Annotated in this window: 104 protein-coding genes, 2 tRNA genes and 4 pseudogenes (2 of these 110 cut by a window edge); 68 read left to right on the top strand and 42 right to left on the bottom strand. The window is 43.7% G+C overall.

All coding sequences use genetic code 11. The features are described 5' to 3' along the window. Window positions 1-1,388, top strand: the 3' portion of a protein-coding gene (pheT, locus tag C1S73_RS03330) for a phenylalanine--tRNA ligase subunit beta (RefSeq protein ID WP_038868636.1). The gene continues 1,018 nt to the left of window position 1, outside the view; the window shows 1,388 of its 2,406 coding nt (coding positions 1,019-2,406); the start codon falls outside the window, past its left edge; it ends in the stop codon at window positions 1,386-1,388. Between the two features lie 109 nt (window positions 1,389-1,497). Here the strand turns inward: pheT and C1S73_RS03325 are convergent, their stop codons facing one another. Continuing rightward, window positions 1,498-2,223 (bottom strand): metallophosphoesterase family protein, encoded by a 726-nt coding sequence (locus C1S73_RS03325; protein WP_038868747.1) that lies wholly within the window; start codon window positions 2,221-2,223, stop codon window positions 1,498-1,500. A gap of 87 nt (window positions 2,224-2,310) precedes the next feature. Continuing rightward, window positions 2,311-3,189: an AEC family transporter gene (locus tag C1S73_RS03320; protein WP_038868634.1), complete on the bottom strand. Its 879-nt coding sequence runs from the start codon at window positions 3,187-3,189 to the stop codon at window positions 2,311-2,313. Between the two features lie 528 nt (window positions 3,190-3,717). Here C1S73_RS03320 and ihfA point away from each other — a divergent pair. Continuing rightward, window positions 3,718-4,014 (top strand): integration host factor subunit alpha, encoded by a 297-nt coding sequence (gene ihfA, locus C1S73_RS03315; RefSeq protein WP_005427969.1) that lies wholly within the window; start codon window positions 3,718-3,720, stop codon window positions 4,012-4,014. 135 nt (window positions 4,015-4,149) lie between these two features. Here ihfA and C1S73_RS03310 read toward each other — a convergent pair whose 3' ends face one another. Then, on the bottom strand, window positions 4,150-4,923 hold the full coding sequence (locus C1S73_RS03310) for a RelA/SpoT domain-containing protein (protein WP_038868633.1): 774 nt from the start codon (window positions 4,921-4,923) through the stop codon (window positions 4,150-4,152). A 334-nt stretch (window positions 4,924-5,257) separates the two neighbouring features. Here C1S73_RS03310 and C1S73_RS03305 point away from each other — a divergent pair, with 334 nt between their 5' ends. After that, window positions 5,258-5,908, top strand: a complete 651-nt coding sequence (locus C1S73_RS03305) for a thiopurine S-methyltransferase (protein WP_038868632.1) — start codon at window positions 5,258-5,260, stop codon at window positions 5,906-5,908. Between the two features lie 79 nt (window positions 5,909-5,987). Here C1S73_RS03305 and purT read toward each other — a convergent pair whose 3' ends face one another. The 8 genes from purT to C1S73_RS03265 form a co-directional block, all read right to left on the bottom strand. Continuing rightward, the gene (gene purT / locus C1S73_RS03300) at window positions 5,988-7,163 is read right to left on the bottom strand and encodes a formate-dependent phosphoribosylglycinamide formyltransferase (RefSeq protein WP_038868631.1); all 1,176 of its coding nucleotides are present in this window, start codon (window positions 7,161-7,163) and stop codon (window positions 5,988-5,990) included. A 147-nt stretch (window positions 7,164-7,310) separates the two neighbouring features. Continuing rightward, on the bottom strand, window positions 7,311-8,198 hold the full coding sequence (cdd, locus tag C1S73_RS03295) for a cytidine deaminase (protein ID WP_038868630.1): 888 nt from the start codon (window positions 8,196-8,198) through the stop codon (window positions 7,311-7,313). Window positions 8,199-8,466: 268 nt separating this feature from the next. Further along, entirely contained in the window at window positions 8,467-9,144 is a 678-nt protein-coding gene (locus C1S73_RS03290) for an LrgB family protein (protein WP_038868629.1), read from the bottom strand. Window position 9,145: 1 nt separating this feature from the next. Continuing rightward, window positions 9,146-9,520 (bottom strand): CidA/LrgA family protein, encoded by a 375-nt coding sequence (locus tag C1S73_RS03285; RefSeq protein WP_038868628.1) that lies wholly within the window; start codon window positions 9,518-9,520, stop codon window positions 9,146-9,148. A 58-nt stretch (window positions 9,521-9,578) separates the two neighbouring features. After that, window positions 9,579-11,000, bottom strand: a complete 1,422-nt coding sequence (sbcB, locus tag C1S73_RS03280) for an exodeoxyribonuclease I (protein ID WP_038868626.1) — start codon at window positions 10,998-11,000, stop codon at window positions 9,579-9,581. 212 nt (window positions 11,001-11,212) lie between these two features. Then, window positions 11,213-11,893, bottom strand: a complete 681-nt coding sequence (locus C1S73_RS03275; RefSeq protein WP_038868625.1) for a DUF1826 domain-containing protein — start codon at window positions 11,891-11,893, stop codon at window positions 11,213-11,215. Window positions 11,894-12,122: 229 nt separating this feature from the next. After that, entirely contained in the window at window positions 12,123-13,496 is a 1,374-nt protein-coding gene (locus C1S73_RS03270) for an L-cystine transporter (protein ID WP_038868624.1), read from the bottom strand. Between the two features lie 189 nt (window positions 13,497-13,685). Then, window positions 13,686-14,381: an NAD(P)H-binding protein gene (locus C1S73_RS03265; protein WP_038868623.1), complete on the bottom strand. Its 696-nt coding sequence runs from the start codon at window positions 14,379-14,381 to the stop codon at window positions 13,686-13,688. Between the two features lie 673 nt (window positions 14,382-15,054). Here C1S73_RS03265 and C1S73_RS03260 point away from each other — a divergent pair. The 9 genes from C1S73_RS03260 to btuD all read left to right on the top strand — a co-directional run bounded on the left by C1S73_RS03260 (window position 15,055) and on the right by btuD (window position 23,692). Next, window positions 15,055-15,666, top strand: coding sequence for a flavin reductase family protein (locus C1S73_RS03260; RefSeq protein ID WP_038868622.1), 612 nt, complete (start codon window positions 15,055-15,057; stop codon window positions 15,664-15,666). A 19-nt stretch (window positions 15,667-15,685) separates the two neighbouring features. Next, window positions 15,686-16,729: a nicotinate-nucleotide--dimethylbenzimidazole phosphoribosyltransferase gene (cobT, locus tag C1S73_RS03255; protein ID WP_081634767.1), complete on the top strand. Its 1,044-nt coding sequence runs from the start codon at window positions 15,686-15,688 to the stop codon at window positions 16,727-16,729. Next, window positions 16,729-17,535: an adenosylcobinamide-GDP ribazoletransferase gene (locus tag C1S73_RS03250; protein WP_050566690.1), complete on the top strand. Its 807-nt coding sequence runs from the start codon at window positions 16,729-16,731 to the stop codon at window positions 17,533-17,535. The genes cobT and C1S73_RS03250 overlap by 1 nt, the downstream gene beginning before the upstream one ends. After that, entirely contained in the window at window positions 17,532-18,080 is a 549-nt protein-coding gene (gene cobU, locus C1S73_RS03245; RefSeq protein WP_038868619.1) for a bifunctional adenosylcobinamide kinase/adenosylcobinamide-phosphate guanylyltransferase, read from the top strand. The genes C1S73_RS03250 and cobU overlap by 4 nt, the downstream gene beginning before the upstream one ends. Then, window positions 18,077-18,691 (top strand): alpha-ribazole phosphatase, encoded by a 615-nt coding sequence (gene cobC, locus C1S73_RS03240; RefSeq protein ID WP_038868618.1) that lies wholly within the window; start codon window positions 18,077-18,079, stop codon window positions 18,689-18,691. The genes cobU and cobC overlap by 4 nt, the downstream gene beginning before the upstream one ends. 82 nt (window positions 18,692-18,773) lie before the next feature. Then, on the top strand, window positions 18,774-20,573 hold the full coding sequence (locus C1S73_RS03235; RefSeq protein WP_038868617.1) for a M3 family oligoendopeptidase: 1,800 nt from the start codon (window positions 18,774-18,776) through the stop codon (window positions 20,571-20,573). A 238-nt stretch (window positions 20,574-20,811) separates the two neighbouring features. Continuing rightward, entirely contained in the window at window positions 20,812-21,840 is a 1,029-nt protein-coding gene (locus C1S73_RS03230; RefSeq protein ID WP_005439838.1) for a succinylglutamate desuccinylase, read from the top strand. A 102-nt stretch (window positions 21,841-21,942) separates the two neighbouring features. Then, window positions 21,943-22,938 (top strand): vitamin B12 ABC transporter permease BtuC, encoded by a 996-nt coding sequence (gene btuC / locus C1S73_RS03225; protein WP_020197786.1) that lies wholly within the window; start codon window positions 21,943-21,945, stop codon window positions 22,936-22,938. Further along, window positions 22,925-23,692, top strand: a complete 768-nt coding sequence (gene btuD, locus C1S73_RS03220; RefSeq protein ID WP_081634766.1) for a vitamin B12 ABC transporter ATP-binding protein BtuD — start codon at window positions 22,925-22,927, stop codon at window positions 23,690-23,692. Before btuC ends, btuD begins: the two co-directional genes overlap by 14 nt. A gap of 53 nt (window positions 23,693-23,745) precedes the next feature. On the opposite strand, the gene C1S73_RS03215 is transcribed toward btuD, so the two are convergent. The 4 genes and pseudogenes from C1S73_RS03215 to C1S73_RS03200 all read right to left on the bottom strand — a co-directional run bounded on the left by C1S73_RS03215 (window position 23,746) and on the right by C1S73_RS03200 (window position 26,865). Then, entirely contained in the window at window positions 23,746-24,069 is a 324-nt protein-coding gene (locus tag C1S73_RS03215) for a hypothetical protein (protein ID WP_038868616.1), read from the bottom strand. Between the two features lie 235 nt (window positions 24,070-24,304). Next, the gene (locus C1S73_RS03210; protein ID WP_038868615.1) at window positions 24,305-24,880 is read right to left on the bottom strand and encodes a nucleoside triphosphate pyrophosphohydrolase family protein; all 576 of its coding nucleotides are present in this window, start codon (window positions 24,878-24,880) and stop codon (window positions 24,305-24,307) included. A 108-nt stretch (window positions 24,881-24,988) separates the two neighbouring features. Continuing rightward, window positions 24,989-25,570: a DUF1415 domain-containing protein gene (locus C1S73_RS03205; RefSeq protein ID WP_005427978.1), complete on the bottom strand. Its 582-nt coding sequence runs from the start codon at window positions 25,568-25,570 to the stop codon at window positions 24,989-24,991. Window positions 25,571-25,652: 82 nt separating this feature from the next. Further along, window positions 25,653-26,865, bottom strand: a pseudogene (locus tag C1S73_RS03200) (MFS transporter). Between the two features lie 112 nt (window positions 26,866-26,977). On the opposite strand from C1S73_RS03200, the gene C1S73_RS03195 reads away from it, so the two are divergent. Next, window positions 26,978-27,847: a LysR family transcriptional regulator gene (locus C1S73_RS03195; RefSeq protein WP_038868612.1), complete on the top strand. Its 870-nt coding sequence runs from the start codon at window positions 26,978-26,980 to the stop codon at window positions 27,845-27,847. 79 nt (window positions 27,848-27,926) lie between these two features. On the opposite strand, the gene C1S73_RS03190 is transcribed toward C1S73_RS03195, so the two are convergent. The 6 genes from C1S73_RS03190 to C1S73_RS03165 form a co-directional block, all read right to left on the bottom strand. Further along, window positions 27,927-28,769 (bottom strand): IS3 family transposase, encoded by an 843-nt coding sequence (locus C1S73_RS03190; RefSeq protein ID WP_244179735.1) that lies wholly within the window; start codon window positions 28,767-28,769, stop codon window positions 27,927-27,929. Continuing rightward, entirely contained in the window at window positions 28,766-29,275 is a 510-nt protein-coding gene (locus C1S73_RS03185; RefSeq protein ID WP_038873058.1) for a helix-turn-helix domain-containing protein, read from the bottom strand. The genes C1S73_RS03190 and C1S73_RS03185 overlap by 4 nt, the downstream gene beginning before the upstream one ends. A 67-nt stretch (window positions 29,276-29,342) precedes the next feature. Further along, a complete protein-coding gene (locus C1S73_RS03180) occupies window positions 29,343-30,362 on the bottom strand; it encodes an FUSC family protein (protein WP_038873279.1) in 1,020 nt (339 codons plus the stop codon). Between the two features lie 133 nt (window positions 30,363-30,495). Continuing rightward, window positions 30,496-31,497, bottom strand: coding sequence for a DUF2955 domain-containing protein (locus tag C1S73_RS03175; RefSeq protein ID WP_038873276.1), 1,002 nt, complete (start codon window positions 31,495-31,497; stop codon window positions 30,496-30,498). Next, the gene (locus C1S73_RS03170) at window positions 31,487-32,593 is read right to left on the bottom strand and encodes an HlyD family secretion protein (protein WP_038873274.1); all 1,107 of its coding nucleotides are present in this window, start codon (window positions 32,591-32,593) and stop codon (window positions 31,487-31,489) included. The genes C1S73_RS03175 and C1S73_RS03170 overlap by 11 nt, the downstream gene beginning before the upstream one ends. Window positions 32,594-32,874: 281 nt before the next feature. Next, complete coding sequence (locus C1S73_RS03165; RefSeq protein WP_038873272.1) at window positions 32,875-33,102, bottom strand: glutaredoxin family protein; 228 nt, start codon at window positions 33,100-33,102, stop codon at window positions 32,875-32,877. Window positions 33,103-33,598: 496 nt separating this feature from the next. On the opposite strand from C1S73_RS03165, the gene C1S73_RS03160 reads away from it, so the two are divergent. The 8 genes from C1S73_RS03160 to C1S73_RS03125 all read left to right on the top strand — a co-directional run bounded on the left by C1S73_RS03160 (window position 33,599) and on the right by C1S73_RS03125 (window position 42,530). Next, entirely contained in the window at window positions 33,599-33,940 is a 342-nt protein-coding gene (locus tag C1S73_RS03160) for a hypothetical protein (protein WP_038873270.1), read from the top strand. A gap of 480 nt (window positions 33,941-34,420) precedes the next feature. Beyond that, window positions 34,421-34,933, top strand: coding sequence for a hypothetical protein (locus tag C1S73_RS03155; protein WP_038873267.1), 513 nt, complete (start codon window positions 34,421-34,423; stop codon window positions 34,931-34,933). Window positions 34,934-35,008: 75 nt separating this feature from the next. Continuing rightward, complete coding sequence (locus C1S73_RS03150) at window positions 35,009-35,533, top strand: hypothetical protein (RefSeq protein ID WP_038873264.1); 525 nt, start codon at window positions 35,009-35,011, stop codon at window positions 35,531-35,533. Further along, on the top strand, window positions 35,530-38,301 hold the full coding sequence (locus tag C1S73_RS03145; protein WP_050566742.1) for a TcfC E-set like domain-containing protein: 2,772 nt from the start codon (window positions 35,530-35,532) through the stop codon (window positions 38,299-38,301). The genes C1S73_RS03150 and C1S73_RS03145 overlap by 4 nt, the downstream gene beginning before the upstream one ends. An 8-nt stretch (window positions 38,302-38,309) precedes the next feature. Beyond that, on the top strand, window positions 38,310-39,032 hold the full coding sequence (locus tag C1S73_RS03140; RefSeq protein ID WP_038873260.1) for a fimbrial biogenesis chaperone: 723 nt from the start codon (window positions 38,310-38,312) through the stop codon (window positions 39,030-39,032). Between the two features lie 2 nt (window positions 39,033-39,034). Next, a complete protein-coding gene (locus C1S73_RS03135) occupies window positions 39,035-40,084 on the top strand; it encodes a hypothetical protein (protein WP_038873258.1) in 1,050 nt (349 codons plus the stop codon). Window position 40,085: 1 nt separating this feature from the next. After that, complete coding sequence (locus tag C1S73_RS03130) at window positions 40,086-40,838, top strand: outer membrane beta-barrel protein (RefSeq protein WP_038873256.1); 753 nt, start codon at window positions 40,086-40,088, stop codon at window positions 40,836-40,838. Between the two features lie 213 nt (window positions 40,839-41,051). After that, complete coding sequence (locus C1S73_RS03125) at window positions 41,052-42,530, top strand: hypothetical protein (protein WP_038873254.1); 1,479 nt, start codon at window positions 41,052-41,054, stop codon at window positions 42,528-42,530. 163 nt (window positions 42,531-42,693) lie between these two features. Here C1S73_RS03125 and C1S73_RS03120 read toward each other — a convergent pair whose 3' ends face one another. Both C1S73_RS03120 and C1S73_RS03115 read right to left on the bottom strand, forming a co-directional pair. Beyond that, on the bottom strand, window positions 42,694-43,041 hold the full coding sequence (locus C1S73_RS03120) for a helix-turn-helix domain-containing protein (RefSeq protein ID WP_050566741.1): 348 nt from the start codon (window positions 43,039-43,041) through the stop codon (window positions 42,694-42,696). A 165-nt stretch (window positions 43,042-43,206) separates the two neighbouring features. Continuing rightward, window positions 43,207-43,452, bottom strand: a complete 246-nt coding sequence (locus C1S73_RS03115; protein WP_038873253.1) for a hypothetical protein — start codon at window positions 43,450-43,452, stop codon at window positions 43,207-43,209. Between the two features lie 340 nt (window positions 43,453-43,792). Here C1S73_RS03115 and C1S73_RS03110 point away from each other — a divergent pair, with 340 nt between their 5' ends. The 5 genes from C1S73_RS03110 to C1S73_RS03090 all read left to right on the top strand — a co-directional run bounded on the left by C1S73_RS03110 (window position 43,793) and on the right by C1S73_RS03090 (window position 50,695). After that, window positions 43,793-44,107 carry an Hpt domain-containing protein gene (locus tag C1S73_RS03110; RefSeq protein WP_050566740.1) on the top strand — a complete coding sequence of 105 codons (315 nt, stop codon included), beginning with the start codon at window positions 43,793-43,795 and terminating at the stop codon, window positions 44,105-44,107. An 11-nt stretch (window positions 44,108-44,118) separates the two neighbouring features. After that, window positions 44,119-46,449 carry an ATP-binding protein gene (locus C1S73_RS03105; RefSeq protein WP_038873251.1) on the top strand — a complete coding sequence of 777 codons (2,331 nt, stop codon included), beginning with the start codon at window positions 44,119-44,121 and terminating at the stop codon, window positions 46,447-46,449. Window positions 46,450-46,621: 172 nt separating this feature from the next. Further along, window positions 46,622-47,482 (top strand): helix-turn-helix domain-containing protein, encoded by an 861-nt coding sequence (locus tag C1S73_RS03100; protein ID WP_038873249.1) that lies wholly within the window; start codon window positions 46,622-46,624, stop codon window positions 47,480-47,482. Continuing rightward, entirely contained in the window at window positions 47,472-48,656 is a 1,185-nt protein-coding gene (locus C1S73_RS03095) for an EAL domain-containing response regulator (protein WP_227740573.1), read from the top strand. The genes C1S73_RS03100 and C1S73_RS03095 overlap by 11 nt, the downstream gene beginning before the upstream one ends. A gap of 326 nt (window positions 48,657-48,982) precedes the next feature. Continuing rightward, the gene (locus C1S73_RS03090; RefSeq protein WP_038873244.1) at window positions 48,983-50,695 is read left to right on the top strand and encodes a GMC oxidoreductase; all 1,713 of its coding nucleotides are present in this window, start codon (window positions 48,983-48,985) and stop codon (window positions 50,693-50,695) included. Window positions 50,696-51,529: 834 nt separating this feature from the next. Here C1S73_RS03090 and C1S73_RS28090 read toward each other — a convergent pair. Further along, window positions 51,530-51,760 (bottom strand): hypothetical protein, encoded by a 231-nt coding sequence (locus C1S73_RS28090; RefSeq protein ID WP_227740571.1) that lies wholly within the window; start codon window positions 51,758-51,760, stop codon window positions 51,530-51,532. A 395-nt stretch (window positions 51,761-52,155) separates the two neighbouring features. Between C1S73_RS28090 and C1S73_RS03080 the strand changes: the two genes are divergently transcribed. The 3 genes from C1S73_RS03080 (at window position 52,156) to rlmF (ending at window position 56,325) form a co-directional block, all read left to right on the top strand. After that, the gene (locus C1S73_RS03080; protein ID WP_038873242.1) at window positions 52,156-54,084 is read left to right on the top strand and encodes an Ig-like domain-containing protein; all 1,929 of its coding nucleotides are present in this window, start codon (window positions 52,156-52,158) and stop codon (window positions 54,082-54,084) included. Window positions 54,085-54,647: 563 nt separating this feature from the next. Then, on the top strand, window positions 54,648-55,163 hold the full coding sequence (locus C1S73_RS03075) for a M48 metallopeptidase family protein (RefSeq protein WP_005427832.1): 516 nt from the start codon (window positions 54,648-54,650) through the stop codon (window positions 55,161-55,163). After that, on the top strand, window positions 55,150-56,325 hold the full coding sequence (gene rlmF / locus C1S73_RS03070) for a 23S rRNA (adenine(1618)-N(6))-methyltransferase RlmF (protein WP_038873240.1): 1,176 nt from the start codon (window positions 55,150-55,152) through the stop codon (window positions 56,323-56,325). The genes C1S73_RS03075 and rlmF overlap by 14 nt, the downstream gene beginning before the upstream one ends. 156 nt (window positions 56,326-56,481) lie before the next feature. Here rlmF and C1S73_RS03065 read toward each other — a convergent pair whose 3' ends face one another. Then, a complete protein-coding gene (locus tag C1S73_RS03065) occupies window positions 56,482-56,928 on the bottom strand; it encodes a DUF1090 family protein (RefSeq protein ID WP_038873238.1) in 447 nt (148 codons plus the stop codon). Window positions 56,929-57,177: 249 nt separating this feature from the next. Between C1S73_RS03065 and C1S73_RS27745 the strand changes: the two are divergent. The 4 genes and pseudogenes from C1S73_RS27745 to tsgA all read left to right on the top strand — a co-directional run. Continuing rightward, window positions 57,178-57,383, top strand: a pseudogene (locus C1S73_RS27745) (RlmF-related methyltransferase); the annotation flags it as partial. A gap of 117 nt (window positions 57,384-57,500) precedes the next feature. Continuing rightward, window positions 57,501-58,631 carry a GGDEF domain-containing protein gene (locus C1S73_RS03060; RefSeq protein ID WP_038873236.1) on the top strand — a complete coding sequence of 377 codons (1,131 nt, stop codon included), beginning with the start codon at window positions 57,501-57,503 and terminating at the stop codon, window positions 58,629-58,631. 407 nt (window positions 58,632-59,038) lie between these two features. Next, complete coding sequence (gene deoD, locus C1S73_RS03055; RefSeq protein ID WP_005439921.1) at window positions 59,039-59,746, top strand: purine-nucleoside phosphorylase; 708 nt, start codon at window positions 59,039-59,041, stop codon at window positions 59,744-59,746. An 87-nt stretch (window positions 59,747-59,833) separates the two neighbouring features. Then, complete coding sequence (gene tsgA / locus C1S73_RS03050) at window positions 59,834-61,000, top strand: MFS transporter TsgA (protein WP_038873232.1); 1,167 nt, start codon at window positions 59,834-59,836, stop codon at window positions 60,998-61,000. 72 nt (window positions 61,001-61,072) lie between these two features. On the opposite strand, the gene C1S73_RS03045 is transcribed toward tsgA, so the two are convergent. The 5 genes from C1S73_RS03045 to C1S73_RS03020 all read right to left on the bottom strand — a co-directional run bounded on the left by C1S73_RS03045 (window position 61,073) and on the right by C1S73_RS03020 (window position 68,648). Continuing rightward, window positions 61,073-61,747 (bottom strand): Crp/Fnr family transcriptional regulator, encoded by a 675-nt coding sequence (locus tag C1S73_RS03045; protein WP_038873229.1) that lies wholly within the window; start codon window positions 61,745-61,747, stop codon window positions 61,073-61,075. 9 nt (window positions 61,748-61,756) lie between these two features. After that, window positions 61,757-62,185 (bottom strand): hypothetical protein, encoded by a 429-nt coding sequence (locus tag C1S73_RS03040; protein ID WP_038873227.1) that lies wholly within the window; start codon window positions 62,183-62,185, stop codon window positions 61,757-61,759. 157 nt (window positions 62,186-62,342) lie between these two features. Then, complete coding sequence (locus tag C1S73_RS03035; protein WP_158654989.1) at window positions 62,343-66,053, bottom strand: M66 family metalloprotease; 3,711 nt, start codon at window positions 66,051-66,053, stop codon at window positions 62,343-62,345. Between the two features lie 424 nt (window positions 66,054-66,477). Then, window positions 66,478-67,584: a M20/M25/M40 family metallo-hydrolase gene (locus C1S73_RS03025; RefSeq protein WP_038873360.1), complete on the bottom strand. Its 1,107-nt coding sequence runs from the start codon at window positions 67,582-67,584 to the stop codon at window positions 66,478-66,480. 602 nt (window positions 67,585-68,186) lie between these two features. Next, window positions 68,187-68,648, bottom strand: a complete 462-nt coding sequence (locus C1S73_RS03020; RefSeq protein WP_038873357.1) for a TetR/AcrR family transcriptional regulator — start codon at window positions 68,646-68,648, stop codon at window positions 68,187-68,189. A gap of 400 nt (window positions 68,649-69,048) precedes the next feature. Between C1S73_RS03020 and hppD the strand changes: the two genes are divergently transcribed. The 11 genes from hppD to C1S73_RS02960 all read left to right on the top strand — a co-directional run bounded on the left by hppD (window position 69,049) and on the right by C1S73_RS02960 (window position 76,094). Beyond that, complete coding sequence (gene hppD, locus C1S73_RS03015) at window positions 69,049-70,122, top strand: 4-hydroxyphenylpyruvate dioxygenase (protein ID WP_038873355.1); 1,074 nt, start codon at window positions 69,049-69,051, stop codon at window positions 70,120-70,122. Then, window positions 70,115-71,245, top strand: coding sequence for a homogentisate 1,2-dioxygenase (locus C1S73_RS03010; protein ID WP_038873353.1), 1,131 nt, complete (start codon window positions 70,115-70,117; stop codon window positions 71,243-71,245). The genes hppD and C1S73_RS03010 overlap by 8 nt, the downstream gene beginning before the upstream one ends. Window positions 71,246-71,254: 9 nt before the next feature. After that, window positions 71,255-72,292, top strand: a complete 1,038-nt coding sequence (locus C1S73_RS03005) for a fumarylacetoacetate hydrolase family protein (RefSeq protein WP_038873351.1) — start codon at window positions 71,255-71,257, stop codon at window positions 72,290-72,292. Window positions 72,293-72,312: 20 nt separating this feature from the next. After that, a complete protein-coding gene (gene maiA, locus C1S73_RS03000) occupies window positions 72,313-72,981 on the top strand; it encodes a maleylacetoacetate isomerase (protein WP_038873348.1) in 669 nt (222 codons plus the stop codon). A 196-nt stretch (window positions 72,982-73,177) separates the two neighbouring features. Then, window positions 73,178-73,840: a DUF2726 domain-containing protein gene (locus C1S73_RS02990; RefSeq protein ID WP_038873342.1), complete on the top strand. Its 663-nt coding sequence runs from the start codon at window positions 73,178-73,180 to the stop codon at window positions 73,838-73,840. Window positions 73,841-73,992: 152 nt separating this feature from the next. Next, the gene (locus C1S73_RS02985; RefSeq protein WP_038873340.1) at window positions 73,993-74,331 is read left to right on the top strand and encodes a hypothetical protein; all 339 of its coding nucleotides are present in this window, start codon (window positions 73,993-73,995) and stop codon (window positions 74,329-74,331) included. Window positions 74,332-74,510: 179 nt separating this feature from the next. Further along, window positions 74,511-74,587 (top strand) — tRNA-Val (locus C1S73_RS02980). Between the two features lie 46 nt (window positions 74,588-74,633). Next, window positions 74,634-74,710 (top strand) — tRNA-Val (locus C1S73_RS02975). A 320-nt stretch (window positions 74,711-75,030) separates the two neighbouring features. Beyond that, window positions 75,031-75,240 (top strand): hypothetical protein, encoded by a 210-nt coding sequence (locus tag C1S73_RS02970; RefSeq protein ID WP_141242833.1) that lies wholly within the window; start codon window positions 75,031-75,033, stop codon window positions 75,238-75,240. Window positions 75,241-75,359: 119 nt separating this feature from the next. Further along, entirely contained in the window at window positions 75,360-75,638 is a 279-nt protein-coding gene (locus tag C1S73_RS02965) for a hypothetical protein (RefSeq protein WP_125459503.1), read from the top strand. Window positions 75,639-75,824: 186 nt separating this feature from the next. After that, window positions 75,825-76,094, top strand: a complete 270-nt coding sequence (locus tag C1S73_RS02960; RefSeq protein WP_005445453.1) for a hypothetical protein — start codon at window positions 75,825-75,827, stop codon at window positions 76,092-76,094. Between the two features lie 81 nt (window positions 76,095-76,175). Here the strand turns inward: C1S73_RS02960 and C1S73_RS02955 are convergent, their stop codons facing one another. From C1S73_RS02955 to citS, 6 genes and pseudogenes are all read right to left on the bottom strand, one after another. Further along, window positions 76,176-76,856 (bottom strand): response regulator, encoded by a 681-nt coding sequence (locus tag C1S73_RS02955; RefSeq protein WP_038873338.1) that lies wholly within the window; start codon window positions 76,854-76,856, stop codon window positions 76,176-76,178. After that, complete coding sequence (locus C1S73_RS02950; protein WP_038873336.1) at window positions 76,843-78,498, bottom strand: ATP-binding protein; 1,656 nt, start codon at window positions 78,496-78,498, stop codon at window positions 76,843-76,845. The genes C1S73_RS02955 and C1S73_RS02950 overlap by 14 nt, the downstream gene beginning before the upstream one ends. A gap of 112 nt (window positions 78,499-78,610) precedes the next feature. Beyond that, window positions 78,611-79,912, bottom strand: coding sequence for a sodium ion-translocating decarboxylase subunit beta (locus C1S73_RS02945; protein ID WP_038873334.1), 1,302 nt, complete (start codon window positions 79,910-79,912; stop codon window positions 78,611-78,613). A gap of 15 nt (window positions 79,913-79,927) precedes the next feature. Beyond that, window positions 79,928-81,740: pseudogene (gene oadA / locus C1S73_RS02940) on the bottom strand (sodium-extruding oxaloacetate decarboxylase subunit alpha). 11 nt (window positions 81,741-81,751) lie between these two features. Beyond that, window positions 81,752-82,003 (bottom strand): OadG family protein, encoded by a 252-nt coding sequence (locus C1S73_RS02935; protein ID WP_005445447.1) that lies wholly within the window; start codon window positions 82,001-82,003, stop codon window positions 81,752-81,754. Window positions 82,004-82,071: 68 nt separating this feature from the next. After that, complete coding sequence (gene citS, locus C1S73_RS02930) at window positions 82,072-83,415, bottom strand: citrate/sodium symporter CitS (RefSeq protein ID WP_038873369.1); 1,344 nt, start codon at window positions 83,413-83,415, stop codon at window positions 82,072-82,074. 270 nt (window positions 83,416-83,685) lie between these two features. Between citS and citC the strand changes: the two genes are divergently transcribed. From citC to C1S73_RS02895, 7 genes are read left to right on the top strand one after another with little or no spacing between them, the layout of a single operon-like run. Then, a complete protein-coding gene (gene citC, locus C1S73_RS02925; RefSeq protein ID WP_038873365.1) occupies window positions 83,686-84,738 on the top strand; it encodes a [citrate (pro-3S)-lyase] ligase in 1,053 nt (350 codons plus the stop codon). A 41-nt stretch (window positions 84,739-84,779) separates the two neighbouring features. Further along, window positions 84,780-85,076 carry a citrate lyase acyl carrier protein gene (gene citD, locus C1S73_RS02920; protein WP_038873328.1) on the top strand — a complete coding sequence of 99 codons (297 nt, stop codon included), beginning with the start codon at window positions 84,780-84,782 and terminating at the stop codon, window positions 85,074-85,076. Continuing rightward, the gene (citE, locus tag C1S73_RS02915; protein ID WP_005445440.1) at window positions 85,073-85,948 is read left to right on the top strand and encodes a citrate (pro-3S)-lyase subunit beta; all 876 of its coding nucleotides are present in this window, start codon (window positions 85,073-85,075) and stop codon (window positions 85,946-85,948) included. The genes citD and citE overlap by 4 nt, the downstream gene beginning before the upstream one ends. Before the next feature lie 18 nt (window positions 85,949-85,966). Next, window positions 85,967-87,475 carry a citrate lyase subunit alpha gene (gene citF, locus C1S73_RS02910; RefSeq protein ID WP_373408863.1) on the top strand — a complete coding sequence of 503 codons (1,509 nt, stop codon included), beginning with the start codon at window positions 85,967-85,969 and terminating at the stop codon, window positions 87,473-87,475. Then, entirely contained in the window at window positions 87,472-88,008 is a 537-nt protein-coding gene (citX, locus tag C1S73_RS02905; protein WP_038873326.1) for a citrate lyase holo-[acyl-carrier protein] synthase, read from the top strand. Before citF ends, citX begins: the two co-directional genes overlap by 4 nt. After that, entirely contained in the window at window positions 87,989-88,948 is a 960-nt protein-coding gene (gene citG / locus C1S73_RS02900) for a triphosphoribosyl-dephospho-CoA synthase CitG (protein WP_038873325.1), read from the top strand. The genes citX and citG overlap by 20 nt, the downstream gene beginning before the upstream one ends. 18 nt (window positions 88,949-88,966) lie before the next feature. Continuing rightward, a complete protein-coding gene (locus tag C1S73_RS02895) occupies window positions 88,967-89,794 on the top strand; it encodes a DUF5718 family protein (protein ID WP_038873322.1) in 828 nt (275 codons plus the stop codon). A 50-nt stretch (window positions 89,795-89,844) separates the two neighbouring features. Here the strand turns inward: C1S73_RS02895 and C1S73_RS02890 are convergent, their stop codons facing one another. Beyond that, window positions 89,845-91,182 (bottom strand): IS4 family transposase, encoded by a 1,338-nt coding sequence (locus C1S73_RS02890; protein WP_038873382.1) that lies wholly within the window; start codon window positions 91,180-91,182, stop codon window positions 89,845-89,847. A 606-nt stretch (window positions 91,183-91,788) separates the two neighbouring features. Here C1S73_RS02890 and C1S73_RS02880 point away from each other — a divergent pair. From C1S73_RS02880 to C1S73_RS02810, 15 genes and pseudogenes are all read left to right on the top strand, one after another. Then, window positions 91,789-92,379 (top strand): response regulator transcription factor, encoded by a 591-nt coding sequence (locus C1S73_RS02880; RefSeq protein WP_038871105.1) that lies wholly within the window; start codon window positions 91,789-91,791, stop codon window positions 92,377-92,379. A gap of 210 nt (window positions 92,380-92,589) precedes the next feature. Next, a pseudogene (locus tag C1S73_RS02875) lies at window positions 92,590-93,484 on the top strand (LysR family transcriptional regulator). Window positions 93,485-93,722: 238 nt separating this feature from the next. Continuing rightward, window positions 93,723-93,932, top strand: coding sequence for a hypothetical protein (locus C1S73_RS02870; protein WP_125459500.1), 210 nt, complete (start codon window positions 93,723-93,725; stop codon window positions 93,930-93,932). A 447-nt stretch (window positions 93,933-94,379) separates the two neighbouring features. Then, complete coding sequence (locus C1S73_RS02865) at window positions 94,380-95,090, top strand: DeoR/GlpR family DNA-binding transcription regulator (RefSeq protein WP_038871110.1); 711 nt, start codon at window positions 94,380-94,382, stop codon at window positions 95,088-95,090. Between the two features lie 78 nt (window positions 95,091-95,168). After that, window positions 95,169-96,479, top strand: a complete 1,311-nt coding sequence (gene fucP, locus C1S73_RS02860; RefSeq protein WP_038871112.1) for an L-fucose:H+ symporter permease — start codon at window positions 95,169-95,171, stop codon at window positions 96,477-96,479. A gap of 32 nt (window positions 96,480-96,511) precedes the next feature. Beyond that, window positions 96,512-98,260 (top strand): L-fucose isomerase, encoded by a 1,749-nt coding sequence (gene fucI, locus C1S73_RS02855; RefSeq protein WP_038871114.1) that lies wholly within the window; start codon window positions 96,512-96,514, stop codon window positions 98,258-98,260. 41 nt (window positions 98,261-98,301) lie between these two features. Then, window positions 98,302-99,753, top strand: coding sequence for an L-fuculokinase (fucK, locus tag C1S73_RS02850; RefSeq protein ID WP_038871116.1), 1,452 nt, complete (start codon window positions 98,302-98,304; stop codon window positions 99,751-99,753). Then, complete coding sequence (fucU, locus tag C1S73_RS02845; RefSeq protein WP_038871118.1) at window positions 99,746-100,177, top strand: L-fucose mutarotase; 432 nt, start codon at window positions 99,746-99,748, stop codon at window positions 100,175-100,177. The genes fucK and fucU overlap by 8 nt, the downstream gene beginning before the upstream one ends. 25 nt (window positions 100,178-100,202) lie before the next feature. Next, window positions 100,203-100,850 (top strand): L-fuculose-phosphate aldolase, encoded by a 648-nt coding sequence (gene fucA / locus C1S73_RS02840; protein WP_038871119.1) that lies wholly within the window; start codon window positions 100,203-100,205, stop codon window positions 100,848-100,850. Window positions 100,851-100,863: 13 nt separating this feature from the next. Next, entirely contained in the window at window positions 100,864-102,012 is a 1,149-nt protein-coding gene (gene fucO / locus C1S73_RS02835) for a lactaldehyde reductase (RefSeq protein ID WP_038871121.1), read from the top strand. A gap of 239 nt (window positions 102,013-102,251) precedes the next feature. Further along, complete coding sequence (locus tag C1S73_RS02830) at window positions 102,252-102,548, top strand: DUF1330 domain-containing protein (protein ID WP_038871124.1); 297 nt, start codon at window positions 102,252-102,254, stop codon at window positions 102,546-102,548. 482 nt (window positions 102,549-103,030) lie between these two features. Next, on the top strand, window positions 103,031-104,518 hold the full coding sequence (locus C1S73_RS02825; protein ID WP_050566723.1) for a lytic polysaccharide monooxygenase: 1,488 nt from the start codon (window positions 103,031-103,033) through the stop codon (window positions 104,516-104,518). 466 nt (window positions 104,519-104,984) lie between these two features. After that, window positions 104,985-106,208 (top strand): glycosyltransferase family 4 protein, encoded by a 1,224-nt coding sequence (locus C1S73_RS02820; RefSeq protein WP_038871128.1) that lies wholly within the window; start codon window positions 104,985-104,987, stop codon window positions 106,206-106,208. 16 nt (window positions 106,209-106,224) lie between these two features. Further along, the gene (locus C1S73_RS02815; RefSeq protein WP_038871129.1) at window positions 106,225-107,112 is read left to right on the top strand and encodes a phytanoyl-CoA dioxygenase family protein; all 888 of its coding nucleotides are present in this window, start codon (window positions 106,225-106,227) and stop codon (window positions 107,110-107,112) included. 106 nt (window positions 107,113-107,218) lie between these two features. Then, window positions 107,219-107,650, top strand: a complete 432-nt coding sequence (locus C1S73_RS02810; RefSeq protein WP_038871130.1) for a GNAT family N-acetyltransferase — start codon at window positions 107,219-107,221, stop codon at window positions 107,648-107,650. Window positions 107,651-107,787: 137 nt separating this feature from the next. On the opposite strand, the gene C1S73_RS02805 is transcribed toward C1S73_RS02810, so the two are convergent. Then, entirely contained in the window at window positions 107,788-108,411 is a 624-nt protein-coding gene (locus tag C1S73_RS02805; protein WP_038871131.1) for an HD-GYP domain-containing protein, read from the bottom strand. Between the two features lie 760 nt (window positions 108,412-109,171). Here C1S73_RS02805 and C1S73_RS02800 point away from each other — a divergent pair. Together C1S73_RS02800 and C1S73_RS02795 are read left to right on the top strand one after the other, a co-directional pair. Continuing rightward, complete coding sequence (locus tag C1S73_RS02800) at window positions 109,172-111,511, top strand: hypothetical protein (RefSeq protein ID WP_038871134.1); 2,340 nt, start codon at window positions 109,172-109,174, stop codon at window positions 111,509-111,511. Window positions 111,512-111,520: 9 nt separating this feature from the next. Continuing rightward, on the top strand, window positions 111,521-113,854 hold the full coding sequence (locus tag C1S73_RS02795) for a hypothetical protein (RefSeq protein WP_038871137.1): 2,334 nt from the start codon (window positions 111,521-111,523) through the stop codon (window positions 113,852-113,854). Window positions 113,855-113,883: 29 nt separating this feature from the next. Here C1S73_RS02795 and C1S73_RS02790 read toward each other — a convergent pair whose 3' ends face one another. From C1S73_RS02790 to C1S73_RS02775, 4 genes are all read right to left on the bottom strand, one after another. After that, window positions 113,884-114,357 (bottom strand): hypothetical protein, encoded by a 474-nt coding sequence (locus C1S73_RS02790; protein ID WP_227740560.1) that lies wholly within the window; start codon window positions 114,355-114,357, stop codon window positions 113,884-113,886. Continuing rightward, window positions 114,323-114,748, bottom strand: coding sequence for a hypothetical protein (locus tag C1S73_RS02785; protein ID WP_038871140.1), 426 nt, complete (start codon window positions 114,746-114,748; stop codon window positions 114,323-114,325). The genes C1S73_RS02790 and C1S73_RS02785 overlap by 35 nt, the downstream gene beginning before the upstream one ends. Window positions 114,749-114,750: 2 nt before the next feature. After that, window positions 114,751-115,191: a winged helix-turn-helix domain-containing protein gene (locus tag C1S73_RS02780; RefSeq protein WP_158654979.1), complete on the bottom strand. Its 441-nt coding sequence runs from the start codon at window positions 115,189-115,191 to the stop codon at window positions 114,751-114,753. Window positions 115,192-115,263: 72 nt separating this feature from the next. Beyond that, window positions 115,264-115,343 carry the end of a LysM peptidoglycan-binding domain-containing protein gene (locus tag C1S73_RS02775; protein ID WP_081634787.1) on the bottom strand. It continues 721 nt past the right edge of the window, so only the last 80 of its 801 coding nucleotides appear in the window; its start codon lies off the right edge, out of view — the gene reads right to left on this strand; the stop codon is at window positions 115,264-115,266.

Below are 115,343 nucleotides of genomic sequence, written 5' to 3'. Positions count from 1 at the left end.
CTGACCACATCCGTGGTCGCGCACGCAGCTACGGTCTGCATACAGATTCTTCTATGCGTTTTGAGCGTGGTGTGGATTACGCACTGCAAGTAAACGCAATGGAGCGTGCAACAGAGCTTCTTGTTGAAATCTGTGGCGGTGAAGTTGCACCTGTTGTTGCTGTAGAGTCTGAAACAGACTTACCTAAGCCAAACAAAGTTGCTCTACGCCGTACTAAACTAGACAACCTACTAGGTCACCACATTGTTGATGCTGACGTAGTAGAAATCCTAGAGCGTCTAGGTTTGACTGTTGAAGCTTCAGAAGAAGGTTGGATGGCAGTAGCGCCAACATGGCGTTTCGATATCGCTATCGAGCAAGACCTGATTGAAGAAGTTGGCCGTATTTACGGTTACGACAACATCCCTAACCAACACCCAGTAGCAGCGCTTAAGATGCACAACCACGTTGAAGCGGATCTTCCACTGAAACGCGTTCGTGATCTTCTTGTTGACCGCGGTTACCACGAAGCAATTACATACAGCTTCGTTGAGCCAGAGCAACAAAAGCTAGTTGTTCCAGGTGTTGAGCCGCTAATCCTGCCATTCCCAATTTCAGCGGATATGTCAGCGATGCGTCTTGGTCTTATCCAAGGTCTGCTGAACACGGTTGTTCACAACCAGAAACGTCAACAGCCACGCGTTCGTCTATTCGAATACGGCCTACGTTTCATCCCATGTGAATCTGCAGAAAACGGTATGCGCCAAGAGCCAATGCTTGCAGGTGTTATCGCTGGTACTCGTGGTGAAGAGCACTGGGATATCGAAACTAACACTGTTGATTTCTTCGATCTTAAGGGCGATCTAGAAGCGATTCTAGAGCTATCTGCGAACGAAAAAGCATACTCTTTCGCTGCACTGTCACCTGAAAGCAAAAAAGCTAACCCAGCACTTCATCCAGGTCAATCTGCGACAATCATCGTAGATGGCAAAGAAGTGGGCGTGATCGGTACAGTTCACCCTGAGCTTGAGCGTAAGTTCGGTCTAAACGGTCGTACTATCGTATTCGAAATCGAATGGTCTGCAATCAACAGCAAAGTGATCCCAGAAGCGGTAGCACTTTCTAAATTCCCTTCAAACCGTCGTGATATCGCGGTAGTCGTGGACGAAGCTGTTGCATCTGGTGACATCGTTAACGCTTGTCTAGAGCAAGGTGGCGAGTTCCTTAAAGATGCGAAACTGTTCGACGTTTACGTAGGTAAAGGTGTTGAAGAAGGTAAGAAGAGCCTAGCCATTGCTCTGACTCTACAGTCACTTGAGCGTACGCTTGAAGATGCAGATATCGCTGGTGCGGTTGACGCTATCGTTGCTCACGTTTCTGAGAAGTTTGGTGCGTCTCTACGTGACTAATCTTGCGTAACGCATCTTCTTAAGAAATGAAAACCCTGCCAGTTTGGCAGGGTTTTTTGTATTTTTGTATTTTTGGAATAGGGAATAGGGAATAGGGAATAGGGAATAGCTAGAGCCAAATTGTCTCCACTTTGATCCTCTCATCTTCAAAGAAAATCTTATTCACACCAATCTTTTCACTTCGGTTGTATTCGTCAATACTGTGGTCAAAGCCGTAAGCGGTGGCGGGGGCCATATGTTGAGTCACACCTTGCTTCGTCACCGTTAGTGCATCATGACCATGCCCGCAAATTACATCTTGAACTCGATGCTTAGCCAAAAGCGCAAGTAAGCTTGCATCGTTCTCCAAACAAATCGCTTTCATCCAGTCTGAGCCGACAGGAATAATGGGATGGTGGACAACGACAATCGGGTTGGTTGCATGGCGAAGCTGCCGTTTAAAGCGGGCAACTCCACGGTTATCAACTCGGCCAGAGCCAAGAGGATGGTGTTCATCTAATGGTTTAGCGCTCGAATCTAAAAACAATACTTGTCGCCCATGAATTTCCGCTTTTTCAACAACATGAATGCTGCTATCACGAAATTCTTCTTTCATTAGGATGAAGTCATCATGGTTACCTGCAATGGCATAAACGTGTTTGTTTTGGATATGTTTATTTAAGAACGCAAGCAAAGCTTGATAGTCGCTAGCCCTAGGGTTGCAGCATAGGTCTCCTGTCAGTAGGAGAGTGTCGCAGGTGTTTTCATTTTGAGCCGTATTAAGGGCTTTGCGAAGGCGGTTAAAGCTGGATTCATCGCTTAAGTGGCAATCACTAATTTGGATAACGGTACGCACGATTATGAAATAGCCTGACATTCTATTGAGTTATTTAGTGCAGTGTAACATTGTTAATCGCTGTGTGGTCCGCGAGCTTTGATGCCTTTATGTCAATGAAAGCGTAAACATTAACAGTAATGGTAGCGTGAGAATGCTAAAGAAGTTACCAAATAGCACCATAGAGGCGACGGTCATCGGCTCTATGTTCAATCGTTCAGCAAAAAGATAATTCATCACTGCTGGTGGCAACATTGTAAATAGCACCATCATTTGCAATTGCATGGTTGGAAGTGGGATAAGCCAATAAATTACCGCAAACGCGACCGCACCAGTTAACAACGACTGCACTGTACAAAGCAACCCTACTCTCAAACCACCAAGTCTTAAGTTACACATCTGAGCACCCAGAGAAAGCAGCATGACAGGGACAGCGGCTTGTCCAAGTAAAGCGGTCGCTTCGTAAAATGGTGGCCAAACGTTGAATCCAGAAAGGTTGATAATGAGTGCTAAAGAAGCAGAGATAAAAATAGGCATTTTAAACATTTGCTTCAATGGGTTGCCACTACTTAGAAGCATCACGCCCAAACTGATATGTAAACAGGCAGAAACCACAAACAACAATACTGCAGAAGGGAGAGCTAGCTCTCCAAAAGTATAGGTGAACAACGGAATTGCAAGGTTTCCGCTATTTCTAAACATATGTGGTGGTGCCCACGCTTTGAAAGAGAGTCCTGTTAACTTGGCTATGGGTAGCATGAGTAATCCAGGGACGATAACAGCAATAATTGCGGCCAGTAGGAGGGGGGCTTGCCCAATATCAAGAGGCATGCTGACCAAAGACGAAAAGACCAATGCAGGAGTAAACACATCCATGTTGATGCGATTGATCGGCCGAAAATCTGGTTTGATATAACGTCCGACTAAATAACCCGCACAAGCTAAAGCAAAAACAGGGAACAGAATACTGATGACTTGGTGAAACATTGGGCGCTCTGAACGGGAGTTATTTATTTGCAAACAGTACCAACGTTTCTCTATGTCGTCATTGTTATCTCATCAGAATATTGGCACCGTTCAAGCTTTCTTTTTATGGAAAAATCAGCAGTATCTGCATTAAAAGTAACTTGAATGGTACTGGTCAGATCTATATTGCTCATCACTCAAACCACTGAAAAATTGGAAAGTTTTTTGTCAATTGTTTGTAAATTGACCAGTATCTGACATTTTTGTTAAATAGTGATTAATGTTGTTTTTTGTTTTCAAACTAGTAATTTGAACTGGATATTTTTCCTTGAAAAGAGAGAATTAAAGTAAAATCTCGAAATATTGGTGGGTAAAGTAGCTTCCTCTTCCAGTGAACGATATATTAGCAAAGAAAAAAGTTGGCGAAAATCATAAGCTTGGCATACACTTCCTGATGTAACCCCGATATGTTGTTGAATTGGTAGGGTAAAACTGCTCTGGCGCTACACATAAGGTAGCATTGTTTAACATAGCTTTGAGGAAAGTTTTATGGCGCTCACAAAAGCCGAACTTGCAGAAAACCTGTTTGATAAATTGGGATTTAGTAAACGGGACGCCAAGGAAACGGTGGAAGTGTTCTTTGAAGAGATTCGTAAGGCACTGGAAAGTGGCGAACAGGTAAAACTGTCAGGTTTTGGTAACTTCGATCTTCGTGATAAGAACGAACGACCTGGTCGTAACCCGAAAACTGGTGAAGATATTCCAATTACTGCTCGACGTGTCGTTACGTTCCGCCCGGGTCAGAAGTTGAAAGCTCGCGTAGAGAACTTAAAGGCAGACCAGTAAGCCATGTAACATGGATTGAGACCACGCTTTGTCGTGGTCTTTTTGTCTGTAGGTTTCGGTATTTACTAAAGAACAAATAAAAAACCACCGCAATTTCGGTGGTTTTTTAGTATTAAGTACATCAGTTTATGTCAATTATGCCGCTTCTAAGTGTGTCGTTAGGTATGGATGCCATGCCTCTTGATACAAGTTTTTAGATTGCGTACGCATGTTTCTAATTGATGCCATTTCTAAGTCATTCAAATGGCGATCCTCCACTAGAGCTTGACGCTCTAATTTCTGAATTTGTTCATATAAGTCGTGTTCTGGACCGTTTTTTACATCCGCAATAGCTTTTAAATGCAGCTGTACTTCGGCAACGAGGTTGGTCTTAGGCAAACGAACTAAGAGGTTTAGGTCTCGATAACCGGAAGCTGTTGGTTTTTTAAAGCGGTTTTTCACTTTAACTATCGTTGTTTCACGCTCTAACGCTTCGTATACCGAAACCAAGCTTGCTACATCGTCAGCAACAATGGTTGCACGTGCTAAGTCAGTGATTCGGTTTACTTGACCGTCCAATTCGTGAACAATTTTCTCTTCGGCACGGTGCTGAGATTTAACGCCAGCAAAGTAAGGCTGAGCATCAGTAAGAAGGGCAGTACTTTTACAGATAGTCTCTAGCTCGAACTGCGCTTGGTGAGCTTTGCTGTAAAGTACGTCGAAATCTGAATAAGGCTGAGTTGGTTTGGAGTCGATTGACTGAATACCATACAAACCACTAAGGCTATGTTTGAACAATTTTGAACAAACTTCGTTTTGACTAGCTGAACGATCTTGTTCGTTATTTGTGACATTTGGAAGTGCGGCGAACGCCGGCGCACGGCTTAGTACTAGAAGCATCAATGCTGTAGTACGTAGAAATAAGCTCATTCACTCTCCTTAACTTGCTTGCACTTAGAAAATGGGTAACGAAAAGGTCACTAAGATTCGCAAATCAGGTACTACCTATTTAATGGGGGCTCTGTGAAAGATTCCAAGGCTGAGTTTTAACCTAATAGTAGAATCGTGTTCCAGATCACCATTTCGCTTGCCTTTATTCTGACAACCAGAAAAAGGAAGGGTTCATTCTTGAACGATAGCTATTCTACCAATGCTGTATTAACCAAAGATGAACAACATAGACAAATTTGAAAAAATCATTAGTCTTAGCCCACAAAGTAGCGTTAATGCTCATTGTATTTATCAGCCGACAAGTAGAAGTAAAATGAGAGATCAAGAATTTTGGCACAACAAATGGGCGAGTAACCAAATCGGTTTTCACCTAGATGATGTAAACCCACTATTGCCAGTATTTTGGCAACGCACCAACCCAAAACGTGAAGACATAGTGTTGGCTCCTCTGTGTGGTAAGTCTGAAGACCTAATTTGGCTTGCGACGAAACATGACGAGGTTCAAGGTGTTGAGCTAAGCCAAATTGCGGTAAGAGCATTTTTTGCTGAGCATTTCTATACCCCGACCGTTACGTCGATTAACGGCATGCATGAGCTGTATCAGTTCGACGAGCTGTCCATTTATACAGGTGACTTTTTTACTGCGCCAGTTTCTAAAGCCGATATCATTTATGATCGTGCAGCCTTGGTTGCATTGCCTCAAGAGATGCGAGAAGAATACGTAGTTCGTCTTAAGCAACTGTTGAACCCTGGCGGACGTATTTTACTTGTGACTCTTAACTACCCACAGGATGAGATGTCAGGACCTCCATTTAGCGTGCCAGTCGAAGAGATTGAACAGTTGTTTACGGGTTATAAGGTAACTTGTTTAAATGTCGACCAAGCCGACGAAAACCATCCGAAAATTGCGAAGAAAGGTCTAAGTCGCTTCTCTGAAGAAGTGTACTTAATAGAGAGCGAATAAAGGGCTTTCGAACCCACAGAAAGAAAAAGCGCAGCCAAATTGAGCTGCGCTTTTGTACATATTGAGCTGATTAACGAAATCAGTAAACGATCTGTACTTTAGATGCGCTGTTCACTGCATCTTCAATCGAATCTTCAATCGTTTTACGGCGAGTTAAAACGACACCTAAGCGACGGCGACCGTCGATTTCTGGCTTACCAAACAAGCGAACTTGTGTTTGTGGTTGAGCCAGCGCTTTTGCAATATTATCAAAGCGGATATCGGTGGAGGTGCCTTGCCCAAGAATGACTGCTGATGCTGAAGGACCATACTGAACGATGCTGTTAATCGGCATACCAGTAAACGCGCGAACATGAAGTGCAAATTCAGACATTTCTTGAGAAATCATGGTTACCATGCCAGTGTCGTGTGGGCGAGGGGAAACTTCATTAAAAATAACCTTATCGCCTTTAACAAATAGCTCTACACCAAAGATGCCGTAGCCACCTAGTGCATTAACGACTTTCTCTGCTGTGTATTCAGCCGCTTTGATGGCGTTGTCTGACATTGCTTGTGGCTGCCATGATTCACGGTAATCACCATCTTCTTGGCGATGCCCGATCGGAGCACAGAAATGCACTCCGTCAGCTGCGCGCACGGTTAACAGTGTGATTTCATAATCGAAGTCAATAAAACCTTCAACAATCACACGTCCAGCACCTGTACGCCCACCTTCTTGTGCATAATCCCACGCGGTTTGAACATCTTCTTCTGATTTGATAACGCTTTGACCTTTACCTGAAGAGCTCATCACTGGCTTCACAACACATGGGATACCAACATGTTCTACTGCCGCTTTAAAGTCCTCAAAGCTATCAGCAAACTGATAAGGGGAAGTGTTTAGCGCCAACTCTTCAGCAGCAAGACGGCGAATGCCTTCACGGTTCATTGTTAACTTAGTTGCTTTCGCTGTAGGAACAACATTCAAGCCTTTTTCTTCTAATTCGACTAATTTGTCGGTCGCGATAGCTTCAATTTCAGGAACCACGTAAGCAGGTTGCTCTTTGTTGATGATCTCTTCCAGTGCCTGACCATCAAGCATGTCGATGACGTAGCTACGATGCGCCACTTGCATCGCTGGAGCATCGGCATAACGGTCGCATGCGATTACTTCCAAACCAAGACGTTGACATTCAATTGCCACTTCTTTACCAAGCTCGCCAGAGCCCAAAAGTAATACACGGGTAGCATGAGTGCTAGTAGCAGTACCGAACATAGTGTTCCCTTACAAAATAAAGTGATGAAACAGAAATTGCAGAGGATCATACTGATTTTTACGGATGAAGCAAACGTTTGCGCATGGTTTTTGATAATAAAAAAGGCCCTACTTCAAGTAGAGCCTATCTCTTAAGCATCGTATGAATTAAACGTTCACAAAACTCACTGGAATATCAGGATTTAGTGCTTCTAGCGTTGATTGAGTATCAGCTAGGTGACTGATCTTGCCTTGTGAGTTTTCAACTAAGGCTGCTGCTTTGATGTCTTCAAACTGCTCACCCGACATCAAGATCTGAATCAGAGCAACTTGAAGTGGAGGAAGGCTAGGGTTGAACGCTGCATTCTCTGCATACGCGCCTTGGAATACGCGACCGCTGTTCATCTCAAGCGCAATACCGCTTAAGTTGTTAGTGTATGGCGCGTGGCTGATGTTCATCGCATTGACGGCTTTTTGGATTAAAGCATCGTCTTCATCACAAACAAACTCGTGCTTCACCTCAGCCATAAGACCTGACTCAATGCCTAGATCCGCTGGACCAAACGCTTCAGGAAGGTAGTGATGAAGTGACTTTTCTTCACGTTCTGGTAATTGGATCTTCAGTTCTTTCGCGGTGCTTAGTTCATTCATGAACTGACGGCAGTGACCACAAGGGCTGTAGTTGATGGTAATGTCTTTTACGCCATGTTCGCCTTTCATCCAAGCGTGGCTAATCGCGCACTGCTCAGCATGAACGGTTTGACCCAGTTGAACGCCGAAAAACTCCATGTTCGCGCCAAAATAAAGACGACCTGTTAGGCCGCGAACAATCGCACCTACATAAAACTCAGAAATCGGAGCGTAAGAAAACGCTGCGGCAAAAGGAAGTAGAGCAACACGAAGCTCTTTGTCTGAAAGGTTGGTAGCGTTCAGCAGCTCATCAAACTGTTGCTCAGAAATAGTGGCATCAAAATCGTCAGCGAGAACGATAGGAGCAAGATGTGTTGAAAGTGCTTCAGGAGCGCTTGCTAGCGCCTGTTCAATGCGACTTTTCATGTCGAATCCTTGTTATTGCATGGACAGTTATTCTATGCGAAAGATGGAAATGTTCTGTGCTTTAGATCACGTTAATGTCTGTAATGATAATTTACGTTACATAGTTAGAGTGAGCTCACACATGTATTCGATTGCACAGAGGCTTAACGTTATCTCTATCCCATAAATAACTATATCAACTCAGATTCATACTGCGAATTTTTTGGAAAGGAGTTAAAGCCTGCTCAGTCTATTTACGTCAAGAAAGAGCAGGCTTTGGCATTTATCTTTATTGGTATAACCAAACGGCTAAAGCAAAGAAGCTTGGCGCAAGTATCGATGTGATAATACCGCACAACACGAGTGCGAGTGATGAAAAGGCAGCATCACCGGGTTGTTTCTCTGCGCAAGTTGCCGTACCAAGCGCGTGGGAAACAGTACCCATTGTTAATCCGCGCGCAATAGGGTGTTTGATGCCGATAAGATTGAAGATTGGATACGCCAAAATCGCACCGAATAAGCCAACAATAAGCACAAGAATGGCGGCAACAGCGGCTTCACCACCTAAGTGGCTAGAGATCTCCATTGCGATAGGCGTTGTTACCGATTTACCCACTAAACTCGCAATGAGGCTAATATCTGCTTTGAATGCAACGGCAATCAGTGTCGTTGTTAGCATAGACATCACGCTGCCTAAAGAACAAGCCAGCGCGATAATGCGCCAATTGGCTTTGATTTGAGGCAGTTGCTCATAGAGCGGATACGCTAGCGCAACAACAGCGGGTTGGAGTAAGAAACTGATGTACTCGTTATCGGCATAGTAAGTCTCGAACGGTACCTTCAAAAAGGTAAGCAATGGAATTAACACAGCAATACTGATCAGTAGCGGATTCGCGATAGGATTATTGACCTTAATGGCGATTTGACGTGCTGCGAGGAAAACAACAATAGTGACAATTAACCACATATTAATGCTTCTCCTTTAGCAAGTAATCTAAGAACCATGCCAAACTGACCAGTACAATCAGTGAGCCGCCAACTGCACTCGCAATAATAGGGAGCGCGTTTGCCAACAACATATCAAAGTGTTGCATCAAACCAACACTGATTGGGACGAACAATAAGATCATGTAACGAATAAAAAGCGTTGCTCCTGGCTTTACCCATTCAACTTTAACTAAGCCAAGGGTCATAGAGAAAAACAGCACAAGCATGCCAAGAACACTTCCGGGAACGGAGATGCCAGCGAATTTTTGAATTGTGTTGCCGATACCAAGTGCTCCCATAATAAGTGCGAGGGAAATAAGCAAATGGATCAGCTGTAGTAATCGGTCTTTAATCATTTTGACAGCATATAAAACAACAAACACACCCGAAGGTGCGTTTGAACAAGGTAAGAAATTAGGAGGCTAGGCTCTCTACGTAACGATAGACAGATTTTAATAGTGCTATCTTCTTTTCGTCACTTTCATGTTCGTGAACTAAGTTTTCTAAATTCAGCATGTACTCTTCAATTTGGCTTTCGAAAACTTCACGACAGTGTTGTGCCCAACGTCTTTGTTCTTGTTCATCCAGTGTGCCAGCGTAGTGACGGGCACGGTAACGGAACAACAGTGGTTTAATTCGTTTATCGTCGAATTCGATATCAAGAGCTGCGAGGTTGTTTGGATCCGTTTCTCGGATGATATCCATTGCTGCTCGATCGGCTGGGGAGAAAAATCCATCGTACAGCTGCGTATCAACGTCATCGCTCTTTTCGAATTCACGCTCAATAGAGAATAGACTAATAAGTTTGTCTCGGATCTCTGGATGCTGACGAAGTAAAGCAAGATTGCTTAAGCATTTTTGGCGATCAATACCAATCAACTCTGCGTTTTCGGCTGTCAAAGTCTTTGCGGGAGCAAGAATAGGGCACTTATTCAAATGCACCAGTTTGACAGGAACAGGAAGCAAGTCTCCTAATTCATCGCGTTTGGTGTACAAGCGTTCTTTTAGCTCTTCTGCCGAAAGGTCGAGGATCGGCTGAGGATCTTTTGCCAAGTCAATCGTGATAACGGCGTTGTTGTTTGTTGGATGCCAAGCGACAGGTACGATCCAGCTTGTATACTGGCATTCACGCCCTAACATGCCAGAAACGTGCATTAACGGTGTCATGTTGACGATATCAACAAGGTCGTTCAGTTTGCGTTTGTTACGCATAGAGAAAAAGTAATCAAACAGCTTCGGTTGTGCCGCTTTGACTTTCTTCGCCATTTCGATGGTCGCAATGACGTCGGCCATCGCATCATGGGCGTTACTGTGCTCGATACCGTTGGCTACCGACAAGTGTTCCAATTTAAAGCTGGTAAAGCCTTCATCATTTTCTGGCCATTCCACGCCTTCTGGCCGAAGCGCATGACATGCGCGCATTACGTCCAACAAATCCCAACGTGAGTTGCCGTTTTGCCAGCTCCATGCGTAAGGGTCGATAAAGTTACGGTAACAGGTGTAACGTGTCACTTCATCATCGAAACGAATACTGTTATATCCAAGGCTAGTTGTCTTTGGCTTCGAAAGCTCTGCATGGATCTTAGCGATAAACTCAGGCTCAGGTAAGCCTTCTTGCATTGCTTTTTGCGGCGTGATACCGGTAATCAAAGCTGCTTCGGGAGAAGGGAGGTAATCAGCAGGTGGTCGGCAATACATGACTAATGGTTCGCCGATGATATTGAAGTTTTCATCTGTACGAACACCAGCGAATTGGCTCGGACGATCTTTGGCTGGACTTGTACCCCAAGTCTCGTAGTCAAAGAAGAAAAAAGTGGGCTGATTATCTTGGTGCATTCTGCTTACCGTTTACGGAACCGATGGGAGTATTAGACCATTCAACGCCTTGACTCGCAACGAAAGATGCAAGGTGAAGTTGTGAAAATGAAAAAGAGGTCGTATAAGCATCAGCTCGATAATTTATGTCTGGTTAGCGTGTAAGCAGTAAGGCATTTCTTTATTGAAATAACTGGCGCTATTTGAGCGCATATCGAGTGCTGTGTATTTTCCTAACCAAAATCCAGTGTCATTAATAATCGGGTTTCGTTAGACATAATGTTCGGTGAGCGGTGTACCAAGCCCGTATGCTCATTACCTATCCAGCGCCCACCCTTAAGAAGGGCAACATCACCACAAGCAAGTTGCTGTATATCAGACTCTACGTCATATAAGCCCGACTCTGAATCTGGCAATCCGTTACTCCCGCGCCCCAACTTAGAGCGATCGACAGTACTATTTTGAAGCCATTGCGTGCCGCTACCAAAATAGCTCGTAACCAATCGGCAAGGTACTTGGTCAACGTGAAAGCGGGGACACATTGCGCTATTGAGCGTTGCGAGGCGTAATCCTGCATCTTTTAGTTCAAACAGATAACAGAACATATCAACCAACTCAGCAATATTTCTTAGTAGCACTTCTGGCGCGTTTCCATCAGTTGCGAATTGCAACGCTTCTAAGGCGTTTTCTGGAGATACGCTTAAGGATTTACCAAAGTTGGGGTTTGATGTAACAAACGCTTTGCTTGCATCAATAAGTTGTTGATCAAATTGACGCTGCCAAATCGCGATATTTATGTCTTCTTGATAAATGTCTGCCAACACCGTCGGTTCTTTCCGTGCACTGAAACATGCAGTTTTGTGTGTGTTTCCCAAGGCTTCAGTTGTAATGGACTCGGTTAAAGTTGAAGTCATGATATAACCTCCGATGTTATTCGTATGCGGCTTTAGTTTGTTGAAATGTTATATCATAACAAATGTTGCTAACAAACCTATTTGCCGTAAATCTTATTTAGACTCTAGTAAGTCTTTGAAAGAGGTTGGGGAGATTCGCCATGGTTTTATTTTAGCGAGCCTGAAAACCAAAAAAGCCGACGGGAAAACCATCGGCTTGATTATTTGAGTGGTTGAAACGGTGAGTGATCTACGCTTTTTGTTCTTCCAATCGTGTCTCTTTTTCAGAAGACTTCAATAGTCGACTAGTAATCGTACCTGCTGTCATCGCACCAGAAACATTAAGTGCAGTACGCGCCATATCAATTAGTGGTTCGATAGAGATAAGTAACGCGGCAATCGTTACTGGCAATCCCATTGCAGGGAGTACGATAAGTGCAGCAAACGTTGCGCCGCCGCCGACACCGGCAATGCCAAATGAGCTGATGGTGATAATCGCAATCAATGACAGAATGAAGTTAATTTCCAAAGGGTCAATGCCTACTGTCGGGGCAACCATCACGGCTAACATCGCAGGGTAGATACCAGCACAACCATTCTGACCTATTGTTGCGCCAAACGATGCCGAGAGGTTAGCAATTGCAGGTGGCACATTAAGCTTAGTGATTTGCGCTTCCACGTTCAGTGGAATCGTTGCCGCTGAACTGCGTGATGTAAATGCGAAAGTTAGTACTGGCCAAATCTTCTTAAAGTACTCTGTTGGGCTCACACCAACGAAAGACACTAGCAGTCCGTGTACAAGGAACATAAGCAAAATAGCAACGTACGATGCTACGATGAAACCCAACAAGTTAAAGATGTCACCAGCACTTGAGGTTGCGACCACTTTTGCCATTAATGCCGCGATACCGTAAGGCGTTAATGCCATGATCATCTTAACTAAACGCATCACGATAGACTGAGCGGCTTCAACGAAAGTACGAATAGGAGATTCCAATTCTTCTTTTTCTGCCATGACTTTTCGTGCGGCGATACCTACCAAAACACCAAAAATAACCACAGCAATGATAGAGGTCGAGCGTGACCCCGTTAGGTCAGCGAATGGGTTGGTTGGAATAAAGCTAATTAGCATTTGGGGAATAGTCAGGTCACTCACACTGCCTGCTCGGCTCTCTAATACAGCAATACGAGCGGTTTCGCGCGCACCCTCGGTCAAGCCCTCTACTGACAAGCCAAACGTTGAGGTGACAACAATACCGATAAGTGCAGCAATCGCGGTAGTTACTAATAAAACAGAAATCGTTAGGCCAGATATTTTGCCCAGTGAGCCGCCTTTCTCCAATTTGACTACCGCAGCAATCATAGAGACAAGTACTAATGGCATTATCACCATCTTCAACAGGCCAACATAACCACTGCCAACGATGCCAACCCACTCAAGCGTTTGAGCAATCACAGCGCTGCCCTCACCATGAATCAGTTGTAGAGCAAGACCGAAAAGTGAACCGGTAACCAGGCCTACCAGAACAAGACGAGATAGGGTGTTCTGTTTTTGTTGCTGGCTAAAAAGTAAGAATAGTATGGCGACAAACACCGCCAGAGAGGCAACCACTGAGAAATTCATAATTTGACCTTATCAATCAGCGCTAAATGCTGACTTTTTTTATATAGAGCTATAAACTGATGGCGTAAGATAACGCTCGGGATATAACTTTAAAAATGAAAAACAGGTATTAGATAGATCTAAAATGAATATAAATACGCGACGCACTTCTCGTTAATCATTGATTTAGAGCGAATTCCAACCAGGTTTCTAATCGTAGTGCTTTATGAGGTCGAGCATTTCTCTCCGGTGCAAATTAACGATAGGGTCTTGTTGATAGCTGAAAACTTGGTAAATCATCGCTTTGGCGACGTCTTGAGCTTGAATAGGCACAAAATTAGCCAGTTTTCCCAGCATAAGCGGACGAATTACTTTAGAAAGAGTCTGAACAACCTTCTCATCTGTACGAGGATTTTCTCGTTGCCCGACCAGAGGCCCTGGTCTTGCGAACACCACTTCTTCAAAGCCCATCTTTTCAATATTTTTTTCCATGTGGCCTTTGCAAGCAAGATAGTGGGATGATGAAGAGGCTTTTGCACCCAAACTCGATACGACTGCAAGTCGTTTTACGCCAATCAGCTTCATTTGCTGAGCCACTTTACACACCAACTCAACATCGATTTTCCTTAAACCGTCTTTACTGCCGGCTTGCTTCAATGTTGTACCAAGACAAATGAAACCAACACGAGGGGTCGGTTGTTGTTCGTACCAGTCATGAATGGTGAGTTCGGCATCGAGAAGTGGGATGATTTTATTATCAGGGTCGGCAATGTCAGTGAGGGCTCGTCGAGAAAGGGAATACAGAGTTTCGATGCTAGGCTGCGAGATCAGTTGATGGATGACTTCTCTACCAACCAACCCTGTTGCGCCAGCGATAATGACACATGTATTTGAATCGTTACTCATTGTATTCTTCCTCATAGAGAACAGTTGCTTAGGCTATTGTAGCTTAACTGTTCAGCCAAGCATTAGGCATGCTCTCAATGTTTGACGCACGACCCGTTTGCTCCCTCTTCGAACGAGGCAAATAAAAAGACCCGCGGGACAAACGGGTCTTTTTTATTAGGAGAATGATAAGGGTATGGATCGCCGAGGTTGGCGGGTTGGGTTAGGCTTGCCTCTCTTAGCGGGGCGACGACATTGATTGGCAAACATAATTTCTCGCTTTTTTGTTAGGGACGATTTCTTTAAAGCATCACACGTGCCAACTTTCAAAATACAGACGATGAGGCAATCAGCTCTCGCTTCATTTACGCCTATTTTTTGTTGGGTGATCTATTGGATAATTTTTATTTATCAATACCTTAAGTTGTTTGGTTAGACTGATTTTGACCATCGGACGTTATCAATTAGAGCGCTGAAAAATAAATGACTGAGACTGAGTTGGTTTAAGTTGAATGCTTTCCTTAGTGGAACAAGCTTGTTGAAATAACATTTTTATCAATATGACAGTCAAAATGACAACAATGCCAGTCAAAAAGAGAAAATTAGGTGAAATTGCACACAAGAGGCGTACACTTGTTGTCTTTAAAAAACGAGCCATTGGCTCATTCGAGACTTTTCAGACCAAGGACGTCGTATGAACATAGATCTCAGTACGCTTGCGCCAACGCAGGTGTACCATTTGATGACTCAAACTGTCATTCCTCGCCCAATCGCTTGGGTGCTCACAGACTCAGGTGAGAAAAACTTCAATCTCGCTCCATTCTCCTACTTTACTGCAGTCTCCAGCCCCCCACCTTTATTGATGATTTCTGTGGGGAAAAAGCCCAATGGTGACATCAAAGACACCACGCGAAATGCATTAGAGACAGGTAAGTTGGTTATCCATATTGCACCCAGCGATCTCGCGGATAAAGTCACTTTATCTTCTGCCACATTAGAACATGGGGAATCTGAACTGGAGACGACTCAACTTGAGACGGTTGATTTCCAAGGTTTCGAATTACCACGCTTAGAGGGCGCGCCAATTGCATTCGGCTGTAAGTTGCATGAAGTGATAGAGATGGGGGAGACACCACAAAGTTTGATCTTTGCAGAAATTGAACTCATTTATGTCGATGAACGGGTCATATCCATGGAAGGTGATCGTTTAAAAGTCGACGCTCTTGCGGTTGACCCATTAGCAAGGCTTGGTGGAAATGAGTACGCCACGTTAGAAAAAACTTTTTCTGTCGCTCGTCCAAAATAAAGCATAAGGAATCATCATCATGGATCGCTCTTTTGCCTCAGAAATTCAAGCTCGCATTGATAACAAAACCAAACCAGTAGGCGCTCTTGGTTTGCTCGAAAAAGTGGCGCTAGAACTGGCGTTAATTCAAAGCCAAGATAAGCCTCAAGCGGTTGAAATAATAGAAATTCGCAAACCAACCATGTTGGTATTCGCTGGTGATCACGGTATCGCCGAAGAAGGGGTGAGCATTGCGCCAAGCGCTGTGACTCAACAAATGGTGGCGAATTTTCTCGCTGGTGGCGCCGCCATTAACTGTTTCTGCGATCTCAACCAAATTGACTTTAAGGTCATTGATTGTGGCATGTTGTCACCGATCGATACCTTAGTTCCTGACTTTAAAAATCATCCCAACTTGATTGAGAAACGTCTGGGAAATGGCACGGCAAATTTTGCTAAGCAAACGGCGATGTCACTAGAACAAGTCGCGCTAGGTTTGGAATATGGTGCAAAGGTCGCGCAGCAGGCGATCCTTAATGGCTCGAACTTATTGATGTTTGGTGAGATGGGGATTGGCAATACCAGTTCGGCATCGGCACTGTTAACTGCGCTGAGTCCATTGGAAGTCGACCATTGTGTTGGCTATGGTACGGGTATTACTCAAGAGCAACTCAACCGCAAGATCAAGCTAGTTGCACAAGGTGTGAATCGCTGTCGTGACCTTGATACTAAAGGAGCGTTGGCTCAAGTTGGTGGGTTCGAAATCGTACAAATGGTTGGCGCATTCTTAGAAGTTAAACACCATAAAACGCCAGTCTTGGTCGATGGATTTATCGTCTCTGTAGCCGCTTATGTCGCGACTCTATTAGATGAAGAGACGCGAGATTACATGCTGTTTGCACATAATTCAGAAGAGAATGGGCACAAGTTTGTGCTGGAATGCCTACAAGCGGAGCCTCTCTTGGATCTTGGGTTGCGCTTGGGTGAAGGGACCGGAGCCGCACTTGCTTTGCCACTGGTAAAAGCGGCGGCTCAGTTTTACAACAACATGGCGAGCTTTGAGAGTGCGGGAGTGACAGTTTAGTGTCTGCTTCTGATAACACACTCCATTCAGAGACTCGTTCTTTGCGCTATCAGAGTGAGCTTTTCTTGCTCGCAATTAGCTTTTTTAGCCGTATACCTGTGCCCGCAGATTTACCTTACAGTGAAAAGCGCATGAACCAAGCAGGCCGATATTTTGCTTTGGTCGGTGTGTTGCTTGGGCTACTGTGCGCAGCTGTGTTTTCACTGGCAAGTTTATTGTTCCCAAACTCAGTTGCCATCGTGTTAACTATGGCTTTTAGCCTGTTGCTTACCGGCGCGTTCCATGAAGACGGTTTAACGGATATGGCGGATGGCATTGGCGGTGGTATGACGTTAGAGCGCCGCTTAACCATCATGAAAGACAGCCGCATCGGGACGTACGGAGCGGCAACGCTAGTGATGGCGCTGCTAGCGAAGTTTGTATTTTGGAGCGAGTTAGCCAATGAACCTCAATTTGGGCTGATGATTGTTGTGGCGTACACCGTGAGCCGAGCACTGGCTGCCACTCTCATATACGACATGCCTTACGTTAGTGACGCGGATACCTCGAAAAGCAAACCGTTAGCGAATAAACAATCGAGCTTAGAGGTCGCGATACTGCTCTTAACTGGTGGGGTTGTCGTGTTGTTATTTGGCGTGACTCAGGCTGCTGTGGTTGTATTGGTATTGGCACTGTTTCGTGTGGGCTTTAAACGCTGGCTGACCAAACGTATCGGCGGATTTACTGGCGATTGCCTTGGTGCCGCGCAGCAGCTTACAGAGTTGCTTGTTTATCTCACTCTTATCGCATTTAGTCATTCATTATGAAGCAACTTATTCTAGGTGGTGCGCGCTCAGGAAAATCGAGCTTAGCAGAGAGCAAGGCGCAACAGTGGGCAAAAAATAAAAACGGAACGCTTCACTATGTGGCGACGGCATTGCCTTTTGATGAGGAAATGAGGCAACGCATTGCTCATCATAAACTGCAGCGAGGGGCTGGGTGGATTGAACATGAATGTCCGCTTAACTTGCCTGAGCTCATTTGTGAGTTTTCGTCTCAAGATGTCGTGTTGGTTGACTGCCTTACGCTTTGGCTCAACAACAGGATCTTTGAACTCGGTGATGACTGCTGTAATGAGAGGTTAGAGGAACAAATTGAACGGTTGGTGAATGCGATAGCACAATCTGAAGCGACGCTGATTTTTGTCTCTAACGAAGTCGGGATGGGCATTGTGCCGCTCGGCGCTGTCAGTCGTTACTTTGTTGATAATGCGGGACGGATGAATCAAAAACTGGCGGCCGTATGTGAGCAAGTCACGTTTGTCGCTGCGGGCTTGCCACTTGAGCTCAAACCACAGGAAGGGAAGAGATGAAAACGCTGAATATCTATTTATTGCGACACGGGAAAGTGAACGCAGCCCCAGGTTTACACGGACAAGCCGATTTAAAAGTCGATGAAGAAGATCAACGCAAAATTGCTCAAGCCTGGCAACAAATGGGGCGAGAAGTCGAAGGGGTCATCAGCTCTCCTTTGTCACGTTGTCACGACCTTGCTGAGATACTTGCTGAGCAGCAACTTTTGCCTTTGATTGTGGAGCCACAACTTCAAGAGTTGGATTTTGGTGATTTCGACGGCATCCCATTTGACATGCTTTCTGAGCACTGGAATAAGCTTGACGCGTTTTGGAAAGCACCGGCACAACACACCTTACCGAATGCCGAGAGCTTGGATGATTTCTCTCATCGTGTAACTTGTGCTTGGTCTCAAATCATCAACGATATCAATGACAACTTGCTAATTGTCACGCATGGTGGCGTAATTAGAATGATTCTTGCCCATGTATTGGGTGTAGATTGGCGCAATCCGCGATGGTATTCGACATTAGCGATAGGAAATGCGTCAGTAACACATATAACAATTACCATCGATGATCAGATTTACGCCTCAGTTCGTTCGACAGGCGTACCACTATTTGAAAATTAGTCACGGAAGTAGCCAACGCTTGGATCTCGACCGAGCTTGAGAGAGAAAAGGGCTGGCTCGATTACATCAAAAGGAACCATAAATGACCGCTCCTAGCTGGGATTTATCCATCGTTTATAACGATCTCGCTGACCCACGAATTCAAGATGACATTGCCCTTGTAGAGCAATGCATTGACCTACTCAATAAACAGTCTGCTGATTGTAACTCTGTTGAAGTGATGCAAAACGCAATCTTAACCAGCGAGGCGGCAAGCCGTTTGGCTGGCACGATTGCGAACTTCGCTAACTGTTACGCGTCAGTGGATGCGACAAATGCAGAGGCGAAAGCACTGCTAGGTCGTATGACGCGTATCTTCTCCGAGCTTTCTCAAGCTTACAGTGCCTTTGAGCTTAAATTGACTCACGCTGATGAAGAGTTCATTACTCGCGTTTTGGATCATGAAAATCCAGACATTAATGGTCAGGCGTTTTCAATCCTGAACTCTCGCAAACTGGCTGACACACGCCTAAGCACCGAAGAAGAAAAGTTGTTAGCCGCAATGAGCGTGGATGGGAAATCGGCGTGGGGCAAGCTTTACAATAACCTTACAGGTTCATTAAAAGTTCAATTAGAACATGCGGATAGCGAGAGCGAAGAACTCGGCTTCTCCCAAGCGGCAAGTATTCTTTATGGCTCTGAATTTGATCGCCAAGAAGCTGCGTGGCGTGGTGTTCAAAAGGCGATGTCGACACACCAAGAGTCTTTTGCCTCTATCCTTAACGCGCTTTCAGGTTGGCGTTTAACAGAGAACAAAAAGCGTTCTACCAAACGTGATGTTCATTTCCTTGGTCCAAGCTTGCATGGCAGCCGAATCAAAGCGGAAACGTTGGATGCCATGATGAAAGTGGCTAAAGACAGCCGTGAAATTGGTCAAAAAGCCGGTTTGTTGATGGCGAAGGTACACGGCCTGGATGAGATGAAACCTTGGAATCATCTTGCTGCGATGCCTGCTTTGAGTGGCGAAGCGAAAGTTTATCCATTTGATGAAGCAATCGACGTCATTTGTGAAGCGTTCGAAACCGTGAATCCAGACATGTCCGAGTTTGTCCGCATGATGGTACAAAACGGCTGGATTGATGCCGCGCCTAATGCCAACAAACGCCTTGGTGCATACTGTACTAAGCTGCCGGCGACGCGTACGCCGCTTGTGTTTATGACTTGGAGTGGTAGCCGCTCAGACCTGATGACGCTTGCTCACGAGCTTGGTCATGCCTTCCACAACTGGGTGATTCGTGATTTGCCGCTTTGCCAAACTTACTACCCGATGACGTTGGCAGAAACAGCTTCAATTTTCGCTGAAAACATCGTTCGCGATCATCTGATTTCAAAAGCAGAAAGTGTGGATGATAAGCTCGAAATGCTGTGGGAAGAGCTCTCTTCGGCGTTAGCGCTGATGATCAATATTCCAGTTCGTTACGAATTCGAAAAAGCCTTCTACGAGCGTCGCCAAGAGGGCGAACTGACAGCAGATGACTTCTGTGAGTTGATGTCAGAAACGTGGAAAGATTGGTATGGCGATGTGATGAGCGAAGCCGATCCTTATTTCTGGGCGAGCAAGCTGCACTTCTCAATCTCTGGGGTGAGCTTCTACAACTACCCATATTTGTTCGGCTTCTTGTTCAGTAAAGGTATCTACGCTCAACGTGATGCTAAAGGGGAGCGTTTCTACGACGATTACGTAGATCTATTGCGCGACACTGGCAATATGATGGCTGAAGAGGTTGTCGAGAAGCATCTTTCAATGGATCTGACGCAACCCGAATTTTGGCAGCAGAGTGTGGAGCTAGTTCGTGACAAAGTAGACGAATTTGAACGTTTACTCGCACAACGTGGTGAATAAACGCTAAAAGTTGATCAAATCATAATGATCTTCTTTAGGGCTGTGGTAAAGTTCACAGCCCTAACACTTTGTAATTGTTTAAAAAATAAACGCCTCAATGCTTGATTTGAGTGCATGGCGCGAAAAGGTATGGGATTTTAAATAAATTTGGCGGCTTCTACTCATAAGTGGGATCGCAACAACAAAAATCCTTTGTACAATTTATTAACATACCCGCCGTGCTATTAAGGAGTAACGCATGACGAAGTCTCTCTTTCGCCAATCGTTTTTAACTGACACGTTAGATGTTCATATTGATGTCGCGCCAGCGGAGCAGGTGCTGTCTAATGGTGTAAAACTTAAACTCTATCAGCGTGGTGTGCTAGAAGTGATTCCTGACGAATACACTCAGGAAACCAAGAACGTCATCATCTCTTGTGGTGTCCACGGGGATGAAACCGCACCGATGGAGCTGGTGGATTCAATTATCAAAGACATCGAATCTGGCTTCCAGAAAGTCGAGGCTCGATGCTTATTCATTATCGCTCACCCAGAATCGACTCTGGCGCACACGCGATTTTTAGAAGAAAACCTTAACCGACTGTTTGATGAGAAAGAGCACGAGCCGACCAAAGAGCTCGCGATTGCTGATACTCTTAAATTGTTAGTCAGAGATTTCTATCAAGATACGGCAGCGGAAACACGCTGGCACTTAGATTTGCACTGTGCGATCCGTGATTCAAAGCACTACACCTTTGCGGTGAGTCCGAAAACGCGTCATCCTGTTCGTAGCAAAGCCTTGATTGATTTTCTCGACAGTGCACATATTGAAGCGGTTCTACTGTCTAACTCGCCAACCAGTACATTCAGCTGGTTCAGTGCAGAGAACTACGGCGCTCAAGCTTTGACGATGGAGCTTGGTCGAGTGGCTCGCATTGGTGAAAACGACTTAGACAAACTCACTGCGTTCGATTTGTCACTGCGTAACCTAATTGCAGAGGCGAAAGCGGAGCACTTGTCTAAACCATGTATCAAGTACCGTGTTAGTCGTACGATTGTGCGTTTGCACGAAGATTTCGACTTTATGTTTGATGACAACGTCGAGAACTTCACCTCATTCGTTCACGGCGAAGTGTTTGGTCACGATGGTGACAAACCGTTGATGGCGAAGAACGATAACGAAGCCGTTGTTTTCCCAAACCGCCACGTCGCGATTGGTCAACGCGCAGCATTAATGGTGTGTGAAGTGAAAACGCGCTACGAAGATGGCGAGTTAGTCTACGATTAATGCCATATCGCCTTAATTTCGGCGACTAAAGCGTAAGAACACATTTGCAATTTACCGAGGCTTAACTGTAAGGTTAAGCCTCGTTTGTATTTATCGGCTACTATGGATTTTCAACAACTTATCCTGAACAAGGAACGACGCTGGCAACGCAATCTTTTGATCATGTCAGTGATTCTCGTGCTGCTCTCTGCTATCCACTTGATGGTCGGAGAGGTATTCCTTTCTCCTTTTCAGTCTCTCTCTGCATTTGAACAAAAACTCTTGTTGGATTTACGCCTTCCACGTTTGGTTTCTGCCGCCATTATCGGGGCAGCATTGGCGGTCTCTGGTGCTACCTTACAAGTTCTGCTTGGCAACGTATTAGCCGAACCCGGCGTTCTCGGGATCTCCGGTGGCGCGAGCTTGGCAATGGTGCTAGTCATGTTTGCCTTGCCGGTTTTGCCTTCTCCAATGATCTTTATGTTGGCTGCCATTGCCGGTTCGATGTTGTTTACTGTTATTTTGGTTGGTATCGCTAGGGCAATGCATCTTACTACCGCACGGTTGCTGCTCGTCGGTGTAGCTCTGGGTATTTTGTCGAGCGCAATTGTGACGTGGGCATTCTACTTTAGCGATGACTTGAGCCTGCGTCAGTTAATGTATTGGCTAATGGGGAGCATTGGTGGAGCAAGTTGGTATCAGCACACGGTTACTTTGGTCATGCTACCTGTGCTAATTTGGCTATGTTGCAAGGGCAAACCGCTTGATAAGTTGATGCTAGGGGAAATCCATGCCACTCAACTAGGTATTGATGTTCATCAGATGCGCTGGAAACTCATTTTGGCAATCTCCGTACTTGTTGGTGGTTCCGTTGCGTTGGGTGGGATCATTAGCTTTGTGGGCTTAGTCGTGCCGCATCTGCTTCGATTAGCGTTTGGTACAGAAAACCGTTACCTGTTGCCTCTTTCTGCGATATCTGGCGCAGCCTTATTGGTGTTTGCGGATATCGGCGCGCGTTTGTTGCTTGATTCTGCAGAGCTGCCGCTGGGAGTGATGACCACTTCTATCGGCGCACCTATCTTCATTTGGATGCTGGTGAAAAGTCATGATGCACGTTAAGCACATCGCAGTGGGAAGTCGACTGCTACCGCTCTCCTTTGAATGTAAGCCGGGTGAGGTTGTCCATGTCGTGGGTCCAAACGGCTCCGGGAAAAGCACATTACTTGGCGCGATATCTGGCACCTTAACTCAGCGTGAAGGCGTGAGTGGGGAAGTGCTAGTCGAGAATAACGACTTGCTAGCAATGCCACTCTCAGAACAAGCATATATCCGTGGGTATCTGTGTCAGCAATCGAGGCCCGCATTCAATGTTGATGTCTTTCAATACTTAGCACTTTCATTGCCTACGGGTGCCAATATCAGCGACGCGAAAGTACGAGATGCCGTTAATATTGTTATTGAGCTAGTACAATTGCAAGACAAGCTTCATCGAAGCATTCAGACATTATCCGGCGGTGAATGGCAACGTGTCCGTCTAGCCGGGGTGTGTTTGCAAGTTTGGCGTACAATCAATCCTTATTCTCAGCTATTGATTTTGGACGAACCCGCAGCGCCACTCGATATCGCCCAAGAAGGACTGTTATATCAGCTCATTAATGCCGTTGCTGCGCAAGGCATCGGGGTGTTGGTCGCAAACCACGACCTAAACCGAACGCTTAAGCACGCTGATAAAGTCTTGCTGCTCAATAACGGCGTATTGCATTCTTCCGGTAACGCCGATGAAGTGCTATCAGAAGAAGGATTAGCTGAGGTGTTCCAAACTCAAGTTAAGAAGGTCTTAGTAGAAGAAAGGCCGTATTTAATTTTTGATTAGTATCTTAAAGAAATACAGAGCATCCAGATGCCAAGCGTTTATTTGTTGAAAGACTAAAACAGAGGCATCTGATGTGAATGGGATTTCTTGATATCTAATGGGTTATCGACACTCTGAAAGTACTCCACCCAAACTTTATTACTTCTCGGAAGCTCTCGTCGTAGGGCTTTCTTAACGTGTTTACGCGTACTGACCAAATCTCCTGTCATCGTTTGATTGTGATACCCCGTTTCAACAACTTGGAACTGGCTATCTGCTAGACAGTAAATTAGAAAACCGCGATCTCTTTTGTAAGTCTTAAACTCTACCGCTTCTTTAGGCCGCAATTCTTTGAGCTGTTTTTCGACTAACGACAACACCTGAGATATATGAATCATAGGTAATCCACGATATGCTAACTGAGATAAGGTTATCAGAGAGATAGACCTAAGAAATATCAATAAATACTGAACAGGTGTTTAGTGGCGTTAAAAGCATGGATTTAGCTTCATTGACCAGAGATTCAATGAAGCTTAACTTTTAAGTAATGAGGCTCTGAGCGGACATAAAAAAGCGCCCACAATATCGAGTATTGTGGGCGCTGAATTTTATCTGTAGTGCCTAATCGACGACTTACTGTGTAAGTAGCTTAAGGTCTGCAGGGCGGTAGTAAACCGATTTTAGAACCTTGCCTTTACGTACCGTTTTGCCTTCAGATACAAAATCTTCTGCGCATTTCGCAATGATGTATTCGCCTTTTTGAACCGCCATCAGCTTGATGCCTTGTTCAGCGTAGAACGCTTCTGTTTCTGCGTATTCTTGTTCGTTGCGACACACTTTGCTCATGTTGCTTGAGTGCACTTCGTCCCAGCAAGGAATAAAGTCGATACCACGGTTCACTGCTACGTTAAGCAGTAGATCGATCAAGTAGCTGATCGCTAGGTTATCTTCAACTTTGCTGTCACCAAGGTGCACTAGACGGCCCATTAGAACGTAAACGCTGTCAATGATTGCGTCTGCTTGCTCTGTTTTGCAATCCGCTTCCGCTAGTTCAGTAAGCTCTTCGATCGCAAGAGAAGTGTGTAGCGTATCTGCTTGTGCGTCTAGGCTTGCAACATCCGCCACTGGTAGGTCGAAAGTGCTACGGAACTCGGTGATGTCACGGTATAGGTGATCAAAAATCTCTTGGGTTAGCTTTGACAGTTGCATTCTAATGTCCATTGAATCGATTGAAGTCGCAATCATATCAAACCGATCTTTAATCCCCAAGCGATCCCATTCCAACTGGTTAGAATTCTGTCTCTTGGGGAGTGAGTTTTAACGGAATAGGTAAGGGAAGAGCTTCTTACGTTCTTCTTCTGAAAGCGCTGAGACACGTGCGATGTTAGTATCTGGAATGGACTCTGGATCAGGGTAGTGCTTAAGTACCTTTTCCATGCTCTCTTCACGGATCAAATGAAACACTGGGTATGGAGAGCGATTCGTCAGGTTTTCATCGTCTTCTGGTTCTGCACCGCCAAAGCAGTAATCAGGATGGAAGGTGGCAACTTGGAAAATGCCTTCCCAATCTTGCTGTTTGATCAAGCCTTCAACCCAATCAATGAAGAAGTTGTAATCCCAGAAATCTTGCAGCATGTTTGGAACCACAACCAAGGTTGTCTCCAGTTTTTCTGGCTCGGTATTGCTCAGTTCGATCAGCTGCAGCAAAATGTCTTCAAGTAGTGCTTCTTCTTGCGAGGCTTCACTCACGAAGATTTTGATTTGTTTATTGCGCTGTGGCTTAGCGGCGAACGGGCAAAGATTTAACCCGATCACGACATCATTGAGCCATTGATCGACTTGCTCTGTGATCGCATTGATATCGGTGTTTGATGATTCTTGTGTTGAGCGCGTTGGCATACGACTTTCTTGCTTTTATGAATGTGGCGCAAGCATAGCAGACCAACGCCACAACATAAAATCAATAGGGCTTAACGCTTTGTTAAGCCGTTATGTCTGCATTATCACCGGCGTCAGCTCGCTCTGTGATGTGTTTTAAGAATGCGATAGCAGCGAACATCGCGATGTACAGTGTGCTACCGCCGATGAGTACACTCGACCAACCGCCGTTTTGCCAGCAATAGAGCAATAGGAATCCACCTAAACTGCCGCCAATGTAGTAATGCACGAGATACAATGCGGTCGCCGTCGCTTTTGCTTGTGTCGCGTTTTGTCCAACCCAGCCGTAAGCAAGTGTGTGAGTGAAGAACGCGCCGAAGCTGATCAATAACAAACCTGTCAACATTGCAGCTATGCTTTCAATTACTGCGATCCACATGCCAGCCATACTGACGATAGAGCCTAAAAAACATGCCAAGTATCGGTGAAAAGCGTTTACTCCAATGTCCGGCACAACGGGAAGAAAACGTACCACCTAGGTAGCAAACAAATATGAGAGAAGCTAACCCGACAGGCACATTATGTGGCGCACTGACCAAGCGGAATCCCATTACCGAATAAAGATTAACGAACAACGCAAAGTTCAAACCGCCAATCAGCATGGCGAACCACACACGTTGATTTTTGAAGTGTCCGATAATAGCTTTATTGTGGTGCCTTAAACTGCTCGACGAAGGGGTAAAGTTTTTCTGTTTTGGTAGCAAGTAATGTACGCTAACCACGCCGATAAGGGTGAATAGCATCATGACTTCGATGGCGACGTCGATACTGAAGTTGTCTGCCAACAAACCTCCGCTGATACGCCCTGCGATCCCTCCCAATGAATTGGCTGCGATATAAGTACCGATCGCCATTGAAAATGCGTGTTTATCTAGCTCTTCCGCCATATAAGCAACGGCAACAGCTGCAAACGCGGCAAGCGCAACACCGATCAAAGCGCGACAAACCACTAAGAACAAAAACGAATCGCCAAGCAGCATTAATGCGGAGATAACAGGGATCGAAAACAGACCAAACATCATTACGGGTTTGCGCCCAATCGATTCAGAGAGCACAGCCATTGGGACCAAGCTAAAGGAGAGAGCCAGTGTGGTGGCGGCGAATAGCCAGTTGACCTGCGTTTCCGAGATCTGAAAGTGCGCCGCAAAGCTTGGCAACATCGGCTGGAGGAGATAAAGGTTTGAGAAAACCAAAAACGAGCCGAGTGCCAGAGATAGCGTAATGCGTTTGTATTCCGGAGTGCCGAAACTGACCATGAGTCCTGCCTAATGCGAGCGAGCAAATATAAAGAAACTGTGATCAATCTATCAGTTAGTTCTGGATTGAAAAAATATATTAAAAATATGGTTGGTATATATTTTTGATCTAATGGAATCGAAGCAACTCAAACACTTTTTAGCGGTCGCGGAACATGGCAACATCACTCATGCAGCCAAGGCTTTGCACATTGCTCAGCCAGCGTTAAGTATTTCAATTAAGAAGTTCGAACAGTCTCTTGGTGTGACGCTGTTTCGCCGAGAAGAAAAGAAAATCAGCTTAACCAAAGAAGGGGAAACCCTGTTGGTTCACGCTAAGCGAGTAATTCAGCAGTTACACGATGCGCAGTTAGCAATTGATGAACTCAAAGGTTTAGCCAAAGGGGAAGTGCGACTTGGTACGCCTTCAATGATGGGCAGCTATTTTTTCCCTCGAATTGTCATGGCGTTTAAGAGCCAGTATCCAGATTTAAAGCTGACGCTGGTGGAGGCGGGCACTCAGTCTATTCGTCGAATGTTACTTAATGGTCAACTTGATATTGGCGTGATCAGCTGTGACGATGTACCAGACGACTTAGAAACTGACCATTTGTTTACTAGCCAAATGGTTGCCGTCGTGGCTCCGGAACATGACTTAGCTCAGCGTAATGCCATCACATTTGATCAGTTTTTCGAGCATGATTTGGTGATGTTCCAACATGGCTACTTCCACCGAGAATTCTTAGACCACGTGAGTGAAGAGCATGGCTTTACGATGAAGTCCTCATTCGAAACCAACTTGCTGCCGCTCATTCTGAGTATCGTTAAACAAGAATTTGCTATTACCGCGCTTCTCGAATTGGTGACACAACACGAGCAGGGTGTAGTGGGTATTCCTTTTGAACCGAGCGTTAAGCTCGACCTTGCACTTGCGTGGCGAAAACAAGGCTATCTATCCATCGCCGACCGAACTTTTATTGATTTTGTGAAGCGGTATGTTTGATTCGTATCCAATTAAAACCGAACTATTCAATGAAAAGCCTCCCTTTAATGAAGTGACCCCGTAAAGTTGGACATTTCTGTTAAGCGGCTTTCAAGGCCTGAGTTCGATACTCTATCGGAGTTAGGCCTTTTAGCTTCACCTTTATACGTTTGGTATTGTAGTACTCGATGTATTCTTTAATTTGCTCTATCAGAGTATCTGCATCTTCAAAGCTCTGGTTGTGATACATCTCTGTTTTAAGTAAAGCAAAAAAGTTTTCTGCAACAGCATTATCCAAGCAGTTACCTCTTCTCGACATACTTTGTATTAACCCACTCTCTTCGATTTTTTGCTGATATTGTCGATGCCGATATTGCCAACCTTGATCGCTATGTATAATTGGCTTTGAGTTCGGTCTAAGCTGTGATATCGCTTCCGTCAACATATCAATGACAAGCGGCAAACAGGCATTTTTAGCTACTCTATAAGCAACCACCTCTTGAGTAAACAAGTCGACAACCGGAGACAAGTACACTTTCTGCTCTTTGACTTTGAACTCCGTAACGTCAGTTACCCACTTTTCATCTGGCTGGGACGCACTAAAATCTCTTTCAAGTATGTTGGGAGCTGTTCTTCCAGACTCACCTCGATATGAACGGTACTTTTTAATCCTGACCGTTGATTTAAGGTTTAGCTGAGCCATAAGCCTTTGAACCGTCTTGTGATTCAACATGAAGCCTCGCTTTTTTAGTTCCAAGTGAATACGGCGGTAGCCGTATCGCCCCTTATGCTCATGATAAATTGACTTTATCAACCGCAGTTCACTTTCGTAACTATCAGTACGCTTGCTTGCTTGAGCCTGATAATAAAAGACACTTTTCGCCAGTTGCAGAGTTTGCAACAGGTGCTTCAGTGGGTACTTACCTTTAAGAGTTAGAGCTATGACCGCTTTTTCTTTGTTCGACGGTTCTTTTCTTGCTCCAACTCTTCCAACTTTTTTAGAACAGCATTCTCAGTTCGTAAGTAGATCAACTCCTCTCTTAGCTCCTCAAGTGTCATTTCATTATCTGGTTTAGTGGTACGTTGAGGCTGCTGTTTCATTGAAGGTCTTCCTTTCTGGCGAATTTTGAGCCCTTTGATACCGAGCTCGTTAAATCTTTTGAGCCAGACAGATAGTATCCCAGGGGACGAGAGGTTAAATACTGCGCTAGTGTGCGAAAGAGACCAGTCATTCGTCCACATTAAATTTAATGCTTTTAGCTTTGTTTGAGCAGAAACAGCATGTTTAGTTGGTAAAAATGAAGCTGCACCATGGATAGCAAAAACTTGGGCCCAATACCGAATCTGTCTCGAAGAAACTGAATATTGCTTTTCTAAATAACTAGATGACGTACCATTTAAGCATTGTTTAGCAATGACACATTTTAGCTCGCGGCTATATTTGGACATAAAAAGACCCCCAATAATTAGTGTCCAACTATGGGGGGTCAGTTCATAATTGGGAGGCTTTTCTTTTTTATGCAGTTATCTCTTTCTCATTAAGTGGTATCAAAACCCCAAGAGCCACCATGGCAACTCCACCAATTACCGTGAAAAATATTCGCTGCGAAAAGATAAATTCAGCCATTTCCGGATTAAAAGGACCTACCGATACAGTAAGAATAAGCAGCATGATGCAAGCCGTGGCAATGGTGTAGCTGTGTTCGAGATACACAAGGATGCCGTAAAGCGAAGCGATGACCAAAACCCACATGGTTATTGTCATTGCCATGTCGGAGTTGAACGAGCCCAATAGCAATCCCACAGGCAAATAAACTAATGCGCCAAGCAAGGTTCCGTTCAAACGTTGCCAAGCTTTCGGTGCTAAATCTTTGTTGAACGGGCTGTGGATCATCATAAATAGGTAAGCACCTAAAACGGCTCCTGTGCCACCCCATATACCTAGCGACAGCACCAAGCCAATCCCTAGCGCTTTGCGGCTGGAGTACTTGAGATCAACACGACCAATTTTATGTGTGGTGTTCATCGAGCCATTCTGGGTGTTGGCGTTTGTCCAAACCAGCGTACTAGCAATGATCGCCACAGTGATGCCAAGCACAACCGATACTGAACGTTGAAGCATAAGTTCTGTGGCTGGGATATCTACTGGCATCATCATCGATAACAACATAAACGTCAGCGGCAGAATGTACTTTGGTACTCCTTGGTGGTGTTTATCGCGCTCTGTTATGACGAGTAAGAAGGCAAACAGCGCACTAGTAAAAGGCGCATAAGTGATAGGCACCATGGAAAGTGCTACCGCAACTAATGTCATGACCAAAGGATGAAGGCTACCTAGCAGGGTGTCTTTTGTCGTACTGAACTTGAGATTGTATAGGTAGTGGATGATTCCTACTTCCACCGCCACAAAAGCTTCTCCGACATCATAAAAATACGCGCTGATGATAAGCAGCACGATAGAAAGCAAAAACATGCGGTTGCCTAGCGCAAGGTAAGGCTTTGGCGGGATGAATTTTTGAGCGAGTGAATCGAGCATGGTGTATTTCCCATCCTTCAGTGAATAATAATATGAAAGGTATGAGATTACCAATTTGATGAAATATTCATTGCCAGTTTGCGACAATAGTGATGAAAGCTTGAGCAGCATAAAGTGCCCAAGCTTAATGCGACTACGCGGTCTTCTTGTCGCGAGATTCGAAGAAATAGGTCACAAATACCATGTAGGCAACGACCAACACTAACTGCCATATCCGAACGTAAAACTTATCGTCTAGCGCACCGCTGCTCATAGAGGTACCCATTAACACCATAAAGCCCGTAAATGCAGTGGCGTAGACTGGGGCTTTGGCGGGCTCGGTGTAAATCTTGGTCCCAAGTAACGTAATAACCACCAACATCACAAGCATGTAGATATACATATTTGGCACCAGAGAAATGGTAACGAAGGCAGCGAAAGCGAGTAGTCCTCCTAACACATTACTGATAACAAAAAACAATGATGTCTTGCCCGCTTTGTCGCTGGTTGCCATCAGAGAAAGCAGCATGACAAACGCAACCGTGAGCAATATTTGTGACAGTTGGAAATAGAAATAAAAGCAAACCAAGGGAAACGACATCATCCAAGCTCGAATCGCAGCATTCCAACGCACTTCTTTGCTTAAGGGTGAAGGAGGGAAGCCAGCAAATTCAGTCGCATCCTCTTCTGGGAAGTAAGCATGCGACACCCCGTAAAGCGCTACGGCGACGATACCAGAAAACGCAAAACCAATACCTACGTCTAACGCTGCTTGCTTGTCGATGATGGTAACCGATGGAATCAAAATCAAGGCAATCATTAAGAAAGTGGCAAACATTCCCCATTTCGGATCGGTAAATAGGTAATAGCTCCACAACATGCCCAGCGAGAGTACAGCCAGAAAGGTAATTTTGTACTCTGGCAATCCGCTCGATACCAAAAAGCCAATGATCGCGGTGGAGATCAACGCATAGCCAAGTTGTTTGACATGCAAAATATGAAATTGCGGTTTATCGACGATGAATTTTGCCGTCAGAAGAGGCGTACAAAATGCCAAAGGCCAGTTAAACCATAACGCGATAAAAGTAGCCAAACCTACAGTGACAACATAGCGCAGTATTCGACGTTCTTGTGCTTGGGTCAGACTATCTAACATAAGAGAACACGCTCACTAGATTGATCCAAATCTTGCCGAGAAAGTTAAATAGAGCATTGCTCTCTGTGTAGATCACCACATCTGCTTGTCCACCGATGCGCATGAAGTCAGCGGCATGTTTATCATCGAGCCTAATCGTCACGGGCATACGTTGTGTATCGCGCAGCCAACCATTTTGATTTTTCACGGTGGCTAAGGTGCCTGGCTGATTATTCGCGCCCCATGCAACCCCTAAATCTACTGAAGATACTGTGCCAGAGAAGGTTTGTCCGGGCGCATTATCGAGTGCAACTTCAACTTTATCTCCGGCGTTAATGTTGCCCATGCTGTTTTCGCGGAAGAAGGCTTCAAGCCATAAACCGTCGCTTTCAACAAACGTCATCAAAGTAGAACCTGCTGTGGCATAAGCGCCTTGAGACAAATTAAAATTGGTCACAGCGCCATCAGAAGGTGCTCGCATTGTCGTGCGTGATAAGTTCAGTTGCGCTTGTTGCAGTTCTAGTAAAGCCGATTGGATCTGAGCGTTCTCTTCACCTGCCGCTCCCACCTGAGCTTTTGCTTTTTCTAGGTTCGCTTTGGCGTTAACGACATCGGCATTCGCTCTATCAATGGCTGCGCGAGTTGTGTCTGCATCTGATTTTGAAACCACGCCTTTTTCTGCCATGGCTAAAACTCGTTGACCTTGGCGTTTAGCATTTTCTTGTGCCACGAGCGCGGTGGTCAATTGAGCTTGTGCCGACATCACACCTGCCATTTGCGAGCCAACATTCTGTCCTGCGATTTTGAGCTTTGCTTCTGCTTGCTTGACCGCAATCTGGTGATCGGTGGTATTGATTTGCAGTAGCACATCGCCTTTTTTGACTTCGGTATTTGGTTTAATGCTGACGCTGTCAACTTGGCCAGAAACTTGTGGGATCAATGAGACGACATTGCCTTCCACGCGGACATTATCGGTCGTCGGAATGATACGATCTGCCACAATCGCTGTACCAATGGACACCATAGTGAGTGCCAATAATGCATTGGTTGTGCGCTTGACCTTATTAACCGATTGCGGCGTCTGGCTTACTTGGTTTTCTGCTGCTGTCTCTGACATATTCACACTCACTGATGATAGAAAAGAACGGTCAGAGTTTATGAACGATGCAAGATAAGGCGCGAATTAAACTGAGACCGGTTGGCTTGAGTGTAAAAATACAGTGTGTGAGTAACTCAAAATTGCCATTACACGACATTTGCTAATTTGAATAGTCGTCGGATTGAGCAGAGGAGCGTAGACACTCAGGCGAGATAGGTGGGGGCAGATACAAAAAGAGCCTCTCTTTGGAGAAGCTCTTCAGTGCGCTAAGTAACCGAGCAAATGGATTGGCTCGCCTCTTAGTTGCTGTACATTTTTTCAAAGTTCTTTGGGTTCCAGCCAATCATGACTTGATCGCCAATCTTCAGTACAGGTACAGAGCGAGCACCCAGAGCATCGAGCTCTTTGCGACCGCGCTGCATCTTTGCGTTGCACAAGCGGTAGTTAATATTTTTCGAATCAAGATAACGTTGAGCATCTTTGCAGTGCGGGCATTTGTCTGTGATGTAAAGAACGACACGTTTCATTCAATTTCTCTCCATTATCGTCGGGAGGCGAAGTTTAGCGAGGTTTCAAGGTAAAGAAAAGCTTGGTGAACGACTAAGTAAAGTAGGATTAACGGGAGGAAGAGCTTAGACATCAGAGAGATTGAGGATAAAAAAATCCCCTCCGCAGGGAGGGGGAATAATAAAGCATTATGTAGTTCAAGACTAAAGACGAGCACCATGAAAGTGCTACGAGAGAGATAGTATGTAAGTTTATAGGCATGTTATATAGCACTTCATATTAATTTGTATAAAGAATGCATACTATGCTTAATAATGTCATAAATGAAAAATGCTATTTTATTTTATCCTTGATGAAAATGAGATTAAATAGTTTATAATTCACTAGTTTAGAACTTTTATTAGCATAAGTGTAAAACATAAAACAAGAAAGCTATTCTAGCTAAAATATTCATTGTGAAATTATCAATCAACTAAAGGATATGATGTTTAATGAATTAAAATTAGTGATCAGACCATGCCGAAAGATAAGATAACACGTGCGGAGCAGTTTATTATTAAAGCAAAAGAGAAACATGGAGATTTATACGATTACTCGAAAGTCGATTACCTCAACCAAAACACCTATGTGCAGATCATTTGTCTTGTGCATGGCTCTTTCTACACATCCCCTAAAAACTTCCTAGCTGGAAACAAAAAAGTAGGGTGTCCCGTTTGCAACCGTCAAAGCCGACTGATCGCATTGAATAAAAAACAGGTTTCTAAAGCCGCGTCAACAAAAGGATGTAACACCAACAACTTCAATGTGTGCGGGAGTGCCAGCAAGCATAAACACTTACTGTGTGAAGTGTTTCGATAACACGTTATTCTAAAATAATTACCAATCCACCCAGTAGGTCGAACGACCTTTCTCTCTCTTCTATCTATCTCTACTGAACTTCAAAACATCATCCGATTGTGTATTGGGTGATGCCCAACGCTCTCTGATTTTAACCACTTAGGCGTCACCCTCTTACTCATCAGAATCTTGTAAACTCGCAAAATTTATGTCCTTTTTGATGCTAAATAAAAAGAAAGTTCTTCTTATTGTCTTTTCAATCAATTTTATTTTTCTTGTAGAGCATGACGTTGTCGTATATATGGGAGGAATATAGAAAATAAGTAATAAGCACTTTGCCATAGGCAGTTATTTATATTGATTGTTTGAAATGCTCAATAAATTACTTCGAGTGATTTGCAAAATACACACGTCTGGTCACGGCGGAGTGAGGAAACATATCCAACTGATTCAGATTAACTTACTTACATTGTGTATTTATATTTCCTAAGGAAGACAAAAATGAACAACTTCAAAAAAGCAGCACTAACTTCTCTAGTTTTGGCAGGTATGGCTATGGGTAGTGCACAAGCGGCAGATCCAACTGCAGTGGTTGTATGGACAGGTAAAGTTCCTGCAATTAACGCAGGTGACACACTACTTATTACTGGTCTTGGTGGTGATTTGAGCCCTGTAACAGGTACTCTTGCTCCAAATGTTGACGGTACATTCGTATCTCCAGCTCTTCTACTTGAATCACACACTAACGATGGTACTGCAGAAGCGCCTGTAGTTGGTGCTCTAAAAGCTGCGACTTGGACTCTAAAAGCAGCTGAAATCGCATACGCGGGCTCTCCACAACTTGACCAAGTTGCTGAAGTTAAGATTAACGGTGAAGTCGTTGCTTTAAACGCGGCACTAACTGGTACTACTGACTCAATTGGCGTAACTATCTCTCAAACCGCAGTACTTGCAGCAGACGTTAGTGGTCAAGATGTTCAAGCGTCAGTAACGCTACTTGCATCGGCAATCTAATAAGCCTTTTCTATAAGGTTTTATAGTTAGGGCTTGCGTCAGGCAAGCCCTATTAATTTAAGCTAGTGAATCGATATGAAAAAAACAACAGTAATGTTACTTGGATTTATGTTCATTAGCATGAATGTGAGTGCTTTAGAAAAAACACTAAGAGTAACAACAAACATAGATATTAGTAACCTTTATACCGATGCGATTACCAAGGTCGAATTCGAGCCTGCGTCATTACAACTTGATATTCAAGACGATAGATCAGGGTTCAAGAACGAAGTTACAACGATGAAAGTATCAACCGATATACCAATGAATACTTCGAGCGTCGGGTATACCTCTGAACTATTAAGAAATACAACAAGTTGTACTGATTATTTTGGCGAGGTGAATCCCCAAGAGAATTTTACCTCTGTCTATTTTGATGGCGATTTGATTGCGATAGGTGAGAAGGCTTTGTTGAAAGACTTTAAGACTGATGATGGTACTTATAAATATAGCGAACACAGTATCGAATTAAAATTTATCCCTTTTTCTGAAGCCATATCAACAGGTCCTTTGAAAGAATGCAGTGGTGAAGTCGAGTTTAGAGTTGGAGTAGATATATGAACAACAAATTTAAGTATGCAAGCATTTCTTTCGCTATAGCATGCCAACTTTACTCAAATAATATTTTTGCTACAGGTGTTCCTGATGGCTTTGAAGATCATTTCAAGTTACAAGAGACGTTTGTTAAATTCCGAAATCTCGATGGCTCTTTTTCTGAGTCTGTACCTGTGTTGAGCTCATTTCAAACATTAAAAATTGATGAAAATAATCAAGACTCTTTAGATAAGATCGAAAAGTACCTCAACGATAACAATATTAAAGCCGATTATCACCAGCAAATCATCTCAGTCTTAATTCAAGGAATAGAAGATAAGTCACAGTGCATTGGCAAAATTGAAAACTGTGAGATTTTCCCGGAAACCTTCGAAATTGTTCAAAACTATAACGACCAAGAAGTGTATTTGTTTGTTTCTCCGAGCATTCTCGAACTCTATAATTCAAACAAAAACCGCAGATATCATGAGCCAAAAAGTAATAGCAATGGTCTGATCAATTCTTTCGATTTGTATGTTAGTACCTATCATGAAAGGGATTCAGTTGTATCACTCAATGATGAAGTGACACTTGGTCTCCCTTATGGTTATTTAAGAAGTGATTTCAATTTAACCAATAGTGAAAATGGCTCAGAGCTGTACGAAGTGGCATATCATTTGGACGTGGATGCCTACGCTTTCAAAGCAGGACATTTTGAGTATGACCCGACTGTAAACTCCACAGATTACTTAAACAATACTGCTCGTTTGTCACAAAACTCGATGACTTTTTCCACTTCAGAAAAGCTTTTAGTAGGCGGCAAAAACAGCAATAAAGTATTGAGTTTCTATGTTCCTTCGAGTGGCCTTGTCCAAGTCTTTCGTGGTGAGCGAATTATCTATCAAGCGAATGTGCCAGAAGGCCAAAACTCAATCTCTTACAGTGAATTACCATCTGGACGGTATGAAGCAAGAGTTGAAGTTTCTAATAATGGACAAGTGGTAAACACACAAACATTTCAAGTCTACAACAGTACAAATGACACGCTTAGTGAAGGAAGTGTGGATTACGCCCTTAGCGCAGGTTTGTTCGCGGAAAGCTACTACGACTATGAAGAGAGTGGTGTCACAGACGTTAAAGACGATGCCTATGGTCGAGGGCTTATCAACTACCAGGTATTGCCATCACTCCAATTAGGAGCAGGGGCACTGGTTACGGATACTGGAAACATGTATAGCCTAGGGGCTAACTACTACCTGCTCAACACCGGCATGGTATTGGAAGGTGTTCACAGTCAGTTTGATGACGCAGCGCACAGTAACGTCAACCTCGGTTTGCCTTGGTTTAATGTGTCATACGAATCGTTAGATAACGACAAAGGTGACCCAGTTGCCTCACATATGTATGGGTATATTGATTACTCTCGGTGGTCGGTCAACTCGAGTTATAACTTTGGGCAAGGCCGCTCCATTTACGCGATCTATACCCGCAGTGATGAGACATTACTCAATAATCAGCTCGGTGGCGGAAGTCTTGAGCGAGAAACCAACCTTGTTTCTGTTGGTTACAGTGCACCGGCAATTTTAGATTCTCGTTTGAACCTAAACTTTGACTACTCCGACGTCGATGAGAGCAAAAACATTAGCGTACTGTGGACTATTCCTCTCTCAGATTCAATGGACGCTATCGCGAGTATTTCGTCTGATACTGACACGCTAAACCAATTACGAACGTCAGTAAGAAAAAGCAACTTATTAGACTCTGATTCAGTGAATACGGCTTTAGAGGTTGGCAACACTTATAACCGTGACCTCGAAGATATGTATCAAGACGCTACGTTGAGTGCTGATGGCTACAATGATTATGCACGAATGAACGCATTGGCTTATGTCTCTTCGCAAGACAGCACTCGCGGTATTAACGCTGGCTTATCGAGTACACAGATTGTCACGACGGAAGGCGTTCATATAACCAAAGATCGTTCGGAAGCTTATACCTTGGTCAATATCCAAGATATTCGCAACACCGAAAATGATGAAGAGATCATAGAAAAAGGTTATCTAACGCTCGCTCGAGATGGCAAAACCAACAGTAAGTTTATCGTATATGACGATGACCAAATTGTTCCTTTGCGAAGTTACCATGAATACGATGCTAACTTTGATTCCCAAAGTGTCAATTTGTACAACTCAGGTGAAAGTAAGAAAAAAGTCTACACCCACCCTGGTACGGTTTCTTACCTATCTCCTAAGATCAGCCGCGTCGTTTCATTTGTAAGTGCGTTCAACAACATTTCTGATGAACCTATTACTGACGTCCAATGTGGGGGCATAGGATGTTTGGAAGTCAATGAAATGGCCGATGGTGTTTATCGAGTAACGGTTCTGGAAGGATTAGATTTTGAACTGACCTCAGATCAAAACGAATGCTTGTTACCTTATGAGTTTACATCAACGACTCAATTGAACTTTGGACAGAATTACTGCTTGCCAATTGCAGACGGCAATGAAGTTCAACAGATTGAGATTGATGAAGAGTTGTTTAGTGCCATTTTCCTAGGTTCCTATGAGGAGTCTGAACAATTAGAAAATTCAGTTAACAAGCTTAAGTCATTGGGATATCGAGTTATTCAAAAAGACATTGGTTCATTGAAGGCCGTTTATATTGCCCATAAAGCGTCGAATATGGCCGATATGTTAGCAAGTCATGAAAAAGAAATTGAAACGATCAAACTATTAGCAAAGCGTTTGTATAAGACTAATTCAATCAGTTACCCAGTTGCGAAAGTAAATTAAGGCATGTCATGAAATTAAAGAATATTACCTTACCATTGTTGAGTTTGGCTTTTAGTGTTTTTTCTACTCCATCACAAGCATTCAAGGTGGATAAAATGGTGATTGTTGGCGACGAAAGGGGTAATGGAATAATTACTCTTAGTAACGACCAAGATGTACCACTATTTATTAATACAGAAATCGATGAAATAAATATTAATAATGGGGTGGATATTGATAAGATCAATTACTCGAGAGACAACTTAGAAGATTGGAAGATCTCGTTAACTTATCAAAAGTTGGTGCTTAAACCTGGTGAAACGAAAGACATCGGTATTCGAAGCCTTTGTCACAATACAACTTGTGATAACTCAAAGGACTTAATGTTTATGTTGTCGTTCATTCCAAGTAAATATCAAGAAGGTGAAAGGAAAACTTCTGGTGTTGATATCAACTATGGTTTCGCACCCGTTTATATCATTCCGACGACTGCTCCTCAGTTGAATTATGAAATCTTAAATAAAGGGGAAATGTTAGAAGTTAAGAACGACAGCAATACGATGATCAATATCTTTATAGATAGTTGTGACTCTCGAGTGACTGCACAGTGTCGACAAAAGCTCATCGTTTTAGCTGGTCGCGAGAAAACCTTTAACTTGTTGGATACCATTCAGCGCGATGCGTTAAATATCATAGTCAACTCTCACGATGGTAGCTATTCCAAAGCTGAAATCATTAGACGGAGTAATTAAAAATGCACAAGGTGTTTCATCATTTCATAGCAACGAGTGCGTTGTTACTGTCTAGTTATTCTCATGGCGCTTTTTACGTCAATGCTGAAGTGAAATCGGATGGTATAAAATGGGACAACGTCACTTATGGAAAAGGCGATAACAAGGTGCCAAGTAAGTGGGGAGTACCACCCGCTTTGCGCTCTGTGCTTTCTTGGTCTGCCGGATCTTTCCCCGTTGTCCCGCAAAGTTCGATTACCTTGAGAGGGGGGCTGAATGTAGAAACCACAGATAGCATTCCTATCACGATTACAGGTATTCAGTACAACACGACTGGTATTAACTTAACTGAGAGTACGAATACGATTGGCGGCGGGTGTACGCGAGATGAAGTAGCATTGCCACTCATTACGCTAGAGAGCACAGGTGCTGGATGCATTTCCTCGACGAAACTGTCTCCTGCGACACCTACATCGCCATTTCTCTTGTTTCGTCCGATGTTTCAAATCGATGATATGGCGATCGTAAACGCCTTATATGGCAAGTCTGAAGGCAGTTACTCAGCATCAGCACCAATCATGATTCGCTATTACTACGAAAACACCAGTGGCATTTCGACATTCCGAAACATAAACGATGTGATCATTTTTAACTTCGATTACGACCCTGTAGAAATTACAGGTCTGGAAGTCAGAAGTGGGGACGGCATCATGACGCCAAACTACAACAGTACGGATCGTCGTGTGACTTCTGAAACTAATTACCGACTTGAGGCAATGGGCTTTTTCCATGATGGCATTGTGTTAACCATGCCGTCGCAAGATTACGAGATGGTGAACAGTACTTCTCCCGACGTCACCATTCCTTATAGCGTTGTGTGCAATGAATGCAGTGCGACCAAATTGGTTGATGATGGTGTTTTGCTTGAACAAGTCACGACGATTGGCGAGGGGAGCGGTATTCAAAAAAGCATTACTTTCAATCTGAAGTTCGATTACGACGTTGATGGTGAAACCTTAGTGTCCGGCGATTACGCCGATACAGTAACGATTATGGTAGAGCCGGGTATATAAGATGAAACAGTATTATTTATTAGCGTTAATGGCATCTGCGGCTTCCATATCTAACGCGCAATCCGTGGAGGTTGCCACGCCATATTATGTCAAAGGTGGACTAAACGCCTCTGTTTTAGATGACAGAAAAAAAGATGGTGAAGGGTTCGGTTTTGAAGCGATGGCAGGCTTCACCTATAAAAACGATATTTTTCTTGAGGCCGGATACCAAAATTTCGACTGGCGACGAGATGATGGTCTTGAACTTGATGCACTCTCGATTAAAGCGAGTTGGCTGATGCCAGTCAGTGATTTTGCTTCGATTTACGCAGGTCCTGGCTTTGCATTTATTGAAAGCGAAGTAAGCCCATCAGCACAGCTGGGAATTCAATATCAATTATCAACCAATTGGTATGCGGATGTGAGTTATCAAGGTATCTTCAATATTGATGAACTGGATGATGATCTTTATTCATTCAATTTTTCATTCTTATATCGATTCTCTGAGGCACAGCCTGTGGTGGATGAGCCAGTTAGTCCGCCTGAAAAGCCTATCATAGAGGAGCCTATCGAAGTCGTTCCAGAACAAAAAGAGTGCCGTTTAGAAAGCTATCCTTACCAATTGGTTAAGGGAGATTACTTATTGAAAATCGCGCGTATTAATAACTTAACGCTGCGGGACATCGTGGAACTCAACCCTCAATTAAATGGGCGAAACTTGGATCTTGTTTATCCGGGAGAAGTCATTAACTACCCAAGAGCTGTTTGTGAATAAAGACAAAAGGCACTGTAACCACAGTGCCTTTTTTAACCCTATTTAACACCTCAGTCTTATTCTCAACGGCTAGCTAAACCTTGATAACAAAAGCATTGCGCTCGAAGCAAACTCTATTGGCACTTGAATAGGCAACGATGAAAAAGTGCCCTATGTCTCTACGGTTGAAATATTTACCATAGCAAAATTCAATAAATGATAGGAAAGATGTCTATGCACCATAACCTTTACAAAAGGAAGTTCCCATACGCCGTGGTAGCGATGGCTATTGCCCTTGCCGGCTGTAATGGCGAAGGTGACAATGCAAAAGATACTGGTTCACCAGAAAGTACCGTACCAGCGACAATCGTTGCTCAAAACGCGACTTTTATTACTCAGCATGATGCGAACTACGAAGTGGATCTGTCAGATAAAGTCTCGGTAAGCGACGGCAAGAGCTTTAGACTTGTTGAGGTAACTTCACTAACGCAAGATGCAGAATGTTACCCACTTGAGCAAACTGAACAAGCGTTTACTATTGCGGCAGATACTTCGAAATCTTGTACATATGAATATAAAGTAGAAGTTGTTGATGCCCCTAGTATTGCTCAGGCAAGCATGAGCTCAGTTTCTGCTGCGAGTGCGGATTCGGCTCCGACTGATATCGCAATAACGCGTGTAGCAGTGACGAGTGCAGAAGCGACAGCAACCTCAGAAGTTGAATGGCCAGCGATCAGTGCTGTTACCTTTGTTGAAACAGAGGTAACGGTGGATATTAAAGACGAACTACTTTTTCAAGCGGCTATCAGCGTTCCTTCCGGTTTTAAGCTGAGTGAAGAAATTTCTTTACCTTATGCGTTTCCTGGGGCACCAATTACTGCGACAGTGAACTCGCTTAGAAACACCATTACTTACACGCCGTTCTTTGGCTTTGAAGGTATTGAACGTATCTTGTTCAGTTATATCAACGAATCAACAGGCGAGGTTTATCTCGGCACGTTAGATATCGCTGTTGCTTTTGATCCAAACTTGGGGCTTCAAGTTGAAAAGGGTGGCACTGTAGACAAAGTCAAAGTAGGGGAAAAGACAACGATTGATATCGCTCCTTTTGTGACCTCATTGGATGATGACCGATTCCAGTTGATACATGTTGATTCCTTTAATGCTGCCACTGCACCTCTAAACCCTGGCTTTTTAGGAAATACACAACTTACGTTTGAAACATCGGTCGTAGGTTATCACTATGTGTCTTTTGCAGTATCAGACAACAATGGTGCCTATGGATACGGTTTGGTCGAAGTTCCAGTGTATGATCCGAATAAAGCAGCTCAATGGAGTGGTATTCATAGTCAAGCGCAGTTCTTCACGGCACCACTTACGACTTCAGAAGCACTGATGGAACAGATTGAGTACAGCGGCTCCTTCGTTGATGACACGTTTACACCTGAGTTATCTCTAGCTCTGTTTAACTCAAGCAGTTCGCAAAGTTTTTGTACGAGTAATGCCTCTGGCCGCCTACCAACGTCTACAGAACTTAACGTCTTAAGTGCTGAGGATGTAGAAACATCGAATAACTGGCCTGTGTCACAGCAGTACATTGCGAGTGATGCAGGTGTGTTCAAGACGGTAGATATGAAAACGGGTCTAGCGTCAGATTATGTCGATGGCAATTACCTTGTGACTTGTGTTCAGAATGAGCCGACACCTTTTTAATTTGGCTTAACCTAAGAATAGAAACTAAAAGAGGGCATCATAAAGATGCCCTTTTTGCATTTATTGGTTAGGTCAGAAATCATGGATTAGAGATGGAATGGAGTACGAGTTTAAACAGCAGTGCTGGACTCAATGCTGATTACCCTCAAATGTCTGACTCTTGTTAGAAGGTGACGTTAATTTTGGTTTGGCGGTAGTACATCGCAACGTTCAAGCTATAGCCATGGCGTTGGATCGTTGAGATTTCCCAGAAATCCCCGATGAGATGCAGTTTTTTGCGTAAAGACATGATGGTCATTGGTAAAGAATTGCTACCGACGTAGCTATCTGGCCAGCCGATTCGAAAAAGGTGTTCTTTGGAGAGATGTTTTCCGCAGTTTGAAGCAAGCTCTTTAAGCACGAAAAATTCACTGCGGGTCAAGGTTAGGCTAAATGGTTCCGTTTTCTTTTTATGACGTTTTTCTATTACGAGTGCGAGAGAACCAGCATGGAACTCGATATTGATCGGCATAGTAGTGACTAAAAGTTAAGAAATAACGCCAATCATCTATCTAAATACGGCCTCAGTTAAGGGCTGTTTTAATTTGCTGTACTCTGAAAGTGCTCATAAGCTTGTTCTAAAAGTAGGAAAGCGAATAACAGCCACTCAAGACGATCGAAGTGGCTGTTTTCAAATTCACAAGTCAAACCTTACTATTTTTTGATCTTCATTTCTTTTTTCTGCTTTGGACTTAGTTTCAATTTTGAACTCCGATTTACACTTCTCATCGAGAGAATCAAAGTCGATCTGATTGCTGATTGGACGAGAAGAGCAGTCGAGACTAGGCACAACGCCAAACCACTTTACGGTCACATTTGCAGCTGAAGCATTGAAAGAAATAAAAGCCAAAACACTGAACACTGAAATAACAAAATAACGCATAGTAGGCACCTTTAGTTGTTAGGTTGGTTGGTATGCCTATTAGTATGCTGCTGATTTCCGAATTTTGTAAAATAAAAAGTTATAAATGCTATAGTGAGAGTTTGGCCATATTTTAGCTATAAAGTACATCGTCAACAAAAACGAATGCATATTTCGATGTGGGTTTTTTATACCATTGTTTTTATTGGGTATTTATGGCTGATGTTTTATGTCATTTAAAGTCAGCTTTGTGTCAGGTCATTAGCATCTTAACTATGTGCTACATACAAATGCTATATGAAACATTGGTCAAATTAGGCACTGTACGCGCATTTGTACTTGTAAAGTAAGGTGAATTGCATTGATCAAATATCGAATAGATGAAGCGTTATTTCAGAAAAGCACGGGTGCGGAGTTTACATCGAATAAAGGAATTCATTTTAGAAGGCTGGCAGTTAGTGGATTAAAAGCACTCCACGCAGATGTAATAGAACAAAGCTACAGCAATAAGACTTTAGCTCACCGATTAAAAGGTATTGTGTCTGCTTGTGGGCTCAATGATGTGGCCTCTGTATGTCAAAAACTTGAATTGTATGATGGTGTACTTAATGAAAAGCGCACAAGAAAAATAATCTCTGATATGGCACTGAACTCGATTTGTTCTTTAAGTATTTAATGGAACAGCCCATGTCTTTCAGAAATAAGATACTGATCATCAACGCAACTCTTTTTCTCGTTTTCGTTGGCATTTTTGTCTACGGGACAATTCAGTATGTGAAGGGGAGTTATAATAACCAGTTAGACAGTATTAAAGAGGGGATCATCGGTCAAAATACGAAATTACTACAAACATTTGTCCAAAGCCAAGATGCCTTATTGGAAGAGAAAGCTGACTTTATTTTGGAGGAGATCAAATATCTATCTATGGTTTTTGAATCTTCATGTGTACGAGGCTATCCAACACTTGACCATATAGGGGAGAGCCTGCAATGCATTAATGATACGGCGACAGATTATATTAAAAGTATTGCATTTGTCGATATTTCTAAGAATATTCAAATTTCTTTGGCCGAAAATGGTTCAACATCAATACTTAGATACGATTCTAAGCACACGCCGTTGTGGGCGACCGACAATGCTTTTAAATACAAAGTAGTACGAGATAATATCGCAAATAACTTTTATATACTGCAACCAACAAAAGGTTTTCCAAACGTATTATTAAAGTTTGAACTTGATTTGAAAATTTTTTCACGTTCGCTGTCTTTTGATGGTTTAGATAACTATCAGTATCGATTTCTATTATTGGACGGTGAAGGCAATTTTATTGCATCGAACTTGCAGCAAAGTTTTCGCCGCTTATTAAACACAAAGATTGTGGTTGACGACCATTACGACACGTTACGCGATTACATTCAAAGTATGAAGTCTGGCTCGTTTACCGTGAAAGCAAAGGATGATGTTTACAACATTATTCATCGTCAGAATCAGACCATGAAGTGGCGAGTAATATTAGTGACACCGGAGTCTTATCTCCATTCTAGTTATGTATCGACAAGAGAGTTGCTGCTTTATTCTGATAATCGATTAGTTGAAAAGATTCTGTTTTCTTCGCTTGCATTATTCATACTATTTCTCGTTCTTATTTATTTCACTATGATGAAAACATTCCGTCCAGTGAATGATCTAATAAAACAAGCGAATTACTTAAAAGATAAAGACTTCACTAATGCTGCGAATATTGTTTATCACAACGGGGACGAGATCGAAGTACTGTCTCAAGCTTATAGCGAAGCAGGGAGAACGATTAAGCTGCTCGTAGAAGGGCTGGAAGGAGAAGTAAAACTGCGTACCGAACAGTACGAAAAAGCGGCTAAAGAGGCCCTTGATGCGACGAAGAAAAAATCAACTTTACTGTCTAATGTCTCACACGAAATCCGAACACCTCTTAATGCCATCATTGGCTATTTACATATGTTGAAAATAGAAAAATGCGGCACACATTGCAGTCATGAACTTGAGGGAATAAGCACGGCGAGCAACACGATATTAGATATTGTAAATGACCTCTTAGATTTTGAACGACTTGATTCAGTAAACTACAAGCTTCACCCGAAACATGTGGCAATAAATAAGATTGCACGAGATCTAGAAAAAACATTTCATCCTTTCGCAAAACAAAAAGGACTCAAACTCAACATTGTTAAAGAGGGGATTGGAGGGGCGCATCAGCTGTTTATTGACGAGTTGCGATTTCAACAGGCACTGTCGAACATTATCACGAATGCTATTAAATTTACTGACATCGGAGAAATCGAAATCAGTATTTCAATGGATTCGTTTGACGGCCAAAGAATGGTGGTTTTTGCTGTTCGTGATACTGGTAGAGGAATTAGGAAAGAGGATCTTGAAACGATATTTAATAGCTTTGAACAAGCAAATCAAGAAGATAAACAGTTCGGATTCGGATTAGGTCTAGCAATCACCAAGGCTATCATAAATCTGATGGGTGGTGTGTTAGCAGTAGAGAGTAAAATAGAACAAGGAAGCATATTTAAAATCGCACTTCCAATCTCTATGCTAACTCATAACGTACTTTTAGCACCTGAAGAGGATGAAGGAAGTGCCGACGATGAAAATATTGAAATACAGAGCTTTGAAGGCATTAAAGCGCTGGTGGTTGACGATGTTGAGTTCAACCGGGAGATATTAGAGTACCACCTGAATTTGCTTGGGATTGAATGCGTGACAGCGATAGATGGGGTCGATGCGCTCAATAAATTAGAGAAAGAAGTGGTGGATGTGATTTTAACGGATGTCTCTATGCCAAATATGGGTGGTGTCGAACTCGCAAATCGAAGTAAAAATGTCGCCCCAACGCTACCTATTATTGCCGTTACAGCAAGAGCAACCGTTCAAGAGGAGGAAAAAATGAGTCACTATTTTGATAATTATATTACGAAACCCGTCAACGAAATTGATCTGATGACGGCATTGTCACTGACTTTACATAAATAAATGCCCATCGTTTTCCTTGCGCAGGACAGGAGGAAAACGCTTGTAATTACTCGTGTTGTTGCACTGGTTGAGCACATGAAAAAAAACAGTTTGAAAAGTGCTCTTATATTCATAGCTAGTCATACAACAAAATTTAATCTTAGTTGATAAAGCAATAGATAAGTAGTCGCCTATGTTCGGAGAAATCATTCGCTCATTCAGAAAGCAGAGTAGCCTATCGCAGTTGGATTTTGTTAACGCACTACAAAAAAGTAGCAGTAACTTTGACAATTTAGATGTCGTCACGTTGAGTCGATGGGAAAGGGGAGCAACAAAACCGCACTTAAACAGGCAAAACGAGATTTTAGACATGTTGGGTGTCGATATCTTTGACGTGTGGTCGGCCGTCAATGACGTCAACAACTTGCCTGACTATACCAACAGAATAAACAACCACGGTTACTTTAATGAACGTGGTGTCGACGAAGTCGAGCTGATCGTACTTAACGCAACAAACCTAGACAGGCTAGGCGAGGTGTTAAACCTTGTTAATGCAATCTTTGAATACGAAGAAAACGCAGTGTTAAAAGCGATGGAGTTTCAAGGATTAACGCGAGAATCCATTGCCACGAAAATAATCAACCAACATGGAGGTGAACTTACGATTGCAGTTAAGCATGGTCAAATATTGGGGCACTTGTTTTCAGCCAGTTACAGTCTTGCCACTGATTTTCTAGGTGAGGATATGTTGTTTCATGATAAGAACGTGCACTTTATTTTGTCATTTAACTGCTCGCACATTGCTTCTCTGGTCGAGACATTAAGCCGAGAAGTCTATCGCTATATCCATAGTTTGGATCCAAATACAGAGCTGGTTTTGTATGTGAACAATCCAGTTATATTCAATCTGTTTTTCTCTTTGAGTTTCGAGTATCGAAGTGTATCGAGACAAGATGTGGTGTTCAAACTGATGAACATTGACATCAAGACTCTGAAATCTCAGAGGGTTTGGATGAACCTACTATCTCAATATAAGGATAAGCATGATGTATAAATCAGTACTTGTTGTTGATGACGTAGAGTTATCGCGAGAAATTATTAAAAGTGCGGTTTTGGCTGCGAGTGATTGTGCAAAGATCACCTGCGTCGAAAACGCTTATTCAGCGATCAATAAAATACGCAATAAGAAGTTTGATTTGGTCATTATGGACATCATGATGCCAAATGGAGACGGCTTTGAATTGTTGAGCATGATTTCACAGCTAGCGATCTCGACGAAAATCATCGTTATTTCGTCACTTAATAGCGCAGTTATCGATTCAATGCCGCAAATTGGGAAACTGTATGATCTTAATATCTTCAAAGCGTTAGAAAAGCCAATTAACTCCAAGAACGTCACTGATCTTGTCACGGAGGTTTTTGCCCAAGACGATGAGCAGCGAGAAACGGGTCATCGATACACCCATGATGTGAACATCTTTGACTTTCCGATTGGTGCTTATTATCAACCCCAGGTATCAACGATTAGCAACGGTATTATTGGCGTGGATATCAGTGGTAACTGGTTCAATAATGACGATGGGTTGTTGTTGTCGACACACCTTCTGCCAGAAATTGGTACATTGACGAGTAAAAAACTATTTAACCAGATCGTTATTGGAAGGTTCCTTCAAGACTACAAGGCGTATTTTAAGGAACTAGCCAATCGACTGTATTTTACCCTTCATATTCGCAGTGACTTCATTGACGATAGCTTCATTTACGGTTGCTTAATGGAGCTGGTTAAGTTTAATCCAAATCATCATTTTAGCCTGTATGTGGAGAGTGATGATCTACTTGAAGCCGATAGCTCGACGCGGATTCACCAGCTAGATGCACTGTTGACCAATGGCGTTAGCTTGATTCTGGGCTCGGATAAGCTAACAGCGGAGCGTGTTATTTCGGCCTCGAAACTGCCTGTACGCGAGTTAAAATTAGCCGGTTATAACGATCCTACATTCAGTGCGAATGATAATGGTGATTTACTGCTGAGTATTTCTAACGCGTCTAAGCAAAGTAACCTCAGTGTAATGCTCGATGGAATAGAAGATGCGGCACTGAGTCAGTTGGCGGCGTCCAATGGGTTGACAAAGCAACAAGGCATTTTGTTTGGTGGGCCTGTCAATGCGGAAACACTCACCAAGACACTAATAAAACAGAATAGGGGCATACCGGAAGGGGAGGTTTAATCACCGAGCAAACTATGGTTTTGCTTTCCCGAGCCTTAATTTTCAATCAACACCAATCGCTTTCTTGGTTTGATTCTTTCCAAAGTTAATCCTCCGAGAAAAGTGTCTCACAGTGGCAATGGCATTATTTACTTCAAGCACTCCACGTTTATTTAGTAGACACTTTTCTCTTAAACCCTTGCACTTCAGTTTCTATTGAATGCAAAGGTGTCTATCTAAACAAACCGAGCTTTTTCAATAGGTTTCATTCTGAAATGCTCTATTTTCCTGACGCTTAATTCAATCAAAATAAGAATGACTTTAGTGTTAGCTCAAAAGGAGTTGTTATGAAACAAAACGATCGAAGAGGCTTTATTAAATCATTTACCGCAACATCAGTCGCGGTTGGTCTAGGTGTTGCTTCAGCACCTTCAAAAGCCTTTTTCTTCAAAAAGAAAGAAGACACGGACCTAGATGTAGTGAAGGACTCCCCTATATTAGAAAAGTATTTGCCCGAGCTTTTTGAACGTCCGCCTCAGCTAAAACACCATGCGCCAGTGCTGATTATTGGTAGTGGGTTTGGCGGAGCAGTCAGTGCGTATCGACTTGGCAAAGCCGGTATCAAAACTTCCGTGATTGAACGAGGTAACCGTTGGCCAGTAGACACTAAGCGTGCCGTGTTTGCTCACGATATGATTGCGGACAAGCGTATGTTTTGGCAACGAGATAAAACGACATTTCCTGCGCTGACATTCGATCTACCATTCCTGCAAACAATCACTCCTCGAAATATCGAAAAATTTGGCGGGGTGTTGGATATTGTTGATAGACCGGGAGAAAACAATATCGATGGCTCTGATTTGCTACTCGGTACCGCAGTTGGCGGTGGCTCAGTCATTTACACAGGCGTGATGGTTATTCCCAAAGAGGAGCACTTCAACAAACTGTACCCTCAAGAGCTGTCATACAAAGAGATGGTAGAGACATATTATCCTCGTGTTCAATCTGTACTTAAACACAGTGAAATGCCCGATGACATTTTTGCTAGTCTGCCTTTCAAACACTGCCGTGATTGGAATAAAGAGGTGAAAAAAGCGGGTTACCAGCCTTATAAAATTGAAGGCAACTGGAACTGGGATGTGGTTCGCAAAGAGCTAAAGGGACAGAGCCTTCCTTCGTCGACCATCGGCCTGACTAACTTCGGGAATAGTAACGGTTGTAAGAACGATCTTGGTCAAAACTACATTCCTTTAGCTGAGGCGACAGGGAATGTGACAATCCACCATAATCACGATGTGCGTAACATCCGCATGAATGGTGATATTTACGAGTTAGATGTGGCGGAGATCGATGCGTATGGCAATGTTGTACATGAGCAAACCGTGACATGCGAAAAGCTGATCATTTCTGCGGGTTCTTACCATACAACACGTATGCTGGTTCGTGCAAAGGGTCGAGGTGACTTACCTGATCTCAACCAATATGTGGGGCAAAACTGGGGAGATAACGGGAATCGAATGGGCTTCCGACAATCGCCATTTGGTCTGCCGTCTGGTGTTGCTCAAGGTTCGCCATCACCAACGGCCATTTACGTTGATGAAAATGGTAGAAGTCCGATAGCCGCTGAAAACTGGGCGAATGCGGGTATTGCAGATGTTGGTATTTCGATGATGTTGTCAGTGACTGCAGACTTCAAAAACCGTGGTAGCTTTAGATACGATCCATCAACCGATGATGCAAAGCTTTATTATCCGAAAGCGTTGGAAAAAGATGCGACAGATGCACTCCGAGCAATCAATAACCGTGTTGCAAAAGCCAATTGGCAACGCATTGGGGCACAAGGTTTCTCTGATGTAATCTTCACTGGTGCACACCCGGTTGGTGGTATGGAGCTTGGTAAGGCGACGGACATGTATGGTCGTGTCCATGGTTATAAGGGGTTGTACGTGATCGATGGTGCGCTCATTCCAGGCAACAATGGTTGTGCTAACCCTGCACTGACTATCGCAGCACTTGCGGAACGAAGTATTGAAACGATTCTTGCTGAAGACTTCGCTTAGCTTACGGTTGCACTGAATAATCAAAGGCCTGATAGATTCGGGCCTTTTTTACGAGTGTGAATTTTTTAATTAAGTACTATCTTTTGAGTGTTTGAGTGTTTGAGTGTTTGAGTGTTTGAGTGTTTACGCAACGGAGGGCCAAGCCGCTGCCATCAATGCAGATGCTAGATGAATCTACGGGCAAAAGGAGAGAGCAAGATAAAGCCACCTACACGGTAAGTGGCTTTAAGGTGAGTTAATGGTTGTTCATTAACCAAAAGAGAATGATTCAAAGCAACCTTGAATCCAAGCTTTACTGTCACCTTGAATATTGTAAGTTTTGTTCTTGCCACTGCCATGTGGTTAGAACTTAAAGCTTAGGCCACCTAGGTTATTGAACTTCACAAATGGTGTTGTACCACCAACGACTTTTTCAATCTTTAAACCAGATATGGATGATTCAAGCAATTGAATGCTGGTCTATTCCTTTGCCCGGATCGTAGGTCCTTCTATTGCTCCATTGCCAACCCATTCACCATTTTCATTGATCACCTCGGAGCGGTTAATGCTAAGGGTTGATGTATCAACAGAGTCAGGAGTAATGTCACCAGTCACATTGGTTGCAATCTCCGCGAAGCGTGAATACAGCACTGGCTTTACGGAGTATTTTAAGGTGTTATCCGTCAGGTTCGGTGTTTTAACACCAACCGAGACATTAGAAACATCGTAAGAGAGGGTATTTTCATCGGGCAAATCAGGAATGCTGACAGAAAAAGAGATACCGGTTAGGTCTGTAAGAGAGGAGAGGCTTTGCTTAGAGATAGGAAGAGAACAAATGCCATTAAAAAAGTCACCTTAATACTGCTCAGTGCCTATGGTTAGGCTGGTGTCATTATCAACAATATCCACTTCAACATAATATTGTTCATCATCAATAGGGTCACCGGTTGTGACATCAAAAACATTCACAGCGAGCGTATGGGGTTGATCGAAGACATCACCTGCAAAGGTTGAGGTAGAAGCGCCAAGTGCTACCGCGAGATATATTGCACTCTTTCTCAAGCTGGGCTGTGTTAAATTAAACACTGTTTACACTCCTTGGTATTAAAATAGACAAGTTTCATATTTTCCGTATGTAATAAAATTAATCGCCTAACGCTCTAATTGAGAATCGCACGATTTCTATGAATTAATTTATTCGAATTTTCTAAATTAATTCATTTCTATTGAATAATAATTAAACTGAATGTGAATTGGCATTTATAAATAAAAGCATTTAAAAGAGCCTTTGACGGTGTGGTGGTGTGTTTAACTGTATGTATTTAATGGTTTTTTATTTTTAATAGAATTTTTCTGATAACTTTTATGTATTGAAATTAGCAAAGTAAGCATCTCTGCAAATATTAATGCATACGTGCTGTTACTCCTTGTTACCTATATCGGTAAGCTTATATTCGCTCAGCAAATATAGGAGTAAGCGCATGAAAATAAGCACCTCAATAAGGTCTACATTACTGACTGTGCTGACAGTAATAGGACTTAGTGCATGTAACCACGGAGTGAAAGAACTGGTAGTGACACCAAAAGAAAACAGTGTTCCTATTGGTTTTCAACTTCAATTAAAAGCAGAAAAAGTAACAAAAAAAGGCAAAGTTACTGATGTAACCATTAGTGATGATGTTAAATGGAGCAGTTCAGACGAATCAATTGCAACGGTTGATGACAATGGACTGGTGTCTACAGGTGATGTCACAGGTGTTGTGAAGATTACTGCAGTGGGCACATTTAGTGGTAAAAAATACGAAGACACAGTGATTGTCGAAGTAACGGAAGCGGTTGTTACATCTATCACCGTAACGCCAAAAGATGCCTCGACACCTGTTGGTCTGACTCGTTCGTATACAGCGACGGCAAACTTCTCTAACGGCCAGGCTATCGATGTTACAAGCGATAGTTCGACCAGCTGGGATAGTAGCGATTTTAATGTTGCAACCATCTCAAATGATGAGGAAACCAAAGGCCAAGTGAAAGCGAAGTCTGTGGGAGAGTCGACGATCACGGCATATATTGACGTTGATGGAGAACGCTTTAGCGATAGTGCGACATTGAACGTCACTGAAGCAATTGCCGTTTCTTTGGAAATTACACCAAAACTTCAAAGTGTATCGGTGGGACTCACAGAGCAATTCTCGGCTATCGTAACCATGTCTGATGGTGAAAAGCTGGATGTTACTAATGAGAACTCAATCAATTGGTCAAGCAGTGAGACAGATATTGCAACGGTATCAAATGACGCGGGTTCAAAAGGTCTCGTAACGGGTGTTGATACTGGTTGGACAACGATTGTTGTTTCTGGCGAAGTAAACGGCGAGTTTGTATACGCAAATGCGGGTCTACAAGTAACGCGCGCGGTTATCACTTCTCTCGAAGTTACCCCTGAAACGGAATCAGTACCTGTCGGTCTTTCTAAGCCGTTCAAGGCATACGCGACATTGTCTAGCGGCGAAGTTATCGATGTTACCAACGACAGTGCGCTAAGTTGGAGTAGTAGTGATTCTAAAATCGCGACAATTTCAAACTCAGAAGTGGATAAAGGCACAGCAACGGGTGTTGCGATGGGTGAAGTTACCATTACTGCCTTTGTAGAAGCGGACGGTGAAGAAATTACCGACACAGCGAAACTGGTTATCACTGAAGCGGTCGTGCTGAAGTTAGATGTGACGCCTAAACCTCAAGACAGCTTGGATACGCCTCAAATTCCATCAGGGAAGACAAAGCAATTCAAAGCAGAAGTCGTGATGTCAGATGGTGTTCGCATTGACGTAACAACAGCAGACAACCTTTACTGGAGCAGTGATGATCCAGAAATTGCAACCATCTCTAACAGTGCTGGTGAAAAAGGTCTTGCGACGGGTGTCGAGGTTGGCAAAGTATTTATTACTGCGCGTCTACTAACTGATGATTACACCATCGAAGATAACGCTGAGCTAACGATTACGCCACCACATAGTGCCTCATTCTACGTATTTACGGAACGTTCTGAGAATATCGTTCAAGGTGAGATGGTGCATTATATCGGCTATAGCCGAAACATCATGGGTCGCTACATTCCAACCTCTGGCTTCATGCACCTAAACAGTGCTATCCAATTCATCTACATTGATGGTGGTGAAGGTAAGCCAATTGAAGAGCACAAATTCTTCTTTGGTCAAAGCAGTGAAGAGCCAATCTCAGGTGCTTTACGCTATGAAGCAACCTTTGAGTGGGATGACGGTACAGAAACGAAAGGCATCCTGGAATGGGATTTCGAAGAGAAAGTTTACTTCCTAACGGATCCTACCGTTGTTGAAAAGCTTCTTGATTTCGAATTGGACTTCAGTCTTATCGTTTCTAACGAAGGCGACTTCTAAATACCAATGAAGTAAAAATACCGATAGCAATCGTCATTGATGTAATGACTTGTCTAAGAGGGAGTGAGAAATCGCTCCCTCTGTTTTGTTTATCGCCTTATAAAACAATAGAAATAACCATCGTCACATCTTCCGGAGGGAATATGCCTGATGTAGAGCGCATAAAAGATGAGTCAATAAAATTGCCCAACGCCTACCGATCTTGGCTAGAATATTGGGAAACCGTGCAAAACCAGCAAGCAACCAATTGTTGCAATTCACGTTGTCTAGAAAGGGCAGAGTTAGGTTGTTTGGTTCGAAATAAAACAACGCAAGAAACCTTAGTTACTGCGTTGTGCCCATTGTGCGCAAGTGACACAAATAAGAAAGTTCACATAACAAAACGTTTACTCGCTAAAAAGCCATATACAAAATAAACGTATCTGCCAAGAGGAGAACATGCTGTTCCAGAGGTGCAGAGGGACAAGGTTGAAAGCCTACGCGAATGGTAATCCTAAGATGAAACTCTTGCTAATCTCGGGTATATTTAGCGCCTTTCTTTTGTCATAGCAGACTTAATACGCATGCATCCGTCACTTCGATACATTCAAGGTTATCCGCAAAACATTGTCGAGCAAGTCAGTTCACTCATCGACAGCGGTAAACTGGTGCCTTGGTTCGAAAAACGCTACCCAGATAGACACCAAATCAAAAGCGAAAAGGCACTCTACGAGTACGCAATAGCAATCAAAAACCGCTACATGAAGAAAGCCGCGCCAATTAGCAAAGTGGTCTACGATAAGAAAATTCACGCCGTCAACAATGCACTTGGTTTGCATAGCGTGATAAGCCGTAACCATGGTGGCAAGCTAAAGTCGAAAAATGAGATTCGCATTGCGAACGTGTTTAAAGATGCACCTGAAGCGTTATTACGCATGCTGGTGGTGCATGAGTTGGCACATACTCGAGAGAAAAACCACGACAAAGCCTTTTACCAACTGTGCTGTTATATGGAGCCTGAGTATCACCAACTCGAATTTGATGCTCGTCTGTTTATGATTTACCTCGATTTAAAAGCGAATTCGAATGAAGACCAATAATTACAACGCGAAACAAGCTCAGCCAAAATCGGCGAAGTCTAAACTGGGTAAAGATGCTACCAAGATCAAACCAAAGCGTGTGAAAAATAAGCCGACAGCAAAAGCCGCAAGTGCTGTAAAACGCACTGATCTGAAAACTAACGCCGCTAATCTAAGCAGCGATGTAGAAGTGATCAAAATTGCTAAAAGTGGATTGCATGAACGTAATGCACATCGAGGTCGTTACGATTTCAAAAAACTGATCACAGCAGAGCCTCAGCTCAAATCATTTGTGATTAAGAATCCGAAAGGGGAAGACTCAATCAACTTCTCCGATCCAAAAGCCGTCAAGATGCTGAATAAAGCATTACTGGCAGCGCATTATGATATTGAATATTGGGATATCCCTGACACTTACTTGTGTCCGCCGATTCCTGGGCGTGCGGATTACGTTCATCGTGTAGCCGAGTTGCTCGATGGTGAAGTAAAAGGCAAATATGCGCACGATAAAGTGCGAGCGCTTGATGTTGGTGTGGGGGCAAACTGTATTTACCCAATTGTAGGTGTGACTCAATACGGATGGCATTACACTGGTAGCGATGTTGACCCAAAATCGATTGAATCAGCACGAGCAATTACAGCGCTTAACGCCACGTTAAACGGTAAGGTCGAACTTGTACAACAAACCAGTGAGTCCAATATTTACCGCGGTATTATCCAGCCAAACGATCGCTACGATATTACGACTTGTAACCCGCCATTCCACCGTTCAGCTGAAGAAGCGGCGATGGGTAGTCAGCGTAAGTTAGACAATTTAAAAGCGAATCAGCGTAAGAAGGGCGTAAAGGTTCAAGCTCATCAAGCAAAAACGCCGCAAGTTACAGCCAATAAACCAGCGCTTAACTTTGGTGGGCAAAATGCTGAGCTATGGTGTGAAGGTGGTGAAGCTGCATTCATCCGCAAAATGGCGAACGAAAGCCAAGCATTCAGTGCGCAAGTACTCTGGTTTACCACGTTAATCTCAAAGAAAGACAATGTTCGTCCGATGCGTAAACAACTTGAAAAGTTGGGTGTCAAAGCGATCCGAATCGTGGAAATGAGCCAAGGACAAAAAATCAGCCGCTTTATAGCTTGGTCCTACATGGACAAATCGCAGCGTAAAGCGTGGATTGAATTAAAGTAATGACCAGAAAGCAGGTATCTAAATGATTAGAAAAATAGCGCCATGTTAGTGGCGCTATTTTTGATGACTATTGATAATGAGGTGGTTATTTTCCCTTAGAAGTATGAAACACGAATTAAAGGCTTGACCAAAAGTCATTACCATTTGTTAACTCAACTAGACCCCAACAATAGATTTTAGTTTTTTGTAACTATCAATCGCTTGGTTTAATTCTAATTGTTTTTCAAATACCTCATCTTTCTTTTCGTCAACTTCTTCTTTAATATCTTTGATGTCTTCAAAGTCACCTGAGTCGATAGATTCTCGAAGTTCTGATTCTTTTTCTAAAAGCTCCTCCTTTGCTTCTTCAAGATCTGCCGTTTTTTCTTGTACTTCTTCTTTCGCTATTTCTAGCTGATCTGCATCGTTACAGTATGTTAAAACTCGATCTAAAGATCGTTTTAATCCAGCCTCTTTGGCCGTATATCCGGCATCTTGAGCAAATTTTATCTTTAGTTCCAGCTCTTGGACTTTTTCTTGACAAGATTGTACTTCAGCTGAAGCGTTGAAACTGATAAATACAGCCGAAAGTAACGTTATACACGTCATCGATTTTACTTGCATTTTTTACATCCTTTTATTTATGTTAATAACTTAGATACAAATAGTTTTCCGTAATTTACGACAAGTGGTGAGCTTGAAATATTATGCTATCCACTTAAAAAACTAAGGTAGTATAGAATTTAAAGAGTCGAGGTACTCATAATTTGTTATAAAAGTTAATGCTTATTAAGTTGTCAGGTATATGTGGTTGTGTGTAATTAAGTTATTGATTTGTGGGTATATTTTAAATTGTTTTTAACTTTGAAATATAGAATGGTGAACGAAAGCATAGCATTTAGTGCTCAAGATCTTTGGTTTACCACGTTAATTTCAAAGGAAGACAATACTCACCCGATGCGAAAAAACTTGAAAAGTTGGGTGTAAACGGGATATTTCGAATAGTGGAAATGAGCCAAAGCCGAAAGGGTAGTCTCATGGATTGGTACTATTTTTTAACAATAAATTTATTAATTTAATATTTATAACAAATTTGGCTATTCTTCTGATTAATAGATTTGATTATAAGGGCTATCAACTTTAAATAACATGGGGTACTATTCCCCACAAGAAATAGTGTTAATACATGAATAGTTATGTTTGATAATGAACTGATCATTTTTCCTTGGAATCACAATTTTGAGACAGGGATTAAAAAGATCGATGAACAACATTACCATCTCTTTTTATTGGTAAATAAATTAGCCAATACGTTGATTTATGATGACCAAATAGAAGTTGACGGTGTGTTTAGTGAATTAAAGGACTACGCTCAATATCACTTCTCTTTTGAAGAAAGCATCTGGAACGAGCACTTTCTCGATGATGTTTGGAATGATGATCACAAGAAAAGTCATGCGTCGTTCGTTAACGAAGTCATCAAGATTCAATCTGAATCTAAAACCCTCAACTGGCAAGAATCTATCGAACATATTCTGCAGTTCTTAATTCGTTGGCTCGTATTCCATATCATCGGCGACGACAAGAAAATGAGTGTCGCATTGAAAGAGTTGGAATCTACCGATTCTTTAGAGACGGCAAAAGTGAATGCGGTAGATACACTGCAAGGTATCAACGGTTTAGTCGCAGATACCGTTCTCAAAATGTATTTTGAAGTGTCTACTCAATCCATCGAGCTTGTTAGAGAAAAACATCGTCGTTTTGTGGCAGAGAAAGAGTTGAGATGTCTCAACAAAAAGCTGCAAGAACTTGCGATAACTGATGAATTATCGGGACTATATAACCGTCGATACTTCAACATCATGACGCCAGACATTCTTTCTAAAGCGCAAGCAGGAGAGCAAACTGTCAGCTTTATTTCCATTGACTTAGATTACTTCAAACAACTTAATGACGAGCTTGGCCACCTAAAGGGCGATGAGGCCATCACCAAGGTTGGGACGTTATTATCTTCGCAATTCAACGGTGTTGATGAAATCGCTTTTCGAATGGGCGGGGAAGAATTTCTGATAGTACTTGTCGGTTCAGAGCATGAGTATTGTGTTGAGCGCGCAGAGTCACTGAGAGAATCGATCTCTAAACTTTCAATCCTATGCGAAAATAATTCTCAGGCTCACTTGCTAACGAGCTCTATTGGCGTATTTAGTCAACGGGTAGAAACACACTTAGACATTCGATACTTCTTAGATAAAGTAGACCAGTGTTTATATAAAGCAAAACTGAGTGGAAGAAATAAGGTTGTTGCAGAATCTATACTCACTATTTAATCTAAATAAAAACTATAGGTGATTTTTATAAATATAATAAAAAGGAAAAGTAATACCATAATTACAAATTTTCTTTTGAGAGGCTCTTAAAAATAATGACAATGAATCTGATTTATTGAATGAGTTAAAGTTATCAGCGGCCCTCTGATTAAAAAGCAAACCTGTAAACCTCCATGACAGAATTTGTAATCTGTTTTTATATTTCTTTCTTTACCGTAGCTATTTCAGTCATTAATGATCATTCGCTTCGAGCCGATGCAACTTCGTCGGTTTATCTGTTGAACTGACCCCATATTTACTGTTTGCTCAGTTATGAGAGCTCGCACTTTCAAACCGGACTTTTGTCCTGAAACTTTGCCCTGTTTCCTCATTATGATTGCGCCATCAGAACGAAAGAGGAAAACACTATGACTGCTCATATCGCAGGTTCTGCAGAAGATTTTGCTTCAACTGTTATCATGCCGGGCGACCCGCTACGCGCGAAATACATCGCTGAAACCTACCTAGATGATGCCAAATTGGTTACGGACATTCGTAACATGTTGGGCTACACCGGTTATTACAAAGGTCAGCGCATTTCAGTGATGGGGCATGGCATGGGTATCCCATCAATGGTGCTTTACGGTCACGAGCTGATTAATGACTTTGGTGTGAAGCGCATCATCCGAATCGGTAGTATCGGTGCGACGCAAAAAGACGTTCACATGCGTGACGTTATCCTAGCCCAAGCGGCAGGCACAGATTCACCGACGAATGCTAAGCGCAGCAGTGGCTACCATATGGCAACGTCTGCAACGTTTGAACTGCTGCACAACGCTTACATGTCTGCGAAAGAGAAGGGCATTGATGTCAAAGTAGGTAACATCTTCACTGGCGATCTTTACTACGATCCGGATGAAGACATGATCCCAGCCCTAGAGCGCTTTGGCGTACTTGGGGTGGATATGGAAGTAGCGGGCTTGTACGGCTTGGCACACCAATTCGGCATTGAATCGCTGGCGATTTTGACCGTGTCTGATCACTGCATTACTGGCGAAGAAACCACTGCAGAAGAGCGTCAGCTTTCTTTCAACAACATGATTGAAATTGCGCTAGAAACTGCGATTAAAGCTTAACCCTACAATTGAGTTTTCTTTGAGAGCTGGTTAGTCGGCTCTCTCTAATACTAAGAACATCTACCTCATGAGCCCTTGGAGTGAATTATGAAAAATAAAATAACACTCACCGCAATTAGCTTTCTCGCTAACTTCATTATGGCGGGTTTTGCGACCCAATTTGGTATGTTGGTTGAACCGCTTGCCAACACCTTTGATGCGAACGTTAACGAAGTCGCGTCGATTTTCTCGCTATTAAACGGTGGCGCACTTGCCGGCACTATTGCGGCTTTCTTTTTGATTGAAAAAGTCGGCATTAAGCGCATGACCGTATTGTGTTACGGTGCGATTACCGCTGCGGCACTGAGTCTATATGTCGCGCCATCTCTGTTTATCGTAATGCTTGGCATGACCGTAATTGGCTTTTGTGGCGGTGTCGGTCTTTGTATCGCGGGTACTATCGTCGTATCGGTATGGAAAGACAAAATTCAAAGCACCATGCTGGTGGTTCAAGATGCGACCTTTAATGTTGCAGGCGTCGTCTTCCCATTGATCACCACTTACGCGCTGACGAACGCAATGAACTGGAGCATCAGTTACCTAAGCGTGGGTGTAGTGGCGTTGGCAACCATGTTTGTTGCTTTGCTGACTAACTTTAACCAATGCGGTGGTGAAAGCGGCTCTGAGCAAGAAGCAAAGTCTGAATGGAACTTCGGCATCATCAGCGGTGGCGTAGGTTTGTTCCTAGGTATGCTTGCGCTATACACCTTTTTAACTTGGGCGCCAATGTTCGTAAAAGAGAAGTTTGATATCCCATTTGAGCAAGCAGGCAACATCATCACTCAATACTGGTCTGCAGCTCTGGTTGGTGCATTGGTTTCTACCGTGATTGTTTCGCGCATGAAGATTCAAACTTTCCTACTGACCATCATCTCTGTTGCTATGGTGATCACCAGCGTTATCGTCACCACGGAAAAACTAGAATGGTTGTCATACCTGACTTACGGTTACGGCTTTGCTTGTGCAGCGCTTTACAATGCTTTCATCGCTTACGGTGTATCGTTTGTGCGCAATGCAACCAGTAAGAACGTGTCTTACATCTTAATCAGCGGCAGTGCGGGCGCGATGTTTAGCCCAGCTATCAGTTCGGTAATGGAAAGCGTGGTTGGTCTGCAAACCGTGATGTACGCTATTCCTGTTATCTACGCAGTGGTCGTCGCAATGCTGGTGGTTTCAATGAAGTTTAAGACAGTAGAGCAAACGCAAACCGCTTAAATGAAATTAAGTAAGAGAACAAAAAGGTCTGCACCATGCAGACCTTTTCTCGTTTATAAGTGAAGAACTCAACTATTCTTCAACAAAATTACGTAGTCCGTCCAAATCGAGAATACGTAATCCTTTCTTTTCTTTGGCGATAAAGCCTTTGCTTTCAAGCTCTTTCACCGCGCGGCGATAAACACGGTCTGAGGTGGCAAATCGCTCCGCTTCCAAATAGTTCTTTTGGAACCCATCCACTGGCAGGTCATTTAAATACTGATGATAGATGTCGTATGCCACGTTATAGGTGATTGGGTAGAGTAATCGGCGAGAAAGAATCTCCACCGTATCTTGGTAATCAATCGCGATGGCGCTGGCAAAGTAAAGCGACAGTCGAGGCTGTTCTAACAAGCATTTTTGCAGCTTTTGCGCGTCAATAATCGCAACTTCAACCGGTTCTACCGGAACGATGTCCATTTGGCAGCGATAGCCGGTAAAGAACTCCATCTCACCAAAGACTTGTTGTTCACACTCAAGCGTACCAAGCAGAAAGGTTTTGCCGTTTCTTGCCGTGACACCCATGGAGATACGACCGGAATCGACCAGATATAAGTTTTCGACATGCTCACCTTGGGTAAGGAGCTTTTCGTTTTCATCAAAAATTCGGCGCGTACAGATGCAATCTCGGATCGTTTTTTCGATGAGATGTTTATCTTCACTCCATTGCGCCTCAAAGCGTCCTTTACCTAGGGTTTGTAATTGCATCGACGTACCTTAAATGACAATTCCCGCTAGCTCAAAACGTGCCATTAATGGCTTGCTCTCTTGCTGATACCAACTTGCTGACATGTTGGGTTTAAGCTGGGATTTTTCTTGTTTGCTGATCACAACATAGCGCAAAAATGTGTCGAGTGTGCTCGCCATCATTTCAAAGCTCATATCGCCATCTTTACTGATGGTTTTTAATAGTCCAACGACCGTATCTTCCGGTATCAATGGTTCGATAACCGCATGTTTGCGCTGGGTAATTGTCTTAGAACAAGGTAGTGATACACGGGCTGTTTCCCAACACACTTTGTTGGTTTTACTCACGAGGTTGTGTTTGTAGCAGTAATAGCTAAACAAAAAGCGTGACAGGTTCTGCCAGCGCTCAGCTTGGACTTCTAACCAAAGGTGTTGCAGCTCGATATCAGCGTCAGTCATGGGAATGAATCAGAAAAGGAAAAGAGGGCGTAGTGTAACTCGGTTTGAGGGCTACGCCAAAAAGACCGCAGAAATAAAATAGAAAGAAGCCCTACACAAGTCTGAGCTTAGGTAGGGCGTTAACGTTAAATGATCATGCTACGAACATTTTTACGAGTTAGAACTGACCGAGATATTGCCAATCAGCGTTGTTTGGGTTTGCCTCCGTTGGCCAAGGGAAGTACCAATACTTGCCGTCAATGAGGCGGTAGTAATGGTAACCACCACGGAAGTGGTACACGTAAATATCGTTTATCGTTCCCGTGTTGTTGTTCTCGCCCCAAACTCCCATGCTATCTTGCTTGTGCCAGTTTAAGATTTCGGCTTCAAACTTAGCTAGGTCACTGTTGAGCTCAGCAATGTACTGTTCAATATCTGTATCGCTACCAATAAAGCGCCAATCAGCGTCAGAGGTGTTTTGAACTGGCAACGCGCTGTTCACTCCCGGACGTTTTTGCATAAAGTAACGGCGCTCACCACTTTCATCGGTATCAATGAAAATAGCGTTCTCAGATTGTCCCCATGCCGTTGAACTCGCTTGTTCCCACGTTAGCAACTGCGGTTGATTGAAGTAGCCGGCAATGCGCTGTGCATTGTCGATGTTACTACGATCTACTTTCAGTGGGTTAAAACCAAACTGAACATGGTTTTCCGCTGAGCCTAGGTACTTCCAGCCTTCATTGTCTGCTTGGGCGGTTGGGAAATCCGCCGCAGAGATATCACGCATTAGGAAGTAATCGCGAGTGCCGGTGACTGGGTTAGGGTACACGTAAAGTGCACCAGCGCGGCGTTCTGCGCTTGTCTCACCATTGTTCAGTACGCCCGCTCCGTAGTTGTCTGCTACGAACTTGTCGAAGTCAGCCACAAAGCCAAAGTCGATGCGGTTTAACGCTGCGTTGTCGGCAAACATGACTTGTTCATCAATGTATTGTTTGTAACCGTGCTCCTGACCAACAAAGATAGGACCAACAAGCTTGTCGATCGCTGGGTTTTGATCAGGGATCAAACTATCTAGCACTTGCTCACCATTCACGTCAGTACAACTTAAGGTGACACGAGTCGGTAGTGGCAGCTGCTCTAGGTTAAAGTGGAACTTATTGCTTTGTGAGTCGTTTAATCGGCTACTTGCAACCGCAATGTTCTGTACTGAGCCATCCTGACGCTCCACCGTAACCGCACAGCTACGTTGAGAGATCATACTCGGTTGATGCATTCCACCTTGATGTCGAGCGTAACGCCAATCCGCTCCGTTGTTGTGTTTCACGCCACTAAACTGCTGGCAGTGGGAAGAGGTAAAGTAGCCGGCACCGTCATGGCTCGTGCCGGATTTATCAAGCACGCAAAGTGGCACTTCGCCAATTTCGGTGTTCGGCGTGTAAGTCACAGCACCTTCACCGTATTTAGACAGCAATGAGTAGTTATGATCTTGAGATATCATGCGCTCACGCTGACCATTGATGTTCCAGTACATGTCTTCGCTGCTTTCACAACGCATCATATCTTCACTGACGCTACCAACGAAGTTTGCACTTTCGCCGTTGCTTGCCGTGTAGGTGAACTGACAAATACGAGCCTGCTGGTTGTTGACCTTCATCGTCTGCCACAAATCTTGTTGAATTTGCTCGTCAGACAAAGAAGACACCACTTGCCAACCTTCCGGATGATAAGTTACATCTGGTGCAGAAGGCTGCTCAAACACGTTGCCGTAGTTGGAGTAAATCAGCGGGTAAACTTGGCTTGCAAGTTCGTTACGCGGATCGTAAATGCCCAACATGGTGACAACAGGCACGCCTGCTGCAGTAGGTACTGGCGTGTCGGTTTGTGCTTCTTCGTACCTTTGGCTTTTTTGATTCCAACGAACATAGCCAGTCGAGCTGTTTAAATCGACGTTAAAACCGTTATTGAGCCAAGTTTGTACGCGGCGAGACTGAGAGGGGTGCTCTAACGTGTAATGACTAATGGTGCCTAATAGTGCGGCTTCACCACCGGCTTGAGCGTCACGCATAAAGCGGAATTCACCAGCAAATGGTGGCACCACTTCGCCACCCACATCGTTAGTCGTGGCTTCACCTGTCCAGTGTAAGTTACCAATAAAGCGGCGATGCAGAGCATCCCAACCCCAACCAGATTCCAAATCGTGCGTAGAAGCATACCAAGGGTAGTGACCCAGACCGTAGTTATGACCCAACTCGTGCGACCATTCGTTACCAGTTGTCGCCGTTAATGTCACGATGCCACCGCCGCCACTGCCGCCATGGTCAATAATGCCGTTGGTGTACACGCCGCGGTTGGTGTGCGCAGTAATATGGTTGAAGCGTTTATTGTAAGCTTGCGAATAACCAGCACTATCAGTAATGCCGACGTTCGCGTTATTCACACCTGTAGATACCAGTGCTTTACCAATGGCTTCACGCATGTCACCGCCGTGCCAGCCACCTTCACCATCGGAGCTTGTGGTGTAAACCTTACCGTTTGGTAGCGTCACTTTCGGGAAATAAGCGGCGGTGTAATCCGCCATCACCAGTTTAGATGCTGGGATTTTCTGGAAGTAATCGGTGCTGAGTTTTGCCATATTTTTGATCATGGTGTTGCCATCACGTGGCGCTGTGAGCATACCCATGTCGATGTTTTGAATGATAAGCTCCGGCGCGCCGCCAAAGACAAGTTCATTGGCAGCTAAGTCGCCTTGGCGATCAGTGTTATCGGTTAAGCGCAGCGACAAGCCTGGCTTCATCCAATCCCATTGCAACGGCAGTGACCACGCGTGATGGGAGAATACCACTTTAGAACGTCCATTATCTGGCTGATCAGAAGCCGCAAGCGCGCTTGGTGGCAGCATTGGGAGGCGAGTGATTACAGTGCCTTCAAAGCTCACTTCTACCCAAACTTGTTGAACTGTTTTGTCTTCTGGCGTGAATAAAAGCAGAGCTTCACGGTCGATCACCAAGTCAGGGAACAGGTTCACATCGTTTTGATTCGGGGCGGTGGTAGTATGGGTTTGAGCAAAATGGATAGAACCAGTCAAATCGCCATTCAAGTGATTGTCTAACGGCAATTCGTCTGCGTAACCAAGGCGTGCAGCACTTGTCGTGAATTCAATCTTTTGTGGCTCGATACAATCGATCGCATTACATGACGAAAGCTCCGCCGTGTACCGAGTGTCTGGTTTCAGGTTACCAATGAACAAGCCAGATTGAACGTTGTCATAATGAACGGGCTCTGAACCTGATTCGGTCAACGTCAAAACCACATTGTCATTCGCGTTTTGCGTAGCCCATTTTAGCTGAACCCCTTGATCTGAAACGCTGGCTACGTTCAATGCATTGATGCTTGGCGCAGATAGGTCGCCACAATCAGAAGTCTCGATGTTTTGAATCATATCTGACTGCCAAATGTATTCGCCATTTGGACGCTTAGAGCCGCGGGCAGCAGGGATATATTCTACGTAGCAACCTGTGTCGTCTGGGTTCATCACACCAAACTCTTTGTGCATCAGATAGAAGCCGCCGTTGTACATGATGAACTCCCATTCAGGACCGACGAAGTCCACCACATTGCGGTAGGCTTGGTCTTGATCGCCGAATAAGAATGGGAACTTAGGGTAGCCATCAAAGTTCACCCAGTATTCATAGCCTTGGAAATCAAGGTAGGTTTCGCCATCGCGTTGAGACGTACCTTGACCTTTGTCTGCTAACTGCTTGAGCATTTCTATGCGTTCAAAGGTTTGGTTTCCGATTTCGACCAAGGTTAGGTCGTGGTTCGCGTTTGCGAAAGTGGCTGTACTTCCTAATAAGGATGAGATCAGCCAAGCGAGCGTGTTTTTCTTCATATTAGACTCTACTTTTGCCAATTGAATAGACATTTATGTGTCGCCAGAAGCTCGACACAGTATGGAGGGGGATTACATAAGCACTCTTAATGCAAGTAGCTTATGGATTTGATTATCTGATGGGAGCCGCCGACGAAATAGATAGCATGAATTATGCCTGTGATTTTGCTTCCAGCTCTGATTTGATCACGAAAGCAGATTGGTACCTTATGTCCAAATTCACATTTATCCATCTATACAAAATGACGTTTTCTATGTATGCGTACGCCATATTGCTCTGGGGAATCGTTGTTTTTTGGTGGCTTAACTGCGTAATAGAAGGGGACGTTACTCAACGGAAATAAAAATCCCCTCCATGCGTAAAGCAGGAAGGGGATTTAGGTTACGTTTTAGATTAAGCGCAAGTTGTGCTTACTTAGTTCGCTTATTTGACGAGGAAGTGCTTAACGAATTCCGTGATTTTCACCATGTCGTCAACCGCGATGAATTCTTCAGTTGTGTGTACTTTCGCCATACCAGTAGAAAGGTTTACCGTTGTTAGACCTTTCTTGTTGAAGTTGTTTGCGTCGCTACCGCCACCAGTGCCTTTTGTGAATGCATCGATGCCCATGTCAGCGAATGCCGCTTTGATTGCTGAGACGTGAGCGTTGTCTTCTTCGATAACAAATGCGTCGTATGCGCGGCTTGATTCGATTTCAACTTCTGCGCCGTGTTTTTCACATACTGACTCGAAGGTAGAGATCATATGGTTCACTTGCGCTTCTAGCTTCTCACCGTTTAGAGAGCGTGCTTCAGCAACGATTTTTAGTTCTGGCATCACGATGTTTGTCGCTTGACCGCCGTTTACCATACCGATGTTTGCTGTGGTTTCTTCGTCGATACGAAGCAGCTTCATGTGGTTGATTGCATCTGCCGCTACCATGATTGCGCTGATGCCTTCTTCAGGTGCTAGACCCGCGTGTGCTGGGCGACCTTTGATTGTTGCAACGATTTTTTGCTGACCAGGTGCTGCTGTCACGATAGTGCCGATAGGACCGCCTGTGTCCAGTACGATCGCTTCTTTAGACGTTACGTGCGTCATGTCGAAGTACTCAGAGCCGAACAGACCGCCTTCTTCATGCACAGTGAAAGCAAGCTCTAACGTTTTGTGCTCTAGGTTTTCAGCTTGGATGCAACGAACCGCTTCCATGATTGCAGCAATGCCAGACTTGTCATCACCGCCAAGGATCGTATTGCCTTTAGATCGAATGATGCCATCTTCGATGATCGGCTCAATGCCGATACCAGGCGTTACTGTATCCATGTGGCAGCTCATGAGGATAGAGCCTTCTTTCTTACCTTCTAGACGTGCATAAACGTTGAAGCCATTAGAAATTTGTTCTGGTACAGGTAGTTTTTGAACCGTAAAGCCTAACTCGCCCAGTTGCTCAGCCAGAGTTTCTGCGATTTGTTTTTCATTCATAGATTCGCTATCGATGCGAACCAGTTGGCAGAAATGTTCAACTAGACGTTCTTGATTAATTTGTGTCATTTGGATGTCTCTTTCTTTCTTGGTCGAGAGCGCAGCGGTATAGAGTGCGAGCCCGAAAGGGAACAGAACACCTCTTATTACATACCTAGTCCGTGTCAAAACTGTCTTGAATCAAAAAATACCGCTGCCTGACATTCTCTTGACCTACGAATTACCGGATCTGATGCGGCGGTCACGAAAGTAAAAATGGGCTAGGTAAATATGTAAACAAGACTAACACCCAGTTTTTTGGGGTGATAGAGAAAAACTAATCGTTTGTTATGAGCTTTTAGCGAATTTTTACAAATATCGAAAGTGACTGATTTATATAAGGGCGAGTGGTATTTATGTACAGAGTCGAGCTATTTATGTAATTGATGAAAAGTTAACAGTATAACTGCATAGTCGATTGTAATTTAACGGGTAATTATTGAAGCAGTATCACATCTATGGGTTAATACAGTCTCTGTTTATTCATGTCCTCTCGCACTGCCTTTCTGGATAGGCCGAACTCTGCAAAGGGTTCGGCCGCTATACTTAAATAATAATCAAATCCAAGTTTTCTGAGTATAAAAACGCAAAAAGCCGAGTCGCTGACTCGGCCTCGTATCCAGATAATTGGGTTAACTTTTTTGCAAGCTCAATAAAGTTACGCCTATCAACCATTCAATCGTGCGTTGGCATGACTTGTTAAGCTTGAACGATGCAACAGTCTCAATCTGCGTTTGAATCTCATTGAGATAAGGTGTGTGATGCTCACAAACTGTCATCAAAAATGCCAAACGCCAAATCGCCATAAACGCTTCATCGCCAAACGCATGTTCCCAACTGTCAATGAAGTCTTTTTCATTACCTGACATGTTCAACTTATCGGCCATGATTTTTAGTAGTCGGCCTTGTAGAGCGCGAGGAATATCGGCTTTCTTTGCAAAGTGATGGCTTATGCCCGTCCTCGATATTCCCGATTGCTCACTCAACGTCGTGTAGGACATCTTCTCGTAACCAAGCTTGATCAACTGTTCTGTCGCGACATCGAGGATGGTGTTGATGGTAATCTGGGTATCTTCTTTAGTTCGGCGTGCCATAACTATTTGCCAGTGTAGTGGTTAAAAAATGATACTACCACTTATCGGCACTCATTCCATATATTATCAGAATAATTGTCCGTATATTGACACTGTTTGAATGAGAATTGCGCGTTACTGCCCATAAAAGTCATTGCGGTAACAATCTGTTTACATCTTGATTGGGAGTGTAAATTTAAAAACGATATGCTAATTCGTTGATATTATGTGTTTTCCTTATTTTTCACGTAAACGATTGCGGGTGAATAATGTTGTGTAACATATTTTTTACATTACGTTGCAAAAAGTGCATGAAGCTAGATTTCCTCGTATGTATTCCAATTTTTCTCCTCCTGCGCCAAGTTAGAAATATCGAACAAGAACGTATGTTCAAACACAACAATGACATAAGGAGAAAGTCATGGTGGACACCTACAACCCATTAGGCACGGATGGATTCGAATTTGTGGAATACACAGCGGCGGATAGCGAAGGTATTGAACAACTGAAAGCGCTGTTTGTTTCGTTGGGTTTTGCAGAAATCGCAAAACACCGTTCTAAAGAGGCTTGGCTGTACCGACAAGGTGACATCAGCTTTATCGTTAATGCTCAGCCGCACAGTCAGGCAGAAGGCTTCGCTAAAGTTCATGGACCTTCCGTTTGTGGCATGGCATTTCGCGTGCAAGACGCTAACGTGGCGCTAAAGCAAGCGCTGGATAACGGCGGTGAAGAGTACAAAACGGAAATCGGTCCGATGGAGCTAAGCATTCCGGCAATTTACGGTATCGGTGAGAGTCTTCTGTACTTCGTTGATCGTTACGGCAAACAGAGCATTTACGATGTCGACTTCCGCTTCTACGATGATGCAGAAGAGCGTCTAGCGAAAGCAGACGTTGGTATGTACGAAATCGACCATCTGACTCATAACGTGAAGCAAGGTAACATGGACGTGTGGTCTGGATTCTACGAGCGCATTGGTAACTTCCGCGAGATTCGCTACTTCGATATTGAGGGTAAGCTGACAGGGCTTGTTAGCCGCGCAATGACCGCGCCGTGTGGCAAGATCCGCATTCCAATCAATGAGTCTTCTGACGACAAGTCGCAGATTGAAGAGTTCATCCGTGAATACAACGGTGAAGGTATTCAGCACATCGCGATGACCACCGATGACATCTACCAAACCGTTCAAACACTGCGTGATCGTGGCATGGACTTTATGCCAACACCAGATACGTACTACGAGAAAGTCGACGAGCGCGTAAAAGGACACGGGGAAGACGTCAGCAAACTGCGCGATCTACAAGTTCTTATCGATGGTGCGCCAACCAAAGATGGCATCTTGCTGCAAATCTTCACCCAGACCGTAATTGGTCCTGTGTTCTTCGAAATCATTCAACGTAAAGGCAACGAGGGCTTTGGCGAGGGTAACTTCAAAGCCTTGTTTGAATCGATTGAAGAAGACCAAATCCGCCGAGGAGTACTAAACGATGCATAAATGGATCACATTCCCTCATCGGGAGGGAGTGTGCTCCAAGCAAGCACATGCTGATTTCCCGGAAGAGGCAATTTACGAACGTGAAGCAGGCCGAAGTGGATTCTTTGGCCCTGCTGCACACTTTCATCATCAACACGCACCGACAGGTTGGTCTGAGTGGGAAGGCGAATTACGCCCGCGCGCGTTCGATTTCAACCTAGTTGAAACGGCGAGTCAGATTTCGCCTTGGGCAGTGCCGCATCTTCTACACAACGCCAACTGTAAGATCCGTATATGGCGTATGGACGCGAAGATGGACTTCTTAGTGCGTAACGCCGATGGCGATGAGCTGCTGTTTATCCATCACGGCACGGCAGATCTTTACTGCGACTATGGTCATCTCAAAGTGAGCGAAGGTGATTACGTGATGATCCCACGCTCGACCAGTTGGCGATTAGAACCAAGTGAGCCAATGTTTGTTCTGATGATTGAAAACACCGATGCTGCTTATGCTTTGCCAGAAAAAGGCATGGTGGGCAATCATGCTGTGTTCGACCCAGCCGTTCTGGAAACGCCGTCAATTAACGACGAGTTTCGTGCGCAGTACTCAGAAGATCAAACTCAAGTTCATGTGAAGCGCCATGATAAAGTCAGCGTGATTACTTACCCATTCAACCCGCTTGATGCGATTGGTTGGCACGGTGACTTGGCAGTGGTGAAAGTGAACTGGCGTGATATTCGACCTTTGATGTCGCATCGTTATCACTTACCGCCTTCTGCCCACACTACATTTGTTGGTGCTGGATTCGTAGTATGTACGTTTGTACCTCGACCAATCGAAAGCGACCCTGGAGCTCTGAAGGTGCCGTTCTATCATAACAATGACGATTATGACGAAGTCTTGTTCTACCACGCAGGGGATTTCTTTAGCCGTGACAACATTGAAGCAGGAATGGTGACTTTCCATCCGGCAGGCTTTACTCATGGCCCTCATCCGAAAGCGTTCAAAGCGGGTCAGGAGTATAAGAAGAAGTTCACCGATGAAGTGGCAGTGATGATTGATACGCGCCACGCGTTAGAGTTTTCTGACGAGCTCGATAAGGTTGAAAACAGAGAATACGTCTATAGCTGGCAAGAGAAGTAAGGGGCAAGGATGAAATTAGCAACCAAGAAAAATGGCACTCGCGATGGTCTGTTGATGGTCGTGAGCAAAGACCTGACACAATGTGTTCCGGCAACCGAAATTTTCCACGCGATGCATCTCGCACCAACCATGCAAGTGGCATTGGATAACTGGGACAAAGTCGCTCCACAACTAGAAGAGCTTTATAACGCGCTAAATAATGGTTCGGTTTCAGGAAGTGAAGCGTTTGAATCCCACTATCTAGAGTCACCATTGCCTCGCGCCTATCAATGGGCGGATGGCAGCGCTTACGTCAATCACGTCGAATTAGTGCGGAAAGCGCGCGGTGCGGAAATGCCAGAAAGCTTCTGGACCGACCCTTTGATGTATCAAGGTGGTTCTGACGCATTTATTGGTCCTTGCGACAACATCGAATTTGCCAGCGACGAGTGGGGCATCGACTTCGAAGGTGAAGTTGCCGTGATCACTGGTGACGTGCCGATGGGAGCAAGCATTGCAGAAGCACAAGAATCCATTCGCCTTATCATGCTCGTAAACGATGTGTCGTTGCGTGGTTTGATTCCGGCAGAGCTGGCAAAAGGTTTCGGCTTCTTCCAATCAAAACCGTCGTCGGCGTTTTCTCCTGTTGCAGTAACGCCAGATGAGCTAGGTGAAGCATGGTATGAAAACAAAGTTCATTTGCCTTTGGTATCAACCTATAACAATGCACCATTTGGTTGTCCGAATGCTGGAGTAGATATGACGTTTGATTTCGCTGATTTGATTGTCCATGCCAGCAAAACCCGTCCACTTTCTGCGGGCGCAATCATTGGCTCGGGTACAGTATCAAACAAACAAGGCACGGAGCACGGTACCTCTATTGAAGAGGGTGGCGTAGGCTATTCGTGCATTGCAGAAGTGCGCATGATTGAAACCATTCGTGATGGTAAACCGTCGACAAGCTTTATGTCGTTTGGTGACTCAATCAAGCTAGAGATGTTTGACGCAGATGGCAACTCGATCTTTGGTGCGATTGATCAGCAAATCAGCCAATACCTAAAACACTGAGAATGAGGGGCAAGGGAAGTATGAGCGATAACATCACCCTCTACGGCTATTGGCGCTCTTCGGCGGCTTATCGAGTGCGCATTTGTTTGAATTTAAAAGAGCTGAACTACGAGTCCAAATCGGTTCATTTGGTACGTAATGGCGGCGAGCAGCATAGCGCGGAATACCATGAGTTAAATGCCTCTGAGCTTGTGCCAGTGCTGGTGGATGGTGATATTCAACTCAACCAATCTCTTGCCATCATTCAGTATCTTGATGAGCAGTATCCACAAGTTCGAGTGATTCCAGAACCATCGCCACTTCGTTACCAAGCTTTGGCTATGGCTCAGGATATCGCGATGGAGATCCACCCACTCAATAACTTGCGCGTGTTGCAGTACCTAGAAGGGAAGCTGTCGTGTGATCAAGAGGCGAAAGTTGAGTGGATTCATCATTGGGTAAATCAAGGCTTTGTGGCATTAGAAGAGAAGTTAAATCAGCATCGACAACAACATGGAAACTGTATCTACAGTGTGACTGACTCTCCCTCTGTTGTTGATATTTGCTTAGTGCCTCAAGTGTACAATGCGTTACGTTTTGGAGTGGATATGACTCCTTATCCGGTAATTAACTCGGTTGTAGAAGCATGTAATCAACTGCCTGCGTTTATTGATGCCATGCCAGAGAGCCAACCCGACGCGAACAGCTAGCACTTTATATACATCTTAATGATTAACAAACGGGCTCTTGATGGAGCCCGCTTTTGTTCTTGTTTGATTAACGTAAATCGTGCTCAAAAGCTTTGCGGCTGTTATTATCACCCCGCAAAATTTATCGGTTTTGTTGCTCTGGCTAAACTTTCCATTTAGGCTTTGAGCAACTAGTTGTTTTGGGCGCACTTTATCTATGACCAACATCTTTATCATTGTTGTTCTACTTGTTGTTTTCTTCTTTATCATTCAAAAGTACGTGATCAAAAACGATGACACGCGAGACTTCCCATACCGTTCGAAAGGTCCTTTATTAAAAGGGCAGGAAGGCGCGTTTTTTAATGCGTTAAGAGCAGCGGTTGGTGATCATGCTGTGGTGTTTGCCAAAGTAAACATGGCAACGTTGATCGCACCAAAAAAGGTTAAGAACAAAAAACAGTTCTTTATTGCCAGTAACCGAATTTCACGCAGCTACTTTGATTACGTTATCTGCGACCCTAGAACGCTTGAACCTCGTGTAATTATTGAGCTTGATAATGGTCAGCAATTGCATAAAGGCAAAGTCGAGCGCCAAAAACTGCTGATGCACGTGTGTAAATCGGCGAACCTTCCTTTGATTGGCGCATCGGTGAAACACAGTTATCAAGTGGGGCGTTTACGTCGTTTATTGGCGGCACACATTGATTTGATTGAACCGGATAAAGAAGTCCGCTTTTGTAAAAAGTGTGGCAGTCCGATGATCATCAGAACAGCAAGCCAAGGTGAGTTTAAAGGTCGACGCTTCTTTACCTGTAGCCGCCAGCCAAACTGTACCTACACAGAAAACTACAACGTGGTGTTTGATACCGAAGACGAATAAACATTTCGTTCCCAGATAATGAAATAGAGAAAGGCTTCAACTGGATTGGTTGAAGCCTTTTTTCTGTCTTGGTAGTCACAAGTTCCGAGCTTCGCTGCAGTTACCCCGATAGCTCCTATACTTTGATAAAGAAAGAAGAATAGGGACGTACGATGCGATTTAGATGGAGCCTATCTGCATTGCTAGTGGCATTGAGTGTGCAAGCTCAGGAGCCTTTAAAACCACTAGAATGCCAACTTACTGAAACACCACAAGACCACTTTTTGTTCTATCGAGAGCAGATGGTGTACCACAGTGAACAATTTGCGATTTTTCAAAACTTCAAGGGAAGGGTGAGTACGCAGGTGGATCTCAAAACAGGCAAACTGATTCGTACCACGTTTATCGGTGAACCTTTCAAACCAAAGTACCAAATCTTGTTCGGCTATTGCCCCGATGTCTCACAGATTTTGCAGATCTGGATGCTCAGCGAAGTGCCCTACGATAATTAGCTGAAAATATAAAAGTTAAGTAGATCACACTTTTAGCTCGTGCCTGCCAATGGTTTGTCGATAAAATCGTCTAAAAGCGGGTGTTGAGTTTAGATTTTCGCCAAACGAATCAAAGTTAGTGAACTTATGCTTGCACCCCTCATAGGATATAGCTAATATCCATCTCGTTCTTAAGGAATGGGTCCGTAGCTCAGTTGGTTAGAGTACTACCTTGACATGGTAGGGGTCACCAGTTCGAATCTGGTCGGACCCACCATTCCTTAAAACCATGCTAAAACCAAAGTATGCTGAACATTAAATTTGGGTCCGTAGCTCAGTTGGTTAGAGTACTACCTTGACATGGTAGGGGTCACCAGTTCGAATCTGGTCGGACCCACCAAATTTAGTCCTTCATGGACAAACGCAAAGCCCGCTATTATAGCGGGCTTTGTTGTATCTGGCGCATCACTTCTTTTCTCATATTCTACCTACGGTTCTCTTCTATGGCTGGGTTTTCATTTTGAATAGACCCAGACCACATGAGGATGCAAATAGTGCCTTACCTGTTTTAGCGTTTCTTTATCAGTAGGGCAATTCGATCAAATTTAGATAACTGGTTTGGAAACGTGATTTCCATGCTTCCTATTGATTAGCATTGCTTGATTGCCGTAAGACCAAACCTAATGTGTGGTGCATCGTTTAATAAAATCTCCGCAGGTGGTGGCGTTAAGTTACGATTCGCTCGATGTTGCACAATATACATTGGCGGAGATGCAAGCGGCATTCAGTGCCGCAGCGGGCTATGGCACGTACGTGAGTGCCCACGCTTATACAGCCAAGGTTGTACAACGGGCAATAAATGCGGGGGTGAAAGTGATCGAACACGGACAAATGACTGGTGAAGAAACCGCGAAAATGATGTTTGGCTGAATGTTCAACCGTTCCTGCCAAAATATAATCCGTACCTAGAAAAGTCATTCTCACACTCGAAGTACAAGATGCTCGCGGCAAGGACGGATAGGGCGATCAAAGCCGCGAAAGAGCACGGTGTGAAAATTACATGGGGTACAGATGTCATACTTACGCCAGAAGCTGCACATCTGCAGCGTCAGTTTGTAGCAGACATAGCTAATTGGTTTACCCCTTATGAGGTGTTAAAAATGGTGATCCATGATAACGGCCAATTGCTTGCGATGAGTGGCTTACGAAGCCCATACCAAGATGGGAAGTTGGGTGTAATCGAAGAGGGGCGTATGCCGATATCTTGCTCGTTAATGGCAACCCATTGGAAGACATCACACTCATGGCAAAGCCAGCTAGCAACCTAGCTTTGATTATGAAAGACGGAGATATTGTAAAGTCGAGTCTTTAAACAAGGGGTTATCGAAATTCGTAAATAAAAACCATAGAAATTAAATCATGCATTAAATCTGCGCTTTTCTTTGAACGCGCTTAGAAACTCAAACTCGATGATCCGGTGTAATGCTGCTGTCTACTAAACAAATGGTATGAGTATGATAGTAAGTAAGATATCTGATGAGCTAATCACGGAAAAAGCAAAACTAGAGTGGCTAGCGTATTGGCGCCACTTCAGCACCGTTAAGCATCGCCTTTGCTGCGAAGCCAACTGTACCGCGGAGCATGATTATGGTGTTCTGGTTAGAAAAGACGGGGAAGAGCGTAAGGTTTTCGTGGTGCCATTATGCAAGGCGCACAGTGATAATCTTGAACGATTGGAAGTCTCCGACGGCACAGAAATTATCTCTGCGGATCTGACCTTGTGATTTACGTTGTTGCTTCAACGACGTTTAGGGAACGCTTTGAATCGTAGGGTTTCAAAGCGTTCTTCCTAAGCAAAGGGGAAGTTACATTTTCTTTTGATAAACCCTTTCAGGGCGCCCAACTTTACCATGCTGAATCACAGCAAGTAGAAACCCTTTTGCGGCTAAAAACTCAAGATAACGTCTTGCTGTTGTTTTGCTGATGCCGACTTCATTGCCTAGAGACTCCGCCGTGTAAATAATTTCGCCATCATCAAAGGCATTCGTGACTTTATCGAGCGTGAGCTCATCGATCCCCTTGGGTAAGGCTTGCATGTGTGATGATTTGGATTGAAAGTTAAACAGCTCGTCGACGTGGCGTTGATTGATATTGTCATTTGCTTTTAACGAACTGGTGTACTTCAGATAGCGCTCTAAAGAATCGGTTAAGCGATCATAAGAGATCGGTTTTAGCAGATAGTCGAACACGCCACACCTTACGCCTTGTCTTACTGTTTCCATGTCATTGGCGGCGGTGATAAAAATAACATCTGGTGACTGCTTGGCAGCGGTTATGTCTTTCAATAAATCGATACCTTTGCCGTCAGGCAAGTAGTTATCCAATAAGACCAGTTTTGGCTTCAGTAACTGAATCATCTTTCTGGCTTCAGCGATACTTTTTGCAATTCCGATAGGTCTGAAACGTTGTGTTTGCTGAAGATAATAGGAATGAAAGTCCGCGATATTGGATTCATCTTCTACTATCAAAACGTCATAAATTTCCATCTTTCAAACTCTCGTTAGGAATAAATAAAGAAAAGATTGTTCCGGTTGGTTCGGCATCGTCGACAAGGATTGCACCGCCAGCGTTATTGACAAGCTGGTGGACCAAATACAAGCCAATACCGTGTCCCGGTTGCGATTTGCTGGTGATCCCTTTATCAAATAGGGATTCTGCGATTTCATCGGGTATTCCAGTGCCATTGTCAGCAACCTCGACCACCAATTCCGTTTCGTTGGCGTCAGAAATTAGTATCGAGATGCATTTGTTGCTGTCAGGGTTTTTCAACGTTGCTTCATAAGCATTGTCGAGCAGGTTACCTATGATGGCGGCTAACTCATCATCAGTAAGTTTGGTTGGTGTACCGCTCAGGTGACAGTACGGATCAAAATGGAGAGCGAGACCAAGTTCTTTTGCTCGGCTGTATTTGCCTAATAACAGACCCGCAATCACTTTGGAGTTGAACGTACGAGAAATAAAATCAATCAGCTTTTGATGTGTTTCTGTTTCTTGCCTTATGGCACTGAGCGCCTCTTCGTACGCGCCGATTTGAATCAGCCCACTGACCGTAGAAAGCTTATTTGCGTATTCGTGGCTCAATACTCGTAAATTGTCGGTTTGCTGCTGAACTTGGTTAAGTTGCGATGTGAGCGTGCTTAAATCATTGCGTGGTCTGAAGCTGATGACCCAGCCAGAGTGCTGGTTGTCTTCCCAAATCTTTACACGAGTCGCGACCAAGGTTTCGCCGTTGCACGTAATAACTTGATGCTGTCTCTGTGACTCCTCCGAGTCTTCTCCCACCTTTGCTCCCAAGAAAAAGTCAGCAGGGGTGACGTATTCGTTCACCATTCGGCCTTGGAGGTGGGAAAGATTACGCGCAATTCCCAGAATCTTAAGTCCCCTCTGGTTTGCCGACAAAATACGACCTTGTTTGTCGACCGCAATAATGCCTTCGTAAACTGCTTCAAACACCGAGTTTTGCACGCGGAGGGAGAGAGCGATCTCTTCTGGTTCCATACCATACATCTGACTTTTGATATGACGGGAGAAAAACCAAGCGCCCAAAGATGAGCAAACTAGAATGATCAATAAGGCAAAGAAAAACGGTGTGGAGTAGAGGAGCAGTAAATTACTAACGGTATCCAGTAAGTAGCCCACTGAAACAACACCAATGATCTCGCCGGTTGAGGAAATAATGGGAGATTTTCCACGTATCGCAAAGCCTAAGCTGCCTTCTCGTATTGAGTAGTAGTGCAATCCTTGTTGAAGGGCGCGTATGTTGTCTCCACCTTGCATCGGGTAGCCAACTTTTTTGATGTCTGGATGCGTTAAGCGAATGCCCTTACTATCGCCGACGACGATGAAGTTGGCATCGGAAATCCCTTGTAGGCGCTTAATTTGTTTTTGTACCCGCGCTGTATCTCGTAAAGAGACAGCTTCGATCAGTTGAGGGTCGCTGGCAATTTCACGAGCTTGTATGACTGCGCGCGCACTGACCTGGTGGTTTAACGTATCAGAAAGGATGTGGTGGAAATAGCCACCGATAAGGAGTAATTGAAACGAAACAACCACAAAAAGCAGCGCCCATACACGCTGTCTAAAAGAGAGGTTACGGCAGAGGTAGTCGTGAAATGTTCGGTCTGGCATGAATGGTAAGCTTCTTATTGATTGAAGGGTAAATTATCAAATGAAACAAGGAAGAGACCTGATCGAGATCTATTGAAGATAGTCAATCGAGCCTCGCTCCTTGTGTAACTGTCTAACCGATCACATATTTGATCATCACGCCTGCTGCAACCGCCGAGCCGATAACGCCGGCTACGTTTGGTCCCATCGCGTGCATCAATAGGAAATTCTGTGCATTTGCTTCTAGACCCACTTTGTTTGACACCCTTGCTGCCATCGGAACCGCAGAGACACCCGCAGAGCCAATCAGTGGATTCACTTTTTCACTCGCGAAACGGTTCATCAGTTTTGCCATCAATACACCTGCCATTGTGCCAATACAAAACGCGACGATGCCAAGTGCGAGAATACCGATGGTTTGCGGCTGTAAGAATTTATCGGCAACCAACTTGGAACCCACAGAAAGACCCAAAAAGATGGTGACGACGTTGATCAACGCGTTTTGAGCAGTATCCGATAAACGTTCAACTACGCCACATTCACGCATTAAGTTACCAAAGCAGAACATACCTAGTAGCGGTGTCGCCGAAGGAAGCAACATGGCAATCAGAATCAACAGGAGCAAAGGGAAGCAAATCTTTTCTAACTTGCTTACTTTACGCAATTGCTGCATCGTGATTTGGCGTTCTGATTCTGTGGTCAGCGCACGCATGATTGGCGGCTGAATCAAAGGTACAAGTGCCATATAAGAGTAAGCTGCTACAGCGATAGCACCCAGTAATTCTGGTGCGAGTAAGCTAGATACATAAATCGCCGTTGGACCATCTGCGCCACCAATGATGCCCACAGCAGCGGCTTGTGCGACACTGAAATTCATCAAGCCCATAGAGCTCAAACCCAAAGCGCCGAGCACAGTTGCGAAGATACCAAACTGAGCTGCCGCACCAAGAAGCAAGGTTTTAGGGTTGGCTAACAATGGACCAAAGTCCGTCATTGCGCCTACGCCCATGAATATCACCAAAGGACCAGCGCCAGATGCAATTGCAATGCTGTAAAATAAGTACAGCATGCCATCTGAGTATTGATACTCTTCTGCGAGTAAGTGGATATTGGCAAGTTGAGTTGGTGTCGCCGTTGCAAGTGCCGTTTTTACTTCGGCAGCGGAGTCCGTCGCAATATTCAACACAGAGCCAAATGCTGACATTACCTCAGGTTTCGCAGCATGGAGCGCGTTTTCTACCGCAGACAAGGCTAAGCCTGCATCAGGTAGGTTAGCAAGAATCCCACCAAAACCGATTGGCACCAACAACAAAGGCTCGAACTGTTTAACAATGGCGAGATAAAGTAAAATCAAGCCAACAATAAGCATAATGGCTTGTCCCCATTCGAGGTGGAACAAACCAAAGTCATTCACTAACGCTAAGACATTTTCCATGTGACTAATGCCTCGTTACGCCAGTTGAAGTAAAGGTTCGCCTACATCGACCGCGTCGCCCTCAGACACATCAATGCTGGCGATTTTTCCGGAACGTGGTGCGCGAACTTCTGTTTCCATCTTCATCGCTTCAAGAATCAGCAGCACATCACCTTCTTCAACTTCATCACCAGGCTTGGTGTGGATCTTCCATATGTTACCCGCAAGTGGGGCGTTCATTGGCTCGGCATCTTGAGCGGTTGTCACTGGCTTTGATGGCGCGGGTTGGGGGGCTGACACGGCTTGAATATCGCCACCTGCGTCAACCTGAACGACATAGCTTTGGTTGTTGACGGTAATGGTGTAAACACCGCTTTCTGAGGTAGCATTCATGGTTTGTTTCTCTGGTTTGGTCTTAGTTTTTGCTTGTGCTGTTGCTCTTGCTGCTTCATTGCAAGGTGCGGGTTCAAAGGCGTCTGGGTTGTTGCGGTTTTCTAGGAACTTCCAACCCACTTGTGGGAAAAGCGCGATAGTAAGTACATCATCAATGGCGCTGCCGGAGAGCGGAATGTTTTGTGCTTTTGCTTGAGTGGTCACTTCTGTGGTTAGGTGATCCAGTTCTGGCTCCAACTTATCGGCAGGGCGGCAAGTAATTGGTTCTGAACCTTCCAACACACGCTGTTGCAGTTCCGTGTCGACAGGGGCAGGCGTTTTGCCGTACTCGCCTCTCAAGACCCCCGCGGTCTCTTTGGTAATGGTCTTGTAGCGCTCACCCATAAGGACATTGATGACAGACTGTGTGCCGACGATTTGCGACGTTGGCGTGACAAGCGGCAGATACCCCAGCTCTTTTCTGACTTTCGGGATCTCTTCTAACACAGCATCAAGCTTGCCTGCGGCGTTTTGCTGTTTCAACTGACTTTCCATGTTGGTCAACATTCCACCAGGGACTTGCGCCACGATTATGCGAGAGTCTGAGCCTTTTAACTGACCTTCAAAAGCGGCGTATTTTTTACGTACTTCTCTAAAGTATGCAGCGACAGCTTCCAGCGCTGAAATGTCCAAACCTGTGTCGTATTCAGTGTTTTGAAGTGATGCAACCAGAGATTCTGTTGCTGGGTGACCGTAAGTGCCGCTCATGGAAGAAATCGCGGTGTCCACACGATCTACACCAGCTTCAATGGCTTTCATTAACGTCATATCAGCCATGCCAGCGGTCGAGTGGCAATGTAGATGAAGGTCGACATCCACTTGCTGTTTTAATGTTGAAACCAGCTCACTGGCTAAGGTTGGCGTCAGGATACCCGCCATGTCTTTGATTGCAATCGAATCAACGCCCAGTTCACTCAATTGTTGCGCGATGTCTACCCAGGTTTGTAGGTTATGAACAGGGCTAGTGGTGTAACAGAGTGTACCTTGAGCGTGTGCGCCTTGTTTTTTCACCGCAGCAATCGCTTGTTGCATGTTTCGTGGATCGTTCATCGCATCAAATACGCGGAATACATCCATGCCGTTTACCACGGAGCGCTCAATGAACTTATCAACGACGTCGTCAGCGTAATGGCGATAACCCAATAGATTTTGACCTCGAAGCAACATTTGCAACGGCGTTTTTTTGCATCGCTTTTTTCAGCTCTCGCAGTCTCTCCCAAGGATCTTCCCCTAGAAAACGAATGCAACTATCAAACGTAGCGCCACCCCAACACTCAAGTGACCAATAGCCGATGTCATCCAACTGTTGGGCGATTGGCAACATATCGTCGATGCGTAAACGGGTGGCAAATAACGACTGGTGGGCATCACGTAATACAACGTCAGTGATGCCAATGCGTTTAGTAGACTCAGACATTCGAATTCCTCTTATAGCGAGCTTTGTTTGATTTTTTGATGATGAATAGCGGCAGCAATCACAGCGACGAGTTGGTTATCATCGTTTGATGGTTTGGCAGCACACACTTTCTTTTGTGGAGGGGGAGTTGGTTCGACATGAAAGCGCCCCAAAAAGCGAGACATGGCTTTGACAGCAAAGACCAAGAAAACAAGAAAAGTGAAGACAAAACCCATACCCAGTGTCATGAGGTTTAAGCCTTCGGCAAATAAATTAACTTCCATTAATAGCTCCCATTGGACAAAACAAAGAGCAAAGGAAGACTTTGCTCTTTGACAAAATAAGAAGGGGATTAACCGCCCAACATGCCAAACACGACACTTGCGATGACTAGTACAATACCGCCACCAAGACGAGATGAGATTTGCGCGTAAGACAGCAAACTCATGCGGTTTGACGCAGCAAGAACTTCAAGGTCACCAGAGCCACCACGGTTTGCCATACATAGACCTGCAGTGATTGAAGATTCGATTGGGTAAAAGCCCATTAACCAACCACCGACAGAGGCACCAATGATTGCGCCAGCAACGATCAGTGTTGCGATGATTAAGTTCGTGAAGGTTAGTGCATTCATGATTTCGCCAAGGTCGGTATAAGCGATACCAACGCCCACCATGAGCACCCAAAGCAATTGTTTTGAGAAGAATGAAGACAAACGTTTTGCGCCTTCTTTCACTTCTTCAGAGCAGATACCACAGGCGTTAACAATCGCAACGATGATGACCATGTAAGCGAAAGTGTGGATTTTTACGTCACCAAAACCTGGCAGTATTTCTTTAGAAAGGGCGGATGAGAAGGTGTAAATACATGCCGCCATCATCAAGCCAATCGCGATTTCACGGGGAGTGATTTTTGGAGCTTCGCTCTCTTCAACATCGAAATTAGACTTACGCAATAGCTCGCCATTACCAGTCAAAGACGGTACTTTTTCACCGATGCTGTTTAGAACGGCTGCTGCGACAATCGCTACGATGTTAGCGATGGTTAAAATTGCAATTGCAACCGAGTAGTACTGTTCTTTAGAGCCACCCGTGACTGACTCATAGATTTCAGAAAGTGGAATCGCACCTGCACCGTTACCACCACCCATGATAGGCAGTACGTAAAGCATCATGATTTTGTCGATAGAAATGCCAAACATCATTCCGCCAAGAATGCCGAGAATTGAAGCACCTGCAACGGCTGCAAGAATGGTCGGAATGTAACCAACTAATGATTTAAGCAGTAGCTTACGGTTAACCGCCAAAATCGAGCCAGTGATCAGAACGGCAATGAACAAGTCGAGGAAATCGGTCTTCTTCATGACTGCAGTAACAGTGTCAATTTCGTTTTGGGTTAGTAAACCTGCATGAACAAACCAAGCTGCGACAAGGAAGATCATGACAGGCGCACCGCCAATGTATTTGTTAAAAATAGGCAGGCGTTTACCCAGTTCGCCAAATAGCGCACCAACAACAAACATAAAACCAAAACCGCCGACAATATTATCAGGGATGGTGTTTGTCATATGTGCAATTAACATGACCGCGAACATAAATGCATATAGTGGTAATGGTAAGCCAAAGATTCGGACTTGAGATAATAAGTCTAATCCCGGGCTTCTGGTTTCAGTTATTGAAAGGGTCTTTTCGTTCATCATTATTATTCCGTGTTGATTTAACATGGCGTAATTTAAATTTGAATGAAAAACCTAACTGTGAGTATGATCATTTTACTTTGTGGAATATATACACACTTATGAATTTAAAGTTTTTAATTATTCAATTACTTAATTTACAGATAGTTAAGTAATTAAATTCATTAAATTCATAAATGACGTTTAGTAGAAGAAAATAGTCGATACGGATCATCATTTTTCAAATTCAAGTGACGCATGATGGCAGCAACACGAAAGAGGATGATGATCATGTTTGACACCTACGCATTTAGTCGAGTGAACCGAAATCAATACGAGAAGTTTGGTGCTATTACCGAGTTTCTAACTTGTTATGATTTGGATGTTGACGCTGATGTAGAGCGATTTGTGGTGGCGAAGTCTCAAGGTCAAATCATTGCTTGCGGCGGTCTTGCTGGCTCAACACTAAAATCTATTGCGATTGATCCTGCCTTACAAGGTACTGGATTTTCTCTGCGATTAATGACTGAGTTGACCACGATGGCTTATGAAATGGGGCGCTTTGATCTGTTCTTGTTTACCAAGCCTCAGAATATGCAAAGGTTTCGAGAATCTGGTTTTTTCCCCATTTCTTTTGCGGACGATAAATTAGTCTTGATGGAAAATAGTCAGACCAATTTAAGAAACTTTGTACGTTCATTAAGAAAGAAAAAGAAAGAAGGAGATAAAATAGGCAGCATTGTGATGAATGCAAACCCGTTTACTTTAGGGCATCAATACTTAATTGAAACGGCGGCGTCACAATGTGATTGGCTACATTTATTTGTCGTCAGCGAAGAAGGTAAAGGTTTTGCTTATCACGATCGTTTGAACATGATTGAAAGTGGCACTAAACATATTCCTAATTTTACGATTCATCATGGTTCAAAATATATAATTTCTAAAGCAACGTTTCCTACTTACTTTATTAAAGAGAAGCGATTGATTGATTATTGTCATACCGCTATTGATCTAAATTTATATCGTCAGCATATTGCGCCAGCATTAGGCATTACACACCGATTTGTTGGGACAGAGCCAGACTGTGTTGTGACTCATTATTACAACCAACAAATGAAACACAGATTAACCACCAAGGATCTCAACGGCGCACCAATCAGGGTTATTGAAATAGAGCGTAAGTGTGCGTCAGGCACCACGATTTCAGCGTCAACGGTGCGAAAACTCTTGCAGAAAGGGCAATTGGATCAACTGGTTCACTTTTTACCCTCAACCTCTATCGACTACCTACAAAGGCACACGGACGCTTTACCGTGCCTTACCCAAGAAACAGTGGCTGCTTAACAGCCCAATTAATTTTTAACCAAGGTGTTAAAGGTCTTTCAATGAAAATAATAAAACCCGCTTTTGCAGGGACACTGGAATCAAGTGACTTGCAAGTTCGTATCTCACCCAATCCAGAAGGTGACATCGACATTTCTCTTGATAGCACAGTGAAAAAGCAGTTTGGCAAAGCCATCGAAGCGTTGATTCATGGTGTGCTCAATTCGATGGGCGTGACTTCCGCAACGTTAGAAGTGGAAGACAAAGGCGCACTAGATTGTGTGATTAAGGCTCGCGTTCAGGCTGCAGTCATGCGCGCGGCAGACAACAATGACATTCAATGGAGCAAATTATCATGAGTAAGTTACGCCGTAGCATGTTGTTTGTTCCAGGGGCAAACGCCGCCATGTTAAGTAATACCTTCATTTATCAGCCTGATGCAATCATGTTTGATTTGGAAGACTCTGTGGCGCTGAGAGAAAAAGACACCGCCCGCATGTTGGTGTTTAACGCGCTGCAACATCCTCTGTATCAAGAGATTGAAACAGTAGTCCGTGTGAACCCACTAGAGTCTGAGTTTGGTTTAAAAGATCTGCATGCCGTTGTGCGTGCGGGCGTCAATGTGGTTCGTCTACCAAAAACAGACAGTGCAGAAGACGTGCAAGAAATGGAGCGCTGCATTGAAGACATCGAACGTGTATGTGGCAGAGAAGTTGGCAGCACCAAAATGATGGCGGCAATCGAAAGTGCGCAAGGTGTGAATAACGCCATCGAAATTGCTCAATCGTCTTCGCGTTTAATTGGCATTGCACTGGGTGCTGAAGATTATGTCAGGGACTTAAAAACGCAACGTAGCCCAGAAGGAACAGAGTTGTTGTTCGCCCGTTGTTCTATTCTGCAAGCTGCGCGTGCTGCGGGCATTATGGCGTTCGATACCGTTTATTCCGACGCTAATAATGAGCAAGGATTCCTCAATGAAGCGGAACACATTAAGTCGTTAGGTTTCGACGGAAAATCGCTGATTAACCCAAGGCAAATCGAGCTACTTCACAACGTATTTGCACCGACTCAAAAAGAGGTGGATTACGCGATTCAAGTTATCGAGGCAGCAGAAGAAGCGCAAGAGCAAGGGCTTGGTGTGGTTTCACTTAACGGAAAAATGGTCGATGGACCAATTATCGAGCGAGCTCGTTGGACGTTACAAAAAGCGCAATCTGGAATTAAAGAGTAGGGCACGAACATGAAACAAATGGAATCCATCAAACCAGCATTGCTGCCAGAGACGTTGTCACTGTTTTCGGAGGCAAATGCGTTAACGCCTCATCTCAAAGACTCAAACTCTAAAAAGTCGAGAAAGCTAAAGTCAGATCTGCGTTCCGCCATTTTAGATTCTGGGCTTAAAGACGGTATGACGATCTCTTTCCATCACGCGTTTCGAGGTGGCGATAAGGTGGTTAACTTGGTGTTAGATACTATCGCTCAGATGGGATATAAGAATCTGACACTGGCTTCAAGCTCTTTAACGGGTATTCATTCGCCGGTTGTTGAGCACATCAAAAACGGCGTAGTGAGTAAGATTTACACATCAGGTATTCGCGGTGAGCTTGGTGAAGCCATTTCTCATGGTTTGCTCAAAGAACCTGTGCATATTCACTCCCATGGAGGACGTGTGCACTTGATTAAATCGGGCGAGCTAAACATCGATGTGGCGTTCATCGGTGTGCCTTGTTGCGATGAGTTTGGCAATGCAAATGGCATGAACGGCAAATCTTGCTGCGGCTCTTTGGGTTACGCCAAAATCGATGCTCAACACGCGCGTAAAGTGGTCATGCTTACTGAATCTATCGTCGGTTATCCAAATCACCCAGCATCAATCACACAAGATTTGGTGGATGCCGCAGTCGAAGTCGAAGAAGTTGGTGATGCGAGCAAAATTGGTGGCGGTGAAACGCGTCTTACCAGTAACCCACGTGAACTGCTTATTGCAAAACGTGCTGCCGATGTGATTATTAATTCTGGTTATTTTAAGCAAGACTTTAGCTTACAAACTGGGTCTGGTGGTGCGTCGCTTGCCGTCACACGTTTTCTAGAAAATAGTATGGAAAAACGAGGCATTACCGCTGAGTTTGGGCTGGGCGGCATTACCTCAACCATGGTCTCTATGCACGAGAGAGGGCTGATCCGAAATCTAATCGACGTGCAGTGTTTTGACTCTGGTGCAGCGGACTCACTTGCTCGAAACCCAAACCATATTGAAATCTCAGCGAATGAATACGCTAACCCATCTTCCAAAGGCGCAGTGGTTGATCGTCTAGACGTGGTCATTCTCAGCGCGCTTGAAATTGATGTGAACTTCAACGTCAACGTTATCACTGGTTCTGATGGTGTGATTCGTGGCGCGTCTGGTGGTCACTGCGACGCAGCGGCAGGCGCAAACCTTGCCGTGATTGTGGCTCCGCTCGTGCGTGGTCGTATTCCAACTGTCGTAGAGCAAGTGTTAAACGTGGTAACGCCGGGTCAATCGATAGATGTGTTGGTGACTGACCATGGTATTGCAGTGAATCCTCGACGCCCAGAAGTAAAAGAGCGTTTGTTGAACGCTGGACTGCCTGTGCTTGATATGGAAGCCTTGGTTGCGAGAGCGCAATCATTAACGGGCAAAGCGGAACCAATTGAATATGACGATCAAGTGGTGGGTTATGTACGTTATCGCGATGGCTCTGTGATTGATGTCATCAGAAAGGTTAAATCTGAATGAGCATTCGCTATGGGCTGAAAGTTGGTCTCGATGATGTCTTGAGCAACAAAGAAGCTCGTGTGAAACGACAAGGTGAGTGGTTAAAACGCCACTCCCTTCCTTTGCTGTCGTTTACCGTCAATATGCCAGGTCCTCAGAAAATGACGGAGTGCACGGAGCGAATCTTCGAACAGGGTGTGCAAGCGATTCAAGCCATTTGTCTCGAAAAAGACTGGTCAATGGCAGGACGACAATTGCTACGACAAGTCACAGGTCCAGAGGCAATTTTTGCGGTCCAAGCACCGAATGCCATGGCGCTCAAACGAGCCATGATTGAGATAGAGAATAACCATCGTCTCGGTCGGTTAATGGATTTGGATGTGATCGATGTCGATGGAAAGATCATCTCAAGAAAAGGGCAAGGGATGACTCGAAGAAAATGCCTTATTTGCGAACAAGATGCCGTGATTTGCGCGCGCTCGCGTAAACATGATCTTCAAACCTTGGTTTCTCACATAGAGTCGATGGTGTGTTATGACGAATGTTGCTCTTAAACTGTTGCTCGACCAAAATATCGAGCGTGTTCCAAGCGTTGCGCATCGCTCTGCTGTAAAGGTGAATCTGTTCTCTTTGGTTTCTGAGTTGGCATATCACGCGATGCTGGTGGAAGTGCACTTGTCCCCAAAACCGGGGCTTGTTGACCTTATTAGCAACGGTGCTCACTCAGATATGAATGTGCCGCTGTTTGAAGCCAGCGCGAGTGCAATTCGTCCTTTTCTCAATGGCTTTCTTAACGCTGGTCTTGCGCATGCAACGCACTCGGCAGAGACATTACTGGATGTGTTGCGCCCGATTGGAATTCAAGCTGAACGCGCAATGTTTGCTGCGACTGGTGGTGTGAATACGCACAAAGGGATGATCTTTGGACTTGGACTGGTGTGTGGTGCGATCGGCTGGTTAAAAGGCAAAGGCATTGCGGTCGATTCTTTGCACATTAGCCAAGTTATCAAGCGCAGCTGTGCGTTAATGGTATTTCAAGAGCTGAAAAATACCGACTCTAAAAAGGAAACTCATGGTGAGCGGCTGTATCGAGAATTTGGTTTAACTGGAGCAAGAGGTGAGGCGGCGTCTGGCTATCAAACGATCATGACTTACAGTTTGCCTGCATACCAACAAGCGCTGTATGAAGGCGCGTCCGCAGAACAAGCATTATGGCAAGTGTTGCTCACGTTAATGGTGCACAATCAAGATACCAACGTGGTATCTCGTGGTGGGATGCATGGTTTGCGTTATGTGCAGAACATAGCATCGAAGCTTATTGAGAGTGGTGGTTGGCATAATCCAAACCTTGAAGAGCAGCTAATGGATTTTGACCGCCAGCTTATTGAAAAAAACCTTAGTCCGGGCGGCAGTGCAGATTTGCTCGCGCTGACTTGGTTGCTGGCTGAAATTGATGATTTGACGAGACATATCATCGCGAATAACGACGAATAATTAGGAACAAGTAAACGTATGCACAATTTTGAAGATGCGATGATCTTAGGTATCGCGGGAAACTTCGCAGGTCACCTGCAACAAGCTGGTGAGGCTGATGACTTTACTCTCTACGGAGATGTGAACGCTAATAAGCCCCAAGCATTGTTCCCCATTTATGTGCCTTTTATCGAACATTCGTATTTGTCGACATATCCAATAAGTGCCGATACGACCAAGTTGCCAAATGATATTTTGAACTTACAAATTGAACCAGAGCTTGCTCTGATCTGTGATGTTACTTATGAAGGTGGTCATGTCTTACAGCTCAAGCCGACGTATTTTGGCGCATTCAATGATTGTTCGATTCGACGCCCTGATGCGAATAAAATCAGTGAGAAGAAAAATTGGGGTGCAGCGTCAAAAGGCTTGGCATCGCAACTTATTGAACTAGAACGGCTCACTCCTGATAGCGATATCGGCAGATTTAGAATCGCGAGCTTTCATAAGCGAGGAGAGCAGGTATTTGCCTACGGCGAAGATTGCGCAGTAAACGAATACTCCTATTTCTATGCGGATCTGCTGGATTGGATACGTGATCAGATGAATCATCAAGCGGAGCGCGGTCCGATGGAAAACATTCACGCATTACTCAAACAAGCAAATCTCCCAAGCCAGCTAGTGGTCGCAGTGGGAGCAACGCGTTACACCGAATATGGTGAGCAGAATTTCTTGGAAAGAGGCGATGAAAGTGTGGTTGTTGTGTATGACAGCCACCTATACCAACCAAAAGATGTGCTCGGCATGGTACAGAAGGCGCAGTATGAAGCGACAGGCTTTTCTTATGTGAGTCAAAAAGTGCTTTAAGTTTAAGTCAATAGAGAACAAAAAAAGCCCGCAAATTAGCGCAATGTAGTTCACTTAAGCGGAGCTGCTTTGCGATTAACTGGGTAGCGAGTCTTTGACATTTTTACCGCCCTAGGCCGATTAGGCTTAGGGCGTTTGTCTATAAAGAGGATTGATAAGTCTCCCCTGAGACTCTTTAAACGCTTAGGTGTATTGCCTAGCGATAACGCTTTACTCATCACTTTCAGTTGACTCGCTATAAACTGACAAGCGTATTTAAAGCTAATTTCATTCGGCATTCTTCCATGCTCAACTGCTGCCTGGCTCGCTTCACGTCTTACTAAGTTATAACCAAGCAACAGCCCCCAGAGTTCTTGATAAACAAGGTCTACTGTTCTGCTGCGTAATACTAAGGCATTGTGTTGCATTGAGCTTTTGATATCACGATAACCTAATTCGATTTCCCAACGTTCGTGATAAAGTTCAGCTACCGCTTTCGCGTCGTAGTTTGTCCTAGGAAGGGAGGTAAAAACAGTTTTCTGCTTACCTTGTACTTCATAGGTCACCGCTCTGACTTGCCATTTTTCAGGTAAACTAGGATTCTTTTTGCGGGCTTGCGGTGAGACGTTCATTTCGATGACCATGTCATTACTTTCTTCTTCATCTAAAAGAGTGTATTTCAACCCCTTCCTTGCTGGTATCAACCAATGTCTATTAATACCGCTCTTTTGAAGAGAGAGAAGTAAGTCCGCACCGTAAAACCCTTTATCTAGTAGCGTCACAGAGTTATCTGGCAAAGAGTCGATGAAGGGCATAGCAAGTGGGATTTCACCACGCCGATAGGGGCTTATGGCGGCATCAGCGATGACATGAGAGCGGACATTCATTATGGTCACAACTCTTAGCACTGGATGCGGTGTCTGTCTGTTGTTAGAGGTATTACCCGAGCCAAAGTGCTCTCTAAGTTCGGGTGTATCCGCGGTTCGAAAAAGAGCACCGTCTACAGCAAAAACTTGTAATCCTTGCCACGTATCATCACGGTATCGTTCAAGACCCCACGTCCGCCCACATTGTTTAAACAACCACTCTGGTGCAGCTCTACCTAAACGCTGTCTTGCCTGAGTTAAAGCACTTTTTGCTAATAACTCTTCATCAGCTAAGCCATCCGCACAGACATTCATTCTTCGTGCAACCTCGGCAATAGGTTCATTACGAAAGAAGGCCATGCCGACAATTAACCACAAGACCATGTCACTTGGTAATCGACGTCGGCGAATAGTTGCTTTATCAGAAAGACTGGCCGCCTTAACAATCCACTCATCTGGAATATGTTCAGAGAAAGTAGTGAGTTGAGCTACATCAACAGGATTTTCTTCGAGGAAATCGGCAAAACAGTTTTGGATAGACATAAAAATCGGAAGCCTAGAAACAGGCTTCCGATTATCTCTCAACAGAAGGATCGGTCAACCGATCCTTATCTGATCTACATTGCGCAAATTAGCGGGCTTTGTTGTATCTAGAGCCTACCACACCGTATTCAAATCCCTTTTAGAGTTCAATAAACCCCGCCAATACAAACGAAAAGTGTGATTATCTTTTTTAATCTTGCCTTCAGATAGTTGCAGTGGCCGATTGGTCGAACCAAAGTACTTCTTTTTTGATATTTAGAGAGGGTTCTGAATGTGGAAAAACATTTCTTTAGAAACGCTGTATGAGAAGTGCTTGGAGCTTTTACTGACATTTGGGCCATTTATCTTGGCTTTGATTGTTCTGTTCATGGGCTGGTGGATTATAAGCAAAGTCAGTTTTGTATTTCTTGTGTAATATTTTTATTAAATGATAAAAATGTTTTTATGTGGTGAATTATCTCCAATGAACATTCAAAATTTGAAAATGTCAATTTACTTCTATTTGACCTAGTTTATAAATAATATATATCGCTTTCATAATTATAAGCAGTAAATGTTTGCTTTTTTGCCAAGAAGAGGGGATCTTAACCAAAAAGACGCTCATATATGTTAAAGCCTATTAATATTTTAATTGCGGATATACAACCCATTTTCCGAGAAGGTCTACAGTCTGTAATTCAGAAACGCGTACCTATACGGGGTATATTTCAAGCTGAGAGTCAAAAAGAAGTACTTAAATTGTTGAGTGAGAATAAGGTTGATATCTTGCTCATGGATGTATTTCTTGCCGACTGCAATTCCCTAAAATTAGGACATAGTTTATTAAATAATGGCTTTAAAGGAATTTTGATTTTTCTTACCTCTCAGAGCCTTAGTCACTATTCAAAATTGGCTTCGCAAATCGGTGCAAGTGCATGCCTGAGTAAGAATGATCAGAGTGATATGGTCGTTGATGCTATCGTTTCGACAGTGAAGGGGTTTCGAGTCTTCAAAAGCGGGATGTCTGAACACTACCCAGCATTATCGGTGCGAGAACAGATGGTATTTGACTATCTCGCTCTTGGATACAGTAACCAGAAGATCGCTCAAACTTTGTCTCTTAGTGAAAAAACGATCAGTACATATAAGTCTCGCATACTACAAAAGTACGATACTAAATCAATAGTCGAATTAGTAAACCTCATGCATCTCACGTAGCATATCCGATGAAGATAGTATCTAAAAAGACTAAATAATCAACAAAGATCTCGATACGGAATCAAAGCATCAGTTAGTTCTTTCCGCATAGAATATGAGTAACGGCAAAGCGATTTGTTAAATTAAATCTAACCTATTATCATCAATGTAGTCGCCTTCATGCAGCATAATCGATACTCCATTTGACGCCATAAGACAGAACGAATTGTAATGAATAAAGAACTTGATTTAAATCTTTTGAAAGTGTTGGTTTTACTAAATCGACATAAGAAAATTAAAATCGTAGCGAAAGAGTTAGGGAAAAGTGAGGCGTCAATTAGTAAGTACTTAACGCGTTTAAGAGAACAACTGAACGATGAGTTGTTCATTCGCTATGCTCATCATTTGGAGCCGACTTATGAACTCAAACGTAGGTTGCCGGAAATAGAGGAAGCGCTGAGCAAACTTGAATCTTGTATGGATTTGAGTGAATTCAACCCTAACTTACACGAAGGGAGCATCACAGTTTGCTTGCCTCAAACAACTCAGTACTCATTTGGACACCTGATTCTTACGGATCTTATGTCTTTATTTCCCAATAGTAAGATTGATGTGACTAGCAACATTGATTCGAACGAAGGTGACATTCTAGATGGCAAAGTCGATATACGACTTCATTACTTTAATGATGAGTTGTCGAAGACGATCTATCAAAAGCATATAGGGTATGCAGCGCCTTGTATCGTTGTTCCAGAAGAGTTAGGGATTGATGACTTTGAAGAAGCTTGTAAACTGAAATTTGTACTATTGGAAATCTTGGGCTGGAAGGATAAAGAGCAGTTAACTAAGCGTGCATTAGAAAAAAGGGGCATCGATATTAATAGAGTTGCGACAATCGGTAATATTACAAGCTTATTTTAAACGATTAAACTTCAAGGTGCCGCTACTATTCTTTTTTCTGCACAAGGACCACGAGAAGGTTTCACGTTTATTCCCATTCCGGATGAACTTTACCGTGGCGAGCGTCCAAAAGCCGTCATTACAAATGAAGCAAACTAATCGTTCTAGTCCCGTTCATCAGATATTAACGAATATTATTTTGAAACATATAAACAGTCAGAGATGATTGAAGCATTGAAGAGGATTGGGTGAGTTTGACGTTATAGTCTTTAACCATTTCTGTGTGCGTTAATTTGACGATTATCTATCCGCTCTGTAGGAGTTTTCTGAGTTTTATTTTTTATGACAGTAATTTAAAGAACTACTGAAATTGCAAGTATCGTGTAAAGATTAAAGTTTTATGTTTATATTTTATTTAGTAATGAAGTAATATCGATTTCTGAATTATGTTGACTGAGGTGTATATGAAACGTTTTATTCTATTTTTTGGTTTGGTTTTAAGTAGTAGTTATTCTTTTGCAAACGAAAGCACGGTAGTAAAAGTAACTGAGATACAAGCACCGTTCGTAGAAGTTACGGCAGGTGATAAGGAAGTTATACCATTCGAAGTAATAAAACCAAGTGTTTCAACTGTAAAGAACGAAGAAAAAATACTGTTAAGCCTACAAAAATAAACAAACCGTTATCTCAGCCTAAGTAGTCTTCGTTCTTCTTCGATATCAGAATTTTCATACCAATATAGAGCAAATGTTCATACACTTGCTTCTTTTATGCATGGCAGCAAAGATCTACCAACACACCAACACACCAACACACCAACACACCAACACACCAACACATTGTGTCATTGATTATATGGTCACTCAATGTTGTTAATGACCTTTCACCTCTTCACGTGCGTTACCCTATGGCTAGTACATTAAAGCATGGCCACAACTCAATATACGATTGTTTCTCACGCGCAATGCCCGTTTTCCACACCAAATGCCCGATTTTTTGTGTGGTTATTCACCGTTTCGGTCAAAAGTGGGCATGTTTAAATCTGGTGTGATGGCTATCTCAGATTTTCTCTCTACTTAATCTAATATCTCAGTCATTGATTGAAGTTGAGTAGTTTATCAATGCAAGCAGCATCGAGAGCAAGCCACATATTAAAAGTAATATCTAAAGTTGGACAAGTGTCGGTTCTAGATTTATCTCAAGAATTAAAAGTTTCCGTAGAAACGATTCGAAGAGATTTAAAGTTACTGGATAAGAAAGGTGAGTTAGTCCGAGTTCATGGGGGAGCAATCGGTAAGCAATATAAAGATGAAGGAACATCTTTTAATAATCGTGCCGGAAACAACATTGATGATAAGAAACACTTAGTTGAGCAAGTTGTTTCTAATATATATGAAGGATCGGTAGTTGGTTTAGATGCTAGTTCATCTAGTTGGCTTGTGGCTCAAGCGATCCCAGATATTCGTTGTACTGTAGTAACAAACTCAATCAATAACATTAGCGTACTCTGCGGAAAGAAGAACATTTCTATTATCAGTTTGGGTGGGTACTTTTCGGAGAAGTATAAAGCATTCTATGGATTGATTGCTCGGAATACTTTATCGGAGATGGCTTTGGATTTATGTGTCATCTCGTGTGTTGGGTTTGATGAGCAATCTGGAGTGTGGGATTCAAACGAATACAATTATGAGATTAAAAAAACATTTATCGAAGTATCAGATAAAGTAATTCTATTGGCTGATAAAAGCAAATATAAAAAAAAGAGCTTACTAAAAATATGTGATTTAGATGAAATAGACATGTTGATATCTAATGCCATATTAAATAACTAAATAAAAATATAATCCAATAACGTGAAACTCATTCCTATAACTTAATGAGAGGAATGACCGTACCTAAAGGAATTTAAAATGACTGACATTTTATCATCCGCTCCACAATCAGAAGTAAAGAAAGGGAATAGTGAAGTAATTCCTAAGTCTGTTCTGTTCCCATTTATTTTGCTGACTTCATGCTTCGCTTTATGGGGACTAGCAAATAATATGACCGATGTTTTAATCGCGCAGTTCCGAAAAGTATTTACTTTAACGGATATGCAATCAGGTTTAGTTCAAACAGCATTTTATGGTGCTTATTTTATCTTGGCTTTACCTGCCGCGCTTTTTATTCAGCGATACAGCTATAAAGCTGGAGTATTACTAGGGTTAGGGCTTTTCGCTTCGGGGGCTCTATTATTCTATCCTGCGGCGCAAGCAATGGAGTATTTGCCTTTCTTAATGGCCCTGTTTGTTTTGGCTGGCGGTCTATCCATCCTAGAGACCAGTGCTAACCCATACATCATAGCAATGGGTCCTCAAGAAACAGCAACACGCCGATTAAATATTGCTCAAGCGTTCAACCCTGTGGGGTCTATTACTGGGGTTCTGATTGGCAAATTCTACATTCTTTCTCAGCTAAACCCAGCTTCCGATGCAGAGCGTGCGGCGATGGCGCCAGAACAACTTAACACCATTCAGGCCGCAGAGCTTGATGCCGTCATGATGCCTTATTTGTCTGTTGCTGCTGTCATTTTAGTCGTCTGGCTCGCGATTGCTTTTACTAAGATGCCAAGAGCTAAAGAAGTCGTAGTTAGCGATGGTGCCGAGCATTCTCTGCGAGCGACATTTACTCGTTTAGTCGAGAAAAAACATTTCGTCAGAGGTGTTATCGGCCAGTTTTTTTATGTTGGATGTCAGATTGGTTGTTGGTCTTGGACCATCCGATATGTGATGACTCAGGTCGGCGGGACGGAAGCTGACGCGTCTAACTTCTTACTTGCATCTATCGTAGTCTTCAGTGCGTTCCGCTTTATCTGTGTAGGTTTAATGAAATACATCGCACCAGAGAAGCTCCTTGCTGTATTAGCCATGGTGGCTGCGCTATTAGTGCTGGTTCTGATGAGTGTTGGTGGTGTTACAGGTGCGTATGCACTGGTTGGTATCTCTGCGTGTATGTCACTGATGTTCCCGACTATTTTTGGTCTATCTCTACAAGACCTAGGCGGTGATTCAAAATTTGGCGGTAGCTGTCTAATTATGGCAATTCTTGGTGGCGCTGTGTTGACTGCCGTCATGGGAAAACTATCGGATTCAATGGGTATTCAAGCTGCTTTCGTTATTCCTCTAATTGGCTTTGTGTACCTCGTTTACTTTGGTCTTAAAGGCTACCAAATCGAAAAATAACTCAGATTAACGTGAAAAAAGAGAGTTTTAATATGAACAACTTAGTCAAAATCGGTATCCGTCCAACTATTGATGGTCGTCGTCTTGGTGTGCGTGAGTCGTTAGAAGAACAAACGATGAATATGGCAAAGAATCTTGCGAATTTCATTAGAGAAAACCTGCGCCATGTAAGCGGAGAGTTGGTCGAGTGTGTTATTGCCGATTCTACAATCGGTGGCGTCGCTGAAGCTGCGGCCTGTTCAGATAAGTTCAAACGTGAAAATGTGGGGCTTAGTATCACAGTTACACCTTGCTGGTGCTACGGCACAGAAACCATCGACATGGACCCTCATATGCCAAAAGCAATCTGGGGATTTAATGGGACTGAGCGCCCTGGAGCAGTGTATTTAGCGGCGGCAATGGCGGGTCACTCTCAAGTGGGCTTACCTGCATTCTCTATCTACGGTGAAGAAGTTCAAGATAAGGATGACACTTCTATCCCATCTGATGTTCAAGACAAAATTTTACGATTCTGTCGAGCGGGCCTAACCGTTGCGAGCATTCGTGGGAAGTCATACCTATCTATGGGCTCTGTCTCTATGGGAATCGCAGGTTCCATTGTCGATCAGCCGTTCTTCCAACATTACTTAGGCATGCGTAATGAATATGTCGATATGACAGAGATTAAACGTCGCTTAGACAGAGAGATTTTTGATAAAGAAGAATTTGAACTTGCTCTGGCTTGGACGAAAGAACACTGCCAAGAAGGCAAGGATTATAACCGTACACCAATGCTCGAAGAGCGTAAAAAAGAAGATTGGGAAACGGTGGTCAAGATGACAATGATCATGCGTGATCTGATGGAAGGTAATTCTAAGCTAGCTGAAATGGGTTTTGGAGAAGAAGCGCTAGGTCATAATGCGGTTGTTGGTGGTTTCCAAGGCCAGCGTCATTGGACAGATCACCTGCCTAATGGTGACTTCAGTGAGGCCATTCTAAACTCTTCATTTGATTGGAATGGCATTCGTGAGCCATTTGTTATTGCGACTGAGAACGATAGCCTAAATGGCGTAAATATGCTCTTTGGCAAGATGCTGACAGGTCAAGCTCAAGTGTTCTGCGATGTTCGTACCTATTGGTCTCAAGACTCTGTTGAGCGCGTAAGTGGGTATCGACCAGAAGCGGGCTTTATCCATTTAGTAAACTCTGGCTCAGCAGCGTTAGATGGCAGTGGTGAAGCCAAAGATCAACATGGTGAATCGGTGATTAAGCCCCATTGGAATATGAGTGCTGAAGACGCCGAAGCATGTTTAAGTGCGACTTGTTGGCCGCCAGCAGATGTCGAATACTTCCGTGGGGGTGGTTTCTCTTCAAACTTCCTAACGCACGGTGGTATGCCATTTACGATGCACCGTATCAATATCGTAAAAGGCATAGGTCCTGTGCTGCAAATCGCGGAGGGCCATTCAATTACACTGCCAAAAGAAGTCCATGAAACTTTAAATGAACGCACTAATCCAACTTGGCCAACCACCTGGTTTGTACCTCGTATCAATGGTGAAGGCGCATTCAAAGATGTTTATTCTGTGATGGCTAATTGGGGAGCAAACCACTGTGTGATTACTTACGGTCACGTTGGCGCCGACCTAATCACTTTGGCCTCTATGCTTCGTATCCCTGTTGCGATGCATAACGTTGAAGACAAGGATGTATTCCGACCACATACGTGGAGTGCATTTGGTCAAGACAAAGAAGGCCAAGACTACCGTGCTTGTGCCAACTTCGGTCCACTTTACAAGTAGCTGCAATGGGCGGAGAAAACTCCGCCCTGATAGGAGTTTCTATGTCTGTAGTGATTGTTTTGGATTGTGGTGCAACTAACTTGCGCGCGATCGCCATTGATCCTCAAGGTGAAATCGTTGCATCACATTTTATGAAGAATACGACTAAGCAAGATGAAAATAACTCAGCTTTTCATATTTGGGATTTCGAAGATATCTGGCAGAAGTTGATTGAATGTGGGCAACGTGTTGTAGCTGAAGTTGGTGCGAAAAATGTCATTGCTTTTACGGTCACGACATTTGGTGTTGATGGCGCACCATTCGACCGCAATGGTAATCAAATATACCCGATTATTTCGTGGAAATGCCCGCGAACCCTCGGTGTAATGAAGCAAGTTGAAACAGAGTTGGACCGTATTGATCTTTATCGTAATAACGGAATTGGTGATTACAGCTTCAATACCCTCTATAAGCTTCGTTGGTTAAAAGAGTACGAACCAGCTGTATTCAAAAAGATGGATAAATTTGTGTTTATCTCTTCGATGATTACGCACCGATTAACCAGCACTTTATCGACGGATTACACCATGGCAGGTACATCCATGATGACCGACTTAAACAGTTGTAATTGGAACACATCAGTATTCGACTATTTAGGGCTATCGGAGTTGAATTTTCCTCCTCTCGTGATGGCGGGAGAGACTATTGGCACCGTGACCTCATCTGTTGCTGAATGTTTTGGTGTTAAGAGCGGGCTTCCGGTGATATCTGCAGGCCATGATACGCAATTTGCTTTGATCGGTTCTGGTGCGGAAGAGAATCAAGCATTCTTAAGTTCAGGCACTTGGGAAATATTGATGGCTCGAAGTCAGCGCCCTCAACTTAATACCGAAGCGTTAGAAAATGGTGTAACGGTCGAGTTGGATTCCGTTAAAGGGTTCTACAATCCAGCGACGCAATGGTTATCAAGTGCCGTGATTGAATGGGTTGCGACGCAGTTTTTTTCTGCGGAAAAAAGCGCGGATGATTTGTATAGCATCATGATTCAAGAAGCGAATGAAGCTGGTAGTGGGGCTGGAGGGGTTGTCTTCGTACCACGGTTTGCACTCAACGCGGATGGCATTGGTGAAGGTGCGATCGAAGGATTATCCATTCATACCACCCGTGGACAAATTGTTCGAGCAGTCTTTGAAGGACTAAGTCGTCAGCTTAAACATCGATTCGACTATTTGAATCAACTTTGTCACCTCAATGACGGACCAGTCGTGGTCGTGGGTGGTGGTACCAAGAATGCCCTTTGGAACCAGTTGAAAGCTGATGCTTTACAAAGACCACTGCATATTGTTGAACAAGCAGAAGCCACGGTGCTTGGCGCTGCCATGTTTGCTTTCTTCGGCGTGGGGTTCTACCCAAGTATCCAAACCGCACAATCTCAAATGAAACCAAGTTTGCAGGTGGTTAACCCAACCTCTTGCGTATCAACAAAAAAAGAGAAGGAGCGCTGCCATGCTTAAAGGTATTCATCCAGCGATTTCGCCTCAGCTTTTAGCCACGCTGTCTGAGATGGGACATGGCGATGAAATTCTCTTTGCTGACGCTCATTTTCCAGCGCATACCTTTAATCACAATGTGATTCGCTGTGACGGTGTCGGTGTAGACACCTTACTAGGTGGTGTCGTTGAGTTGTTCGAACTGGATCAATATATTGATCAGCCCGTGATCATGATGCAGGCAGTACCGGGCGATGAACTTGACCCTAGTGTCGAGAACAAATACTTGGAAGCGATGACTGTTTCTAACGTCAACCAAGAACAAATTGAAAGAGTAGAGCGCTTTGCTTTTTATGAGCGAGCAAAGCAGTGCTATGCAGTGGTACTCACTGGGGAGGTTGCTAAATACGGCAATATTATTCTCAAAAAAGGTGTCACAACTCTTTAAAGAAATAAAAGGTTAAGGAATAAAAATGAATCGAGTAGAACTTTCCCAACAAATTATCGATACGTGCTTGGAAATGACCCGTCTAGGTTTGAACCAAGGTACAGCAGGAAATGTGAGTGTACGCTTTGATAACGGTATGTTGATTACCCCAACCGGTATCCCTTATGAAAAACTCACCCCAGACCACATTGTGTATGTAGCCGAAGATGGGAGTTTTGAAGAAGGAAAGCTGCCATCGTCTGAATGGCTATTCCATCTAACTTGCTACAAAAAGCGTGATGATGTGAATGCAGTTGTTCATAACCACGCGATTCATTGCGCAGCGGTTTCTATCTTGAATAAGCCAATTCCTGCCATTCATTACATGGTCGCGGCATCAGGTACTACCGAGATTCCTTGTGTACCTTATGCGACATTTGGTAGTGCTAAGCTTGCTCAATACGTTGAAGACGGGATTTCTAAGAGCAAAGCAATTTTGCTGCAGCATCATGGTTTGATTGCGGGCGAAGCGAACTTAGAAAAAGCATTGTGGTTAGCTCATGAGGTGGAAGTCTTGGCAGATCTCTATCTCAAAACTTTGGCTATTACGGCTGATGTGCCTGTGTTGGATGATGCCTCAATGGAAGTCGTGCTTGAAAAGTTCAAATCTTATGGGTTACGTATAGAGAAGTAAGGAGTGATAAACCATGGCTTTTGCATTAAATCTTCCTAAGCTCAGTTATTCTGGTGTTGGGGCTATAGATGATGCTATCGCGACACTGAGTCAACAACCAGTGAAGCGAGCGTTAGTCGTAACGGATAAAAACTTAATTGAACTTGGTCTTCTTGATCATTTATTTGATTTACTAGACCAAGCCTCTATTGACTATGAATTGTTTGATAAAGTCACGCCAAACCCGACGGCGACATTAGTTAGAGAAGGTTTGTCTCTTTATTTAGAGGCGGGCTGTGATTGTTTTATTGCGGTCGGTGGAGGAAGTCCCGTCGACTGTGCGAAGGCAATTCGTATTGTAGCTGCTAACTCAGGCGATATTGTCGATTACGATGGTGTGGGTAAAGTTAAGCAAGCGGGTGATTTCTTTATTGCTATAAATACCACTGCGGGTACTGCTGCGGAAATGACATCGAATTCGGTGATCACTGATGAAGTACGCCAAGTAAAAATGGTAATAATCGACGCTAAACAGATCCCAGATATTGCGGTTAACGACCCATTGTTGATGGTCAATTTACCGGCAAATATCACTGCAGCAACTGGTATGGATGCTCTGACACATGCCATCGAGGCTTATGTCACGCCGGGTGCTCATACGTTGACGAAACCGACAGCGCTTGAAGCGATTAAACTGATAGCGCAATGGCTTCCTGTTGCTGTAGATGATGGTAAGAACATTGAAGCTCGTGAGCAATTGGCTAACGCGCAGTTTTTGGCTGGTATGGCATTTAATAGTGCAGGCTTAGGACTTGTTCACGCGATGGCTCACCAACCAGGGGCGACGCATAACCTCCCTCATGGCGTGTGTAACGCGATTTTGTTACCAATTGTCTGCGAGTTTAATGCAGAGCATTCTCCGGATAGGTTTCGTGAGATTGCACATGTAATGGGAGGGGATGTTACAAGCTTAGATAACGAGCAAAGCGCTAAGTTAGCAATTACGTTGATACGAGACTTATCAAAACGAGTTGGAATTCCTGTTGGTTTTTCTACATTAGGCATCAAAAAGGAAGATTGCGATAACTGGATAGAAAAAGCACTTTCTGACCTTTGTTTAGCAGGAAATCCAAGGACTCCAACTCGAGAAGAGGTTCAAAATCTATATTTGATGTCATTGTAATTCGACTCTTTACAAATAACGTAATGAATTTATTACTGGGCACTACGTGTTAGCTATATTGCTCCCACAGAAGTTAAATATGAAACTTTGTAGTGAGAGAATGATTGTGTCAATGGATTGTGCCCTCAACGAGATGTTCATATCCACAACTAACAGAAAAGGAGCGTCAGCTCCTTTTTTGCGTTTCGAAAGGCGTATTGTGAGATTTAGTGACTCAATCAAACAAATAGGCAATCAACATGACACCAACTTACCTTTATATACAGTTTAAAATTCAGGATATGGAAGCTTTCAATGAGTATGCTGAACGTGTTTCTGAAACCACTCAAATCTATGGTGGTCAGACAATTGCGATCAACAAATCACCAACGACATTCCATGGGGATGTGGGGGCAGATGTTTGTGTCATTCAACACTGGGCATCTTTAGAAGCGGCGCACGCGTGGCATGACTCTCCTGAATACGCACCACTGAGAAAACTGCGTGACGAAAAAGCGATGGGAGATCTGAAAATTATCCCTGTGCCTGCTGTTTAAATAAGCAAGTAGATTAAATAGACAGCGCTAATATTGATGTTATATTAAATTTATAATGAATTAGTGGTTGGTATTTTTACAGAAAATATTAGCGTTCGTTTATTTATTAATCTCTAATTATTTACTTCATCATTCTTGGAAACTGAGTCACAAAATAATCAATTATATTTAATATTTATAAATGGTGTTTTTTATTAAACTATTTGCTCTAGCCTTATGCTAAATTTCTTTTGAGATGATCATTTAAGTGATTGTAAATATTGTTGTTTGTTAGTTTTTTGTCAGTATGTTCTGAAATTGTCGTTTTATTTAAATTTGTGATGTTTGTTCATATCGATAATCGTCAAACTTTCATTGATAGAACTTACGTATATTATTTTTAACTGTTTACTGATTAAAACTATAAACATGAAATAAGTAACAACGGTTATAAAGCATCCGTTGAATCTTATTTGTACTATAAACGGTAGAGAGTGAAAAAAGTGAAAGCAAATAAAAACATTCTTAAAGTAGCAGTGGGTATGGCGATGCTATCCGGGCTACCTACAGCAGCCAATGCTCACGGCTGGTCTGAGTTCCCGAGTGCTCGTCAAAACACGTGTTACGAACAAGGTGGAGTTTGGTCTGGTACGCCACCAAATGCAGCATGTGCTCAAGCGAAAGATATCTCTGGTTCTTATCCTTTTGTTCAGCGTAATGAATTCGCTAAGAACATTACTGATTACAACAATATGGCAGCAGTGAAAGCGGCGATTCCTGACGGCACATTGTGTTATGCAAATGACTCTCAGAAAAAGGGAATGGGTGCGCCACATACGGCTTGGACTCGTACTGAACTAAACACAGGAACATTTGAATTTGTGTTTAATGCGACGGCTCCTCACAACCCTTCATTCTGGGAGTTTTATCTAACCAAACCTGGTGCGGATCTAAGTAAAGCACTGGCATGGGGCGATCTAGACTTGATTCAGACGGTAGGTAATGTTCCCGTAAATGGCGGCAAATACCGCATGGACGTTACGATTCCGTCAGATCGTTCTGGTGACGCGATTCTATTTGTTCGTTGGCAGCGTGATGATGCCGCTGGTGAAGGCTTCTACAACTGTTCTGATATCACTATTGCAGGTGGTGATACTCTTCCTCCTGAAGCTGATCTTGTTCGCGGTGACCTGTACATTCCTCAAGGTTTTGTAAATCCTGAAATCGGTGACACAGTTAAATATGACATCATCAACAAGAATGGCGATGTGGCACGTAGTTTTGATATTAAGGTTGAAGCTTCGAACGTAAATGATTGGGCACGTCTACTTGCTTCAGAAATCAACGGTTGGCACGCAGAGTTCAAAGACGGCGCAGTCTTCATCGGTGATTGGCATGAAGAAATGTCACATTACATGTATTTCCAAAATGATCCATCACGTAACTTCTTTAACTCAAAAGATAGCCGCGCATCTGGCATGATTTCAGTTATTGATGGTGATGATGGTGGTGTAGAGCCACTGACTGGCGATATTTATGAACTTGTGAAGAGCGATAAAGTCGTCAATGCTGGTGACAGCGTAATTATTGCCACAAGTGAAGCCGCGAACCTAACACAAACTCAAGGTTCATCGGTGAGCATTCAGAACAACGGTACTTCGTCTATAGTGGTAAACACTAGTGCAATCACGCAGAACGAAACACTGTCATTTGTTGCTAACGCGGTAAACAGCGCACGTGCTGAGACGTTTACTTTCGAGGTTATTGCAGGTGATGACGAAATTACGCCACCAAAACCTGAGCCAGACCCAGATCCTAAACCAGATCCAGATGAGAATGGCACTTGGGATGCTGCTAAAACATACTTAGGTGGTGAAGTGGTTTCTTACGCTGACCAAAACTGGAAAGCACAGTGGTGGATTCAAGGTGGTGACAACCCTGAAGCGACTTACCAGAAAGACCAATGGGGTGTTTGGCGTCCAACTAACTAATCTCGATTCTCATATTGAGAGATATCAGTTTACGCGTTTATTAAATTGATAAATAAGAAAGCCACCATGGTTGATGTATGGTGGCTTTTTTGACGATGAGTAATTGAAACTCGACGTCGAATGCAATAAGCAATTCTAAAAAACTCGAGAGTTCAGATGCTTATTCCTAATCATTCTGGTGGGTTAATATGCGTCTGAGCGTTAACACCTCCTATAGTCTTGACCTCACCTTAAAATGACAATAATGCGAAATTTTACTTGAGCCCCATGGATGTGAGGGCTCTTTTTTCGTTTGGCGCCTTTGCATCTCCCCTTGGCTTTGTTATTGCATAGTGAACAATAACCGGGGGACAGCGCATCTCTCGTTATCAAATTGAAAATAGGTACTCGGTTGGCTTTCTAACTTACGACCAATGAGCATTATGGGGCGACCTCTTTGCTCACGGAGATAGTGAAGGAGAAAGCAGTGAAAGATTCCAATGATTTAGTATTCAAACCAACAGTGTTTTGTTGGGCGTTAATCTCACCCCAAAAACAAGGTTCTTTTGAAGACTACCTATGGTCAATGGGAAAAGAAGCCCAAAAGCGTGGTTGGACTTACATTGTCTGCGTTATTGAACCCATATCACCGACTCTGAAGACATGGCTGCTTGAGTCAGGCTGTGAGCTTATTTGCTTAGATTATGACAAAATCACTAATTCAGGCTTCATTGTGCGTTTATTGAAAGAGCGTAAAGTCGATATTCTTCACACCCACTTTATTGGTCCAACAGATCCGAGTTTGTTGTTGTGTAAATTGAGGTGGGGCGGAAAAATTGTTTTTACGGATCACAGCTCCAATCCTCTTGGTATGCCCAGTAAAGATTATTTGGTCTTAAACCAACTCCGTTCTATGCGGCAAAGTATTCTGAGTCTCGCGATTGACGCATATCTGCCTGTCTCTGATTTTGTTGCATCACGCATTGCTCGAAACTTGCCAAATGCTCACCACAAAATACATCGCCTCTATAACGGTATTGACCTCGCGCGGTTTCAATCGGCGATATCTAAAGAGAAAGCAAGGCAGATTAAGTCCGCGCAACTTGGCGTATCCGACGACATCATGATAGTGGCCTTCATTGGTCAGCTGACACAGGAGAAGGGCATCGACCATTTTCTCAATGTTGCCAAACGTTGTGTTGATGGTGGTATCGAATGCCAGTTCTTGATCATTGGCGATGGCGCATACCGTAAAGAAGTGGAAACTCTTTGTGCTCATCAGGATTACCAGAGAGACATTCAATATTTAGGTTTACGCTCTGATGTTCCGGATATCTTGAGTGTCACGGATGTGTTTGTTATGCCGTCTCTTTGGGGAGAGGCGTTTGGTCTTACTGCGATTGAAGCGTCCGCATGCGGTGTTCCTGTTGTTGCTTCTAATATAGGTGGTCTACCAGAGGTCATACTGCATCATCACAGTGGGATCTTAATTGAAGCTGGGGATGAGACTGGTTTATATGACGCTATCTGGCGATTAATCGAAGATACGGACGCTAGAGTAGAGTTTGGCAAAAACGGCCGACGTCATGCAGAACAGAACTTTGGCTTGGACAATATGGTGTCTAAGACTTTTTCGCATTATCAACGTTTGCTTAATTCGAATGAAAGTTTGTGGGAGAGCATGAAAAAAATGCTCGAATTGAGAGGTTAGGAGAGAGGGAGCTCTAATGCTAAACGTAGAAGATATTCTCAAACAATTACGTGAAAACGGTATTGTTGTGCTTGATGGTTATGTTCCGCTACCTAAGCTCGAGCAAATGCAGCGATGCTTTGATCAACACCTTACCCATCCACAGTTTAATACTTGGACGGGATACCAACAAAATGAACGATGGCGATTACTCATTGAAAACTTACTTACACTGTCGCCTGCTTTTTTGTACCCAATCCAACATGATGATTTGATGCATATATGCCGTGACTACATTGGCGACCGATTTCAAGTGACTGAGGTTAGGGGGTGGAAAACCATTCGTACCACTCGTAATTTTCATGGATGGCATAACGACGCTTGGTATGACGTTGACCGATGCCAAGAGCCACCACCCCAGATAAAGTTGGGTGTGTATCTTACCGATGTAAACAGTGGTGAGTTTGCTTACGTAGAGCAAAGCCATCGGCAAAAATTGGCTCCGGGTCATTGGAATAAAGCGCAAGTCGACGAAATGAACTTGCCAATAAGACACGTGACCGGCAAGGCAGGAACCGCCTTTTTATTTGATACGAGTGGGGTTCACCGACAAAACTATCCGGTGCTGACATCTCGTAATGTGGTGTTTTACAATTTTCACGATCCTGCTTTCCCTATTCAGAGTTTGGATAAGGAGTATGATCGGTACGCGCCGCTTTTGCTCAACGCTGCTTTTTTGAAAGGTTTGACCAAAGAACATGAACGAATCTTAGGGTTCGGCGATGAGCGATATTTTGAAGATGGCTTTATACCGAAACAACGTTATCCAGCTCTGCATAGTTTGGTTAAAGCTGGGTTATTTACCCGTCTTCTTGGACAAGATTGCCAACAATTATTTAATCGAGTGGCGACAAAGATCTTTTGAGGACGTTATTCTTAATCGTCTAGCGTAGGCAGAATACAGTGATCTTGTTAAAATGCCGATTCGCGGCTGCACATTGAACTTCAGTCCACTCAAAGAGAGAACACCTATGACGGTAGAAAATGTGCTTCCTGAACACTATGCAGAGCTGCTAGTAGTTTGGGAAAACTCAGTCCGAGTGACGCATGACTTCATCACAGAAGAAGATATTGAGTTTTTTAAACCCATCATTATTGAGCAAGCATTTCCTGCAGTCACCTTAAAGTGTGTAAAAAACACTGCAGGTGCAATACAAGGTTTTGTTGGTGTTCATGATGAAAAAATCGAGATGCTGTTTCTTCTAGATCAAGCAAGAGGAAAGGGCATAGGTAAGATGTTGCTGCAACATGCGATCAAACATCTCGGCGCAGTAAAAGTCGATGTGAATGAGCAAAACCCACAAGCCGTCGGTTTTTACCAACGTATGGGCTTTAAAATCGAATCTCGCTCACCACTCGATGATATGGGTAAACCATTTCCAATTTTACACATGACGTTGTAACGCTCGATATGTCGTACATCCGCCTTAACAAGGTTTTGCTAGAAGAAACGCCCAAAGCTAATAACTTTGGGCGTTTCCGTTTGTAACCGTTGGATATAGGCAGTCACTCAAAACAGGTATAGGAAAGAAAGTGTTTTTCACGACAGGTTGCTTTTACCGTGACAATCAATGTAAGTAACAAACAGCTCGACTAGATTCGGATTAAACTGGCCTTTATCTTTTTCGGTTAAAAGGATATTGATTGCTTTCGAGTTAGGCATGCCTTTTCTGTAAGCTCTGTCTGAAACCATTGCGTCCCATGTGTCGACAATCGCGAGCACTTGCGCGATAAATGGAATCTCGTCGCCCTTAAGTCGAAATGGATAACCATTTCCATCCCAACGTTCATGATGAAGACCACCAACCATTGTCGCTGTTTCTAGAGCTTTAATGCCTCTTGCTATCTGATAGGTGTGCTTTACATGCTCGCTCATCACTTGACGTTCAATTGGTTCAAGCTTGCCATGTTTATGGAGGATAGCCGTTGGTGTTTTTAGCTTGCCTAAGTCATGTACTAGAGCAGCATCAAAAATCAGCTCTAACTGCGCATCTGTAAAACTCAGAAACTCACCAAAATCATAAGCGACTAAGCATACATTGAGCGTGTGTGTATAGGTTTCCGGAGAGTGCTCAGCCATTTCTTGTAGCAACTCAAGTGCTGTAAATGAATGTGCATGGTTCAATGCCATTGCATACACATGATTGAATTTGACGTTTTGCATACCTACACCTTAAGTCGTTCGTTTGGGCCGGCAAGTATGGTGAAGGTCAGTGTTTGTGTTAAATGAATGGTCGTGAATCGAGATTAATAAGGGTTAAATGGCCATTTTAGAAGTTTTTACAATGAAGTAATTGTTTGGAATCAATGGGATAGTATCGTATAAAATTAATAGCGAAAATCTATGGGAGAATGGGTTTTAGATTGTGGTTGCATAAGTAAAAATGGTTAACAGTCATGCTTCTTCAATCCGTGATTAATGGCATTATTCACAAGCATTTATTGGTAACTGATTCCGCTCGTGTGGATGATAGCCGCTCGAACAATCAGTATTAATTATTACACCATGACCCGAACACTATTTCACATAACGCTATGGCGCACGGCGATAGCTGAGTTTTCAAAAGAAGTTGGTTATGCCCAAAGTCCCCAAGGATTGGTTAATAACCGAATTACCATTCAACTGACACCCGAAAGAACGCGGCTTGTCGCTACCGTTCATTTGGACTTCAACTCTCTAAACTATGAAATTAGCAGCACTCAAGATTGCTTCGATTTTTGCCAACTACTTAAGGCAATAGAAAGTGTCAAAAGCTTCTAACCAGCCTTAACGCTCTGGATTTCATGAATTAAAAACAATTAATCCCCAATTAATCATTTTAATATCATAGTCTTAATCGTTAATAACTAATCATAGTCATTTAGTGGTTACTTTGAAGTGTTGCAGCCAAAATGGTTGAACCTTCAACAACCGAGTGACATCAATGAAACTGTTCAACATGTATCTGTTGAAAAGGAATTCATCTCTATCTTTACTAACAAGCGTATCCCTCGCAACACTTCTTACTGCGTGTAATGGTGGTAGCGAGGGCGGCTCGGACAATCCGGTAATTACTTCACCTGTCGACAATACAGCGATATTCTCTGCCAACATCGGTAACAATGCTATTGTTGGTGAGCGCACTTCTATTAACGTTACTGGTTATGTCAATACAAGCGATGATAGCGAGTTTGAGATTACGTCTGTCGAGTCATTATCAGGGGATGCTTGTCAGGTCGTCAGCTCTGGCTCAACGTCGTTTGATGTAAGCTCGAATGAAACGCAAGATTGCCTGTATCAATACCGAGTCTCTCCAATGAGCAATAGCGCACAGTCAGAGTCTTATGTTCGTGTTGCTTCTGCTTCAACATATGCATCGACATCGCTACCGAGAATCACAGCTTCAACTACCGAGAATCAAGAAATTATCATTGACCTTGAAACGGAGTTAGGTGCTTCGATGCCAGATAGTAGCTACAAGTTACAAGAACAGATGGTTGTTATTGGTAACGGAAGTGCCACTTATCTCGACTCACAACGCATTCAATTTACCCCGACAGGAAAAGGGCAGAGTGAGATTTTCTACAGCTACGAAAGCGACTCTGCCATCAAACAAGGTACGATTTCGGTTTCTGTCTCGGAGTTGACTGAAAACACTCCGCCAACCGCCAATGCTTTTGCTCATCAAGAGCTCATCAAACTTGGTGAAAGTAATACGATAGATGTTGCGTCATATGTCTCCGATTTGGATGGAGATAACGTTCAGTTAGTCAGTGTTGAAGATTTTAACTCTACGATCGCATTGTTGTCGCCAACGGACGTAATGAATACTCAATTTACGTTTGAGTCGACAACACCTGGTGCTCACGATGTGGCATATACCGTCAGTGACCACATGGGAGGTTACACAACATCGGTTGCTCGAATCGAAGTAGAGCCTGATTTTTCATTGATTCAAGATTGGGAAGATATCGTCACTTACGACCCAGTTATTGATACAGAGATCCGTTTCTTTGCGCCAATGACAAAAGTATATGCAGACTACGTAAATGCCTCTTACACCTCAACCTATACAGAAAATGGTGAATATGGTTTGAAAGATGCAGAGGTGGTAACGCAAACACTCACCCAAGCACGTCAATACTGCAAGGTGCGTGGTGGTCGTTTGCCACTCCAACGCGAACTTGAAACCCTTATGGCAAACGAAACCAGTGCGTTCAGCAACCACAACTGGCCAACGAGCAAGAAGTATTGGACGGCCGAGAACGTCAGTGAAACCAATACAGCGACGGTTAACTTGAATGATGGCCTGATTGGCAACCAGTCAAAAACGGTGGCTATGTACACAACGTGTGTTGCTCTTAGTGATGGTGTTAAGGATTTCTCATCAGTGATCGAAAGTAGTTCAGCGGTATCTAATCGCTATGACTACAGGGTTCAAGTTTTTGATCCTGATGGCAATCTTGCTCCTTTTACTGATGTCACACTTGAATCAGTTTATGAACGGGGAGTATTTCAGAATAGAGAACCGATTAGTCATCTAACGACCAATGATTTAGGCGTTATAAACGATTCATATTTTGATATCTCTTTCACCGAGGAGGTTGTATCAATTGAAGTTAGCTCCGTAGAGGAATTGTTTCCGTTCGTTCCTGAAGACGATCATCTAGCCATTGATGTTACAGACCCATCGCTGTGGAGCAGTGATGAATATTGGAATAAAGGCATATATGAGCCGGATGAACAAGGTTTGATGTTGATGCCAGGTGTCGGCTACAGCAAGCTTTTTCACATTTATGAAACGCCGTTTAATGGTGAGAACTTTGTTATTAGATTTCGAGTCACGGCTGACAGCAGTTCTTCTCGAGGTGAGTTCGCTGTGATGATACAACAGCTAGGAAATGATCAGAGTTCTTGGGAGCAAGACGGAGTTATACAAACAGGAAACACGAGACCTTACCCTGTAGGAGAACCGACAGCATTTGGTTTGAATGTAAACCTCTATGGTTCCACACCAGTCTCGCTGTTTGAAGGGGGAGAGGTTTCTAGTTCGACGAACATTAGCTTTCGTGACCCTGACCGTTATTACTGGTTTGATAAAAGAGGGGAAGAGGTTTTTGTCTATACCTCTCTCACCGAAGACAGACCTGCGGAACCCTCTGGATCTTTTAACATAACTGGAGGAGTTGATCTGACCAATCCTTATTGGCTATCGATCGGCGGAAAGAACGCAGAGGCATCAAAAAACTACCGTATTTCAGAACTGCACATGGCAGCTTACTAGGGGAACACAATGAAAAAGTCTTTAATACTAACTCCAGTGGTGATGTGTTTTCTTTCTGCATGTAATGGTGGTTCTGGTAATGATTCATCATCCAACAGTGTTGAAGGAAGCTCTCCTGAGACAGTGAACATAGAAACTTCTCCTATCCAATCTAAAGGACTGGTGAGTGAAGAGGTTGCTATCGACGTTTTGGCTACAAATGAAGTCAGCGCGGCGATGAAGGTGACATCTGTGCGCTCAATATCAGGAGATAGTTGTCAGGTTACGTCCATTGGTGAACAGTCATTTACGACAAGTTCTGATGAAGTAGGCGAGTGCCAATACGAATACACAGTTGTGCCACAGAATAGTGAGCTATATGTGGGTGAGGAATCTTCAATTGCTCGTGTTTCTGTGTCTGAAACAGCAGCTGATAATACATTACCCAACCTTGCAGAAACGACGGATATTGATACGCCTGTTGTGATTGACCTTTCTCAGGAATTAGCCGAGGAGCTTGATACATCAGTGTTCTATCTATCGTCTGATGCATCTGTGCTTGGCGCCGGTATCGTGGATAGCGATGCGGCGAACAACGTGCTTACTTTTACTCCATTTGAGGTGGGCGTTTCTCGAGTTACTTACTCAATGACAGATGGTTCTGTCACCAAGCTAGGAACGATTGATGTTGCTGTTTCTGATACGCAGAATACGCCGCCAGTTGCCCTTAACTATGTCCGTGAAGGGAAGTTAGATAAAGGGATGTTGGTGACGATTGATTTAACGGACTATATCTCTGATGCAGAAGATGCGGTGATCCTCGAATCTGTTAGAGCTTACAATGCGGAGACGGAAATTACGTCCGCATCTGAGCATACCTTTACTTTTCGTTCCTCAGAACCGGGAGCACATGAAGTTGCTTACACCATTAATGATGGTCGCGGTGGATACGCGGTTGGACAAGTTTATCTTGAAATAGAGCCTGATTTTAGCCTTGTGCAAGATTGGGATGATGTAACGGTTTACGACTCAACAATTGGTGCAGATATTACATTTACAGCCCCTGTAAGTAAGGTGCTAGCGGACTATACCAATACCGCGTATACGAATTATCAAGCACAAGATGGGGTTACTGGGTCGAAAGGAGCGGAAGTGGTCACCATGAACCTTGAACAAGCGCAAAACTACTGTGCGACAAGGAATGGACGTCTGCCAATCAACCGTGAATGGGAATTACTCATTGCAAATCAAGGTAACCTTTTTACCTCTCAAAACTGGCCTGCAGGTGCAGATTTTTGGAGTGCAGATATGATCTCCGAAACTGCTGGTAAGAGCATTAACGCGACAGATGGGACGATTTCTGAGTTAGCGAAGTTAACAGGTGAAGGGTTCGTTACCTGTGTGTTGTTAGATAGCGAGGCGGTAAAGGATTTTTCAAGTGAAATTGAATATGTTACGCGCCCTTATAGTAACGTAAGTGATGTGTCTTTAAAGGTAACTGACCCAGACGGAAGTTTAGCGCCATACCAGAACATTGAAATCATATCTGAACGTGAAAAAGGCGTGTTCAGTAATTATGAAACAAGCGAAACTCTTTTGTCGGATGCAAGCGGATCAGCAGTTACCACATACACAGACTTATCTTTTAACAATGAAGTGATCAGTGTTACAAGTAGTTCAAATGCAAAATCTTCAATTGCTTACTCGTCTAAAGACGCGGTTACGGCCTCAACTCTGCCTGTGAATGAAAGCAATAAGTGGAATCGTGTTGCAGCGGAGAGTGGTACGATTTTACCGATCGATGATATCGGCATACCATCACTCTATTATGGAACAGGCGGATCAATAAGAGCACTATCTGTATTTAATGAGCGCTCTTTTACTGGAAGAAACTTTATTGGTTACGTTAAAGTCAAAAACTTTGGAGAAAAAGATGCGATATCCGGTAAGTTATCGTTTATCGTTCAGCAAGTATCTATAGTGCCTCAGTCCGGTTGGGGGGATGCAGCCAATCAACCGGGTTCACCTCGTAGTAACAAAGCGTTTGAAATAGTGACCAACTACTGGAATGAGAGAACGCAAGTTTTTTCTGGCTATGGAAACTCGGTAGGCTTAGCGAATATGAATGTTGCCTCTCATGAGAGACATATTTGGTTTGAAAATAACAATGGCCACTTTATGGTTTACTCTTCAGAGACTTCAGACAAACCGCTAGAACCAGCAGTATCATTTAACATGGATTGGGCAGGGATGGATCCAGGCCTACCTTATTGGGTGCAAATCAGCAGCCGAATTAGTCGTGATGGTAACTCTGTAGGGGTTATGACATACGTTACTGATGCTAAGTTTGCGTCTTTTGATTAATGAAAAGCTAGCCAAGATTGGCTAGCTTTTTAATACCACATCAACTGCCCGTACATTCTGGCAAGTTGCTCCTGTGTCCCTTCCGATTCAATCTCTTCATCATAGGTAAGCAAAAACTCTTGTTTACTCAGACGTTTAATTCTTGCGTCAAAATATCGGTTGTTTGCGTTGATGAGATCCCTTTTAAACGCTTGTGAAGAGTGATCAGCGATGTACAAGTACTGACTGCTCAGCGTCAAGAAGTAAAAGCTGTTGTTTGTGTAACCAAGAATGCCGGAGCTCTTTCTCATTGTTCCGTTTTCTAATGTGGTAATGAAGGTAAACAAACCGTTGTTTACGTATACGCTGAGTTTTCGGCTGGGGTTGTTCAATTGGCTTTCTATGGAGAACTTAGAGCCCAGCAAACTTAGCCATGGGCTCAGGATTACCAAGGCCCCTATAATTATCGACACCTTCCACAAAGAGAACTTACCAGAAGCCCATTTGACCAGTAATTTCGACATTATCGAGCCTTTCATATTCAAACCTCTTGCTGAGATAAACTGTGTTACTTTTTTCATCGAGTTGAGCGACGTTGATTTGAGAGAGGTAATCTTTAGCGTTGAGCGTTATTGTTTGGGCTGCATTTTGATTGCCATTTAAAAATTCATAACTCTTGTTAAAAGACAGCATAAATACCGTATCGTTTATCACTGCATAAAGCCCTTGGCTATGACGAATAACGTCATAGGGCATGAATTGGAGTGATGAATAAAAGCCATGGGAAAATTGTATATGCGTTTCTAGTCGTGTTGAGGTCACGGGCGAGTACACGGTGAAATCGCCACCAGTAGCATTGATAAAAGGCATCGCAACAATGAGCGAGGCAATGCCAATTGTTCTTTTGAAGTTCATAGTCAGTATAAAGAGTAATAAAGCGCGCTGCTGTAAAGCAAAATGAAAACGCTAAGGAAAATATCTCCCCAGCGAATTGAGGGGAGGTTAGCTCGAGTTGGGTAAGACCGCGTTTGCAATGGTCCTGCTCTTTCTCCCGTTTGTTTTGAGTCGGAGAGAGAAGCAAAGTCGTTGGTTGCCCTTGATTGCAATGACATTAGGTTTACACCAACAGGCAAAACCAGTTTGTAGCCTAGCGTTGGATAAGCCCGGATTTCAATGTTTGAGTTTATGGTGGCCAGTTTTCTACGCAGTTTCATGATACTCACGTTCAGAGAGTTAGAACCGATAGGCTTATCTGGCCAACCCGCCGCGATGAGGGCATCTCGGCTGTAAATTTTGTCGGTGTCGTCGAAGAGTGTTTTCGCGATGTTTAAGCTGCTTACGCTCATGGATACCGACATGACTAAGCTTTTTGTTGAGTCGTCATAGGCATCAATGGCGAGATTAGCCTCATTGATACAAAGCAACATAGTTTATTGGCACTGCAAGTTTGGGATTATGACGGTATCCTTTGGATGAATAACGTCTATATCACGTAAGGTTTTAAAGCCTT

The organism is Vibrio jasicida 090810c, from assembly GCF_002887615.1.
GTDB classification, from domain to species: Bacteria; Pseudomonadota; Gammaproteobacteria; order Enterobacterales; family Vibrionaceae; genus Vibrio; species Vibrio jasicida.
Note: the sequence above shows the minus strand (reverse complement) of the source record. Positions and strands in the feature narration are given on the sequence as shown.

Coding starts and splice junctions, on each gene's coding strand:
- C1S73_RS03065 (WP_038873238.1), bottom strand. CDS start 56,928: ATGCAAGTAAAATCGATGACGTGTATAACGTTACTTTCGGCTGTATTT.
- C1S73_RS03275 (WP_038868625.1), bottom strand. CDS start 11,893: ATGACTTCAACTTTAACCGAGTCCATTACAACTGAAGCCTTGGGAAAC.
- citG (WP_038873325.1), top strand. CDS start 87,989: ATGACGAATGTTGCTCTTAAACTGTTGCTCGACCAAAATATCGAGCGT.
- sbcB (WP_038868626.1), bottom strand. CDS start 11,000: ATGCACCAAGATAATCAGCCCACTTTTTTCTTCTTTGACTACGAGACT.
- C1S73_RS02785 (WP_038871140.1), bottom strand. CDS start 114,748: ATGAACTTCAAAAGAACAATTGGCATTGCCTCGCTCATTGTTGCGATG.
- C1S73_RS02955 (WP_038873338.1), bottom strand. CDS start 76,856: ATGGAAATTTATGACGTTTTGATAGTAGAAGATGAATCCAATATCGCG.
- C1S73_RS03185 (WP_038873058.1), bottom strand. CDS start 29,275: ATGTCCAAATATAGCCGCGAGCTAAAATGTGTCATTGCTAAACAATGC.
- rlmF (WP_038873240.1), top strand. CDS start 55,150: ATGAAGACCAATAATTACAACGCGAAACAAGCTCAGCCAAAATCGGCG.
- C1S73_RS03130 (WP_038873256.1), top strand. CDS start 40,086: ATGAAACAGTATTATTTATTAGCGTTAATGGCATCTGCGGCTTCCATA.
- fucO (WP_038871121.1), top strand. CDS start 100,864: ATGGCTTTTGCATTAAATCTTCCTAAGCTCAGTTATTCTGGTGTTGGG.
- C1S73_RS03305 (WP_038868632.1), top strand. CDS start 5,258: ATGAGAGATCAAGAATTTTGGCACAACAAATGGGCGAGTAACCAAATC.
- C1S73_RS02880 (WP_038871105.1), top strand. CDS start 91,789: ATGTTAAAGCCTATTAATATTTTAATTGCGGATATACAACCCATTTTC.
- C1S73_RS03260 (WP_038868622.1), top strand. CDS start 15,055: ATGAACATAGATCTCAGTACGCTTGCGCCAACGCAGGTGTACCATTTG.
- C1S73_RS03175 (WP_038873276.1), bottom strand. CDS start 31,497: ATGTTAGATAGTCTGACCCAAGCACAAGAACGTCGAATACTGCGCTAT.
- C1S73_RS03150 (WP_038873264.1), top strand. CDS start 35,009: ATGAAAAAAACAACAGTAATGTTACTTGGATTTATGTTCATTAGCATG.
- C1S73_RS02865 (WP_038871110.1), top strand. CDS start 94,380: ATGCAAGCAGCATCGAGAGCAAGCCACATATTAAAAGTAATATCTAAA.
- C1S73_RS03125 (WP_038873254.1), top strand. CDS start 41,052: ATGCACCATAACCTTTACAAAAGGAAGTTCCCATACGCCGTGGTAGCG.
- citE (WP_005445440.1), top strand. CDS start 85,073: ATGAGTAAGTTACGCCGTAGCATGTTGTTTGTTCCAGGGGCAAACGCC.
- C1S73_RS02780 (WP_158654979.1), bottom strand. CDS start 115,191: ATGTCGGTATCCATGAGCGTAAGCAGCTTAAACATCGCGAAAACACTC.
- cobU (WP_038868619.1), top strand. CDS start 17,532: ATGAAGCAACTTATTCTAGGTGGTGCGCGCTCAGGAAAATCGAGCTTA.
- C1S73_RS02870 (WP_125459500.1), top strand. CDS start 93,723: ATGAAACGTTTTATTCTATTTTTTGGTTTGGTTTTAAGTAGTAGTTAT.
- citS (WP_038873369.1), bottom strand. CDS start 83,415: ATGAACGAAAAGACCCTTTCAATAACTGAAACCAGAAGCCCGGGATTA.
- C1S73_RS03160 (WP_038873270.1), top strand. CDS start 33,599: ATGCCGAAAGATAAGATAACACGTGCGGAGCAGTTTATTATTAAAGCA.
- C1S73_RS03075 (WP_005427832.1), top strand. CDS start 54,648: ATGCATCCGTCACTTCGATACATTCAAGGTTATCCGCAAAACATTGTC.
- C1S73_RS03020 (WP_038873357.1), bottom strand. CDS start 68,648: ATGGCACGCCGAACTAAAGAAGATACCCAGATTACCATCAACACCATC.
- C1S73_RS03005 (WP_038873351.1), top strand. CDS start 71,255: ATGAAATTAGCAACCAAGAAAAATGGCACTCGCGATGGTCTGTTGATG.
- C1S73_RS03135 (WP_038873258.1), top strand. CDS start 39,035: ATGCACAAGGTGTTTCATCATTTCATAGCAACGAGTGCGTTGTTACTG.
- C1S73_RS03115 (WP_038873253.1), bottom strand. CDS start 43,452: ATGCGTTATTTTGTTATTTCAGTGTTCAGTGTTTTGGCTTTTATTTCT.
- C1S73_RS02945 (WP_038873334.1), bottom strand. CDS start 79,912: ATGGAAAATGTCTTAGCGTTAGTGAATGACTTTGGTTTGTTCCACCTC.
- citC (WP_038873365.1), top strand. CDS start 83,686: ATGTTTGACACCTACGCATTTAGTCGAGTGAACCGAAATCAATACGAG.
- cdd (WP_038868630.1), bottom strand. CDS start 8,198: ATGAAAAGTCGCATTGAACAGGCGCTAGCAAGCGCTCCTGAAGCACTT.
- C1S73_RS03235 (WP_038868617.1), top strand. CDS start 18,774: ATGACCGCTCCTAGCTGGGATTTATCCATCGTTTATAACGATCTCGCT.
- C1S73_RS02790 (WP_227740560.1), bottom strand. CDS start 114,357: ATGTCGAAATTACTGGTCAAATGGGCTTCTGGTAAGTTCTCTTTGTGG.
- C1S73_RS03090 (WP_038873244.1), top strand. CDS start 48,983: ATGAAACAAAACGATCGAAGAGGCTTTATTAAATCATTTACCGCAACA.
- C1S73_RS03210 (WP_038868615.1), bottom strand. CDS start 24,880: ATGCAACTGTCAAAGCTAACCCAAGAGATTTTTGATCACCTATACCGT.
- C1S73_RS03165 (WP_038873272.1), bottom strand. CDS start 33,102: ATGAAACGTGTCGTTCTTTACATCACAGACAAATGCCCGCACTGCAAA.
- btuD (WP_081634766.1), top strand. CDS start 22,925: ATGATGCACGTTAAGCACATCGCAGTGGGAAGTCGACTGCTACCGCTC.
- C1S73_RS02895 (WP_038873322.1), top strand. CDS start 88,967: ATGCACAATTTTGAAGATGCGATGATCTTAGGTATCGCGGGAAACTTC.
- C1S73_RS02985 (WP_038873340.1), top strand. CDS start 73,993: ATGCGATTTAGATGGAGCCTATCTGCATTGCTAGTGGCATTGAGTGTG.
- fucK (WP_038871116.1), top strand. CDS start 98,302: ATGTCTGTAGTGATTGTTTTGGATTGTGGTGCAACTAACTTGCGCGCG.
- tsgA (WP_038873232.1), top strand. CDS start 59,834: ATGAAAAATAAAATAACACTCACCGCAATTAGCTTTCTCGCTAACTTC.
- cobT (WP_081634767.1), top strand. CDS start 15,686: ATGGATCGCTCTTTTGCCTCAGAAATTCAAGCTCGCATTGATAACAAA.
- C1S73_RS03205 (WP_005427978.1), bottom strand. CDS start 25,570: ATGCCAACGCGCTCAACACAAGAATCATCAAACACCGATATCAATGCG.
- C1S73_RS03170 (WP_038873274.1), bottom strand. CDS start 32,593: ATGTCAGAGACAGCAGCAGAAAACCAAGTAAGCCAGACGCCGCAATCG.
- fucA (WP_038871119.1), top strand. CDS start 100,203: ATGAATCGAGTAGAACTTTCCCAACAAATTATCGATACGTGCTTGGAA.
- C1S73_RS03230 (WP_005439838.1), top strand. CDS start 20,812: ATGACGAAGTCTCTCTTTCGCCAATCGTTTTTAACTGACACGTTAGAT.
- C1S73_RS03320 (WP_038868634.1), bottom strand. CDS start 3,189: ATGTTTCACCAAGTCATCAGTATTCTGTTCCCTGTTTTTGCTTTAGCT.
- C1S73_RS02810 (WP_038871130.1), top strand. CDS start 107,219: ATGACGGTAGAAAATGTGCTTCCTGAACACTATGCAGAGCTGCTAGTA.
- C1S73_RS02990 (WP_038873342.1), top strand. CDS start 73,178: ATGACCAACATCTTTATCATTGTTGTTCTACTTGTTGTTTTCTTCTTT.
- C1S73_RS03105 (WP_038873251.1), top strand. CDS start 44,119: ATGTCTTTCAGAAATAAGATACTGATCATCAACGCAACTCTTTTTCTC.
- C1S73_RS03155 (WP_038873267.1), top strand. CDS start 34,421: ATGAACAACTTCAAAAAAGCAGCACTAACTTCTCTAGTTTTGGCAGGT.
- C1S73_RS03140 (WP_038873260.1), top strand. CDS start 38,310: ATGAAATTAAAGAATATTACCTTACCATTGTTGAGTTTGGCTTTTAGT.
- C1S73_RS03310 (WP_038868633.1), bottom strand. CDS start 4,923: ATGAGCTTATTTCTACGTACTACAGCATTGATGCTTCTAGTACTAAGC.
- C1S73_RS03290 (WP_038868629.1), bottom strand. CDS start 9,144: ATGTGGTTAATTGTCACTATTGTTGTTTTCCTCGCAGCACGTCAAATC.
- btuC (WP_020197786.1), top strand. CDS start 21,943: ATGGATTTTCAACAACTTATCCTGAACAAGGAACGACGCTGGCAACGC.
- C1S73_RS03120 (WP_050566741.1), bottom strand. CDS start 43,041: ATGCCGATCAATATCGAGTTCCATGCTGGTTCTCTCGCACTCGTAATA.
- C1S73_RS02890 (WP_038873382.1), bottom strand. CDS start 91,182: ATGTCTATCCAAAACTGTTTTGCCGATTTCCTCGAAGAAAATCCTGTT.
- C1S73_RS03215 (WP_038868616.1), bottom strand. CDS start 24,069: ATGATTCATATATCTCAGGTGTTGTCGTTAGTCGAAAAACAGCTCAAA.
- citX (WP_038873326.1), top strand. CDS start 87,472: ATGAGCATTCGCTATGGGCTGAAAGTTGGTCTCGATGATGTCTTGAGC.
- purT (WP_038868631.1), bottom strand. CDS start 7,163: ATGTTCGGTACTGCTACTAGCACTCATGCTACCCGTGTATTACTTTTG.
- C1S73_RS02795 (WP_038871137.1), top strand. CDS start 111,521: ATGAAAAAGTCTTTAATACTAACTCCAGTGGTGATGTGTTTTCTTTCT.
- C1S73_RS02805 (WP_038871131.1), bottom strand. CDS start 108,411: ATGCAAAACGTCAAATTCAATCATGTGTATGCAATGGCATTGAACCAT.
- C1S73_RS02800 (WP_038871134.1), top strand. CDS start 109,172: ATGAAACTGTTCAACATGTATCTGTTGAAAAGGAATTCATCTCTATCT.
- C1S73_RS03060 (WP_038873236.1), top strand. CDS start 57,501: ATGTTTGATAATGAACTGATCATTTTTCCTTGGAATCACAATTTTGAG.
- C1S73_RS02830 (WP_038871124.1), top strand. CDS start 102,252: ATGACACCAACTTACCTTTATATACAGTTTAAAATTCAGGATATGGAA.
- deoD (WP_005439921.1), top strand. CDS start 59,039: ATGACTGCTCATATCGCAGGTTCTGCAGAAGATTTTGCTTCAACTGTT.
- C1S73_RS03040 (WP_038873227.1), bottom strand. CDS start 62,185: ATGACTGACGCTGATATCGAGCTGCAACACCTTTGGTTAGAAGTCCAA.
- ihfA (WP_005427969.1), top strand. CDS start 3,718: ATGGCGCTCACAAAAGCCGAACTTGCAGAAAACCTGTTTGATAAATTG.
- C1S73_RS03145 (WP_050566742.1), top strand. CDS start 35,530: ATGAACAACAAATTTAAGTATGCAAGCATTTCTTTCGCTATAGCATGC.
- C1S73_RS03095 (WP_227740573.1), top strand. CDS start 47,472: ATGATGTATAAATCAGTACTTGTTGTTGATGACGTAGAGTTATCGCGA.
- fucI (WP_038871114.1), top strand. CDS start 96,512: ATGAACAACTTAGTCAAAATCGGTATCCGTCCAACTATTGATGGTCGT.
- citF (WP_373408863.1), top strand. CDS start 85,967: ATGGAATCCATCAAACCAGCATTGCTGCCAGAGACGTTGTCACTGTTT.
- C1S73_RS03035 (WP_158654989.1), bottom strand. CDS start 66,053: ATGAAGAAAAACACGCTCGCTTGGCTGATCTCATCCTTATTAGGAAGT.
- C1S73_RS03285 (WP_038868628.1), bottom strand. CDS start 9,520: ATGATTAAAGACCGATTACTACAGCTGATCCATTTGCTTATTTCCCTC.
- maiA (WP_038873348.1), top strand. CDS start 72,313: ATGAGCGATAACATCACCCTCTACGGCTATTGGCGCTCTTCGGCGGCT.
- cobC (WP_038868618.1), top strand. CDS start 18,077: ATGAAAACGCTGAATATCTATTTATTGCGACACGGGAAAGTGAACGCA.
- C1S73_RS03180 (WP_038873279.1), bottom strand. CDS start 30,362: ATGCTCGATTCACTCGCTCAAAAATTCATCCCGCCAAAGCCTTACCTT.
- C1S73_RS03025 (WP_038873360.1), bottom strand. CDS start 67,584: ATGACACAAATTAATCAAGAACGTCTAGTTGAACATTTCTGCCAACTG.
- C1S73_RS03100 (WP_038873249.1), top strand. CDS start 46,622: ATGTTCGGAGAAATCATTCGCTCATTCAGAAAGCAGAGTAGCCTATCG.
- C1S73_RS02935 (WP_005445447.1), bottom strand. CDS start 82,003: ATGGAAGTTAATTTATTTGCCGAAGGCTTAAACCTCATGACACTGGGT.
- citD (WP_038873328.1), top strand. CDS start 84,780: ATGAAAATAATAAAACCCGCTTTTGCAGGGACACTGGAATCAAGTGAC.
- C1S73_RS02960 (WP_005445453.1), top strand. CDS start 75,825: ATGATAGTAAGTAAGATATCTGATGAGCTAATCACGGAAAAAGCAAAA.
- C1S73_RS03010 (WP_038873353.1), top strand. CDS start 70,115: ATGCATAAATGGATCACATTCCCTCATCGGGAGGGAGTGTGCTCCAAG.
- C1S73_RS03080 (WP_038873242.1), top strand. CDS start 52,156: ATGAAAATAAGCACCTCAATAAGGTCTACATTACTGACTGTGCTGACA.
- C1S73_RS03195 (WP_038868612.1), top strand. CDS start 26,978: ATGGAATCGAAGCAACTCAAACACTTTTTAGCGGTCGCGGAACATGGC.
- fucP (WP_038871112.1), top strand. CDS start 95,169: ATGACTGACATTTTATCATCCGCTCCACAATCAGAAGTAAAGAAAGGG.
- C1S73_RS02815 (WP_038871129.1), top strand. CDS start 106,225: ATGCTAAACGTAGAAGATATTCTCAAACAATTACGTGAAAACGGTATT.
- C1S73_RS03270 (WP_038868624.1), bottom strand. CDS start 13,496: ATGAATTTCTCAGTGGTTGCCTCTCTGGCGGTGTTTGTCGCCATACTA.
- C1S73_RS03265 (WP_038868623.1), bottom strand. CDS start 14,381: ATGAGTAACGATTCAAATACATGTGTCATTATCGCTGGCGCAACAGGG.
- hppD (WP_038873355.1), top strand. CDS start 69,049: ATGGTGGACACCTACAACCCATTAGGCACGGATGGATTCGAATTTGTG.
- C1S73_RS02950 (WP_038873336.1), bottom strand. CDS start 78,498: ATGCCAGACCGAACATTTCACGACTACCTCTGCCGTAACCTCTCTTTT.
- C1S73_RS03045 (WP_038873229.1), bottom strand. CDS start 61,747: ATGCAATTACAAACCCTAGGTAAAGGACGCTTTGAGGCGCAATGGAGT.
- fucU (WP_038871118.1), top strand. CDS start 99,746: ATGCTTAAAGGTATTCATCCAGCGATTTCGCCTCAGCTTTTAGCCACG.